We start from the raw sequence: 111,192 nt of genomic DNA, 5'->3' as shown, positions 1-111,192 counted from the left end.
CAAGCCCGTTCTGCGCGGTCTGACGCTGCGTATTGACAATGACGATCGCATTGCCCTTCTTGGCGCAAACGGCAACGGCAAATCGACATTCGCGAAACTGATCGCCGACCGGCTGACGCTCGAAAAGGGCACCAAGACGGTTGCGCCCGGACTGAAAGTCTCGATCTTCGCACAGCATCAGCTTGACGACCTGCGCCCGGACGAAGACGCCTATCAGCATTTGCGCCGGCTGATGCCCGATGCCCCGGAAGCGAAGGTGCGGGCGCGGGTGGCGCAGTTCGGCCTGACCACCGAAAAGATGTCGACACCCGCCCGCGACCTGTCAGGCGGGGAGAAGGCACGGCTTCTGATGGGGCTTGCCACATTCGAGGCTCCGCATCTGCTTATTCTCGACGAGCCGACCAACCACCTCGACATCGACAGCCGCGAGGCGCTTGTCGAGGCGCTCAATATGTTCGACGGAGCGGTGATCCTCATCAGCCACGACCGCCACCTGATCGAGGCAACTGCGGACCGGCTGTGGATCGTCGGTGACGGGACCGTCTCGTCCTATGAAGGTGATATGGACGATTACCGCGCCCGCATGACGGGCGGCGCCAGCCGCAACCGAGAGAAGCGGGAGACGGACAAGGCCTCCAAGGCGGACAAGCGCAAGGAGGCAGCCCGCAAGCGCGCGGCCCTCGAACCGCTTGCCAAGGAAATCAAGGCTACCGAGGGACTGATCGAGAGAACCCGTAAGCGGATCGACGCCATCGAGGCGCGGCTTGCCGATGCGAGCCTTTACGACAAGGAGCCGAAAAAGGTTTCGGAGCTGGCCAAGGAGCGCTCCGATCTTGCCACAATGCTGGCAAAGCACGAAGACCGCTGGCTCGCTCTCTCCAGCGATTATGAAGAAGGGATGGCTTCGTGAAAGCGTCGTTCACCATTGGCTTCGATGCCGACGACACGCTCTGGCACAATGAGCGCTTCTACCGCTTGACGGAGGCACGCTTTGCGGAATTCCTTGCCGATTTTGCGGAGGCCGGGCATCTGACGGAGCGCCTTCTCGAGGCAGAAAAGCGCAATCTTGGGAAATATGGGTTCGGCATCAAGGGATTTACCCTCTCGATGATCGAGACCGCCATCGAGGTGACGAACGGACAGGTGCCAGCGACAACAATCCGTGACATTCTCGACGCAGGCAGGGAAATGCTTGACCATCCAGTGGAGACTCTTCCCCACGCGCGAGAGGCCCTGGAGGCGCTTGCCGGGCGTTATCGGCTGGTGCTGATAACCAAGGGCGACCTGTTCGATCAGGAACGCAAGCTGGCAGCATCAGGCCTTGGCGATTATTTCGACGCCGTCGAGATCGTGAGCGACAAGTCTCGTGGAACCTATCAGCGAATTTTCGCAGCGCATGGCGAGGGGCCGGATCATGCGATGATGATCGGCAATTCACTCAAATCCGACGTGATCCCGGCAATCGAGGCTGGATCATGGGGCGTGTTCGTGCCGCATGACCTGACCTGGGCGCACGAACACGCGGATGAACCGGACAACGAACCCCGCTTCCGAAAGGTCGCGCATCTGGGTGAGATCGAAACTGTTCTGGCGGAAATCAGCTAACGGATTCGGTGAATTTCTGGTGCCAGGCACCCTCGCCTTTCGACAAGCTCAGAGTGCGGGCGGCAAGCTCAGGGTGAGCGCTATTGCAGCAAGGTGCTCCACGCGCCGAAAGCGAGCGTCCGTCTAGGCCTTCTTCTGCCAGCGTCTGTCCGGCCCCTGCTGCCAGTAGGTGACGGCATGGCCTGCAGATTTAAGCGCTTTCCAGTATCCGCGCGCTGCGTCGAGCTGGGAAGCGTCATGACCGTCGAACATCACGACAGCGCGCTCATATCCGTCCACGCCGGTCGGATCGGCTCCGTCCACGAAAAAGCGGATCTGGGCGCCATTCGGATTGACGTCTGCATCGGTCAAGAGGACTGGTTGTTGCTCGGGATGCGCGTCCCGATCCGTACCGTGGGCGAGGAAGGCCTCCTCGCGCCACGTCCACAGCCAGTTGTCGAGCGCGTCGCAACGCTCGCGGGAGCCCGTCTGGATCACCACCCTCCACCCCCGCTCGAGGCTTTTCTCCACCAGAGGCGGCAATGCCTCCTCCAGTGTCGATTCGGTCAGATGGTAGAAGAGAACATCCATCGGCCTATTCGTAATGATCCGCTACAAGGCGGTCGAGCAGGCGCACACCGAAACCCGACCCCCAGGATCGATTGATTTCGTCTAGCGGCGCGCCCATGGCGGTGCCGGCGACATCAAGATGCGCCCAGGCCCCATTCTTGACGAAACGCTTCAGGAACTGTGCTGCCGTGATGGAACCGGCCAGACGGCCGGCAGAGTTCTTCATGTCCGCGTTCTTGGAATCGATCTGCTTGTCATATTCTTCGCCAAGCGGCAGGCGCCAGACTTTCTCGCCCGTTGCCTCGCCGGCTGAGAAAAGCCGCTCGGCCAGCGTGTCGTCGTTGGAAAACAGGCCCGCCCGGTGGTGACCGAGCGCCACCATGACCGCGCCGGTAAGCGTGGCGAGATCGACCATGAACTGCGGCTTGTAGCGTTCGTTGCAATACCAAAGCACATCGGCGAGCACGAGACGCCCTTCCGCATCCGTGTTGATGACTTCAATGGTCTGGCCGGACATGGATGTGACGATGTCACCCGGGCGCTGGGCATTGCCATCAGGCATGTTTTCGACAAGGCCAATCAGGCCGACGGCATTGACCTTTGCCTTGCGGGCGGCGAGCGCATGCATGACGCCCACCACGGCAGCCGCGCCGCCCATGTCGCCCTTCATGTCTTCCATACCGCCAGCCGGCTTGATGGAGATGCCACCTGTATCGAAGACAACGCCCTTGCCAACGAAAGCGACAGGTTTCTCCTTCGCCTTGCCGCCGTTCCACTGGATGATGGCGAGACGTGGAGGCCGGACAGAGCCCTGTGCAACGCCGAGCAACGCGCCCATGCCGAGCTTCTTCATCTCCTTCTCGGTCAGAATTTCGACCTTGGCGCCGAGCTTTTCCAGCTCTTTCGCCTTTGAAGCAAACTCGACCGGGCCAAGGACATTGGCGGGTTCATTGACAAGGTCGCGCGCCAGCAGAACACCGTTGGCCACAGCTTCGGCACGGACAAATGCCTTTTTTGCTGCTGTTGGGTCCGCACACTGAATGACAATTTTCAGTTTCTTGGCGGATTTGTCGTTTCCATTCTCTCGGCTTGTGGTTTTGTATTTGTCAAAGCTGTAGGCGCGCAACAGCATGCCAAGCGCCAGATTGGCTGTCGCCGCAGCATCGATTTGGGCACCGTCGACATCCGCCACGAGGGTGATCTCGGAAGCGGACTTGCCAGCGGCCAGCGCCGCACCGCCGATTTTCAAAAGTGCCTCCTCGGCAAGCTCATCGGGCTTGCCGACGCCGACGGCCGTCAACCGATCGAGCTGCGAGCCGGACGGCGCCAGAACCTCGACACTTTTTGCCAGCTTACCCGAGAAGCCTGACACCTCGAAGGCCCGCGCAAGCACACCTTCAGGATCACAAGCCTTCGCTTGCTCCCCCAAACTGCCGCCTTCGCTTGCCAGAACGACAACGGTGCCCTTGCCGGGCATTGCAAATTTGGCGAAGGAGACACTCGGTCTGTCGGTCATGATATTTCCCAGATTTCCGTGATTGGTCGATAAAGGGCGCCGGCGATCTTGGAGGTTTTATGCAAATTGGCAAGGCCCGCACACAGGGGGATCCCGAATTTTCACCGGTGGGTGCGCCCTGCACGGCTCGATTATTGCCCCATAAGCAAGCTGTTAACCGCGTTTGTTTCGCATTTTCTAACCAATCCCACCCACAGTCACCCGTGGGACAAGAAATGGTGGGCCGCCCTTCAAAGCCGGCAGTTGCGCATTGTGCGCGCGTGTCAGGACCGTTAGGTTCGCGCGCGCCTTTAAAGGGCTGTTCCAACGAAACGGATTGTCGATATCCATGCGGGTGATCGAACTTTACATCATGCGTCGCACCTTCGCGCTGTTCGCGGCGGCGTTGCTGTGGGTGCTCGCGCTGGTGTGGACGACGCAGGTCCTCAACCGGATCGATCTCGTGACCGATAGCGGCCAGTCCGCCGGCACGTTCTTTTTCGTTGCGGCCCTCGTTCTGCCGTCCGTCATCCCCATTGTGATCCCCTTTGCGCTCGGCATCGCTGTGGCTCAGACGCTCGCCACGATGAACTCGGATTCCGAGCTTGTGGTCATCAACGCATCGGGCGCGCCGCGCGCCACCATCATCCGCCCGATCCTCATCATCGCCATCGGCGCCAGCCTTGCCTCCTTCCTGATCAACAACACGCTTGAGCCGGCCTCGCGCCAGGCTTTCCGGTCGGTGCTCGCCAACGCCCGCGCGGATCTGATTACCACAGTGCTGCAGGAAGGCTCGTTCCAGAAGGTCGATGACGGGCTTTTCGTGCAGGTTTCGGAGCGCCTGCCCAACGGCCTTCTGGGCGGTATTTTCGTGGCCGATTCGCGCGATGAGAACACCAAGCTCGTCTACCACGCGCGAACCGGCGCGGCAGTGGAGCGCGAGGGAGGCTCAATCCTGGTAATGCAGGATGGGATGGTACAGCGCCAATCGGTGAATGGCGACGTCTCGACGATCCGCTTCGATTCCTATGCGTTCGACCTTTCGCAGTTCACGAGCGGAGGTGGGGGAGAACCGACACTGCATCCAAAGGATCGGTCACTCGGCTTTCTTTTGAATCCGGATGTGAATGACACGTTCTACAAGAAGTCGCCCCAGATCATCCGCGCGGAACTGCATATGCGGCTTTCGGAATGGTTGTATCCGCTCGTTTTCGCCATGGTCGCGCTTGCCGTCGCCGGCGATGCGCGGTCGTTCCGCGAGGCCCGGCTCCATCCGATTGTGACCACAATGGCGATTTCGCTGATCGTGCGGTGGGTCGGGTTTTATTCGGGCACGGAAGCCGAAAGCTCTCCATTCTTCTCCTTCGTGCTTTATGCCGCTCCTCTTTTGATGATTGGACTATGTGCAGTCTTCATCCTCACCAATCGCGTGATGGAATTGCCAACGCACTGGGTTGAAAAGCTGAACGCGCGCATGCAACGACTGACCGAGAGCATGACACATTGGCGCGTCAAGCTCGCAAACAGGCGGACACCGGCCGGGAGGCGCGGATGATCGGCCTGACGCTGGGCGGCTACTTCTTTCGCCGATACGCCTCGATTGCGGCATGGAACTTCTTCGGCATCGGCCTGCTGATCTTCATCGTGACGTTCGCTGAAGTGTCGAGCCGCTCGGCCGGTTTGCCCGGCTATACGGCTCAATGGGCATTTTCTCTTGCCGCGCTGCAGACGCCGATCATCCTGTTGCAGGCTATACCCTTTATCGGGCTCATCGCCGCGATGGCGACGCTGATCAGCCTGAACCGCAAGTATGAACTCGTTGTGGCCCGCGCCGCCGGTGTGTCCGCCTGGCAGTTCCTGACGCCGATCGCGTTCGGCTCGTTTTTGTTCGGTGTTCTGGCGGTGGCGGCGCTTAATCCGCTTGCCGCCAACGGATTCGCCCAGGCACAGAGCGTTGAAGCCGAAGTGCGCGGCGCCAAGAGCAGCACCAATTCCGAGGCTGAGCAGTGGATCAAACAGCGCTCGGGCGATGAGGAAACCATCATCGGATCAAGCTCTGTTTTGAACGGCGGCCAGGTGCTGGTGCGCCCGACATTTTTCCGAATCGACGCCGAAGGCCGCATCTTCGAACGACTTGACGCCGCGCGAGCGTTCCTCCGCGACGGCTACTGGGATCTCCAGGACGTGGCACGTCGACGCGGTACCGCTGCGGCAGAAAAGATCAAGAACATCCAGATCGAAACCAACCTGCAGCCGGAGTTCGTCGGCGAGCAGCTTGCCCGCCCCGAAGCAACATCGATCTATGCACTGCCTGGAAAGATTGAAGTTGCGCGCTCTTTCGGGCTCAAAGCGAACGCGTTTGCCACGCATTTTCATTCACTTGTGGTGTTGCCCCTATTGCTGGTCGCCATGACCCTGATTGCCGCTACGGTATCGATGAGATTTACCAGAATGGGACAGTCAGCAACGGTGATTCTGGGTGGAATCCTCGCCGGGTTTCTGCTTTATGTGGTTTCGGTCCTGGTCAAGGCGTTCGGCAGCGCTGGAGTTGTTCCTCCGGTGGTGGCTGCATGGACGCCTGTGGTCGTGGCGATGTTCTATGGGGTGACTTTCCTATTGTACAAGGAGGACGGTTAGTGGGGGTTGCGGCAAAGAGAGCCGGCATGTCCACACGGTTAGCGCATTTGATGGGCGCGACCGCGTTGGCAACCTTGTGCACCTATACATTGCTTCCACAGGCCCCTGCCCTTGCGCAGACGGGCGGCCTGGACGTTTCCGATTTGCCGCAGGGCGCGCAGATGCTCCTGACTGCGGACAACCTGATTTACGACAACGATCTCAATACAATCACCGCTGCTGGCGGTGTGCAGATCGAATATGCAGGCAACAGCCTCGTCGCAGACCGCGTCGTCTATGACCGCAGGACATCGCGCGTGGTGGCTCGCGGGCGCGTGCAGATAATCGAAGAAGACGGCAACAAGATCTTTGCCGACGAGATCGATGTCACCGACGACTTCCGTGACGGTTTTGTCAATGCACTGCGGATCGAAACTGTCGACAAGACCTATTTCGCTGCTGAAAGCGCGGAGCGTTCCGGCGGACAACTGACGACATTTAACAACGGTGTTTACACCGCGTGTGAGCCATGCCGCGAGAAGCCCGGCAAGCCACCGATCTGGCAGATCAAAGCCCAGAAGATCATCTGGAACGGCGAATCAAAAACCGTTCGCTTCGAAGGTTCGCGATTTGAATTCTTCGGCATGCCGATCGCCTACCTTCCCTTCTTCGAAGTCGCCGATCCGACCGTGAAGAGAAAGTCCGGCTTTCTCATTCCCGGCGCGACCTACAAGGAGGAAATGGGGGTCGGCATCAGTGTCCCCTATTATTTCGCCTTTTCACCGACCTACGACCTGACCGTAACGGGCACCTATTATACCAAGCAGGGTTTCCTCGGTGAGGCCGAATGGCGCCAGCGTTTCGACAATGGCCAATACAGCATCAAGATCGCCGGCATCAAACAACAGGATCCGGAAGCCTGGGATGCGAATACGGTCAACAGGAGCGAAACCGGTCGTGGCATGATCGGTTCGAAGGGCCAGTTCCGCATCAATCCCCGCTGGACGTTCGGCTGGGATGTGCTGGCGCAGACCGACAAGAATTTTTCACGCACCTATGGCATCGACGGGTTTTCCGACACGGTGCAGACATCGCAGCTCTATCTGACAGGTCTCGACGACCGGAACTTCTTCGATCTCAGAGCCTATCATTTCGATGTTCAGGAAAACGTTCTCGATAGCTCGAACAAGGCGCGGAACGACAAGCAGCCCTGGGTTCTGCCCAGCTTCGATTATTCCTACACGCCTGATGAAGCGGTTGTCGGGGGCGAGCTGAATTTCGATGTGAATGTCCAGAATATTTACCGGGACTCTCTTAGCGGGAACATGACTTCCCAGAATTCGGGAATCTATGAGCGTATCGACGGCATCGAGGGATTGGCCAGCCGAATGACGGCGGAGGCCGAATGGAAGCGTTCCTTCGTAAGCGCCGGCGGCCTTGTTGTGACGCCGATCCTGCAGGCGCGGGGCGATGCGATCTACACCGACTACGATGCCAACACCGTTAATGGTGTTACCAGTTTCGAGCTCAACAGCACGGCTGTCGGCAGTGACGTTCGCTCATCCTATTATCGCTACATGGCCACGGCCGGCCTGGAAGCGCGCTGGCCCATCCTGTTCTCCACCTCGAGCGCCAGCCATGTTCTGGAGCCGATGGCGCAGATTTTCCTGCGTCCCGATGCATCCCATCAGGACAAGCTGGGCATTCCGAACGAAGACGCGCAGTCGCTTGTTTTCGATGCGACGACCTTGTTCGAGCGCGACAAGTTCTCCGGCTATGACCGGATTGAGGGCGGCACACGCGCCAATGTGGGCGTCCGCTATTCAGGCAGTTTTGCCAATGGATGGACCACCCAGGGGCTGTTTGGACAATCCTATCATCTGGCCGGTGCCAACCCATATGCCCAGACGGACCTCGTCCATGCGGGTGCCTATTCGGGCCTGGAAACGGACGTCTCCGATTTTGTGGGTATGATCGGCATTGCCAGCCCGAATGGTTTTGCGTTTTCGGCCGGAGCACGCTTCGACGAAAAGACATTCGACATTCGCCGCACCGATCTGAAGACGGCCGCGACGTTCGGCCAGCTCACGACGTCGCTGCAATATGCCTACATCGAAGCACAGCCACTCTACGGGTTTGAAGAGGACCGGCAGGAAGTTACCGGTGTTGCCAAAGTTCGCTTTGACGAAAACTGGAGCGGCTTCGCCTCGGGTACATATGATGTCGAGAGCCAGACCCTCGTGAAGAACGATTATGGGTTCTCCTACGGCGACGAATGTTTCATCTATTCGATGACCTATTCCCGCAGCAAGAACCGCGACACGCAGGAAGTCAGCCAGTCTTTCGGTTTCCGTATTTCGCTGCGGACAATCGGCGACTTCGGCACCAGCAGCGGCGAGCTGAACACCAGCTTCTAGCCTGCCTTTTTTCAGGCCCCGTTCAGGTGACGGGGCCTTTTCACTTGGCATTTGCGCCTTCTCTCATGGCAAAAGGCCATGTTTTTGCCCCACCCGATGACGATAAAACAGCTTAAGGGACTGTAGCTCCCGTGCATTTGCTGTTATCTCAGGCGCAATTGCGGGGTGCAAAGATGAGATCAATGACGATGTTTAGCAATTGCAGGCGGTTTCTGAGCGCGGGTGTTCTTACGGTAGCCATGGCAACGGCTCTACCGTTTTTCGCCGGTGCGAGCGCACAGGCGACGGAAATCCGCTATGTGGTGAACAACGCGCCGATCACCAGTTACGATATCGACCGTCGCGTGGCGTTCCTCAAACTGCAGCGTGAAGGTGGCAATCTGCGCCAGAAAGCGACCGATCAAATGATCGAGCAGACGCTGAAAATGCAGGAAATGCAGCGGCGCAACATCAACATTCCCGATGAGATGGTGAACCAGGCTTATGCCCGCTTCGCCAGCGGCAACCGCATGTCGACCAGCCAGCTGAACACCGTTCTGGCGCAAAGTGGCGTTACAGCCGATCATTTCAAGGAATTCATCCGTTCACAGATCGGCTGGGGGCGTGTCATGCAGGCGCGCTCCAATTCGGCGGGTCGCATGAGCGAGCAGGATGTCGTTGCCAAAATGCTCCAGCAGGGCGGCAGCAAACCAAGCGCCACCGAATACATGCTCCAGCAGGTGATCTTCGTGGTCCCGTCGGGGGAACGTTCCAGCCTTCTGGGCAAGCGCAAACGTGAGGCGCAAGCCATGCGCGATCGCTTCCGCGGTTGCGATAGCACGCGTCAGTTTGCCAAGGGCCTGATTGACGTGACGGTGCGCGACCTTGGCCGCATTCTTGAACCGGAGCTTCCAGCGGACTGGAAGGACCAGGTCAAAAATACCTCTCCCGGAAATGCCACGGGCGTGCGTGAAACTGAGCGCGGAGTCGAATTCATCGGTGTGTGCAGCACACGCGAGGTTTCCGATGATCGCGTGGCACAAATGGTCTTCCAGAATGAAAATTCTGGCAATGACGCAATGGAAAAAGAAGCTCAGTCCTTCCTGGCCGAGTTGCGCAAGAACGCGCGTATCAGCCAGCGCTGATTTGCTACGGGTCCGGCGCAACCGGGCCCCTTCTTTCCACCAGCTGTTTCTCCAGAAGGAGATAGGTCGTGCTCCCGCTCGCGCTCAGCATCGGCGATCCTTCCGGGATAGGTCCCGAAATCATCCTCAAGGCCTGGCTCGAAAGACGCAGGCATGAGTTGCCTCCATTTTACCTCCTTGGGGATCCGGCGCTTGTTTCGGCGCGTGCGCGGTCCCTGGGACTGGATGTTCCGATTGCGGAAACCGAACCGGAACAGGCGGTGGTCGGCTTTGCTACACACCTGCCAATTTCGCCGCTCGACAACAGGCTGACCGACAATCCGGGACATGCAGAAACGGTGAATGCTGCTGGTGTCATCGAGGCGATTTCGCGGGCCGTGGATGATACGATGCAGATGCGCTCTGCAGCGGTGGTGACAGCTCCCATAGCCAAGAAGCCACTCTATGACGCGGGTTTCCGCTATCCAGGCCATACGGAGTTTCTCGGTCATCTGGCAGTAGAGATTACCGGCGCTCCAGCAAAGCCTGTGATGATGCTGGCAGGCCCTGAATTGCGCACCATACCGGTGACTGTTCATGAGCCGCTGGCAACGGTTCCCTCAACGCTTACACGGGAGCTTGTCGAAGAAACGGCGAGGATTGCCGCACACGATCTGCGCGAACGCTTTGGCATTGCCGCCCCCCGGCTTGCGATCGCCGGCCTCAATCCCCATGCAGGCGAAGGCGGGGCAATGGGAACCGAGGACAACGATATCATCGCACCCGCAATCCAGGCGCTGCAGGCGGAAGGCATCGACGCATTTGGCCCTCTACCCGCCGACACGATGTTTCATGCTCGCGCTCGACAAGGCTATGACGCAGCGCTTTGCATGTATCACGACCAGGCATTGATTCCCGTTAAAACCGTTGCGTTTGATGAGACAGTGAATGTCACCCTTGGCCTCCCCTTCATTCGCACCTCTCCCGATCATGGCACAGCGTTTGATATTGCTTCCAAAGGCATTGCGCGAGCTGACAGCATGATTGCGGCGATGAGGCTTGCGCGTGAGCTGGCGAACAACGCCGGTGGCGTGCGATGAGCGCCGACGGCCTGCCGCCGCTGCGCGAGGTGATCGCCGCTCATGGCCTTGCCGCGAAGAAATCGCTCGGTCAGAATTTTCTTCTCGATCTCAATTTGACGGCGAAGGTGGCGCGCGCTGCCGGAAACCTCGAAGGCACGACGGTGATCGAGGTTGGCCCCGGCCCTGGAGGCCTGACGCGAGCACTTCTCATGGCAGGCGCCGAACGTGTCATCGCTGTCGAGCGCGATGAACGCTGCCTTGACGCCCTGGCTGAAATCGCCGGCCACTATCCGGGCCGGCTTGACGTTGTCAGTGGCGATGCCATGGAAACGGATTTCGCCGCTCTGGCACCGCATGCGGCAGGTGATGTGCGGATCGTGGCGAACCTGCCCTATAACATCGGCACCGAGCTTCTGCTGCGCTGGCTGACGCCGGAAAGCTGGCCGCCCTTCTACGCCTCCATGACATTGATGTTTCAACGCGAGGTGGCGCAACGGATCGTCGCGCAGCCTGGCGACAAGGCCTACGGCCGGCTTGGGGTTTTGGCCGGGTGGCGCACGGAGGCAAAGATCGCTTTCGACCTGCCCCCACAAGCCTTCACCCCGCCGCCCAAAGTGACCTCGTCGGTGGTGCATATCGTGCCGCGTACGGCACCGCTGGCCGTCGAACCGGCGAAGCTGGCGAAAATCACCGAAGCAGCCTTCGGACAACGCCGCAAAATGCTGCGCCAGAGCCTGAAATCGCTCGGTGGGGAGACGCTTCTGGCACGGGCGGGGATTGATGCCACGCGCCGGGCAGAGACGCTTTCGGTGGCTGAATTCGTCACGCTGGCAAACAACGCCTAAGCGTCAGTTCGCCTCTTCTGCCAAAAGCCCTGCCACGAAATCGAACAGGCCGGGACGCCGGTCGCGGCGAAGGCGTTCTGCCTCGACGATCGAGCGCACTGAAGAAAAGGCCCGATCAAGCTGATCATTGATGACCACGTAATCGTAGTCGATCCACTTTTCGATCTCGGTGCGTGCGTTTTTCAGACGTGTTTGAATGATCTCCGGCGTATCTTCTGCGCGCCGTGTGAGACGGCCGAGAAGCTCTTTCATGGTCGGCGGCAGAATGAAGATCGACACGACATCGCCGCGCATCTTCTCGCGCAATTGCTCTGCTCCCTGCCAGTCTATGTCAAAGAGCATATCGCGGCCCTCTGTGAGCGCCCTCTCCACCGGGCCGCGTGGGGTGCCGTAAAAATTGCCGTGAACTTCGGCCCATTCGAGCAGCTCGTCATTGTCGCGCATGATTTCGAATTCGCGCTGCGACTTGAAATGGTAATGGACCCCTTCGATCTCGCTGCCTCGACGCGCGCGCGTCGTCACGCTGACAGAAAGCTCGAAACCTGGCACCTGCGCCAGCAATGTGCGCGCGATGGTGGATTTTCCCGCCCCCGAGGGCGATGACAGTACCAGCATAAGACCGCGCCGCGAGACGTCGGTGGAAACGGCAGGCGAGAATTCCGAGGACATGGTCTACTCCAGATTTTGCACCTGCTCGCGAAACTGATCCACCACGGCCTTCAGCTCCAGGCCAATGGCCGTCACGGTTGCCGCATTGGATTTTGAGCAAAGCGTATTGGATTCGCGGTTGAACTCCTGGCCCAGAAAGTCGAGCTTTCGCCCGACGGGGCCGCCTGCGGCGATCAGCGCCCGCGCCGATGCGATGTGCGTGCGCAGACGGTCAATTTCCTCGCGTATGTCGGCTTTTGCCGCGAGAATGGCTGCTTCCGCATGCAAACGATCCGAATCGAAGCCGGTGGTTGCATCGAGAAGTCGCGCTACCTGCTCCCGCAGTCGCTCCCGAATGGCCTCGGGAGAGCGCGAAGCATCAGCTTCCACCTGATCGGTCAAGGCCTCGATACGCGCCACATGATCGAGCATTATTGCTTGCAACGCACTGCCCTCATCCCGTCGGGCTTCCTCAAGGCCCTGTAGCGCTTCGTCGAAGGCCGCAAGGATCGCCTCATCCAGGGACGCGCGCATCTCTTCATCCGCGACTGGATCGGCGAAATCGAGAACCCCACGCAGACCCAGCAGCCCATCGGCTGTTGCCGGCCCCGTGCCGAACTGGTCCTGCAACCGTCCGGCAAGAGCCGCTATCTCTTTTAGAAAGTCCTCGTCGACGACAGGGCGGCGCAAAGCGGCGCTCTGCGTGAAAGTGAGTGAAGCCTGAACATTGCCGCGGGAAAATCGCTTCTGCAGGCGCTGACGCGCCGTCTGCTCGATGCGCTCGAAGCCTGCCGGCAGACGAAAGCGCGCTTCGAGGCTACGCCCGTTGACCGACTTCACCTCCCAGGCGACGCTTCCTGCATCGTGGTCGCGTGCGGCACGGGCAAAACCCGTCATGCTCTGGAGCCTGCTCATGCCTCCCCCTCGTGCAGTCGTGTCAACGCGCGCACCGGCTCAGTTCGAGCCGTTCTCGCCGGCGCTCTCACCCTCCGCCCGCCGCTCGCGTTCCACCTTGCGCCAGCGAGCGACATTTTCGTTGTGTTCCTTGAGCGTCTTGGCGAAAACGTGCCCGCCTGTTCCATCGGCGACGAAATAGAGCTCATCCGTCTGAGAGGGATTGGCCACGGCCTCAAGTGCCGCGCGGCCAGGATTGGCAATGGGTGTGGGCGGCAAACCATCGATCAGGTAAGTGTTGTAGGGCGTTTTCTTGTCGAGATCGGATCGATAAATCGGTCTATCAGATGGTTTACCCTGACCACCGAACAACCCGTAAATGATCGTGGGATCCGACTGCAGACGCATGCCTTTGCGCAAACGGTTGATGAACACGGCGGCAACCCGCGGGCGTTCGTCAGCTATGCCCGTCTCCTTCTCCACGATGGAAGCGAGTGTCACGAATTCGTTCTTGTCCTGAATGGGCAAGTCTTCGTCGCGACGTTCCCAGATGCTGTCGACAAGCTCTCGCTGATCCTCGAGCAGTTTCTCCACGACCGCCGTCCGGTCCATCCCGCGCGTGAAACGTAGCGTATCGGCGGCAAGACTGCCTTCGGGCGGGAGTTCCTCGGGCAGAGTGCCAGAAAGCTCTTCGGTTTCACGGATCCGCTCGAACACCTGGAACACGGTCTGGCCCTCAGGAATGGTGAGCGAGTAAAGAACGCTTTTGCCGCTCTTCAACAATTCCATGATCTCATGCATGGAAGCGCCGGCATCGATGGCGTACTCGCCCGCCTTCAACTCGGAATCCGCGCCATAGGCACGAACGCCGAGCGAGAATATCCGGGCATCGGAGATAACGCCTTCCCGCTCAAGCAGGCTTGCAATCTGACGAACACCGGTGTTCGGCTTGATCATAACGGTCTCAGCCGTCCGCGAAGGGCCTGGCTGATGGAATTCCCGCTTGCCAAAGTAAAATGCGAAACCGGCAAGAATGACCAGAAACACGATGGATGAGAACACGAAGTTCAGGAACACCACAAACTGGCTGCGCGCACGCTTCGAGCGCCGCGGAGGCGGTGTGCCCGCCTCTGGCCGCAAGGTTTGGTTGGCCGATTTGAACGCACGACCGCGTTCCTCGCCCGCCTGACGGCCGTAGCCCGTATTGTCTCCGGAAGTCCCTGTCATGCCTGTTGGACCGCTCCCTCAGAACGGCGCCAATGGTCGCCGGTCCTGTCCTATTCTGTATAAACACCCTGAGCAATCACGCTGGCTTCAGAAGACCGATCTTCCAGAGCCTGGTGACCACCGTTTCGATTCGTGACTGCCAGACTGAATTGCGAAAATGGCAAAACTGCAAGCCTGTTGTTGCAAAGCCTCAGGCGTCATACCGTTTGAATACGAGAGACGCATTGGTGCCACCAAAGCCGAAAGAGTTGGACAATGCCACGTCAATCTGTCGCTCGCGCGGCTGATTGGGTACCAAGTCTATGGGTGTTTCCACCTGTGGATTGTCGAGATTGATGGTCGGCGGGGCGATGTTATCGCGAATGGCCAAAACCGAGAAAATGGCTTCTGCCGCGCCGGCTGCACCCAGAAGATGACCGATCGACGACTTGGTGGACGACATCGACACCTTGCTCGCGGCATCGCCCAGAAGACGCTCCACGGCACCGAGTTCAATCGTATCCGCCATGGTCGACGTGCCATGCGCGTTGATGTAGTCCACATCGGCGGCGGAAAGACCTGCGCGCTTCAATGCAGCCTTCATGCAACGGTAGGCACCGTCGCCATCCTCGGCCGGAGCCGTGATGTGGTAAGCGTCGCCCGTCAGGCCGTAGCCAACCACTTCCGCATAGATCTTTGCGCCACGCGCCTTTGCGTGTTCCAGTTCTTCCAGAACGACAACGCCGGCGCCCTCGCCCATGACAAAACCGTCACGGTCGCGGTCATAGGGCCGGGAAGCCTTTTCCGGTGTATCGTTGAAACTGGTGGAAAGCGCCTTGCAGGCCGAAAAGCCGGCAATGGAAAGGCGGGTGATCGGTGCTTCCGCACCACCCGCCAACATGACGTCTGCGTCGCCGAGCATGATGAGACGGGCAGCGTCGCCGATGGCATGCGCGCCTGTGGAACAGGCGGTCACCACCGCATGGTTCGGTCCCTTCAACCCGTGGCGGATCGACACCTGGCCCGAGACCAGGTTGATGATGTTGCCGGGGATGAAGAAGGGGCTGATGCGGCGCGGGCCGCGCTCAGCAAGCGTCAAGGCGTTTTCAGCAATGCCCTCGATGCCGCCGATTCCCGAGCCGATGAGCACGCCGGTGGCGTATTTCTCATCGTCGGTTTCCGGTTTCCAGCCCGAATCCTCAAGCGCCTGGTCTGCCGCAGCAATGCCGTAGGTGATGAACTCACCGATCTTGCGCTGCTCGCGCGGCTCCAGAAAGGCATCGGGGTCGAATGCCCCCTCGCCTTCACGCGGGATCGAATTGGCGATCTTGCAGGCCAGGTCATCGACCTCGAAACGATCGATGCGGCTGGCCGCACTCTTGCCCGAAAGCAGGCTCTTCCACCCATGTTCAACACCGAGGCCGAAAGGTGAAAGAAGCCCCATACCGGTGACGACAACGCGTCTCATATGCTGATTATCCGCCTTGACTACGTTTCGTAGCGAGAACGCCGGACGGGCGTCAGGCGGTCGCCTTGTCGATGTACTTCACAGCGTCGCCGACGGTGAGGATCGTCTCGGCTGCATCGTCCGGGATTTCCACGCCGAACTCTTCTTCGAACGCCATGACCAGCTCGACCGTGTCGAGGCTGTCTGCGCCAAGATCATCAATGAAGCTTGCGCCTTCGGTCACCTTGTCGCCTTCGACGCCCAGATGTTCGACAACGATTTTCTTAACGCGTTCTGCAGTATCGCTCATGAGAGAACCCTCGACTTTCTGAATTTCCGATCTTCGTTAGCCGCACGAATGCCGCTAATCAAGCGAAATGACGACTAAAGCGCCGATACGATCGACGCCCAGTCTGTTATGCTCCGATGACGATGCACAGCGTGCATGCGGCGGGCGGAACGGCTTCGAGCGGGCGCTTATCACGATTTTGGCGCGCGCGCCAAGCGTTATTCCTCATCCCTCCACTCCTGCGGCCAGTCGCATCAGACACCGGCCCCGGCGCGCCAGTCACGGCGCAGGAAACGCCAAATGACAGGCTCCCCCGGGGTCTCGATCCCTTTGTTTCCCTGTCGTACAGGCCTTTCGAGACGAGCGCCAAGAAAGGAAGCAAGCCTTGCCGCCTGGTGATTTTGTGCGGTGGTTTCACCAAATATCTCGCTCAGGGCGAGCGTGGAGAAACCGAAGTCTAACAGGCCGCGCGTGATCTCGGCGGCACTGCCGTAGCGCCCCCACATATCCGGCGAAAGCTCTATACCCAGCTCACCACTGCCCTGTGGACAATTTGCCGTGCGGACACCGGCACAACCGACGAGCCGGCCGGTTTCGCGCTCGATGACGGCAAACTGGTGGTTCCGGCGCGGGCGCTCCTGCGCCCAAGAGCGAAAGAGCGCCACCAGTTCGGCGGGATCGCCCGCTTCCTGCCCTGCCTTTTTGCGGGCGGAAACGAAGCGCGGGTCGGATTGGTAGGCGGCCAGCGCCGGAACGTCGGCAGGCTCGAAGTCGCGCAGCACAAAGCGCCTCGTGGCAAGCCCGTCCATCGCTCCTCCTGCCCGAACCGCGCTCAGATCATCGCCATGCCGCCATTGACGTGCACGGTCTGGCCCGTGACGTAGGAGGCCTCATTGGACGCCAGATATGCGACGGCGGATGCGATTTCATTCCCGCTGCCCATGCGTTTCATTGGTATGGCACCCATGATCGCGTCGCGCTGCTTGTCGTTGAGCTTGTCGGTCATGGCCGATTCGATAAAGCCGGGGGCAACGCAATTGACGGTGATCGACCGGCTGGCGATTTCCTGGGCGAGCGACTTGGAAAAGCCGATCAGACCTGCCTTGGAGGCACAGTAATTTGCCTGACCGGGATTGCCGGTGACGCCCACAACGGAGGTGATGTTGATGATGCGACCGAACCGGCGGCGCATCATCGGATGCGTGAGCTCGCGGGTAAGCCTGAAAACAGAACCGAGATTAATCTCGAGCACCTGATCCCAGTCCTCGTCGCTCATGCGCACAAAAAGGCCATCGCGGGTGATGCCCGCATTGTTGACGAGGATATCCACGCCTTCAAGTTCCGATTCCGCCTTCTCCGCCAACTGTTTGACTTCATTGCGGTCAGACAGATTGGCGGGAAACAGCTTAACGCGATCACCGAGATCGGAAGCGAGGGTCTCCAGCTTTTCAACCCGTGTGCCGTGCAGGCCGACGACGGCACCCTGGGCATGCAGGGTGCGCGCGATGGCCTCGCCGATGCCGCCGGACGCCCCCGTCACCAGTGCCTTGCGGCCGCTCAGATCAAACATGGCCTTGTCCTTTTCAATCACCTAAATTCTTCGTTGTACAAGCGGCCCGGCTCAGCCGAGTGCCGCCATCGCCGCTTCTATATCTGCCGGTGTGTTGACCGGAACTGCGGCGAGATCACGGTTGATGCGACGGGCGAGACCGGAGAGCACCTTGCCGGAGCCGATTTCATAAAGGGTCTCCACGCCGTTCTGTGCAAACCAGTCAATGGTTTCGCGCCAGCGCACACGGCCCGTGACCTGCTCGACCAGCCGTTCGGCGATCTCTTCGGGATCGCGCAAAGGCGAGACGGTAACATTGGCCACCACTGGAACCGCGGGGGCGTGTTTCCTGACATCGGCGAGTGCTTCGCGCATCGCCTCGGCGGCAGGCTGCATCAGCGCGGAGTGGAAGGGGGCGGAAACCGGCAGCATGATCGCACGCTTGGCGCCCTTTTCGGAGGCGAGCTTCGCGGCTTCTTCCACAGCGCTCTTTGCACCGGAGATCACGAGTTGTCCGCCGCCATTGTCATTGGCGATCTGGCAGACGCCCTCCTTGCCGGCAGTGGAGCAGACCGCTTCCACGTCTGAAGCTTCGAGACCGATGATCGCAGCCATCGCCCCCTCGCCCACCGGCACCGCAGCCTGCATGGCATTGCCGCGAATGCGCAGCAGCCGAGCGGTATCGGCCAGGGAGAATGTGCCGGCAGCGCAGAGCGCGGAATATTCGCCAAGCGAATGACCCGCCACGTAGGACACCTTGTCCTTGAGTGAGAGACCGCCCTTTTCCATCACCCGCATGGCCGCGATGGAAACGGCCATAAGCGCAGGCTGCGCATTGGCGGTGAGGGTCAACTCATCCTCCGGGCCTTCCCACATGATCCTGGAAAGCTTCTGCTCCAGCGCGTCATCGACCTCCTGGAACACGTCGCGCGCTTCTGGAAACGCATCGGCCAGATCGCGCCCCATGCCGACAGCCTGACTTCCCTGACCTGGAAAGGTGAAAGCGATGCTCATCGCCAAATCTCCGGTATTCGTCCTTATCGGGCGCATCTGGTGACGCAACACAATCGGCGCGTCAAGCTTTTTGGGTGTTTTCGGCCTGCGTTCCCTGTGACATGAAAACTCCACAATTGAGGAGAGATGTATCGCTGTTCCGCCCCATTTCCGGTGGCGTGCAGGGGTATTTTTAGACATGTCTTCTGAAACAACAGCGTTGCGACAGCGGGACGTTGCGCCTCGCGGCAAGCTCACACTTGCGCAAACGGTGGGCTTTGTTTCCGTAACGCTTTTCATTTCCACGGAAGTTGCCGCCGCCTCGGCAGCGAGCATCTGGGGGCTCTCCGGCCTGTTGCATCTTCAGGCCGTTGGCGAGATCATCCTGTCGGCTATCATAGGCGTCCCGGCGCTCTACGCGATGGTGCGCTGCGGACAGCTAGCCTTCGCTGCAGAGACCGATCCGGAAAACAACTGAGCCCGTCGAAGGGTAAAACAACGTCCGCTCATGTCAGGAAATGTCAGCGAACAAGTGCGGGCGCTGGCAAGCAGGTTGCATATTGCCTATATGTGCGCGGCCTGCCATCGCCCCGACATGAGGGACTTTTCCCATGACGACAGCTCTTTCCATCAAAGATCTTTCAAAAACCTATGATACCGGTCTGACCGCTCTGAAGTCAGTGGACCTCGATATCCAGCGTGGTGAGATTTTGGCGTTGCTCGGCCCAAACGGCGCCGGGAAAACAACGTTGATCTCCATCATCTGCGGTCTGGTGAAACCTACCACCGGCACGGTGACGGTGGAGGGCAACGATATTGTCCAGAACTATCGCCAGGCCCGCCAGCTCATCGGCCTGGTGCCGCAGGAGCTGCACACCGAGACCTTCGAGACGGTGTGGGCGACGGTCAGCTACAGCCGCGGCCTTTTCGGCAAGAAGCCGGCGCCGGCGCTGGTCGAGCAGATCCTGCGCGATCTCTCACTCTACGACAAGAAAGACACCCAGATCATGGCGCTCTCGGGCGGCATGAAACGGCGCGTGATGATCGCCAAGGCCCTGGCACATGAGCCGCGGATCCTGTTTCTGGATGAACCGACCGCGGGTGTCGACGTGGAGCTGCGCAAGGATATGTGGCGACTGGTCAAGCGTCTGCGCGACACCGGCGTCACCATCATCCTGACCACGCATTATATCGAAGAGGCGGAAGAGATCGCCGACCGCGTGGGTGTCATCAACAAAGGCCAGCTCCTTCTGGTCGAGGAAAAGGCCGAATTGATGCGCAAACTCGGCCAGAAGCAGCTCACGCTGGATCTGCAGAAGGCGCTGAAGGCACTTCCGGACCAACTCGCCGGATACGATCTTGAACTCGCCGATGGCGGCACGCGGATCATCTATCATTATGACACACAGGCGAAACGGACGGGAATTGCCTCCCTCTTGTCTGCGCTGAGCGAAGCCGGGATCACCGTGAAGGATCTCGACACGGAACAACGCTCGCTCGAAGACATTTTCGTGAGCCTCGTGGTGGAGGAAAACCAGTGAATTTCGAAGCCGTCAAATCCATCTATCTCTTCGAGATGGCGCGCATGAAACGCACGCTTCTGCAAAGCGTGATTTCGCCCGTTCTCTCCACCTCGCTTTATTTCATCGTCTTCGGCGCGGCCATCGGCTCCCGCATCGAGGAGATCGACGGCGTCCAGTATGGCGCCTTCATCGTTCCCGGGCTGATGATGCTGACGCTGTTGCAGAACTCCATCTCAAACGCGTCGTTCGGCATCTACTTCCCCAAGTTCATCGGCACGATTTACGAGGTGCTTTCGGCACCGATCTCCTTTTTCGAGATCGTGCTTGGCTATGTGGGGGCGGCGGCGACCAAGTCGCTGATCCTCGGCCTCATCATCCTGGCAACGGCGCATCTCTTCGTCCCCATAGAGATAAGGCATCCTTTCTGGATGCTGTTCTTCCTGGTGATGACGGCGGTCACCTTCAGTCTTTTCGGCTTCATCATCGGCATCTGGGCCGACAATTTTGAAAAGCTACAGCTGATACCGCTGCTGGTGATCACGCCGCTCGTCTTCCTTGGCGGCTCGTTCTACTCCATCGAGATGCTGCCGGAATTCTGGCAAAAGGTGACACTTGCCAACCCGGTGCTCTACCTCATCAGCGGCTTCCGCTGGAGCTTTTACGAGACGTCGGATGTGGGGATCGGCGTGAGCATCGCCATGATCTCCTTCTTCCTTGTCCTCTGCCTCAGCGCCATCTGGTGGATTTTCAAGACCGGTTACAAGCTCAAGACGTGAACGCTAAAGCGCGTCGCGATCTTTCAGATTCGCTCTGTGCGCTTTAGGTTCTTGATTTGACGCATGTCTTTGTCCCGAAACCGGTGCCCGCTTTCGGGAGACATGCGCTATCGCAGGGTTTTCAGGTAGTCCTTGAACTCCCTGCCGGCCTCTGGCGCAAAGCGGTCGCCGGTTTCGGCGACCGTCACCAGCCGATCAATGCGAAAGTTGCGAAAGTCATCACGCTCCTCGCACCAGACAGTTAAAAGCCAGACATTGTCGAATGCGGTCAGCCCCAACGGGCGGACCCTGCGCGTGCTCTTCTTCTCCTTCAGGTCGAGATAGACGATTTCAAGGCGCCGGCGCCCACGTACCGCACGGCGAAGGGCAGCCAGGTGGCGCTGTGCATCCGACGCCCTTGAATATGCGATCATGTCCCCTTGCCGCACACGCCCATGCTGACCGTCGGGTGCTATTGCATCAACCTTTGCGGCCACACGGGCGGCAGCCTGCTTCAGATCGCCATCGCCGCGTGCTGAAATCAACTGCATGCCAAGCGTGATCGCGTCGAGCTCATCGGCGTCGAAGTGCAGGGGAGGCAGGAAATAGCCGCGCTCGATCTGATAGCCGACGCCGCCCTCGCCCCGGATGGGAGCCCCCATGGACTGAAGCGTGGCGATGTCGCGGTAGACAGTGCGGACCGAAACGCCCAGCGTTTCTGCCAGTTGGGCGGCGCTGACCGGCTGGCGGTGCATTCGCAACTGTTCAAGCAGTCCGAAAAGTCGTGATGCGCGCATGCTCCACCCTGACAGAAACTGTCAATCCTTCGGGATAGCTACGGCACGTCGGCCTGTTCGGCAAGCCCGACCGCAGCCGCTGCCCCTATCAAGAGGAAAACAGTCAATGTTGAGAAAATCCGAAGGCCCTGTGAGGGTGATGGGCTTTGCCCGATACAACAAGCGCGCGGACGTGGAAACGGCCCGCCTGATCGAAGCCGCCCTTGCCTGGCAGGAAACCTTCCTGCGCCCGAAGGACGGCATCCTCTTTCATGCGTTTCTCGGCAATCTGAACGGCGGTTTTGCCGACATCATTCTGGCCCGTGATGACCAGAGCTTCGAGGGGATGCTCAAAGCCTATGACGACGCAGAAAGCGCGAAGACGTTCATGGTATTGCTGGAGCCCGGCACCGTCCGGCTTTCGCGCAACCAGATACTGAAGCAGATCGCATCCCCGCCAGACGCGTTTTCCTGCGTTGAATTCGGAACCTTCAAGATCGCTGACGGCAGCAATGCGAGTGAGCAGGACGTGCTCGCGATTTCGGAACGGATCGAAAGCGAATATCTCGACCAATCCGACAATACGAGGCTCCATTACATCGGGCGAGATGCGGAAAACCGCTTTTGCGAGGTCACTTTCGGACGTTCGCTGGGTGAAACAAAACGCATGTGCGAGGGCTATGTCGGGCACCCGGTCTGCCAGCCGCTGCTCGATCTGAGCGACCCGGCCAGCCTGGACCTTGATTTCTGGTACCTGCTCGCCTGAAACCGTCGCCTTGCATCTTCGTTGAAAACCTGTATAAGCGCGCGATCTGCCGGTCTCAGCTGGGGGCTGAACGGAGGGCCGTGCGCTTTTCCCGATATAGGGAAGCGTGCGTTGTGAAGACAGGTTCTTCCGCCTCCCGTGTCTCCGCTCTCGACCGTCCAACGCGCTTTTCTTCGGCCCCTCGGGGACAAGACAAGTCGCAGAGGCTTAGCCGCTGGGCCGGTGGATGGAAACGAAGAAAGGCAAGACAATGGCACTTTACGAACACGTGTTCCTTGCCCGGCAGGATCTCTCGCAGCAGCAGATCGATGCCCTTGTTGAACAGTACAAGGGTGTGATCGAAGCTGGTGGCGGCACCGTCGGCCGGGTTGAAAACTGGGGGCAGAAGTCCCTCGCCTACCGGATCAAGAAGAACCGCAAGGCATACTTCACGCTCATGGACATCGACGCTCCGGCTGCGGCCGTGAAGGAGGTCGAGCGCCAGATGGGTCTGTCGGAAGACATTCTGCGCTTCATGACGGTTCGCGTCGACGCGCACGAGGAAGGCCCTTCCGCAATGATGCAGCGCCGCGACGACCGTGGCCCGCGCCGTGACGACCGTGGCCCGCGTGGCCCGCGCCGTGACGATCGTGGCCCGCGCCGTGACCATGACCGCGACAGCAACAAGGAAGGCTCCGAATAATGGTCGACATCAATCAGATCCCGACGCGGCGTCCTTTCCACCGCCGCCGCAAGACCTGCCCGTTCTCCGGCGCCAACGCACCGAAGATCGACTACAAGGACGTGAAGCTCCTGCAGCGCTACATTTCCGAGCGCGGCAAGATCGTTCCCTCCCGCATCACGGCCGTCAGCCAGAAGAAGCAGCGCGAATTGGCCAAGGCCATCAAGCGCGCCCGTTTTCTGGGCCTTCTGCCCTACGTGGTGAAGTAAGACTTTCGGCGCGGGCGGTTTTTCGCCCGCCCCCTCTCCGCGGCGGGCGCGGTCGAGGCTTTTCAAATCCCGAGTTGGGGCGGATGCCCCTAACTGCCACCATGGGCAGGACAGCGACTTTCGTGCCGCACAGCGGCATTTCCGTTTCTGACCTGCCTTTATGAAATTCCGGCGCAGGGCGCCGATGACAAAGGACAGAAACGATGGACGTTATTCTCCTTGAGCGTATCGCCAAGCTCGGCCAGATGGGCGACGTGGTGAAGGTCAAAGACGGCTACGCACGCAACTTCCTCCTGCCCAAGGGCAAGGCTCTGCGCGCGAACGAAGCCAACCGCAAGAAATTCGAGAGCCAGCGGGTCGAACTCGAAGCACGCAATCTGGAACAGAAGAAGGAAGCCGAGGCTGTTGCAGAGAAGCTCGACGGCAAGTCCTTCGTCGTCGTTCGCTCCGCCGCCGAGACCGGTCAGCTCTACGGTTCGGTCGCCACGCGCGACATCGTTGAGATCCTGGCCGATGAAGGCTTCAAGATCGGCCGCAGCCAGGTCGAGCTCAACCAGCCGATCAAGACCATTGGCCTGATCAATGTGGCAATCGCGCTTCACCCGGAAGTCGAGGTCACCGTGACGCTCAACGTTGCGCGTTCGAGCGACGAGGCCGAGCGCCAGGCACGCGGCGAGACGCTGGATTCGGCGGAAGCCATTTACGGTGAGGACATCAACGACAGCGCGCGTCCGGACGAGTTCTTCGATCCGGAAGCCGAGTATGAAGATGAAGCTCCTGCGGGCGATGAGGCGGCAGCCGAAGAGACCGACGAAAACGCATAAATACCGCTTCTTAAGACTGGAAGCCGGGCGCGAGCGCCCGGCTTTTTTGTTAGCTGACATTGCGCGGATCAATTGTTTTGATGCTGGCTTGCATACTTTAAATGCGTATCGCCAGAGCCCAGATTTTCCGCGTTTCTTTAGCCAAGCAATGGCAAGAAGCGGCAAGAGCAATCGACTGACCAAGGGCCTGACACTGTCTGGCCCCTTTTCAACGCTCACATAATTGTTTCATACTTGCAGCCTCCCGAGACTTTTGGGGGTTATGCGATGAACTGGTTGCTGGAAAAGTTCGTTTCTCGCCTCGTCCGCAAAGGAAAGCTGTCGATCACCGATGCGACGGGGAATGTGCAGGTCTTTGGTGATGGGAGCGGCGATCCGGTCCACATCGCGATTCGCACCAAGGCCGCTGAGCGTGCCATTGCCATAGATCCGATGCTGGCCGTTCCCGAACGCTATATGGACGGCGAAATCGACCTGATTGAAGGTGATATTCTCTCCTTTCTTGAGTTGGTCTATTCCAACATGGATGAAACCGGCTCTGAGCTTTTCTTGCTGAAACTGGGAGAAGCATTGCGGCACCCTTTCCGCCGGCTTCAGCAATGGAACACCGCAGCGCGGGCCAAGCGCAATGTGCATCGGCATTACGACTTGTCCGAAGAGCTCTACCGCCTCTTCCTTGACGAGGACATGCAGTATTCCTGCGCCTATTTCGAAACGCCCGAGGTCTCACTCGAGGAAGCTCAAAGGGCCAAGAAACGACATATCATGGCAAAGCTGGCCCTTGAGCCAGGACAGAAGGTTTTGGACATCGGCTGTGGCTGGGGCGGATTGGGCCTTGATATCGCACGGCAGTTCGATGCCAATGTGTTGGGCGTAACGTTGTCGGAAGAACAGCACCGTGTGGCCAACGACCGTGCCCGCGAACAAAAGCTTTCCGACAAGGCGCGCTTCGAAATTGCCGATTATCGCTCTTTAAAGGGACCATTCGACCGTATTGTCTCCGTGGGCATGTTCGAGCATGTGGGCATCAACCACTATCGAACCTTCTTCGATCAGAGCGCACGCCTTCTGGCAGACGACGGCGTAATGTTGCTGCACACGATTGGACGTTCTGCGCCGCCGGCCGCCACCAATGCATTTATTCGCAAGTACATTTTTCCCGGAGGTTACATTCCGGCGCTCTCGGAGATCATGCCGGCAATCGAAAGGTCCGGGCTGATTGTCACCGATGTCGAGATTTTGCGCCTCCACTATGCTGAGACGCTGAAGCACTGGCAGGCGCGCTTCCAGAAGAACCGCGCGAAGGCGGTTGAAATTTACGATGAGCGCTTCGCTCGCATGTGGGAATTCTACCTGGCGGGTTCCGAAGCCTCGTTCCGGTGGCAGGAAATGGTTGTGTTTCAGATTCAGCTCACCAAAAAGCGCGAGACCTTGCCATTGACCCGCACGTATATCGGAGAAACCGAGAAGCAGCTCGCTGATGCTGCAGCAAAGCGAGCCGGGAAATTCACCCAGGCAGCGGAATAGACTTGCAGCAAGATGGCCGATTCGGCCCCGGCGGCAGTGCGATCACCGTCAAGCCTATGCTGACAGTTGCCCACAACTGAGACACTTGAGACTGTGAATCGCGGTCACATTTCATCTCCGAGCTTTCACCTTTCTCTAAGAGGGGGTACGAGAGTTCTTTGGGGGTTCCGGGTCTTCGTGTTTTGTTTGCCCGGGCACATGTGGCGCAATCATACCGGACTAAGAACAAATGGCAGAGGCGGCAATCCGCAAACTTGAGACAGCGGAAACCCAGCTTTATCGAGAAGCACCAAACAACATCGAAGCCGAGCAGGCGCTGCTTGGCGCGATTTTGGTGAACAATGACGCGCTTTACCGCGTGTCCGATTTCCTAAAGCCTGTCCACTTTTATGAGCCCTTGCACCGCAAGATCTTCGAGGTTGCCGGCGAGCTCATCCGTATGGGCAAGACCGCCAACCCCGTAACGATCAAGACGTTTTTGCCTGCCGAGGAAAAAGTCGGTGAATTGACCGTTGCTCAATATCTGGCACGCCTGGCTGCGGAAGCTGTGACCATCATCAATGCCGCCGACTACGGTCGGGCGATCTATGACCTGGCCATCCGCCGCGCGCTGATCACAGTCGGCGAGGACATGGTGAACATCGCCTATGATGCGCCGGTGGATATGGCGCCGAACAAGCAGATCGAGGATGCGGAGCGGCGTCTTTTCGAACTGGCGGAAACCGGCCGCTATGATGGTGGCTTCGAGAGCTTTGGCGATGCCACAAAGATCGCCGTGGACATGGCAAATGCCGCTTTCATGCGCGATGGGCATCTCTCGGGCATTTCCACGGGCCTGCGCGACCTCGACGCGCGTATGGGCGGGCTCCAGCCTTCGGATCTCATCATCCTCGCCGGCCGTCCCGCCATGGGCAAGACCTCGCTTGTGACCAACATCGCTTTCAACATCGCCGCAGCCTATGAGCCTTCCCAGCAGGCAGATGGCTCCTTTGCCGCTGCGAATGGCGGGGTCGTCGGTTTCTTCTCTCTGGAAATGTCGTCCGAGCAGCTCGCTACCCGTATCATTTCCGAGCAGACCGAAATCCCCTCCTCCAAGATCCGACGCGGTGAGATCACGGAAAGCGATTTCGAGAAGCTGGTTGCCTGCGCCCAGACCATGCAAAAGATCCCGCTGTTCATCGATCAGACCGGTGGCATCTCGATCGCCCAGCTCGCGGCCCGTGCAAGGCGTCTCAAGCGTCAGCGGGGCCTCGATGTCATTATCATCGACTATGTACAGCTTATGCAGGGCTCTTCAGCAAAATCCGCTCAGAACCGCGTGCAGGAAATCACCGAGATCACGACGGGCCTGAAGGCACTCGCCAAAGAGCTTTCCGTGCCGATCATCGCGCTCTCTCAGCTCTCGCGCCAGGTGGAAGCGCGCGACGACAAGCGCCCGCAGCTTGCCGACCTGCGCGAATCGGGCTCCATCGAGCAGGACGCCGACGTCGTGCTTTTTGTTTATCGTGACGAGTACTATCTGAAGAACAAGGAACCGAAGCCCGGCACCGAGGAGTATCTTCAGTGGGAAGCCGAGATGAACGAAGTGCGCGGGAAGGCCGAAGTGATCATTGCCAAGCAGCGTCACGGCCCGACAGGCACCGTGCAGCTTGCCTTCCAGGGCGAATTTACCCGCTTCTCGGACCTTGCCGAAGAGGACCGCATGCCCGAGCGTTTTGAGTAACGGCGATATGACTCATTCCGATCCGCATCTGCGCGGCGCCGACCCCCGTGTGGCCGGGGGCCGCTTTACGGTCGACCTCGATGCGCTCGCGGCCAATTACAGGTTCCTGGCGGAACAATCGACACCGGCAGAGGCTGGCGCCGTCGTGAAGGCGGACGCCTATGGGCTCGGAACGGGTCCGGTGGTCGAAGCTTTGGTCGCCGAAGGGTGCCGAAAGTTCTTCGTCGCCCTCCCCGAAGAAGGACTTGCTGTTCGTGCATCGGCTCCAGAAGCCGACATTTATGTCTTCAATGGTCTGTTCAGTCCTGAGGCAGCCTCTTTCTACCGTGAAGGACGGCTTCTGCCGGTTTTGAACTCCCAATCGGATTTGGCAATCTGGGAGGCGCATGGCTGGGATGATGGGGAAACACCGCGCCCCTGTGCTCTGCACCTCGAGACAGGAATGAACCGGCTCGGACTTTCCGCCGAACGAGCGAATGTTCTGGCACAGGAAAACGCCCTGACCGGCGCACTGACGCCACGCCTGATCATCAGTCACCTGGCCTGCGCAGATTCGCCCGATCACCCGATGAACCGGCAACAACTCGAATCATTTCAGGCACTTTGCGCACTTTTTCCAGATGCTGAATCAAGTTTGGCAAACTCCGCAGGGATATTTTTGGGCGGCGAGTTTCTTTGCGACGTGACACGGCCCGGTGTCGCTCTCTATGGCAGCAATCCTGTGAGCGGTACCACCAACCCGATGCGGTCTGTAGCAAGCGTGCATGCCCGTATCGCACAATTGCGTCATGTGCCGGTCGGAGGGACAGTCAGCTATGGCGCCACGCCGCTCAGCCGCGACACGCGCATTGCGGTGACCGCCACCGGTTATGCGGACGGCTATCATCGGTCAGGCTCTGGAGCTGGTGTGCCCTTGCGTTTCGCTGTGCCGGAAGGCGCCCACGGCTTCGTAGGAGGGAGACGCGTGCCCGTCCTCGGGCGTGTCACCATGGATATCACACTGTTTGATGTCACGGATCTCGGGCCGGATGCCTTGCAAGTGGGCGATTTCATTGAGCTCATGGGTCCCAATGTTCCGGTGGACGAACTTGCTTCCGCGTGCGGCACGATCTCGTATGAGCTTCTGACGTCTCTGGGGCATCGGTTCGAGCGCCACTATCTAGGTGGTGGAGGTCCCGTCTGATGGCCCGCGCACGCGTTCAGTTCATCTGCCAGAACTGCGGTACGGTGCACGCGCGCTGGGCAGGCAAGTGCGATGGTTGCGGCGCCTGGAACACGCTCATCGAGGAAGGCACCTCTAGTGGAATTGGCTCTGGCCCACAGGCGGCCTCGCGCAAAGCGCGCAAGGGACGCGCGGTGGCGCTGACCACGCTTTCCGGCGAGATCGAGGATGCGCCGCGAATCACGACGGGGATCGGTGAGCTCGACCGCGTCACGGGTGGAGGATTTGTTCGCGGTTCCGCGCTCCTCGTGGGAGGAGACCCCGGCATTGGCAAGTCCACCCTTCTGACGCAGGCGGCGGCTGCCCTTGCCGCGCGTGGGCACCGCATCGTCTATGTATCAGGCGAAGAGGCGGTCGCCCAGATCCGCCTGCGAGCCCAGCGTCTTGACGTGGCACAACAGCCGGTGGAACTGGCCGCAGAGACCAATGTCGAGGACATTCTGGCCACGATCGAGGACGGCAAGCGGCCCGATCTCGTCATCCTGGATTCCATACAGACGCTTTGGACCGATTTGGCCGATTCTGCGCCCGGCACGGTGACACAGGTGCGCGCGTCGGCGCAGGCCATGATCCGCTACGCAAAATCAACAGGCGCAGCCGTGGTTCTGGTAGGGCACGTAACAAAGGAAGGCCAGATCGCAGGCCCACGCGTGGTTGAACACATGGTCGATGGCGTTCTCTATTTCGAAGGTGAAGGCGGCCATCACTATCGCATTCTGCGCACGGTCAAAAACCGCTTTGGCCCAACCGACGAGATCGGCGTGTTCGAAATGGGCGACAAGGGGCTGCGCGAAGTGTCCAACCCCTCGGAGCTATTTCTGGGGGAGCGAAGCGCCGCTGCGCCGGGCGCTGCCGTATTTGCCGGCATGGAGGGGACAAGGCCGGTTCTTGTGGAAATCCAGGCGCTTGTCGCGCCCTCCCCGCTCGGCACACCGCGCCGCGCCGTGGTCGGATGGGATTCTGCCAGACTTTCCATGGTCTTGGCCGTTCTTGAGGCGCATTGCAGGGTGCGTTTCGCGACCCATGATGTGTATCTGAATGTGGCGGGCGGCTACCGGATTTCAGAGCCTGCGGCGGATCTTGCGGTTGCAGCGGCTCTGGTATCCTCGCTCACCGGGCTTGCCCTGCCCGCCGATTGCGTCTATTTCGGCGAAATCAGCCTTTCGGGCGCTGTCAGACCCGTTGCACATGCAGCGAGCCGTCTCAAGGAAGCCGAGAAGCTCGGTTTTGCTCAAGCGGTCATGCCGCCGGGTAATGAAGACGGATCGGGCGCGATAGCATCGCGGTCCGCACGCCCTGAAGCGCTGGCCGAACTTGTGGCTCGGATTGCGGGCTCCAAGGCGGAGTAGCTGGGGCGGCCTGGCGGGGCGGTTTGAACAGATCGATTGGCGGCACAGTGGCCCGAAAGACGAAGACAATGACCTTGCGGGGGCATCCTATCTGCCAAAGGAGTAGGGGTGACAATGCCAATCACGTTGCTTGACGGAATTCTTGTCGGCTTCACGCTCGTTTCGGCCATGTTGGCCATGGTGCGTGGTTTTTCACGCGAAGTGTTGTCGATCGCATCATGGGCTGCAGCCGCCGTGGCAGCCTATTATTTTCATTCTCTGGTTCTTCCCTACGTCACGCCCTATATCAGCAACGATATGTTGGCTCTGGCGGTAGCTGCAGCGGTCGTGTTCCTCATTGCACTGATCGTGGTGACGATCATCACGATGAAGATCGCGGATTTCATCATCGATTCGCGCATCGGCGCGCTCGACCGCACGCTCGGCTTCCTCTACGGTGCCGCACGCGGTATTCTGGTGGTGGCTGTTGCGTTGCTGTTTCTCAACTGGCTGATGGGTGCGAACCCGCCCAGCTGGGTAGCGGAAGCCAAGTCCCGCCCGCTGTTGGATGGCGTGGGCCAATGGATCCAAGGAATGCTTCCGGATGATCCGGACAATTCGGTTTTCGACCGCCTGACCGATGGGGTATCCGGCGAGGGCGAAACCGCAAACTGACGGTCACGGGCCGTCTGTGTCACAATGAAAGGGCGGCCAGAAATGGCACTGGAAGACAATTTGCCTCTCGCAGGCGAAGCGGACGACCATTTTCATGATGAATGCGGCGTCTTTGGTATATTCGGGCGCAGTGACGCGGCGGCGATCGTAACGCTTGGCCTGCACGCCCTGCAGCACCGCGGACAGGAAGCAGCCGGCATCGTTTCTTTTGATGGTTCTCAGTTCCATGTCGAGCGCCATATCGGCCTGATCGGCGACACGTTTACCAAACAATCGGTCCTTGACCGCCTGAACGGAAGCCGCGCCATCGGCCATACGCGCTACGCCACCACCGGCGGCTCGGGCCTGCGGAACGTTCAGCCCTTCTTTGCCGAATTGTCGGATGGTGGTCTTGCGATCGCCCACAATGGCAACATCACCAACGCAATGACTGTTCAGCGCAAGCTGCAAAAGGAAGGGGCGATTTTCTCGTCCACCTCCGACACCGAGACCGTTCTGCACCTGGTCGCCACCAGCAAGGAGCGCGACACCAACACGCGGTTCATCGAGGCGGTGCGGCAAATTGAGGGCGCGTTTTCGATTGTTGCGCTAACCTCAAAGAAGATGATCGGCTGCCGCGACCCGCTGGGCATCCGCCCGCTGGTTCTGGGCGATCTCGACGGCGCTTACATCCTGGCCTCAGAGACCTGCGCGCTCGACATTATCGGCGCACGTTTCGTGCGGGATTTGAAGCCGGGCGAGATGGTGGTCGTGACCGAAAAGGGCATCGAAAGCTTCTTCCCCTTCGAGTCAAAGGAGAAACCGCGCTTCTGCATCTTCGAGTACGTTTATTTCGCGCGCCCCGATTCTCTTGTCGAAGGACGCAACGTCTACGAGGTGCGCAAGGAAATCGGTGCCGAGCTTGCGCGCGAGATGCCGGTAGAAGCCGATATTGTCGTTCCGGTTCCCGACTCAGGCACGCCTGCCGCCATTGGCTATGCGCAAGCAGCCGGCCTCCCCTTCGAACTTGGCATCATCCGCAATCACTATGTGGGGCGCACCTTCATTCAGCCGACCGATTCCATCCGTCACATGGGTGTGAAGCTGAAGCACAACGCTAATCGCCGGTGCATCGAAGGCAAGCGGGTCGTGCTGGTGGATGATTCCATCGTGCGCGGAACCACGAGCCAGAAAATCGTGCAGATGGTGCGCGATGCGGGCGCAGCCGAAGTGCATATGCGCATCGCCTCCCCGCCCACGCGTTCGCCCTGCTTCTACGGGGTGGATACGCCGGAAGCCACAAAACTTCTGGCATCGCGCATGTCGATCGAGGAAATGGCGGAGTTCATTCGTGTCGATTCGCTCGCCTTCCTGACGATTGACGGGCTCTACCGCGCCGTTGGCGAGGCGGCTCGCAATTCAGAGCAGCCGCAATATTGCGACGCCTGCTTCACCAAGGACTACCCGACGCGGTTGACCGATCACGAGAGCACAGACAATGTGCGCACGCTTTCCCTTCTCGCAGCAGGCGGTCAATGACAGACAAAAAACCAGACCTGAAAGGCCGGCTGGCTCTTGTCACCGGCGCATCCCGCGGCATCGGCTATTTTCTTGCAAAGGAACTTGCAGCCTGTGGCGCGCATGTCATTGCCGTGGCGCGTACCGTTGGCGGTCTTGAAGAACTCGACGATGAAATCAAGGCTGCAGGCGGCGAAGCCACACTTGTTCCGCTTGACCTGACCGACATGGCCGGTATCGACCGTATTGGCGGCGCCATCCATGAGCGTTGGGGCAAACTGGATATCCTGGTCGCCAACGCCAGCATTCTCGGTGTGATCGCGCCGCTGGGCCATGTCGAGGCCAAGGTCTTCGAGAAAGTCATGAACATCAACGTGACCGGCACATGGCGTTTGATCAGATCGGTGGATCCGCTGCTGCGTGCTTCAGACGCGGGGCGCGCGATCGTGATGTCGTCGGGAGCGGCACATTCCGCGCGCGCATTCTGGGGTCCCTATGCGGCCTCCAAGGCCGCCGTGGAGGCAATGGCGCGCTCCTGGGCCGATGAAACAAAAAACATGCCGCTGCGGGTCAATTCGGTAAACCCGGGTGCAACGCGAACGGCCATGCGCGCTCAAGCCATGCCAGGCGAGGACCCCGAGACATTGCCGCACCCCTCTGAAGTGGCCGCTAAAATCCTGCCGCTTGCGAGCCCTGCATTGACGGAAACGGGACTCATCTTCGATGTGAGGAAAAGCCGTTTCACCCGCTACCAGATGCCTCAATGAAGCGAATGCAGGCGCGGTTTCAAACCAGACTTCACGATTGACCTGCGGAACGCTTTCGTTACCTTTCCACGCGGCAGCGGACGAAGAGGCCGCGCCGCGAGGGGCTGCGGAAAGATCTGCGTCTTGGACGCAACTGTCCGAAGATTGAGAATGATGCCGGGCTGCACCCAAGGGCAGAGGACCGGCGATTGGGAGATGCGGCATGATACTGATCATCGAATTCGTGCTGCTTGTCCTGGCGGTGTGGGCCGTCATGGCAGGCATCGTCCAGTATCGGCGCGGTGTCAGCTTTCATCAGGCGGCCTTGCATGCGCCTTTGAAACTTCTGTTTCGCATAAGCGATCGTGAGATCGATGCGGCGCGAAAGGCCGACACACCGGTCATCTATGCCGTGTGGCATCAGTCCAGCCTCGACCCTGCAACGATGCTTGCGCTGTTGCCGGACGACACACTGCATATTCTGGACGAAGCATCGGCGAAGTCACCCTTCCTCGAACCCTGGCGTGCGCTCGCGCGTACAATCGCCTTCAACGCGCATCATGTCTTTGTCAGCCGCAGGCTCGTACGCCGCCTCAAAGGCAATGGACGGCTTGCCGTCTACATGCCGGACGAGACGGAACCGGACACCAAGACGTTTCGCCTGTTTCGTGCCGTCGCGCGCATTGCGCTCAAGGCAGAGGCACATGTGGTTCCTGTCTATATGGAACGGCGCGGGCTCGTGCCCGCGCGCCACGTGCGCACCCTGCCCCCGATGACAATCGAGGCCCTGATTGCACGCTCCGGCCGCGAAGACATGCGCGCTTCCGAAGCCTTGTTTGGCCGGATGATCGAGGTGCGCGGCGCCTCGGATTCGACGAGTGAGGCCTGATCCTACAGGATTATATCTGCTCTTCGCCGGCTTCTTCTGCCGCCTTTTTGTCTTCCAGTTCCGCGCGGCGGGCATAGGCCCGCATGCTGAAGACAAGGAAGACCAGATAGCCGAGGGCTGAGACTGTAAGCGTCATCCAGGTGAAGCTGGTGAGAAGAAGTACGTAGAGCGCCAATCCCAGAATCAGTGGAAGAACATATTCGCGCGGGACACGGCTCCCGGAGCTCTTTCCCGAATAGACTGGCAAGCGGCTGACCAACAAAAAGCCGATCAGAACAGTATAGGCTGAAGCGGCAAAGGCCATGGTGGTATCCGGCGCAATGCCCAAAAAGCCCAGGTAAACCGGCAGGAGCACAAGCGCCGCTCCGGCTGGAGCGGGAACTCCAACAAAATAATCCGTGTGCCAAGCAGGCCGATCGGGATCCTCAAGCATCACATTGAACCGGGCAAGCCGCAGACAACAGGCAATAGCAAACAGCAGTGCTGCAATCCAGCCGAGTGCGCCAGCCCTGTCCAGAACGTAGGCGTAAAGGACAAGCGCCGGCGCGACGCCGAAATTCACGATATCGGCGAGTGAATCCATTTGCGCGCCAAATTTCGATGAGGCCTTGAGCATGCGCGCCACACGCCCGTCCACCGCGTCCAGAAAAGCCGCGATCAGAACCATGACCACTGCTGTTTCGACGCGGTGCTCAAAGGCCAGTCGTATACCGGAAAGCCCAGCGCAAATTGCCAGAACGGTTATGACGTTCGGCACCAGCATGCGCAACGGAATTTCACTAAGTTTCGGCCCGCCCCCGCCATGCGGCTCGAATGGTGGAAAGGGGCCTGCCATCAGGAAACCCTGACGATGGGCTGTTTCAGATCAGCTCCGAAAGCCGCGATAACGGTCTCTCCTCCCACTGCGGTCTGTCCGACCGCCACACGGGGGACTGCACCGTGCGGTAGGTAAACGTCGACGCGGGATCCGAAACGGATAAGGCCGAAGCGCTCTCCTACGGTGATCTGGCCGGGCGCCTCCGCCCAGCAAACAATACGCCTCGCCACGAGGCCGGCGATCTGCACAACAGGAACCGGGCCGTGCGGACTTTCGATCACAAGGCCATTGCGCTCGTTCTCGCTGCTCGCCTTGTCGAGTTCGGCGTTGAGAAACCGGCCCGGTCGATGCTCGATCAGGGAAATGCGGCCCCGCACTGGCGCGCGGTTGATGTGGCAAGAGAAGACATTCATGAAAACGGAGATACGGGTCATCTCCCCCTCGCCCATCCCGAGCTCGGGCGGCGGGACTGCAGGGCCTACGAAGGACACCACCCCATCGGCCGGTGCGATCACCAAATTGTCGTCGACGGGGGTCACCCGCTCAGGGTCGCGGTAGAAATAGACGCACCAGGCAGTGAGTATCAGACCGATCCAGAACAACGGCCCCCAGATCAACCCCAGGACAATGGTTGCGCCGGCGAAAGCCGCAATAAAGGGATACCCTTCGCGGTGGATCGGCACCAGCGTGTTGCGGATCGTGTCAATCAGGCTCATCGGCGGCCACTTTCAAACTGAATGAATGTGCCGCCTTGGTAACGGAATCCGGGTTCTCCCGCAACGCATCAACCGGCCTGACGGCGCGTTTCCAACATCTGTGTGCGTTTGCGCTGCGTTTCAGAATGCAGTGCAGATGTCATCAATATGCCGGTTGCCGGCGGACCACCACGCCCATTTCATCCGTCTCTCGCGCCTTGCGCAGACGCTCCTCGGCTTCGGTGGCTTCACGCTGCCTGTTCCACATTTCGGCATACAGGCCGCCTGCCGCGAGAAGGTCGCCATGGCGACCCCGTTCGGCGATTTCTCCGCCTTTCAACACAATGATCTCATCTGCATTGATCACCGTCGAAAGCCGGTGCGCAATCACCAATGTGGTGCGGCCACGGCTGACCGTGTCAAGCGCGGTCTGTATTTCCTGCTCCGTATGCGTATCCAAGGCTGACGTGGCTTCGTCGAGCAAGAGGATGGGCGGTGCCTTGAGGATCGTGCGGGCAATGGCGACACGCTGCTTTTCACCGCCAGAAAGCTTCAGCCCGCGCTCACCGACCATCGTGTCATAACCCTCCGGCAAACTCTCGATGAAGGAACCGATCTGCGCCAACTCGGCTGCCTTGCGCACCTCTTCATCGGTGGCGTCAGGCCTGCCGTAACGAATATTGTAGGCTATGGTGTCGTTGAAGAGCACCGTATCCTGCGGAACCATCCCGATAGCCGCACGCAGGCTCTCCTGCGTCACGTCCTTCACATTCTGTCCATCGATCGTGATCTCGCCGCTCTGGGCATCGTAGAAGCGGAAAAGAAGGCGTGAGATGGTGGATTTCCCTGCCCCCGAAGGGCCAACAACCGCGACAGTCCTCCCGGCCGGAATTTCGAAGCTTATGCCTTTGAGGATGGGCCGTTCAGGATCATAGGAAAAGCGCACATTCGCGAAGCGTACGTCGCCCTTCTCAACCGCAAGCGTCTTTGCATCGGGCTTGTCGGTGACCTCGGCCTGAACATCGAGAAGATCGAACATCTGCTCGATGTCGGTCAGACCCTGGCGGATTTCACGGTAGACAAAACCAATGAAATTCAGCGGAATGGAAAGCTGCATCAGCATGGCGTTGATGAAGACGAAATCACCCACCGTCTGCGTGCCGCGCATCACTTCGTAGGCAGACAGTCCCATGGCGGCTGTCATTCCAAGGCCCAGAATGACGCCCTGGCCGAAATTGAGCCAGCCCAGAGATGTCCAGGTGCGGGTGGCTGCGTCCTCGTAGCGCGCCATCGACCGGTCGAAACGCCGGGCTTCCATGGCTTCATTGTTGAAGTACTTCACCGTTTCAAAATTGAGCAGGGAATCGATCGCCTTCGTGTTGGCGTCGGTGTCGGAGTCGTTCATCTGCCGACGAATTCCGATACGCCAGTCACTCGCTCGGATCGTGAACCAGGTGTAGAGCCAGACCGTAACGGCAATGATCGCAACGTAGACCCAGCCATAGGCGAATGCGAAAATGCCTGCAGCGAGAACGAATTCGAGAACCGTGGGAATCGAGTTCAGAATCGTGAACCGGACGATCGTGTCGATACCCTTGGTGCCGCGCTCGATGATGCGTGACAGCCCGCCCGTGCGCCGCTCGAGATGAAAGCGAAGCGACAACTGATGCATGTGAACGAAGGTGCGGTGAGCAAGCTGGCGTACGGCATGCTGCCCCACACTTGCAAAGAGCGCATCGCGCAATTGGTTGAAACCAAGTTGAACGACACGCACGACATTGTAGGCCACGACCAACATGATCGGCCCGGCCAGAATGGCGGGCAGAAAGCCGGGTGCCTCACCTTCCCCGGAAAGTGCATTTGTGGCCCATTTGTAGAAATAGGGCACAAAAACCAGAATGACCTTGGCAAGCACCAGGAAAAACGCGGCTATAACGACACGCCGTTTCAAATCCGCCCGATGAGACGGCCACATATAGGGCCAGAGATTGCGCAGGGTCTGGAAGGTCGAGCCCTCAGCGGATACGGTTTTACTGCTCATTCGCTTCGGCCTCGTGGTTTGATTCTCTGCTTTTCTTGGCATCGATACAGGTCTGCGTGAGACGAGCCAGGGATCCGGTCAGGCTCTGAAGAGCTTCTGTATCAACCTCGTAGCGCGAACTCTGGCGCTCTGGACGCACATGCACGAGACCTGCATCCACGAGCACTTTCAGATGCTGGGATACCGTGGACTGGGCGAGATGAAGATGCTTTACCACATCCTTGCAGCAGCACGCGTGATAGCCGGAAAGATGCTTGAGTATCTCTATGCGCGCGGGGTGAGACAGCGCATTCAACCCCTTCGTCATGGTGTGATGCGCGCAGCACGTATCCGGCATTGCTCGCCGCATGGCCTGGCCCTTTCATCGTTTATCGGCGATATACGATGAAAGGGCCAGGACTTTCAAGACCTGCGAGAATTTTGTTGCCGGCTAGTTTGAGCTTTCCGGTTTGACCGCCTGATCTTCGATGGCATCCATATCGGCGGCTTCCCCTTCCTCTGTGCTCTCTGGAACGGCGAAAACCTGGCCCGGCCAGATGCGGTCGGGGTCTTCGATCTGATCCTGATTGGCAAGATAGAGCGTGGTGTATCGAATGCCACGACCATAGACCCGCCGGGAAATATGCCAGAGCGTATCGCCGCGCCGGATAATCACGGAACCATCGGCCGGAGCAAGCTTTGGTGCCGTCGTCTCGTCGGGGCCGGAAGCAGCAGCGTCGGGCGCTGCCGTCTGTTCCTCACCGATCTTGGGTGCCTCGGTCGATGGAGAAGAAGTGTCCTTTTCATCGGAGACATCGTTGCGCACCTGGGAACCGGAATTCGCAGCAGCGACCGCCGCCACCTGCTCACCCTCTGCCCGCGTGAAGGGCACGGCTGCGCGCGCAATGACGGTGCGGCCGTCATCTGACAGCATGTCGGCACGCACAATATAGTCACCTGTCGGGAGTTCACGGGTGGCTTCGATCAGAAAGCGTCCGTTGGGTGTGGTGACCGTTTCTCCCAGAAGAATCTGGTTCACGTAAATACGGATTGTGCTGCCGGGCTGAGCAGCACCGGCAACGAAAACCTGGCGTCCGTCAATCTCGACCGCTTCGATGAAGGGGGTTTGAGGGCTCGCCGCTGGCGGTGATGTTTGTTCTGCTGCCGGCGCAGTCTCTTCCGTCGGCGGGTTCATGGCCTGGACGTTGGCTGGCGCCGGTTCGCCCTGTGGCGTTTCTTCCGGGAGCGCTTTTTCCTGGTCTGCTGGTGTGGCTTCGGCCGCCTCTTTCACTTCCAGCTGCGCCCTGTCCTCTTCGGTGGTCTTGGCTTCAGGCACCGTGATCAGGCGGCTCGGCGCACCTGGCTGATCGACAAGGGCAAGCACCTGCCCGGATTCACTATCGGGCACTGTGACGATTGCTGTTTCGACGGATGTGGCGGCGAGATTTTCAGGTGTCGTCGCCCGCAAAACGATTTGGTAGTCGCCCGGCGCGAGGGGCTCTTCAAGCACAGCTGCGAAATCACCCGAAGGACCGCTTGTCGTGGTTCCAAGAACCGTCGCGCCATTAATGATCTCCACCCGGGCGTTGGGCGCTGCCTTGCCGGCGATAACCATCGATCCGTTCGGTTCGACTCGCACAATGTCGAAGGTTGGCGGTTCAATCTCCTGTGCAGACTTCAGGGTGTCAGACGCCCTGTTTTCCGCCTTGTCATCGTCCGCACTTTCCAGGCGCGCTTCCTTTGTGCCGGCGCCTGTGCCCGCGGCATCCTGCTTGGCGGATTTTGAAGATGCATCCGGCTCAGGAGACGGCGCCGATGACAAACCTGCCTGTTGCGGCACCTGGGTCTCGAAAGCGCCCATAACATACGCTGCCCCGAGACCCGCCACGACAGCGCCGGAGAGAAAAAGAAGCCCCTTTAAAGGTGTCAAGCCCATAAACCCACGATAGTCCCTTTGTGAAAGGCTGTAACGCTTTTTCGCGTTAGCGACAAGAAAAAGCCATCGCCCTCTTGACCGCGATGGTGGCCCGGATGAGCAATGATTGCATGAGCAAAATTGAGTCGGTTTGCGTTTATTGCGGTTCAAGCAATGGGCGCCATGAACGGTATTTTCAGGCGGGGCTTGCGCTGGGACGCGATTTGGCGAAGGCGCGCCTTCGACTTGTCTATGGTGCGGGAACCAAGGGCATCATGGGCGCCGTTGCCCGAGGCACCATGGACGCCGGAGGAAAGGTAACCGGCATTATTCCCAAATTCCTCATCCGCCGTGAAGCCAACGAGGTCGATCTGGCGGAGTTGGATGAACTGATCGTCACCGACGACATGCACCAGCGCAAGCACACCATGTTCGAGCGCTCAGACGCGTTTGTCGCCCTGCCGGGCGGCATCGGGACGTTGGAAGAAATTGTCGAGATCATGACCTGGGCCCAGCTTGCCCGACACGACAAGCCCATGGTCTTTGCCAATATAGGCGGGTTCTGGAATCCCCTCCTGACACTGATCGATCATATGAAACAGGAAGGTTTTGTGCATTCCGACCACCGTGTCCGTCCCATTGTGGTGGATGAGGCTCGGGACATCGTTCCTGCTATTCTCCAAGCAGCTGAACAGCGCGCTTCCACCAATGGTGAGGACCAGGCGGTCATCGACCGGCTTTAATTCTCCACAGCTTTCCTGCAGCTGCGAGGGATTGTCATCGCCCCGTTACGCAAGTGCCGTGTCACTGTAACACTGGGCTGCTTGGCTCTCATGGCGCGGTGTAGGGCTTGTGCATCCCAATTCAACTGCCGGGCCAGATTGTTTTTTATGTTCCCGGTTCCGCTTGCTCCGCGCAGCCGTCCCTGACCCGTCGATGTCCGCCGCACCCCTTCCAGACATCACGGGCTTTTCTTGCCGCCCCTCATTCAGCTTTTGGGGCGGCTATTTTTTTGCCCGGCGCGCATCCCTCAGCATCGACCAGCTGTAGAGGGCAAGGGCTGCCCAGATGAGAGCGAACGCCACCGCCTTGACGCCTCCGAAAGGCTCCTTGAAGACAAACACAGCGATCAGGAAGATCATGGTCGGCGCGGTATACTGCATGATGCCGATCGTTGAATAGCGCAGCAATTTGGCACCCATGGCGAACAGGATAAGCGGAATGGCCGTAACCGGACCGCAACCGATCAGCAGCGCGATGTCGCCCGGGTTTGACAGTGTAAAGTGCGCCCCACCCTTTGCACCCAGCCACAAGAGATAACCAAGGCCTGGAAGCGCAAGGATCAAGACTTCAAGAAAAAAACCCTGGCTCGGACCAATCGGCAGGGTTTTGCGCAAAATGCCATACGCGGCAAAGCTGAACGCCAGACTGAGGGACACCCAGGGCAGCCCGCCCGCATCCGTGGTCAGGATCAAAACGGCGAGGCCGGCAAGGCAAACCGCCGCAATCTGGTACCGGTTCAGCCGCTCACCAAGAAAAAGCGCCGCCATGGCGATGCTGACCAGCGGGTTGATGTAATAGCCGAGCGCAGTTTCGACGGCGCGGTCCACGGAAATTGCCCAGACGTAAATACCCCAATTGACGGAGATAATCGCCGCCGTCAGCGCCGCCATCAGCAATGTTCGTGGTGAGCGAAGCGCCTGACGGATATCGGCCGTGCGTCCCAGAAGATAAAGGATGATGGCCGCCACCGGCAGGGACCAGAGAACACGGTGAGCCACAACCTCCGTGGCGGGGATATGGGACACGAGTTTCATATAAAGAGGCAGAAAGCCCCACAGCCCATAGGCGGACAATGCGAAGAAAAATCCGCGCATGGCATCGTTTCGGTCCGCATCAAGCGGCTTCTCTGCAATCTCGGACATGAGCTTTCCACGAGAGCCCGACCGGGGGCGACAGGCGTTCTCACATCCTGTCACACCGCTCTGGATCGGCGCCATTTCATTTTATTGGTCCAGCGATCAGCGCACCTCAATCAGGCAGCGCTCTCCTCTACCTTCGCCAAAGTATCGCGGTTTTTCACCAGCTTGTAGACGATGGAATCCATCAATGCCTGGAACGACGCATCAATGATGTTGTCGGAGACACCGACCGTCCACCAGCGTGCGCCCGTGCCGTCGAAAGACTCGATCAGAACGCGGGTAATCGCCTCGGTGCCCCCATTCAAAATGCGCACCTTGTAGTCGGCCAGCGCCAGATCAGAAATTTCGGCCTGATATTTGCCAAGGTCCTTGCGTAGAGCGATATCCAATGCGTTGACGGGACCATGGCCTTCAGCCACCGACATCAGCGTCTCACCATCCACCGTCACCCGGACGACGGCCTCCGATACGGTTTTCAGTTCGCCATTGGCATCGAAGCGACGCTCCACCATGCACCGAAAACCGTCGACCTTGAAGAACTCCGGCACGCGGCCGAGGGTTCGGCGCGCCAAGAGCTCAAAGCTCGCATCCGCGCCTTCATAGGCATAGCCTTGAGCCTCACGCTCCTTTACGAGCGCTATGAGCGTATCGAGACGCGGATCGGCCTTGTCTACAGCAATGCCCCGGCGCTTGAGCTCTGCGATGAAATTCGACTTCCCGCCCTGGTCAGAGACCATGACGCGGCGCGTATTGCCCACGCTTTCCGGGGGCACATGTTCATAGGTTTCAGGCTCCTTGAGCACAGCAGAAGCGTGGATACCGGCCTTGGTGGCGAAGGCCGATGCGCCGACATAGGGCGCCTGCTGCTCCGGCGCGCGGTTCAGAAGCTCATCAAACCCATGAGAAAGGCGCGAAAGACCGGCCAGGTTCTCGTCGGGAATGCCGGTCGTAAAGCGTTCCGCATAGGCGGGCTTGAGCGCCAGTGTAGGCAGGATCGTCACCAGATTGGCGTTGCCGCAGCGCTCGCCAATGCCATTGAGCGTGCCCTGTATCTGGCGCACGCCTGCCTCGACGGCGGCAAGCGAATTGGCCACGGCCTGGCCCGTATCGTCATGAGCATGAATGCCCAGATGCGCGCCGGGAATGCCGGCTGCAATCACGGCACTCACGATTTCCCTGATCTCTGCCGGCTGCGTGCCGCCATTGGTGTCGCACAGCACCACCCAGCGGCTACCAGCTTTATGGGCCGCCTTTGCACAGGCCAGCGCATAGTCCGGATTGGCCTTGTAGCCATCGAAGAAATGCTCACAGTCGACCATCGTCTCCTTGCCGGCGGCAACCGACGCCTTGACCGAGGCTGTGATCGATTCCAGATTTTCCTCATTGGTGCAGCCGAGCGCGACGCGCACATGGTAGTCCCAACTCTTCGCAACAAAACAGATCGCATCGCTGGCCGACTGAAGCAGGGCCGCGAGACCGGGATCATTGGAGGCCGAGACACCGGCGCGCTTGGTCATGCCGAAGGCGACGAAGGCCGCCTTCTCGGTTCGCTTCTTCGAAAAGAAGGCCGTGTCGGTGGGGTTTGCCCCGGGATACCCGCCTTCAACATAGTCGAAGCCGAAATCATCGAGCAGCTTTGCCACGGCGATCTTGTCCTCGACGGAAAAATCGACGCCCGGTGTCTGCTGACCATCGCGCAGCGTGGTGTCAAACAGGTAGATGCGTTCTTTCTGTGCCATGGTCATACGCCTGCAAACTGGTCTGTCGCCCGGATCAATCGATCAAGAATGCCCGGTTCTGAAAAGGCGTGCCCTGCCCCCTCGATCAAGTGGAATTCGGCATCCGGCCAGGCCTTGTGCAATTGCCAGGCGTAGTGCGCCGGGCACGGCATGTCGTAGCGGCCATGAACGATGACGCCGGGAATACCAGCAAGCTTGTGGGCGTCGCGCAGAAGCTGCCCTTCCTCGAACCAGCCGCCATGGACGAAGAAATGATTTTCGATGCGCGCGAAGGCAATGGCGAAATCCTCTTCACCAAAATCCTCTGTGAGGCCCGGATCCGGCAAAAGCGTGATGGTCTCGCCCTCCCACAGGCTCCATGCCTTTGCCGCCTCGAGCTGAACCGTCCGGTCATCCGAGGTGAGGCGCTTGCGGTAAGCCGACATCATGTCACCGCGCTCCTCCTCCGGGATCGGGGCAACGAACCGCTCCCACTTTTCCGGGAACATCTGCGAGACACCGAACTGGTAATACCAATCGAGTTCGGCACGGGTGAGCGTATAGATGCCGCGCAGGATCAGTTCACTGACGTGCCCTGGGTGCGTCTCTGCATAGGCGAGCGCCAGCGTGGAGCCCCAGGAGCCGCCGAAGACCAACCACTTTTCAACACCCATCAGGGTCCGCAACCGTTCGATATCGGCCACCAGATGCCACGTGGTGTTTGCCTCCAGCTCCGCATGGGGTTTCGAGCGCCCGCAGCCGCGCTGGTCGAAGAGCATCACGTCGTATTTTTCCGGATCAAAAACGCGGCGATGCGTTGGGGAACATCCACCGCCCGGACCGCCATGAAGGAAGACGGCCGGTTTTGCGCCACGGGTGCCCACGCGCTCCCAATAGACCGTATGGCCATCGCCCACATCCAGCATACCACTGGCGAAGGGCTCGATTTCAGGATAAAGCGTGCGCAATTCAGTCATTCTCAGTGTCTTTCCGTGCGTTTTCAGGCAGCGGCCATTCGTCCGTGTCGTGATCGGGGTGCTGGTAGGAGACCAGGTCGCGCAGAAACTCCACCGCGTCCGCATCTTCCTCGGAGGTGTAACCCGGGAGGGCCGCGATGCCGTCGGTATAGGGGAGTTTCCCCTCCAAGCCCCACTGCACCACCGGCGCGATTTCCTCCGGGTGGTCGAAGGCGGCGATGGTTATCGCCTGCCCGTCGGGCGCTTCATAGGTAAGGGGCGTGCCGCATTCGGGGCAAAAACCCCGCCGCACATGGCTGGACGACTGGAAGCGCTTGGGTTCAGCGCGTGTCCAGGCGAGTTTCGCGCCACGCACCGAGACCAACGGAAGCATGATGTTGCCGCTCGCCTTCTGACACATGCGGCAATGGCAGACCGAAGCCTCGCCAAGCGCGCCCTCAATGCGGAACCGAACCGCACCGCATTGGCAGCCGCCGGAATAGACAGGTTTGTTGTCGAGGCTCATCCCCGCTCTCTCCCAGACCGACGTGTGACAGACGGCTTCGACGAACACGCTGGCGATTGGCGAAACCAGCCCCACAGTCTGGTCTCCCCTTTTGAGGAGGAGATGCCGGGCAAGACAGAGGGGGTCAACACCGCCTGCCTCACCGTTTCACCTCCCATCTGGTGCGGCGTTCGCCGCTTTCGGGGTCCTTGTAATCCATGAGCTGGACGCCCTGCGCAGCAAGTTGATCGCGGATCCGGTCAGCTTCGGCGAAGTTTTTCTCGCGCAACTGTGTGATCCTCTTCTCCACCGCTGTTTCGACGAGCCCGGCATCGATGGCGGCTTCCGACACCTTGACGGCGGACCAGTCGCTTTCCGTGCCGGCGAGCAGCCCGAGAAGACCTGCGCTCGTTTTGAGGGCCTTTTTCGCCGCGCTGCTGCCCTTTGTCGCCTCGCTGCGCAATTCATGAAGGCTGGCAATAGCAGCGGTTGTTCCAAGATCGTCGCCGAGCGCGGCTATGGTGTCGGCGCATCCGATATCACCGGCTTCGACATCGCCGACAGCCCGATACCACCCGTCGAGCACCGCCTCGGCCTCTTCGAGCTTGCGCACCGAAAAATCGATCGGCTCGCGGTAGTGCGTCATCAGCATTGCAAGACGCAAAACCTCGCCCGGCCATTTGCGGCCGCCGAATCTCTCCGTCTCCAGCAGTTCATGGATGGTGACGAAATTACCCTCGGATTTGGACATCTTTCGCCCCTCCACCTGGAGGAAGCCATTGTGCATCCAGTAATGCGCCATGACATCGCGGCCATGGGCGCAGCAGGACTGCGCGATCTCGTTTTCGTGGTGCGGGAAGATCAGGTCGAGGCCACCGCCGTGAATGTCGAACTCCTCGCCAAGATAGGCCGTGGACATGGCCGAGCACTCGATGTGCCAGCCGGGGCGGCCGCGAATGGTCGTTGCTGCGCCACGGATGGTGAAACGCGCGTCCCACCCCGGCTCATCTGCCGAGGACTGCTTCCAGAGAACGAAATCGGCCGGGTTCTTCTTGTGCGCTTCCACCGCCACACGGGCGCCTGCCTGCTGGTCTTCCAACCTCCGTTTGGAAAGCCCGCCATAGGCCGGCATGGAGGCGGTGTCGAAAAGAATTTCTCCTTTCGCTTCATAGGCATGGCCGCGATCGATGAGAGATTGAATCAGGCTGGCCATATCCGTCAGCCCGTCCGCGCGCGGGAGCACGAAATCGGTGGCACGCGGCTCGATGGTCGGCTTCAGGCAACCGAGGGCGGCAACGTCGGCATGATACTGATCGGCGGTCTTCTGCGTGACCTCGCGGATCGCCTCATTGAGCGGCAGGTCGGGATAGTCGCGGCGGGCGCGCGCATTGATCTTGTCGTCGACGTCGGTGATGTTGCGCACATAGGTGACGTGGTCCTCGCCATAGAGATGGCGCAGGAGACGGTATAGAACGTCGAAAACGATGGCCGGACGCGCATTGCCGATATGCGCATAGTCGTAGACTGTCGGACCGCACACATACATGCGGACGTTCTTCTCATCGATGGGGACGAAGTCCTCTTTGGCCCGCGTCAGCGTGTTGTAGACCCTGAGGCCCCTGAAACCGTTCGTCATCCTCGCCTTCCGTTTTCAACCCCACAGCCATGCTCAAGCCTCACGCATATTGCGGGCACGGTTTACGCCGGCCTCTGGCCTGGGCGTTTTTCTCATCGGGAAAGAAGGGCGAAAACGTCCGGACCAGCGGTGAGGCGCTAGCCGATAATGCAAATGCCAATAATGGTGCACAGCGTTTTCATGGGCTTTCTTATCGCCGCAGGCGGCAAATGCGTCAAGACTAAAAGCTGAAAGCCAAAAGGCTGGGGATCATGCCGAAACCCGGCTTCGCGCCCCGAAAGAGGTATTGCAAGCAAAATGGCAATGTGAAGGAAATGTTAAGGCTGATGCGGCAATTTTAAGAATGCGTCTTCCGACGGGGCAGTCTGTCAAGATTTTGTCGGATTTGGTCCCCATCTGCGCGGAAGGGACGACAACGCGGAACCAAGGATTAGTTATGCCCCGCGACATGAACAAGCCAGCAGAGTATACCGCCGAACAGGAAAAGCTCCTGCTAAGCCAGTATCACGCGGTTGGACCCGCAGCGATCAATGCCGCTCTGCAGTGCAAGACCGAGAAGCCGGCACCGGCACCAAAGCAATCCCCTTACGACACGCAGACCGACTGAGGTTTTGCTCCGGCCTGACCGGAGCGGGTGACCAGGGGCAGCACAGTTTCCGGACATTGCGACAGCGATGGCGGGGATGATGTGCAATGCTTTCAATGCCATCCCTGCATGACATCATGCGGATTTTTCGCTTGGTTCAGCAGCGACGGGCGTGTGATCTGTCGGTGCTATCTCGGTTTTCAGTGAGTCCGCCAGATGAGGAACGACCCGCTTTCCCACGGCCTGTGGGAGAAGACAGCCCCCGCAGCGCCACAGACAACAGCCCTGACAGGCGATGTGAAGACTGACATCGCCATCGTCGGAGGGGGCTATACCGGCCTTTCCGCAGCGCTGCATCTGGCCGAGGCCGGAGCCGACGTCACTTTGCTCGAAGCCGACGAGATCGGCTTTGGCGGCTCCGGACGCAATGTGGGCCTCGTGAATGCAGGCATGTGGGTCATGCCCGACGACCTTCCTGGCATTCTCGGCGAAACTTATGGCGAGCGGCTGCTCCGCGTTCTTGGCAACGCGCCCAGCGTTGTGTTCGAACTGGCGACACGACACGGAATGGAGTGCGAGGCTATGCCTGTGGGGACGCTCCACTGTGCGGTTGGAGAAAGCGGCCTCAGACAGCTTGACGCGCGTGCAAGACAATGGAAGGCGCGGGGCGCACCGGTTCGGCTTCTTGAACGCGAGGAAGCGCGAAAGAAGATCGGGAGCGATGCGTTCTCCGGTGCGTTGCTGGACGAGCGGGCCGGCACGATCCAGCCGTTGGCATATGCAAGAGGACTGGCCCATGCCGCCCAAAAGGCTGGCGCGAGGCTTCACACCGGTTCCCGGGTGACGAAAGCGGAGCAATGCAGCGGCAGCTGGCGGCTTGAAACGCCCAGGGGCACACTGACGGCACGGAAAGTGATTGTTGCAACCAACGCCTACACAACCACGCCCTGGCCGCAGATTCGTGAAGAAATTGTCCACCTGCCCTATTTCAATTTCGCCACGCCTCCCCTACCAGCGGCCGTGCGCGACCACATTCTGCCGGAGCGGCAAGGTGCGTGGGACACGAAACAGATTCTGACCTCATTCCGGTGGGATCAGGAGGGGCGCCTTGTTTTCGGCAGCGTGGGAGCCCTGAAGGGCACCGGCCAAGCGGTGCACCGTGCGTGGGCTGAGTGTGCGATTGCCCGGCTGTTTCCGGAGCTGAAAGGCATCCGGTTTGAACATTGCTGGTATGGTCACATCGGCATGACCGCAGATCACCTGCCGAAGTTTCATCGCCTCGGTGACAATGTGGTCGGCTTTTCCGGATACAATGGCCGCGGCATCGGACCGGGCACCGTGTTCGGGAAAGCTCTGGCAGAGCTAATGTTGGGCCGTATTTCGGAGGAAGAGCTCCCCCTGCCCGTCAGCGACGTGTCGCGTCAATCATTCCAGACCTTGCGGGAAGGCGTGTACCGCTTTGGTGCAGAGGCAGTCCATCTCTTGCGGACCATCGCTTAAAACAGGTCGAGCTGGTCGCTGTCTTTCACGGCTTTCGCGCCGGAAACTTTTTCCTCGTGGCGTTCCACGCGCTCCTGAAGGTCCGGGCCGGCATTTGCCACCTTGTTAACCCGATCCGACACGGGCACCGCCTCGAAAAAGCCTGGCTCGGCCGGTGTCAGAAGATCAGCCACGTGACGCGGTTCCAGGTTGAGGCAGTCCAGCCAGCGGTCGAAATCCTCCGGCCTGATAACCACAGGCATGCGATGGTGAATACCACGCAAATCCTCATTCGCTTCCGTCGTCAGGATCGCGCCAGTATCGATTTCGGTTCCCCCGGGGTCGGACCAGCTTTCCATCAATCCGGCGAAGGCAATCAGCCCGCCATCGCGTGGCCGGATCCAATACGGTTCCGCACGTTTCGAGCCGACACGGCGCCATTCATAGAAGCCATTGGCCGGAACCAATGTGCGGCGATGGCGCATGGCGGTGCGGAAGGACGCTTTTTCCGCTGCCGTTTCAGAGCGGGCGTTAAACAACAGCGAGAAATCGTCGGGATTTTTCGTCCAGGAGGGAATAAGCCCCCAGCGGACAAGCACGCTTTGCCGTGAAGGCAGGTTGGAACCTGCTGCCCTTGGCGGTCCCGCCAGAGCCATCAGAACTGGCTGCGTTGGCGCGATGTTGTAGCGCGGGGGAAACGGTTCAAAATCTGTCACCGCAAGCAGCGATTGCACCGCATCGGGCGTATCGGTAAGTGCGAAACGACCACACATGAAAGAAGGCTCCCTCCTAAGCCGTCAGTAGCGGCGCGCCGCCTCCTCATAGAGGTAGCGATCATACAGGCGCTCGGCATCACGCACACGACCCTCGGCAAAGAACAGATCCGACTCCTTCAGCGAGATCCGATTGCGAATCTTCCGTCGATCCTCATCCTTGGCAGCATCTTCCAGATCATCGTATAGCTGTTCGAGTTCGCTCTTCAGGCGATCATATTCTGATCTGGCTTCATGCACACGCTTGCCGACGCGATACGCGCTCTCAAAGCCGGGGGCAGCATCCGCCGGGCAGGAATTGGCGTAGCTGCGCCCGTCGCGCCCGGCACTCAAACCGTTCTCCGGTGTGCAATAACGGCGGATACCGTCTTCCCAACCGGTGCGCCATGCACGTTCGTCCACCGGCAGACTGTATTTCTCACAGGCTTCCCGGTGGCGCTGAACATAGGACGAACTCTGTCCGGCCGCGCCATCGCTGCGTCCCAAGTCGCTCCAATTTACTGTTTCGCACTCGCTCTCATTCAGCGTTGCACAGGCCGACAAAGACAACATGCACGCCAGACCTGCAACCACCCATGTGTTCTGCACCACCTGCATGATTGTCTCCTGCCACTTCAACGGCCATAACTCTCTGCCACCAATTGACTGGCAACAGTTCGGGCCGGACTTTTGGTGATCGGATTGCAGGATGCAAGGGCTTTGCTTGTGAAACCGGAAGAAATCCTCGCCGTTTCCGCGGCCGTCATTCAGGAAGACCGCGTTCTGCTGGTGCGTCGCGGCCGCGCGCCGGCCAGAGGTTTGTATGCGTTTCCCGGTGGCAGGGTGGAAGCAGGCGAGACACTGGAAAAGGCACTGGCGCGCGAGCTGCTGGAAGAGACCGGCTTGCTGTTGACGACAGCGAGCCCCTATCGCGATGTTGTGTTGCGTGGCGACGACGATCAGCAAATCTTTCGACTGACCGTTTTTCGCGCCACGGTCGCACGTGGCCCCGTCATAGCGGGTGACGATGCCCGCGAAGCCGGATGGTATTCCCCAGAAGAAATCGCTACCCTGCCTCTGACTGAGAGCACACAACACATTATCGAAGAATTGCGTCACCTTCCCAGCGGATAAACCTGCTGGGCACCCTGCCCTCAATCTTGCCACTTTCGTGACTGTTTTGTGGTGGTCTTCCCGCAATCGCAGGCGTTTGACAGGCAGCGCCCGCTGGGAGACAACACGGCATGCGTAGTGGTTCAATATTTTCCGGCCTCGTGGCAGTTTTTCTTGTGGCTGCGCCTGCAACGCAAGCCAACGAGGCCAGCTATGAAGCCCCCCTTCTGAGATTGGCCGAGGTGCTCGGTTCGATTCACTATCTGCGCAATCTTTGCGGTGAAGACTCCGAAACATGGCGCGGGAAGATGGAAGAGCTTCTGGAGACAGAAGCGCCGTCGCCGGCCCGCCGCGAGAAATTGATCGCCAGTTTCAACCGCGGCTACAGATCCTTCGCAGGAACGTATGAAAACTGCACGGATCAGGCGCTGTCGGCCATCAACCACTATATGAGTGAGGGTGCACGCATCTCCACCGAAATCGTGCAGCGCTACGGAAACTGAGACTGACAATGAGCCGGACTCTGATCAACGTTCCAAACCTTGCCAGCCCGCGAACTCGCAGGCGTTGGCGGCATGTTCTACTGGCTGGTCTGACAGCCTTCGGCTTGAACGGAACCTCGGGCCTTTCAGCATTTGCTCTCAGTGAACTTCAGCAGGTTGAGCCCACAGAAGAAGAACAGCCCGGATCCGACAAGGTCGAGCGTGTTCCGCTTCCGCCGCCAATCCGCTTTCCCAAGAATGACACCACCGCGCCAGAGAGCCCGGAGCCCGCTGAGGATGCCTCGCCGATTGGGGACACGCCGCTGCGCGATGTCGTACGCCCGGACACCCAGATCGGCAAGGAGCTACCGGAGATCCATTACGATCTTGAAGAGTTACCCGAACCCGTTCAGCGAATGCACGGGCTGATCGTTGAAGCTGCGAAAAGCGGCGATATCGAAAATCTGCGCCCGCTAATCGGTAACGGCGACAGTGCGACCCGCCTCTCGCTCGGTGGTCTGGATGGGGATCCTCTCGAATTTCTCGTCGAGCTATCCGGAGATGAGGAAGGCCAGGAGGTTCTGGCCATACTTCTGGAGGTCCTGCTCGCCGGATATGTCCATCTCGACGCAGGGACACCCCAGGAAATGTATGTCTGGCCATACTTTTTCGCCATCCCGCTTGAATCCCTCGACAAGAGGCAGAGGGTTGAACTGTTTACGCTGGTGACCGCCGGCGACTATGAGGACATGAAGAGCTTCGGAGCCTACATCTTCTATCGTGTGGGCATCACGCCGGAGGGGCACTGGGCGTTTTTCGTCGCCGGAGATTGAGTTCATTCTTGCAAAATTGGTCGTCACCCCCATATCCGTTGAAGCTTCAGGGAGGTTTGCGATGGAGGGGATAGCGCAGTCGCAAAACGGCGTGGCGGCTTTGCCAGAGAGCCGGGGTAGGCGTGGGCGTCTGGTCCGACGTGTCATTCTCTTCCAGCTCAAACTCATGGCTGACGGCATGCGCGACGTGGTGATGAGCCCTCTTTCGATTGCCGCGGGCCTGCTCGGTCTTCTTTCGCGCAATAGCAGCGCCGAAGTTTATCTGGATCGTCTCATGCGCTTTGGCAGGGAGACGGATCACTGGATCAATCTGTTCGATCACCGAAGCGCGGCGAACGACTCGCCGTCTCTGGATCGCATTGCCGAACAGATCGAGGAGGCCCTTCGTCATGACTACGAAAGTGGCGGACTGAGCGCCAGAAGCGCCAGAGCCCTTGCAGAAGCGGCAGCGCGCCTGAGGGAAAAGACCACCCGTTGACTTCATCAAACATTGGCGGGTTGTCGTGAGCAACAAAGCATCCTAGCTAAATGCGGACAAGCTCTTCATCTTGCCGGATCAGCCATGCCGACCTGCCATCTCGACGAACGCGCCCTCTTTCAACTGCAGGGACCTGAGGCCGAACACTTCCTCCAGAACGTGATCACAACCGATCTCTCGGCGCTTCAGAACGGCGAGTGCCGTCCAGGCGCCCTCCTCACTCCACAGGGCAAAATCCTGTTCGACTTCCTGATCTCCCGTGCCGGTATTGACGGACTGCGCATTGAATGCCGTGCGGACATCGCCCGGGATCTGGTGAAACGGCTTACACTCTACAAGCTTCGCGCAAAGGTCGATATTTCCGATATAAAACAAACGGTAATCGCCGTTTCGTGGGAAACAGATTCCGGTTCTTCAGATAATGAATCAACCCTGATCGACAGGCGTTTTCCCGCAAATGTACACGTTCGGCGTCACTACGGCGACGCGCCTGATGCCAGCAAAGGCAAAACGAGTTGGGATGAACTGAGAATTGCCCATGCCGTTGCAGAAAGCGGCAGCGATTTTAGCCTGGGAGATGCCTTTCCGCATGATGTTCTTTATGATCAGAACGGCGGAGTTGGACTGAAGAAAGGTTGTTATGTCGGCCAGGAGGTGGTGTCGCGGATGCACCATCGTGGCACAGCTCGCCGGCGGTTGCTGATCGCCAGTGGTGCTGCAGATCTACCTCCGCAGGGCACCGAATTGCGTGCTGATGAAAAAACCGTAGGAGCTCTTGGAACGGTCTGCGGTGCGAAGGGGCTCGCCATAGCGCGCATCGACAGAATCAAGGAGGCTATGGACGCTTCGATACCTGTTCTGGCAGGTCAAACCGCTGTCACCCTCGCTGTACCAGAATGGGCGACATTCACCTTTCCCGAGAACAAAGACGGGGCAGACTAATGCCCGCGCGGTCCAATAAAACCGCTGCTCCTCGCGCATGGCAGCGAATGTTATCCGGGCGCCGCCTTGATCTTCTAGATCCGTCCCCCCTCGACATAGAAATCGGCGATATTGCACACGGCCTTGCCCGCGTTTCCCGTTGGAACGGACAGACCGAGGGTGATCATGCCTATTCCGTCGCTCAGCATTCCCTTCTGGTGGAAGATATCTTTCGCAGGATAGCGCGTGACGCCACCCCTGAATGCCTGATGGCAGCGTTGTTGCATGACGCTCCAGAATATGTGATCGGCGACATGATTTCGCCCTTCAAGGCTACGCTGGGCGAGGATTACAAATCAGTCGAAAAGCGCCTGCAACGCGCTATCCACCTTCGTTTCACCCTGCCTCCCGATCTGCCGGCGAAGCTGAAGAAGGCCATCAAACGCGCTGACCAGATCGCAGCCTTTTTTGAGGCGACACAACTGGCGGGGTTCGGTGTAACGGAAGCCGCCAGGTTTTTCGGCCGCCCGCGAGGGATGTCGCCGGAAGAAGTGCAGCTTGAGCCTCACCCCCCCAAACTGGCGCAAGCAGCCTTCCTCGAGCGCTTTAAAAAAATAGATGAGTCGAGACGAAATAAAATAATTAAATCCAATATTTAAATTACCTATTTTAATTACTTATAACGAAAACTGAAAATATAATCGCGGTTTAAAATTATATTACATATATACTTTTGCGCCAAGCATTCACTTGCTATACACATCATCCAAACTGACGCAGTTTAGCGTTTCTGATCTGCCTGAAAAATTATCTTGGCGGGTGAGAACGTCGACGGGGCGGTGCTTCGGTTTCTGAAAACGGAAACCCTGAACACGCCACGGAGATGTTCGGAAAATGGAAAAGCAAGCTGGACGCCTTATCCAAACCGCAAATGCGGCATTCGGTTACATTACTGAATTTGCGCTGAACTACGGCTTCACATTTCTTGGGGCTTGCGCCCTGTTGGCGATCGGCATAATCGCCGCAAAAATGCTGGAACGCTGGGTGCGCAACACGCTCAGCAAGGTCTTTGCATTCGACGCCACTTTAACTTCATTCCTTTCGGTTCTTGCCAGATATACCGTTCTGGCCCTGTCAAGCGTCGCCGCGCTGACGCAGCTTGGCGTGCCGACTGCCAGCATCATTGCCGCACTTGGTGCTATCGGCCTCGCGGTCGGGCTCGCCCTCCAAGGGACACTGCAAAACATCGCGGCCGGCGTGATGCTTCTGATTTTACGTCCCTTTGAGGTGGATGAGCATGTGTTCGCGAACGGAATCTCAGGCACCGTCAGCACGCTGGGGCTCTTTGCAACGGAGTTGAAAACCGATGAAGGTTTGATCGTCTTCGCTCCCAACAGCACGCTTTGGAACGCGGCCATTACCAATCACTCCCGGAACAAAGCCCGCAGGGTAGAACTCGAAATTGACGTTGGCGAAGGCCTCAGCCCCGAACAGGTGCAGACAGGGCTCATGAAAATTCTCGCTGCCGAAAAGAGCGTTCTGAAGAAGCCCAACGCTGAGACCTTGTTTTCAGCAATTGATGGCGGGACTTCTCAATTGACCCTCCGGTTCTGGACAAGAAGCGAGGGGTGGCAAAGGTCCCGTTCGGCACTAACCGAAGCCATCAACAAAAGCCTTGGCAAGAAAGGGGTGAGTGTTTCCACCCCAGACTGATACACTGAGAGGACGCCGACAGGAGAAGTTCACCTTTCAAGCCGGTCGATGAACCATTGTGTCAGGCTTGTCCAGACGGCGTCTTTCTCCCCGGCATCTTCGCACCCATGGTCGAGATTGGGATTGTCATTGACCTCGATGACATAAACTCCTTCCGGCGTGGCCTTTAGGTCGACTCCGTAAAGGCCGTTGCCTATACAGCGTGCCGCTCGTACAGCGATCTCGAGCACGTCGGAAGGGGTGTCCGCCAAGGTGAAAGAGCGAAAGCCGCCTTCATCCGGGCGTCCCTGCCTTTCGTGATTGACGATCTGCCAGTGCTTCTTGGCCATGAGGTACTGGACGGAGAAAAGCGGCCTTCCGTCGAGCACACCGATACGCCAGTCAAAGGACGTGGGTAGAAATTTCTGTGCGATGAGAAGATCGGAGTCCTCAAGCCATGTCGTCGCCAGAGCCTTCAGCTCTGCCATGTTTGCTGCCTTCTTCACCCCGCGTGAAAAAGAGCTGTCCGGCGTCTTGAGGACCAGGGGAAAGCCCAGCAGATCAGCAGCGCGTTCAAGGTCGGCGGTCCCGGCGATCATCATCGTCGGCGGAACAGGTACCCGGTGCGTGGCCATCAACTCGTTGAGATAGACCTTGTTCGTGCAGCGTATCATCGAGAGAGGATCATCGATGACCGGCATCCCCTCCTGTTCGGCGCGCCGTGCAAACCTGTAGGTGTGATTGGAAATCGATGTCGTCTCGCGGATGAAGAGGGCATCGAAATTCGCCAGACGCGGCAGATCCTTCTTGGTAATTGGCTCTACTTCAACGCCCATCCTCGCCGCAATGCGCGACCAATGCTTGAGCGAGGCTACGCTTGATGGCGGAAGCTCCTCTCTCGGGTCGATCAGGGTGGCGAACCCATAGCGCGCCGGCACCCGGGTGCGGCTGTCCCGCCACTGCCGGCTGGTGTAGTTGTGAAGCGATGATGTGAAGCGTTCCTTCTCGTCGGCGTTCATTCTCGACAGGAAGCGAAACCCGATGCGAGATATTGTTGCCCATTCGCCGTCCTTGATGACAACTTCCAGCGCGGGTGCGCGAAACCAGTCAAAAAGCAGCTTGGCGAAACGTTCCCACGCCTTATCAGGCCCTATGCCGAAAAAGATGCTGACACTTGAAGGGAAACCTCCCCCCAAATCGTTGCGGCAGCGGTTCAGAGCCTGCTCCAGTTCCGGAAGAGCATTCTCATAAAGTTTGCGCGCAGAGAGATCGATCATGGTCTCAACTGACGGGATCACGCGATGGCCACGAGAACTGGCGAGCAGAGACGCGTAGTAGCCACGGCTTTGATAGGCGTAACTGGACGACAGGTTGATGACCTTGGGGCGTTGTCCTCGGAAAAGTGCCGGGTGGGCCAGATAGTCGCGATTTGTGATGATCTTGTAGGGGGTAGCGGTCTCGTCAAGATCGCCTTTTTTGCCAGTCAGGATGACCCAACTCATTTGGGGCCGTTCTCCATGTTCAACGCGCGCAGAGCGATTTCTGGTAACGCAAAGCACTCATACCGTCGTGATAGTAATTCTCATATTGGGCAAAGCTGCGATATCCCATCTTTTCATAAAGCCGGATGGCCGGCTTGTTGTCCGACCTCACTTCAAGTCGCATGGTATGGAACCCTTGCCCACACGCTGCGTTCTCGACATAATGCAACAACAACGCAGCCACCCCCTTTCCGGTTTCCTCCGGTGCCACGGCTATCGAGTAAAGCCGCGCGACACCGCTCGTCCGTCGCGTCAAAGCCAGTGCGTAGCCAAGCACCTTCCCACGCTCTTCCGCTACGCTCACAATGGCGGTTTCTGCGCTCGAAAGACGCCGGAGGGAGCGCTCGGAAAGCTTATCGCCCGAGAATGCCGCGTTCTCTATCGCAACGAGAGCAGCGAGGTCCCCAGGGAGGGCAGGACGAACCTCAATCGACATGCTCGCCCCTACGTGAAAACAGCGAGACGGCAAGCGCATGACCATTTTGACAGCGGAGTGGTTTGCAGCAACCATCCCCGGTTGCTAGACACTCGAAACCAACCAGGCAGACGCGACCGGTCGCCTGCCCCGCAAATCTCTCACGCTTGAAGCGTGGCAGAGGAGTTGGAACCGTCCCCTGAAGGCCGGCAACGACAAACATGGAACGGAGACATTCCCCAATATGGAAATGCAAACTGAGAACCTCATGACAGCTGCCCAGGCAGCGTTGGCCCAGGTCAGCGAATTTGCCGTATCTTACGCCTTCTCGATTCTCGGCGCCATCATTCTCATCATCGCCGGCTTTATTGTCGCGGGGATGGTGGAAAAATGGGTGCGCAGCGCGCTCGACCGCTTTCCCTCTTTCGACGTCACGCTCACCAGTTTTCTTTCGAAGATTGCGCGTTACGCGGTTCTGGTGCTGGTCGGCGTTACCGTTCTTGCGCAGTTCGGCGTTCAGACCGCAAGCATCATCGCCGCGCTCGGCGCCGCCGGTCTGGCAATCGGCCTCGCCCTCCAGGGCACATTGCAGAACGTCGCCGCCGGAATCATGCTCCTCGTTCTAAAACCTTTCCGCGTGGGCGAATATGTGGAGGCAAGCGGCATCTCGGGCACAATCCAGTCCATAGGCCTGTTTGCGACAGAGATGAAAACCGTGGATGGCCTGTACATTCTCGCGCCGAACAGTTCGCTGTGGAATACATCGGTCACCAACTATTCGCGCAATACGCGCCGCCGCAACGATCTCGTGATCGGCATCGGCTACGATGACGATATTGATCTGGCGCAAAAAACGATGCTCGAACTGGCCGAGGCCGACGATCGCATCCTGAGCGACCAGGAGCCAGCGACGTTCGTATCGGAACTTGGCGACAGTGCCGTCAACATCACGCTGCGCTACTGGACCACGACTTCCGACTGGTGGCAGACCCGTCTCGATATCACCAAGGCAGCCAAGAAGGCGTTTGATGAGAAGGGTATTTCAATCCCCTTCCCGCAGCGCGACGTTCACTATCTTCCGCTGCAAACCGAGGCGCAGAACACGCAAAAAACCGGCGCCGCCAAGAAGAGCGGAACCAAGAGCTGACGGCAGACATCACCTACCGGCAAGCAATTGTCGGTAGGTGACGTTCGCGAGTTGCAGGAGCCGATTTTCATCGATTGAGCCAGCCACGGTGTAGGCGAACCCTTTCTCCTGCCAATAGAAAGCGCGTCTCCCCTCGTCTTCGAAAAGTCTAAATCCCGTATCCTCCCCCTTTATGCAATGAGCGACATAAAGGGAGATGCGCTCGCCAGCCTGATCTTCATACATGAACTGAGCGGCAGCCTTTCCACCTGAAGGCAGCAGCCTCCCTCCGATGAGATCAAAGCCATCGGCCCGCAGGTCAGGAGCGATGAGTTTGGTGCCGACCCTGTTCGAAAGCCAGCCGACCAAGTGGCTCCGCTCGCTCGCGTCCACTTCCACAACATGCAGCTTCTCGGCCGCATAGACCTGGTGAGCGGCGACTGCCTCACCGACCACGTCCAACGCTGCCAATGTCTCACCAGTGACGAATTGCTGCCGGCCCGCCCAGAAGCCAAATGCTGCTCCCGCGATAAGGCAGAGAGCGGCAACTGCACCGAGGCGGCGAAGAACCATAGCGTGACCACCCTTGGTCGCCCGCTCATCCCCTATCATTCCTTCTCGCAGGCGGGGCGGCAGGTTCTCACTGGTCAGTTCCGCCAGCGCGTCACGAAGCAACGCGCGATCAGCTTCATAGCGTGCGCTCAAAGCTCGCATATCGGCTCTGGTTTCCAGCCAGGCTTCGTATGCAGGCATGTCCTCCCGTGGCAATTCACCATCGAGTGCGAGATGGATATCTCTCTCATCAAAGCTGCGTCCTGTCATCACTGCACCGCCTTGAGAATGCGTCGACGCCGTACCAGATCGAGAACTTCGCGCAAGTCCTGTCGTCCACGCGCCACGCGCGACATCAACGTTCCTGTGGGGACGCCCAAAACGTCTGCTGCCTCTGCGTAGCTCATACCTTCTACGCCAACCAGAAGCAGCGCGGCGCGACGGTCAGGACTGACCTCCTGCAATGCATCGAGCACGTCATGAAGATCAAGTACACCGTTCTGTTCCGGGGCGCTGACCGCCTGCGGAATATCGGCGGCTGCAGCCGAGGCGAGTTCGCTTCGTCGCTTGCGTGCCCGCACACCATCGACAAAGAGGTTGTGCATCAACGTAAACAACCATCGCCGGGGCGATGTACCCGTCTGCCAGTTCTCAAGCCGCGAAAATGCTCGTTCCAGGCAATCCTGAACGAGATCATCAGCCGCATCCGCATCGCGCAGGAGAGCTCGCGCATAACGCCGGAGCCCCGGGATTTCCCGCACAATCGCTTCCCTCTTTCCGTCCATGCACCCGCTCCCCTCTCACGGGGCGTTGTTCTTGCCCGATGAACGCTTGCCTGAAGGCATTTATTCCCGGCCACCGTGTCTAACCATTAAAAAAACTGATCGAAGATGCACAATTTGTCGATATCTCTGAAATGCCGCATACGATATTTTCATTGTCGGATTCCGGTACCAAGGCGCTCACAGGCGCGTGAAGGCAAACATGACACAGCAAAGCGCGGGCCGTGCGGCCTCTTCCAATTCGTTTCCCTGGGCGGTCGTGATCTGCGGTTGCTTGATCGCGGCTCTGAATTTCGGACCACGCTCTGCGATGGGGTTCTTCCAATTGCCGCTATTGGCTGAGACAGGGTGGGACCGCACCACGTTCGGCCTTGCGATGGCAATTCAAAACCTGCTCTGGGGGATTGGACAACCAATCTTCGGCGCGGTTGCAGATCGGTTCGGCACCTGGCGCGTCCTTGCTCTGTCGGCGGTGCTTTACGCCGTTGGGCTGTTGATGATGTCGATGCCTACTCATGAAGCCATGCTGCATATCGGCGGCGGTGTGCTCGTCGGACTGGGTGTGGCTGGCGGCTCTTTCGGTATCATTCTTGCCGCTTTCGCCCGGAACGTTCCTGCAGAAAAGCGCAGCCTGATTTTCGGTCTTGCAACGGCTTCGGGCTCCGCCGGCATGTTTATTTTTGCTCCTATCAGCCAAGGCCTGATAGATGCGTTCGGCTGGTCCGATACTCTGGTCTATATGAGCATAGCGATGTTGATCGTTCCGCTTCTGGCCATTCCTCTGGTCGGCAATGCGGCGACAGCACGCAACAATGCGGAGACCTTCAAACAGACAATCGGCGAAGCGCTGCGGGAGGCATTCGCGCATCGCAGCTTCGTGCTTCTGGTCTCGGGCTTTTTCGTCTGTGGTTTCCAAGTGGCGTTCATCACCGCCCACTTCCCGGCCTATATCGGCGATATCGGCATCGATGCACGCTATGCAGTCATCGCTCTTGCCTTGATCGGCTTCTTCAACATTATCGGCTCGCTTGCTTCGGGCTATATCGGCCAGCGTTATTCCAAACCGGGATTTCTGGCGTTGATCTATCTCGCGCGGTCTATCGCGGTAACCGCTTTCCTTCTAGTACCGCAAACTCCGGCTAGCGTGATCATCTTCGCCATAGTCATGGGACTCTTGTGGCTTTCAACGGTGCCTCCAACCAATTCGTTGGTGGCGATCATGTTCGGCACCGGGCATCTGGGACTTCTGGGCGGCGTGGTCTTCTTTTCACACCAGGTCGGCTCCTTCCTGGGTGTATGGCTGGGCGGCTATCTCTATGATCTGTTCGGAAGCTACGATCCGGTCTGGTGGCTGGGCGTCCTGCTTGGTCTGTTTGCCGCTGTGGTGCACTGGCCGATCAAGGAAGCGGCGGTCGCGCGTCCTGCCCTGGCACCCGCCGAATAGGCAAACTCAGCCCGCAGCCCCCTCTGTGCTGCGGGCAAGAGCGGCGAGAAAACCACCGCGGGAGACCGGCTCTTCCATTCCGCGGGGCTCATAGACATTCCGGTGAAGGAAAAAGCCCGTCAGGCGATAGGCATCCTTCAACGCATCCAGCGACGCCTCCGATCGCTTTTTTGCAGTAAGAAAGCCGGGCAAGGGCAAGAGCCTGTCACGCCAGGGAGCACCCGCTTCTTCAGTCACCGCACGACCGGACTTCGGTGAAACATAGGCGAGGCTATGTCGGTTCCCCGTCAGTGCGCATTTCGTAAGATCAAGCCCGAACCCCAATTCCTCAAGCATCGCCAGTTCGAAACGCACCATCAACGGGCCAGCGATCTCAGGTTCGTCCAAATGTTCGGTGATGACTTTCACCGCCTCATATAAACCCGCATGAGCGTCTCGCTCGGGCATGAGGCGCAGATGCGCGCCCAAAAGCTGAATTCCATGAACGGCCAACGCCGAAGCAAGGAGACGTGCAGCGTTGAGTTCCAACGGTTCGACCTGAAACGCACCCAGATGCTCCTCAAGCCGGGCGCGCCATACAAGGTCAACACGATTTCCAGGCTGGAGAAGGGGCTGCATGCGCCGCGAACGGCCGCCTTTTACAAGGCCCAGATGACGGCCATGGGCAGCGGTCATCGTTTCCAGGACGACGCTCGTCTCGCCATGCTTTCTGGCGCCTAGAATGATCCCTTCATCGCGCCATTCCATGTGGTTGCAATCCTTCCCTCAACCGGGGAATTCAAGTCCCATTTCGCGGAAGCGCTCAGGATCGCTGCCCCAACCTTCCCGCACTTTTACGAACAGAAAGAGATGAACCTTCTGCTCGAGAATGCCTGCCAGTTCCTCGCGGGCTGCCTGCCCCACAGCACGTATGGCCGATCCCTTGTGGCCGAGCACGATTTTCTTCTGACTGTCACGCTCCACATAAACCACCTGATCGATGCGCACGGAACCATCCTTGCGCTCTTCCCACTTCTCGGTTTCGACGTGGATCGCATAAGGCAATTCCTGGTGCAGACGCAGGAAGAGCTTCTCGCGTGTGATTTCCGCTGCGAGCTGACGCATGGGCAGATCGGATAGCTGGTCCTCGGGATAGTACCACGGGCCAACTGGAAGCGTTTCGGAGAGATAGGCGAGAAGATCGTCACAACCTGATCCTTGCAGCGCGGAGATCATGAAGGTGCGCTCGAAATCCACCGCTTCGTTGGCCCGGGCGGCGAGTTCCAAAAGGGTTTCGCGTTTTACCCGATCGATCTTGTTCAAAATCAGGATCTTCGGCTGGGCCACATCCTTTAGCTTCTCAAGAATCGAGGCGGCGTCGCCCTTGATCCCGCGCTCGGCATCGATAAGCAAGGCCACGATATCTGCATCCTTGGCGCCCCCCCAGGCGGTCGTCACCATGGCACGGTCGAGCGTGCGGCGAGGGTTGAAAATGCCGGGCGTATCGATGAACACAATCTGCGCATTCTCGTGGGTGGCGATGCCGCGTACGATGGCGCGTGTCGTCTGCACCTTGTGCGTGACAATCGACACTTTGGCGCCCACCAGTTGATTGAGCAGTGTCGACTTGCCCGCATTGGGCGCGCCGATCAGTGCCACAAACCCGGACCGGGTCTCATTTGGTGCATCGGCTGTGGAAACGTCTTCACTCATCATGCACTCTCATTGCTCTGCCACACACCTTCACGTTCCAGCATGCCGATGGCGGCGGCTTGTTCGGCCTCGCGTTTGGAACGCCCCCTGCCGTGCGCGGGGTCATATCCCTTGACCCTGACGGATACAGAGAAGACCGGGTCATGGTCTGGCCCCTGCCGGTCCTCCACCGTATAGGCTGGCGTAACCGCGGCAACCTGATGAGCCCATTCCTGCAGGGCTGTCTTCGGATCACGCCGATCAGCCCCTTCCGCCTGAGCACGGGCCTTCCAGTGATCGCGCACGAAGCCTCGGGCCGCCGCAATGCCACCCTCAAGATAAACCACCGCGATCAACGCTTCCATCACGTCCGCACGCAGGTTGATTTGTTTGCGGGTAGCGGCGCTGCGCAGATCACTGCCCATTCGAATGAGAGGACTAATCTTCAGGTCATCCGCAACCTCGGCCAATGTCTCCGCGTTTACAAGCGCATTCAGCCGCACCGAAAGCTCACCTTCGGGTGCTGTGGGGAAGCTTTCGTATAGCAGTTCCGCAACGGCAAGACCCAAAACCCGATCGCCGAGAAACTCCAGTCGCTGGTAGTCGACACCCGAGCGACTGCGAGCGCTGGCATGGGTCATCGCTTCTTCGACCAGGGCAGCGTTCTTGAAATCAAATCCGGTGCACTCGGCTACCGCTTTGACAAGCTCAGGACCACGCGGGCGCTTGGCAGTCATGGTTTTCGCAACCCTAGTCGACCCAGTCGAGAATGCGCGATGGACGCACTTCTGCCGGCCAACGCCAGATTTCAAGGGGGCTTGCGCCACCCGCGATGGAGAAGAAGATGATATTCGCGCGTCCGACAAGGTTTTCGGCAGGCACAAAACCGACCGAGAACCTGCTGTCGGCGGAGTTGTCGCGGTTGTCGCCCATCATGAAGTAATGGCCTTCAGGCACGATGAACTCGCGCGTGTTGTCGCCGATCCCGTTCGCGGTCAAATCCAACGTTTCATAGGATACGCCATTGGGAAGCGTTTCCCGATAAACGTCGACTGGACGATCCATCTCGGTAATGTCCGGATCATTGATTTCACCAATTTTCTCGCGCTCCACGGCCTTGTCATTGATGTAGAGAACACCTTCGCGCATCTGGATCTTATCGCCCGGCAGACCAACCACTCGCTTGATGTAGTCAATGGAAGGATTGGGCGGGAACTTGAAGACGACGACATCTCCGCGTTCCGGCTCCGAGCCCCAGATGCGACCGGAAAAGAGCGGCGGCGAGAACGGAAGGGAATGGCGCGAATATCCGTAGGCCCACTTGGTGACGAACAGATAATCGCCCTCAAGCAACGTCGGACGCATAGATCCTGACGGGATAGAGAATGGCTGAAAAAGGAAGGTGCGGATGACCAGAGCGAGGATCAGCGCCTGAACGATCACATTGACGGTTTCGCCCACGCCGCCCGATTTCTTCTTCGTCTTGTCAGCCACGCTCATCATGTCCTCGGTTCGAGTGTTTCGGGACGGTCTTATCGCGCCAGAAAGGCGGCGGCAATGCGACAGCACAGCCCTTACGCAGTTTTCGGCATCAGTTCCCGTTGTCGGGAACCGCTTCGATGATTACAAATGCCTGAGCCAGCGGGTAGTCGTCAGTGATGGTCAAATGAACCAGCGCTTTCACGCCCGAAGGCGTCATGCCTTCAAGCCGCGCTCTGGCTTTGCCGGACAATTCCATTGTCGGCTTCCCGCCAGGGAGGTTCACCACCCCCATTTCGCGCCAGAAAACGCCACGCGCTATGCCGGTGCCAAGCGCCTTTGAGCATGCCTCCTTGGCTGCGAAACGCTTCGCATAGGAAGCTGCACGCTCACGGCGCCTGTCCGACTTGGCCCGTTCGACCTCCGTAAAAACACGCTGAGTAAAACGGTCTCCATAGCGGTCAAGTGTTTTGGCGATCCGCCGAATGTCGATCAGATCGCTTCCAATACCGATAATCATGAACTCGTCGCTGTCCTCGCATCGAAGGCTTGCCGACCAGCCTTGCGGCGCGCCCGCTCGGCGAGGCGCTTACGGCGCTGCTCTCGGAAGGTGAATGTCGCCCAGCGTGTCACGAAATAGAACACCAAGGCGAAGGAAATGCCCAGAGGCAACGCGCCAACGGACATTGGCTTGATCAGCGGTTCCCAGAGCTGTGAAAACTCGAGATGTCGCAGCATCTTGCCCAGATGTATCGGAGCCCCATGCGACAGCTCTCTGCCGTACAAGATGAGACGGCCCGTTTCCAGCGTCGCTCCCCAGATAAAAGGGAAAGTCAGAGGATTGCCCACCGCCGTTCCGATGGCTGATGCCACGAGATTTCCCCCGATGCACCAGGCGAGCCCTGCGGCGATGAAGAAGTGAAAGCCCATAAACGGAGTGAACGACGCGAACACACCGGCAGCAATGCCTGCGGCGATGGCATGCGGTGTTGCCGTCAATCGCAGAGCGCGTTTGACGAAATATTGCGCGGAACGCCAGAAAGAGCGACGTGGCCAAACCATGGTCCGCGCCCTCTCCCAAAGATCCGCCGGTTTTCTACGTCGAAACAACATCGCGGCTACGCAGCACCCCCAACAGCAACAAAGCTCTCCCACCACACCAAATCCTAGAGCCCGTTCTATTAACGACGGGTTCCCTTGGAAGTGTCTTTGGTCGATATAGGCAAGCTCGGTCGGACGGGGCAAGGGAAACGGGTTAATAATCGTGTTTCCTGCCAAAACAGCAGGAAACACGAAAGAACTAGTCGAGCGAAACGGCGGAATTGGGGCGTGAAGGTTTACCCGGCTTTTGCCACCGCGGGTTCGGCCGGTTTGTGTAAGCTGCGTACGAGATCTTTACGCAGCAGCATGTACCCCCGGCTCTCGCTCCAGCCCAGCTCCGGGTGGCTCGCCACCCTGTGAGCCAGATATTGTATGCGCCAGCTATCGATGATGCGATAGCCAAGTGCATCCAGGTCCGCAAGAAACTGCTGCTTGTTGCGGATGTGGTAGGGCAAGAAGGTCGGCCCCCCACGCTGAAGCGTATAGATCGACGGGCCATCCCGCAGCGCCACCTTGTTGAGGAGAATCACCTGTGGCTGCACATGCAACTTGCTCACGAAATCCGCAAATGGGATATCGAGATACTGCAGCAACCCGGAACACAATAATATCTCGGCTTCCCTGATTTCGGAGAAGGCGTCGCAGAACGAAAGTTGAGGCCCGAGGCCTTCGGCGCGCGCCATATCCCGGCCGGCCCTCACCATCGAGGGCAGTTCATAGACCTGCCACTCAACGCTCGAAAGATCGATCAGATCGCGGAAAGCGCGATATTTTGTTCCAACATGCCCTCCGGCATCAAGCAGCCGAATGGGATGCCCTTCCCGCGCTCGCAGCTCGCGCTCAAGCCAGAAAAGGACGGGATAATCCCAGTCAATGATCCGGCTCATCTTGTCCAGCGCCACGGGAACAACTTCTTCATGATCATAGTCGGTCAGCGCCCAGCGGGGCGCTGCCTCCACCGCGCTTTTCCGATCCGGATAAGCGCCGGTCAGTTCGGCCCGGCGGGCGACCAGGTGAAGCTTTGACAGGGTCGAGTGAACCGGTTGGGCAAAGCGCTTGATCCTGCCGCTGTCGAAATGCAGTAGAGCTTTCATGTCAACCTCTCTTGAACATGAGTTTCGGGCACTCGCCACGCGGCCAGCGCCACGCTTGTGCAAGAAGCATCGGGCACCGGCGTGCCGGCGCGCATGGTCGAGCGTGTTCAGGAGAGAGTTGAGCGGGGTGGTTTACGGGGCTTTTCAGACAGGCTGGAGCACAGGGCAATCATGGATTCCGCAGCAAAACATGCGACAAACCGCGACTCCGGGAAAGGTTCGTATTTCAGGCTGGCCAGCGGCATGCAATGGACCATGCAGCACTCCGCGCCCGCCATCTCGTTCAGCGCATCCTCGCCATCGCTGGTGTCGTGCTGGTGGCTATGTGCCCCGTCACGTTCATGGGCGTGATCCAATGTGTGAGAAAGTGCGTGTTCGGCAGAGAGCCCACCAGCAACGGCCGACGGTGCCCCATGCAGATGCACGCCGCCAAAAGGAAACAGTACCAGGGCGAGCAGAATGAGAGCGGTCAGTCCCCCTCTCAATTTCGGTAAAGACAATTGTTTCCGAACGCTGCGCATTCAGGATGTTTGCGCCGCGCCGCAAGCCGGTCAATTCACTCCGGATGGTTGCTGGCTACTCATTTAGGATGAAACAGCACTCCGATCAGACCAAGTCGCGAAGCAGATAGAACTTCCGTCTGAGGGTTTTCTAGCCATTCACCCGATGGGCGTCGCTTACGCAACTGATCTCCTTCAGCTGTGAGACGAGACGTGTCAGGTGTTTCAAATCCCACACCTCCAGGTCGAACAGCATTTCGGTAAAGTCCGGAGCCGTTCGCTCCATGGCCAATGTATGAATGTTGGCGTCATTCGATGCGATCACCTGCGCAATCTCAGCCAGAGAACCCGGCTCGTTGATCGCTGTCACGGACATGCGGACCGGAAAACGCTCCTTCATGTGCTCGTCGATATCCCAGCGCACATCGATCCAACGTTCGGGCTGGTCATCGAATGCGGTCAACGCAGGTGACTGTATGGGATAAATGGTGATGCCCGAACCGGGATGAAGAATGCCGACAATACGATCTCCCGGAACTGCACCTTCCGGGGCAAAACTGACCGGGAGATCTCCTGAAACGCCGCGAATAGGCAGGGCTCCGCCCGCTCCCTTTTCTACTGGGACTCCGCCGGCTTTGGTGCGCTTGGCTTTGCGTGAGGAGCGACCGGGGATCTGAAACAGCATGCCAGCCGCGTTGCGCAGATTGAACCAGCCCTCTTCGCGCTCCTTGGGAGCCTGAGTCACGCGTTCATCCTTGTAATCGGGGAACACGGCGCGCACCACATCCTGCGAGGAGAGTTCGCCGCGCCCGACCGCCGCCAGTACATCTTCCACATCCTGACGGCCGAGGCGATGAAGCACCGGTTTGAGGGCATCTCTGGAGAAGCCCTTCCCAGCGCGTTCAAAAGCGCGTTCCAGGATGCGCGCGCCAAGACCGGAATACTGCTTGCGGATCGCGTTTCTGGTCGCCCGGCGGATGGCAGCACGCGCCTTGCCCGTCACCACGACCGATTCCCACGCCGCCGGCGGCACCTGCGCCTTGGACCGGATAATCTCCACCTCATCGCCGTTCTTCAACTCGGTCATGAGCGGCATGATGCGGCCATTGACCTTTGCTCCGACGCAGGTGTCGCCTACTTCGGTGTGAACCGCATAGGCAAAGTCAATGGGCGTTGCGCCACGCGGAAGGGCTATGAGCCGCCCCTTGGGCGTGAAGCAGAACACCTGATCCTGAAACAGTTCGAGCTTGGTGTTCTCAAGAAAATCTTCGGGCGTGTCACCTTCGGAAAGTGCCTCAATGGTGCGCCTCAGCCACGCATACGCATTGGTATCACGCGAGATGCGGTGGTCCGCACCGTTCACCTTGCCACCGAAGTCCTTGTAAATCGAATGAGCAGCCACACCGTATTCGGCAATGCGATGCATCTCATAGGTGCGAATCTGCAATTCGACGCGCTGGCGGGACGGCCCGACAATGGTGGTGTGGATCGAGCGATAATCGTTCTGTTTGGGTGTCGAAATGTAATCCTTGAAACGCCCTGGCACCATCGACCAGGTGGAGTGGATGACACCCAGCGCGCGATAGCAGTCCTCCACATCGTTCACGAGCACGCGGAAACCGAAAATATCGGATAGTTGCTCGAAGGAAAGCGCCTTGGTCTCCATCTTCCTGAAAACCGACCAGGGCTTCTTCTGGCGGCTTTTCACAGTCGATTCGATATGGTGCTCTGCGAAGAGGTGCGACAATGCTTCTTCGATCGCCTTGATGACACCGCGATTGCGCTCGAAAAACTCGGCAAGCCGCTCGGTCACCGCGCGGAAAGCCTCCGGGTTGATATGCCGGAAGGCCAGTTCCTCAAGTTCTTCGCGCATATCCTGCATGCCCATGCGCCCGGCAAGCGGCGCATAGATGTCCATTGTCTCCTCAGCGATACGCAGGCGCTTGTGCTCAGGCACATGATCGAGCGTGCGCATGTTGTGCAGGCGGTCAGCGAGCTTGACCAGAAGGACGCGGACATCTTCCGAAATGGCGAGCAGAAGTTTGCGCAGGTTTTCCGCCTGATGCGCCTTCTTGGACACGAGGTCGAGGCGCTTCAGCTTGGTCAGCCCTTCGACCAGCTTACCGATATCGGGACCGAACAGCTCGTCGATCTCTGCGCGTGTGGCACTGGTGTCCTCAATGGTGTCGTGCAACAGGGCGACAGCGATGGTCGCCTCGTCCAGATGCATGTCGGTGAGGATGGCTGCCACCTCGAGGGGGTGGGAGAAATACGGGTCGCCGGAGGCGCGGCGCTGGTGGCCGTGCTTCTGCATCGCGTAGACATAGGCTTTGTTGAGCAGCGCCTCATTGACGTCCGGCTTGTAGCGCTGGACACGCTCGACAAGCTCGTATTGACGCATCATGGGCGGCTTCCTCGTTTTTGTTGTTGTTATCTACGCAAAGCAAAACATGCGCCGCGAAATTCACGGCGCATGTTTAAGATAGGCAGGAATGTTTCGGCAAGGAAGAGAATGCCGCGCCGAACATCCGTATCGATCAGAAATCGTCGCTTTTTTCCGGCGGAACGAGGCCTTCAATACCAGCCAGCAGGTCTTCTTCGCTCATGCGGTCGAAGGAGATCTCTTCTTCCGGCTGATCGGCACCACCTTCGACAGAAGCTGCCGCCGGTTCACTGATCTCGGGAAGATCGGCCTCAGGTTCGTCCACCTCGACATGCTTCTGAAGGGAGTGGATCAGATCTTCTTTGAGATCGCCAGGCGAGAGGGTTTCTTCGGCGATCTCGCGCAGCGCGACAACAGGGTTCTTGTCATTGTCGCGGTCGACGGTGATCGCCTCGCCCTGCGAGATCTGACGGGCCCGATGCCCAGCCAGAAGCACGAGTTCAAAGCGGTTATCGACTTTGTCGATACAATCTTCAACGGTCACACGGGCCATTCAGTGCCCCTTTCATGCGTAAATCTGCAAGGAAATCCAGCGCGTCAATAGCCTGCCGCACCCCAAAATTCAAGGCCAGCGCGCAACACTCACTTTCCGATCAACACGGAAATGCGGCGTGGGCGTGACCGTGCAGCATCTCTCTCGCACGCTTGTATTTATAACGAATTTATATATTCGTTGGAACAATCATATTCCAGCGCTATTTCCTCATAAGAGATGGCTTTCTCGGGCAGCTTCGCTCCCAAAGCCATTCATTTGAGCGCTGAACGTTTATTTGAAACAGGACATTGTCGATGTTTGATCCGCGGGAAAAAATTGCTCTCTTCATTGATGGCGCCAACCTCTACGCCACGTCGAGAGCTTTAGGATTTGACATCGACTATCGAAAGCTCCTGAGCAGTTTTCAGGAGCGCGGGTATCTTCTGCGGGCCTACTATTACACGGCCCTTGTGGAAGATCAGGAATATTCCTCCATTCGCCCGTTAATCGACTGGCTCGACTATAACGGTTACAAGGTCGTCACCAAGCCAGCCAAGGAATTCACCGACTCGGCCGGGCGCCGCAAGATCAAGGGCAATATGGACATAGAGCTCGCGATCGACGCGCTGGAGCTCAGCGACGTGGTCGACCACTATGTGATCTTCTCCGGCGATGGCGATTTCCGCACGCTGGTGGAGGCCCTGCAGCGCAAGGGCCGCAAAGTGAGCGTCGTATCGACAATCCAGTCCCAGCCGCCCATGATCGCCGACGATCTGCGCCGGCAGGCGGACAATTTCATCGATCTCTCGTCATTGCGCGACGAAGTCGGCCGTGCGACAAGCGAACGGCCTTCCCGCAAGGTGGAACCCGAAGACGACGCAGACGAGACCTTCGACGATCTATGACACCTGTTTCGGCGCGTGAAACCGAGCCGCCGCGCGACTGCCCGCTTTGCCCGCGCCTTCACCAGTTCATTGCCGACTGGCGCGCCCGCGAACCCGGGTGGCACAACGCGCCCGTTCCCACCTTCCTGCCCGAGGGAGGCGATGATGCCGTCACATTTCTCATCGTCGGACTGGCGCCCGGGCTTCGCGGCGCCAACAAAACGGGTCGCCCTTTCACCGGCGACTACGCCGGCGACCTTCTTTACAGTACGCTGAAAACGTTCGGCTTCGCCAAGGGCAACTACGAAGCCCGGCCGGATGACAGCCTGTCGCTCGTTGATACGGCCATCATCAATGCCGTGCGCTGCGTTCCACCCGAGAACAAGCCGGTCGGGTCGGAAATCAACACCTGCCGCCAGCACTTTTTTGCGCCGACGCTGAAGCGCTTCAAGAATCTCAGAGTGGTGCTCACGCTTGGCGTGATCGCCCATCAGTCAACCGTTCGGGCGCTCGGCGGGCGCGTTGCCGCCCATCCCTTCACACATGGCGGGCATCAGGAGCTTGCCGGACTTTCGATTTTTTCGAGCTATCACTGCTCACGCTACAACACGAACACCGGCCGTCTGACCGAAGAGATGTTCGTCAGTGTTTTCCGTGATATACGCGCGTTTCTGGACAAATAGAGTCCGATAGACGCGCGGCGCCCTGCGCCTCTTCAGCCGTGCTGCTTCAGGAGCCTTGCTTTTTCCCGGTTCCAGTCGCGTTTCTTGGCCGTCTCGCGTTTGTCGTGCAGCTTCTTGCCGCGCGCCACGGCGATCTGAAGTTTCGCCAGGCCACGCTGATTGAAATAGAGCCTAAGCGGCACGAGCGTCATGCCTTCGCGTTCGATCGACTGGGCCAGGCGCGACAGCTCGCGCTTGGACACAAGCAGCTTTCGCCTGCGGCGGGGCTCGTGGTTGAAGTGGTTTCCGGCGGAATACTCCTGAATATAGGAGTTGATCAGCCAGCACTCGCCATCCTCGATGGAAGCATAGGCCTCCTGAATGTTGGAGTGCCCGTCGCGCAGCGATTTCACTTCGGTTCCTGTCAGGACGATGCCGGCTTCCAGTGTGTCGAGCACCTCGTAGGAGAAGCGCGCCTTACGGTTTTCGGCTATCGTCTTGACGTTGGGATTCTTGTCTTTTGCCATCAGTTCCAAATGCGGCGGAAGCGCCGCAACGCTTCCGCTTTCCCTTGGACGACAGAAAGCCGCCCGTTCGTTTCATCGCATTTGTGCGTCGCCAGGTGCCCTGCGCGGCGGCAAAATGCGTTAGTTCAAAAGCCCTGCATGCTGCATGGCGGCGTCGATGCGCTCTGCCGTCGAGGCCTCGATCGGCACAAGCGGCGAGCGCACGGTGTTTTCGACCCGGCCAAGCCGAGACAATGCATATTTTGCACCGCAAAGCCCGGGCTCGATGAAAATCGCCTTGTGGAGCGGCATCAGCCGATCCTGCAACTCAAGCGCCTTTTCCTTGTCATTGGCGAGCGTGGCCGCCTGGAACTCGGCACACAGGCGCGGTGCGACATTGGCTGTCACCGAGATGCAGCCCACCCCGCCATGCGCATTGAAGCCCAGGGCAGACGCGTCCTCGCCGGAAAGCTGAATGAAATCCTTGCCGCAGGTCATGCGCTGCTCGGAGACCCGATCCACCTTCGCCGTCGCATCCTTCACGCCGACAATGTTGGAGAAGTCCTTCGCCAGACGCCCCATGGTCTCCGGCGTCATGTCGATCACGGAACGCGGGGGGATATTGTAGATGATAATGGGCAAACTCGTGGCACGGGCGACAGCCGCAAAATGCTCATAAAGCCCTGCCTGCGTCGGCTTGTTGTAATAGGGTGTGACCACCAGTGCCGCGTCGGCCTTCACCTCTTCGGCAAACTTTGCCAGCGCGATTGCCTCACGGGTCGAATTGGAGCCTGCACCGGCGATGACCGGAACGCGCCCCTGAGCGGCCTCGACGCAAATCCGGACAACCTCGCGGTGTTCCTCATGCGTGAGTGTCGGGGATTCGCCCGTCGTTCCCACGGGCACCAACCCATTGCTGCCCTCTGCAATCTGCCATTCAACGAGTTCGCGAAACGCTTTTTTGTCCAGGCTGCCATCCTTGGCGAATGGCGTCACAAGCGCTGTGAGAGACCCCCTGAACATAATGTCGAACTCCTGAATGAAATTGATGGTGCGCTGCCAGCCAAAGCCGGCGCCGGATGCTTCTAACCGAAGATCAGGTGGCGCACCATAGTCTTGCCATCTCTTGCCCGCAAGAATCCTTCAAAGATGGTGTGTTACGCCAGCATCCGCGGGTTCTGCGCCATCTTGTAGAGACAAAGCAGGTCTCAACCAATTTTGAGGCCTGTCAGCTGCGATATTCAGGACGTTTGCGTATGACGATAAGGGTAGCGTTTGTTTCGCTCCTTCTTCTCTCGGCTCCTCCCCTTGCCGAGGCTCAATCCCTTCCGGATATGGGCCCGATCCCGTTCGCACGTCCAGATGCCGTGAATACGCCAGCTGCCGCTATCGATGCATTGACAAACGCAGCGGCCATCCGGCCCAACGTGATGAGTGCTCCTGACGTACAATCCGCCAATCAACGCGCGTTGAGTGCGGGGCTCGATGCGCTTTCTGCCGGCGATCCTGCAACCGCTCGCAGGCTGCGCGATCACATGAAGGAGAAGAGTCTCGAACGACGGATTCTGACCTGGGCACTTGCGCTTTCGGCGAGCGAAACGTTTTCGAGCGCTGAGATCGCTGCGACCGCCAAGGCGTTGAGGGACTGGCCCGGCATGCTCACACTGCGTGAGCATGCGGAGCGTGCATTGTACCGCGAAAATCAACGACCGCAGGTCGTGGTGAGCCTGCTCGGCGACACGGTTCCTTTAACTTTCGAAGGCACCGTCGCACTTGGCCAGTCCTATCTGTCTCTGGGGAACAAGGAGAAGGCACGGGCGCTGGTTGCCGGGTTCTGGCGCGAGGCAAAGCTTGATGCCACGAGCGAGACAGCTTTTCTGAGCACTTTTGCCGACCTGCTTTCCGAAACGGATCATAGGGTCCGCATGGAGCGAATGTTGTATGAGGCGCGGGTGCGCTCGGCCGAGCGCGTTGCCCCGCTGGCCGGGGGCAAAGCGCTGGCCAAGGCATGGGCTGCGGTTATTCGCGGCGATCGGAATGCTCAAGCCCTGCTCGACGCCGTACCAGAGACGGAGCGCAGTGCTGGATACATTTTTGCCAAAGCACGCTTTCTGCGTCGCGCCGGACAGTTCGATGAAGCTGCAAAGCTGATGCTGACAGCGCCACAGGACGCCCAAAGCCTGATCGATCCGGACGAATGGTGGGTGGAAAGGCGCGTGCTCTCACGTGAACTTCTGGATATCGGAGATGCCGAGACGGCCTACAAGCTTGCCGCTGCCCATTCTGCCGAGAGCCCTTCCCGTGCCGCCGATGCGGAATTTCATGCGGGTTGGTATGCTTTGCGAGCGCTGAAAGATCCAGCGAAGGCTGCATCTCATTTTGCGAAGATCGCTGCTATCGCGGAGGGGCCGATCTCGAATGCGCGCGCCAATTACTGGCTGGGGCGAGCAGTGGACGAGGGAGCGCCCGGTGATGCCACGGACCATTACGAAGAAGCGGCGCGCTTCGGCGCAACGTTTTATGGGCAGCTTGCGACAGCCAGACTTGGCCGAACCACGCTCGCCGCCGAGGCGCCGGAGCCGTCGGATGAGGATCGTCGCCATTTTTCCGCCCGAGAGATGGTGCGGGCGATCAAAAGCCTAGAGCAGACAAACCATGTGTGGCGCGCGGGCAGCCTCTATCGGAAACTCGCGGAAACTCTTGAAAATCCGGGAGAACTGACCTTGCTTGCCCGGATGGCCGAGGCACGTGGCGACTACACCACAGCACTGCGGGTCGGAAAGATCGCCGGCGGCAGGGGACTTGAGATCGGTGCACTGGCGCATCCCGTGGGTGCAATCCCGCAAACCGCTGCCATCCCCTCCGCCCGTCAGGCGCTCGCTTATGCAATTGCCCGGCAGGAAACCGAGTTCAATGCCGCTGCCGTTTCACCGGCCGGTGCGCGCGGCTTGCTTCAACTCATGCCTGCAACAGCCCGGGAGATGGCCCGCAAAAGCGGCCTCCCCTATTCTCGTGCGCGCCTTACAACGGATCCAAGCTACAATGCCACTTTGGGTGCTGCGTATCTGGAAGAGCAGCTCTCACGTTTCAACGGTTCCTATATCCTCACCTTTGCGGGCTACAATGCCGGCCCAAGCCGGGCGAGTGAGTGGATGGAGCGGTATGGGGACCCTCGTGGAATGCCGGTGGAGGACGTGGTCGACTGGATCGAACGCATCCCCTACTCGGAGACGCGGAACTATGTTCAAAGGGTGATGGAGAACCTGCAGGTCTATAAAATGCGGCTTACCGGTCGGTTCGATGTCCTCACCGACCTCTCAGCCGGGGGATAAGGCGCATCAGCCCCAGCCACGCGTGCCCGCCTGTTGATTGCGGCAGCGCAGGTCATTTCGTCCTCGATCCACGCCTATTGAAGATAAATTCGGCCGATCTGTCCCAATACGCTATGTACACACAGGTTGAGAGTGGCAGTGCTGGCCGGCGAAGGGGGATATCGTGGCTGACAACGGTTTTCGCGATGTGTTTTATTCAGCACAGGATGGCCTGAAGCTGCATGCACGGGTCTATGGCGAAGGCAATTCGGGTCTGCCCGTGGTGTGCCTGCCCGGCCTGACACGCAATGCCCGGGATTTTCACGCACTCGCAGAAAAACTTTCTGCTGAAGGGGCCGGGGCGCGCAAAGTTATTGCCTTCGATTATCGCGGGCGTGGCCTTTCCGATTACGACCGGGATTGGCGGCGCTATGACGTGGCGGTGGAGGCCACCGATATCGTTTCAGGGCTTGTGGCACTGGGGGTGGAGCACGCGGCATTCGTGGGCACCTCGCGGGGCGGGCTCATCATCATGGCTCTGGCAGGCACGCGCCCCACTCTCATCAAAGCTGCAATTCTCAATGATATCGGGCCCGTTGTGGAAGGAGATGGTCTTGCCCAGATCCGCGCTTATCTTCAGCGTGCTCCCGCCCCTGCCACACTGGCCGAAGCGATCGAAATCCAGAAATCCGTGCACGGTGAGGCTTTTCCGGCGTTAAACGACAGCGACTGGGAGCGCTTCACCGCTGCGCTTTACAAGGAAGAAGAGGGGCGATTGCGCGCCGATTTTGATCCCAATCTGTTGAAGCCGCTAAAGGCCATCGATCTGGACAAGCCTTTGCCAACACTCTGGCCACTTTTCGACGGGCTGACAGCCATACCACTCCTGACGTTTCGCGGAGAAAACTCCCGCCTCCTCTCGAGCCGCACTCTCGGGGAAATGGCCGCCCGGCACCCGGCAATGCAGCAAATCGTGGTGCCCGGACAGGGCCATGCGCCGCTTCTGGAAACCGGGAATCTGCCGAAGGAAATCTCAGCCTTTATCAAACGTGCGGAGAGGTCGCGCTAAACTGGGAGGAGACGAAGGCATTCTTCTGCCTTCGTCTTTTCTTGATGAACGTCGCAGACTCATAAAACAGGACTAAGCCCGCTTCGTGGTCCCGGATTTCGCACAACGCTCCAGAACTCCGACACAGGGGTCCAGATCACCAGTCGCCAGGTGGGCATAACGCATGGTCATCGTCAGGGTCTGGTGGCCGAGCCACATCTGGACACGGCGCAGATCAATGCCACCTTGTACGAGACGTGACGCGCAGGTATGGCGTAACACATGCGGCACCACCTGGGTATCCTGAGACAGCCCCACCTCCGCCTTAGCCTCATTCCAGATAACGCGGTATTGCGCCTGCCGCAGCATTGCGAAAGGTCCCTTGTGACCATCTTTGGGGATGTCTGTCACTTGCTGCGCACGTTTGGTCAATGGAACGGAGCGCGCACGCGCGGATTTGGTGATCCAAAAGCTCGCCCGCCCCTCGCTGACGTCGTTCCAGGTCAGACCAATGGCTTCTCCAAGACGACAGCCGGTGTCGACCAGAAACACCGAGAGCCGCCAGGCGTCCTCGCTGCGCCTGCGAATCGCGGCAAAAAGCATCTCTTCTTCATTGCAGGAGAGGAAACGGATACGCCCAGAGCGCTCCTTCTGACGCCGAAATTCCGGCAGGCTATGAATGTCACCCATCTTATGCGCTTTCCGCAGAAGCTTGCTAAGCGCGGCCATCTTTCTGTTGATGGTCGCGTTGCTGTTTCCGCGGGCGCGCAATTTTCCGATCAGTTCATCGAGCAGGCTTTGCTCGAACGCGCTGAATCGTTTCCCCAACAAGAGCTCGTCCAGCTCTCCGATGAAGAAGGTGACATTATATTTATGCGTGCCAGGTTCCCAAAGTATGTCTCCATACTTTGCGAAGAGTTCTTTTAAACTATACTCAGAAACGAGACGTAAATGCTCGTTACCGAACGTGACGGAGTAGCGAGACCTGGAAAGGCCCCACTCGCTGTCAGGACTGTTGACCGCCCCCATGTCAGGTCACGTCCTGGGCGTTTTTGTCAAATGCGTGTTCGGTAAAATTCTGAGTTGTGAACCACCCCTCCGAGATAGAAATTCTCGAGTTCCCCAAGCTATTATTGTCCCCAACGAAGGGGACTAGCACTCGCAACTTAGGCCAGTCCAGAAAAAAAAGCATTTTTTTACACTTACTTATGGCCCCGCCCTAATGAGCCCCTGACGGCGGGTAATGGTTTCTCCTTCCATGGAGTGTTCAAAAAAAAGAAAAACTCGCTCTCGAAAGAGCCTGGCTGAAGGTCTCGTTAAACCCTGTCACCCGAAGCATTCGCGCTTGACGCGCCCGCTACCAACGAGCCCTCCAAAGCCAAAACCCGGCAGATTGCTCTGCCGGGTTTCGTAGTCTTAGCCGGACTTCTTAGAAGTCACGCTGGAAGCGGATGAAGCCGCTCCAGTTGTCTTCGTTGCCAGCCGGCGTGTCGAGCTTGCCGTAGTTGACAGCGAGCTTGGTGTTGAAGTTCTCAACGATCTCGTAGTCAACCGTGAGACCTGCGCTGAGGAAGTTCACGTCGCCACCTGCGAGCGAGGAGACAAAGTCGTTGCCGACATTGTCATAGTACTGAGCGCCGATAGACGCTTTCAGCTTCGGCGTGAACTTGTAACCGATCAAACCACCGATCGACCACTCCGAGCCGAAACGGATCGTGGACGGGATGCCCGTGCCAGTCACGTTGAACGGATCGGTCGAGTAGAAGTTGATGCCGCTTTCGTAGGTGGCAATTGCCTCTGCCCACAGACGGTCGGTGAGGTTGGCCTTCACGATAGCCTTAAGAGCGAACTCTTCTGCGGTGGCATCGTAAGCTGCCCACAAGTCAGCAGAGCCCCAGCCCTGAGCGATACCGACCTTACCAACGACGTTCGGGGTGTAGTCGTAGTTCGTGTCAGCCTCTTCGAGAGCGAGCGTGGCGGTTACGCCATTGCCTGCTGCGAAGGTGTAGCTGATGAAGTGAACGCGATCACCACCACCGCTATCGAATTCGCCGGACAGACCCGCATCATAGAGCGTGTCAGACAGACCCATGGAGAGGCCGCCGAGCGAAATGATTGCCTGCTGCAGGCCGAGGCTGGAGCCAACGCCGAGCGACAGAGCGTCACCGTCGTTGACACCGGCAGCCGGAAGCGGACCAGCAGTGGTCAGCCACGGAGTAGCAGAATCCGGAGCATAGCCGGTATGGTTGCTGTCGCCACGAAGCTTGATGAATGCGCCAAGCGTGCCGTACTCGGTCTCGGAACGAGCGTCGAAGTTCACTTCTGCGCGTGCAAACTTCTTCCAGCCGTCGTCGTTCTCATCCCAGTTGATCTGGTAACGGACCATACCGCTGATGCGGAGGCAGGTCTCGGTGCCGGGGATGTAGAAGAAGCCTGCGCCGTAGACGTCGCAAACGCGGACATATTCCATCGGCTCCGGCTCGGGGACGACGATCGGGTCGGCCGCCTTGGCGCCGGTCGCAGCAGCTGCGAGAGCTGCGGAGCCAATCAGAAGGCTCTTGAGTTTCATGTTCTGACCTCCAGTCAGAATCATGAAAAATCAGTGATGTGAGCGCCTGGATTGCCGTCGAAATTCGACTAAACTATTGAAAAGTATGGATAATATGAAAGGCGCAGAGCGCACGGCCGGCTCGCCGCCACTCGGTTCTGAAAAACTCTGAAGGAAATGAATGGCGGAGAGGATGGGATTCGAACCCACGAGACCCTTTTGAGGTCTACTCCCTTAGCAGGGGAGCGCCTTCGACCACTCGGCCACCTCTCCGGCGAGACGCTGGATAAAGAAAAGCGACGGCACAATCAATACGGCATTCGAAATTCGATGCTTTATTATAAGGAAAATGTGCCGCGCCAGGCGCACGCGCCAAAGAAGCCGATAGCTCGGTGGGAATCACCCTGGAGGCGAGCCAGGCGTTCAGGCGATGATTCCCACCTGAAAAAGCTCGATTCGCCGCAAAGCTACGGTAAAAGCCACGCTCGAAACGTGTTGGTTATGCCCTTATCCGGCTCCCAAATGTTAAGAAAGACTTACCCGGCGGCTCAGATCGTGTCATTTGTGCAACAGCCATTCCGGATAGACGACCGCAAGGGGTGCTGCCCGCGTAATCGCGGTTGAACCTGGCGTCCCCATGAGTAATGTCAGGCTCGGAAAGGGGGCGCGAAAGCGCGAACTTTTCTTTTCTTGGGGATGGGGCAGGGAACGCTGTCCTTCAGCAAAATACCCAGACCCGCATTTAGAACTTTGACTGGAGGTCAGAACATGAAACTCAAGAGCCTTCTGATTGGCTCCGCAGCTCTCGCAGCTGCTGCGACCGGCGCCAAGGCGGCCGACCCGATCGTCGTCCCCGAGCCGGAGCCGATGGAATATGTCCGCGTTTGCGACGTCTACGGCGCAGGCTTCTTCTACATCCCCGGCACCGAGACCTGCCTCCGCATCAGCGGTATGGTCCGTTACCAGATCGGTTATGGTGATGGCGACTTCTCCGAGCAGGACGGTTGGGACAAGTATGCTCGCGGTGAGCTGAACATCGACGCCCGCTCCGAGACCGAGTACGGCACGCTTGGCGCATGGATCAAGTTCCGTGGCACGAGCTCCAACAGCGACGCGAATGCAACCGTTGGCCTGAACGACGGCGATGCCTACTCGCACGGTGTGACCAGCTCGGGTGTGAACCTGCAGCAGGCAGTGATCTCGCTCGGCGGCCTCTCCATGGGTATGTCCGACTCGATCTGGGACACGGGCCTCCATGGCGAGCAGGACCGCGGCTACTTCCCGTATGGTCGCGTTCACTTCATCGGCTACAACTTCGCAGCTGGCAATGGCGTCACCTTCGCCGTCATGCTCGAAGAAGCTGATGACAACTACGACTGGACGCCGAACGTCGTCGGTAAGGTCGGCATCGCTCAGGGCTGGGGCTCCGCAGACCTCTATGCCGCTTACGATGCAACGGCTGAAGAATTCGCGATCAAGGGTATCGTCAAGGCGAACCTCACCGACCGCTTCTTCATCCAGGCTCTGGCGCAGTACGAAAGCGGCGTGAGCTTCTACTCGGCCAACCCGTTCGACGGCATTGCCGACGTCGTCTACGGTGGCGTGGAAGTTATGCCGGGTGCAGAATGGTCGCTCGCAGGCGTTATCGGCTTCAAGGCTACGCCAAAGCTGACCGCATCTCTTGGTGGCGCGTACTATAGCGAAGTCGGTCACGACGTTGTGTTCACTGACGTCAATGCCTGGAACATCGGAACGACCATCGACTACGAGATCGTTGAGAACTTCAACGCGAAGCTCGCAGTCAACTACACCAAGTTCGACGGCGTTGTTGATGGCGTCGCCGATCCGGACCAGTGGCACGGCTTCCTGCGCTTCCAGCGCGACTTCTAATCAGAAGAGCCGTACAGCTTGAAGCGGGGCCTGGCATCAGCCGGGCCCCGTTTTTATGCGCGCTGTTTTTGCTCACCGCTGCAAAGGCGATTTCACACTTGCCGGGCTTGATGTAGGGTCGCCGCGTTCAATCAGAGAAAGCACAGACCAGATACGGCCTATGACACGACGCCCACCGCTTACCCCGCTTGCGCACTCCCTCCCCTCCACCGTGCCCTTTGTGGGGCCGGAAACCCAGGAGCGTGCCGCCGGCCGCCCTTTTCGCGCCCGGCTCGGTGCAAACGAGAACGGTTTCGGCCCCTCTCCCCGCGTTCTGGACGCCATTGGGAGCGCGGCACACCATGTCTGGAAATATGGCGACCCGGAAAGCGCCGATCTGCGCGCTGCCCTGGCCAAAGAGCATGGTGTCAAGCCGGAGAATATCGTCGTGGGAGAAGGCATTGATGGGCTCCTGGGCCTTGTGGCTCGCCTCTTCATCGAGCCAGGGACACCGGTCGTCACATCGCTCGGCGGCTACCCGACCTTCAATTATCATGTGGCCGGCTTCGGTGGGCGGCTGGTAACCGTTCCCTACGCAGGTGATTACGAAAACCTCGAAGGTCTGCGCGATGCCGCGATCGCCGAAAATGCGCCACTGGTTTATCTCTCCAACCCCGACAATCCGATGGGCACATGGTGGAGCGCGGACGATATTCAGCAATTCATCGAATCGTTGCCCGAAACCAGCATGCTGATCCTCGACGAAGCCTATGGAGAAACGGCACCGGCAGATGCTCTGCCCCGTTTCGAGCCCGACCGGCCCAATGTCCTGCGCATGCGCACCTTCTCCAAGGCCTACGCGCTGGCCGGCATGCGCTGTGGCTACGCGATCGGAGAGCCTGAGACCATCCGGGCATTCGATAAGATCCGCAATCATTTCGGCATGCCGGGTATCACTCAGGCGGCGAGCCTCGCCGCGCTGCAGGACAAGGCTTATCTGCACGAAACGCTTGATCGCATCAACGCATGCAGGAACCGGATCGCCGCGATCGCCACGGCGAATGGACTGGTGGCAATCCCATCAGCCACGAACTTTGTTGCCATCGACTGCGGCGGCAAGACAATCGCAGAGGCTGTGATGCAGGGACTGCTTGAACGCGACGTGTTTGTGCGCAAGCCGGCGACACCGGGGCTCGACCGCTGCATACGCGTCAGCGTCGGCCCGGATCATGAAATCGACGTGTTCGAAGAGGCTTTCGCCGAAGCGCTGAAGGCGGCGCACAACCGGATCTGAGAACGCCGAAGTCCATGGACCGGCAACTTCTCAGTCCTGCGGGAAAAGGGTGAAAGTGGGGGCAATCCGTCCTTTGACTTTTCGTTTTGGCTCGGTGCCCCTCACCCCGCAAGGTTTATCACGCAGCCAGCGCAGCGCGCGTCTTGCCAATCATGAGGGCGGCTTTGGCAGCCTCTCGTCCCTTCTCGACAAAATGTTCGCGATAGATCGCGGTATGGTGGTCGGTGGGTTGAAAGTGATGGGGCGTGAGCGAGACCGAGAGAACAGGCACACCCGTGTCGAGCCCGGCCCGCATCAGGCCGTCGACAACAGCCTGCGCGACGAAGTCATGACGGTAGATCCCGCCATCCACGACGAGAGCCGCGGCAGCAACGGCGGCATAGCGCCCGGAGGCCGCAAGATCGCGCGCGACGAGCGGCAGTTCGAAGGCTCCCGGCACATCAAACACGTCCACCTGGCTGGCCGGAATGAGTTCGCAAAAGCCTTCAAGCGCGCGATCGACAATATCGGCGTGCCAGTTGGCCTTGATGAATGCATAGCGGGTGTGTGTCATCGTGATCTCCTTTCGCAACGGACACGTCACCCAAGGCGATCACGAGCGATGACCGGTTGCCGGAATGCCGGCACACGGAGATCGCGCGTTCTCTTCCATCCGGACTGTCACCGTCGGCTCAGGAGTTTCACCTGATCTGCTGACCCTTCCCGCAGTCTTGCGAAAAGGCGCTCGCGGGCTTACGGCCAGTGCCGCTTACCGCCGGTGGGGAGTTTCACCCCGCCCTGAGAACAGCGCGAAGATAAGCACACGGCCTGCCGACGGCAAGCCGCAAAATGCGCGTTGACGGTGTGTCTTTAAATGCGGCGGAGATGATTGTCCCATGCAGGCGCACCCGGATCGGTGACGCGAACAGTCTCAAGTGGCGCGTCCGGACCCGTGCGAACGATCGCGCCCCGTCCGCTGGTGCCCAGAAGACGATGATCTGCGAGTGGAGCGATCCCGCATCCGTCTTTGAGGGTCCGCTCGCCGAGACAGCGGCCTGTTTGAGCATCCCAAAAAACAGCCAATCCGCCGCGCGGCGACGAGGTGGCGACGATCTCGCCGGTCGAATCGGTTGCCACGGAGCCGATATAATTATCGAGCGCCTTCAAAGTTGCCTCTGGGCCAGGGAAAAGCTCAATCGTCTCCCCTCGGCGATGGCGGCCCACCAATGGCGGTCGCGCATCGTCTTCGCCCTGGTACTGGGCGCCGAACCAGACCGCGCCGAAGCGATCGAGTGTCATGTGACGGAGCGAGAGCTTGTGTAGCTCAGGCGCGAGTTCGGCCTGCTCGGTAATCTCCCCCGTCTCGAGATCGATGTAGGAAAGGCTCGGCTTCATGGTCGCAAGATTGAGCTTCACACGCTCGTAGTCAGGATGGGTGAGAATGCCCCCATTGGCGACACAGAGCGTTTTCCCATCTCCCAAGAGGATCACCTCGTGCGGGCCGATGCCGCCGGTCCCAAACTCACCGATGCGGCGGAACCCGGCGGTGGCATCGTAAAGGCCAGTGATCCCACGCTCGCCTTCAAAGTCATTTTCAGTCGCAAGCAGCAACTTCCCATCCGGAGTGAAGACCCCGTGACCGTAAAAATGCCTATCGGACGGCGGAGCGAAGGCGAGCGGCTCCCCTTTGCCATTAATCGAAAAGGCGATGGCGAAACGCCCCGGCGACCGCGCAAAGGCGACAGCGCGCCGCCGTGGCGCATCAATGGCGAAGGAGTGGCCGCGTGCCTCCAGCGGCAGAACGAGACGGTCGCGCCCGGTCGCATCGATCACGGCAGCTTCGAACCCGCCTGCATTGAGCCGGGCTCCAAGGAACAGCGCCTCTTGCTCCGCCATTGCGCGGTCGGGGCGGAACGCTGTTGCGGCGGCGGCCAGCGCGAGAAATGTCCGTCGATCAATCTCCATCGAGCGCATTGAACCCCATCACCAGTCCGAGTGCTCCCGAGAGCTCTCCATTAAGCGTGTGCTTCGCTCCCTCCATGGCAATCGTTGCATAGGAGATTCGCCCTCGGTCCTCCTCAGCCGAAAACGCCATCTCCGAAGCCGTTTCGACCGCAAGCAAAGCCTCGCGAGCGTGCGACAGATCGAAATTCACGCCGCGGCCATAGCCATTGACGAGATCAGAGTGGCCGTCGACGAAGCCAGCGGCTTCGATGAGTTTCTGAACACCGTCGATTTGGGCGGCGACGAAAGCGAAGGTTTGGCCGCTGCGCCAAAAGGGCGCGCGCTTTCCGCGCGCTTTCTCCGCGGTTTTGCCAAGAGCCGGGAGAAGCTCGGCATTGCGGGCGAATTCCAGAGCCGTGCCGGCGGCCTTGACGATTTCTCCCGCCACTTCGGCCTTTGAACGGTAAGGATCTCGGTCGGCCGCAGGCGAGATGAAAGAATCGCGGAACGATGTCCCTTCGGCCCAAGCCGTTTCCAGCTGCGCGGCGATCTCTGCAACGTTGTTGGCGATCGCCACCGCATAGTTGCAACGCCGAGCGTCGTCAGCCAATGCGTCTCCGCCTGTTCCAAAGAGCACGTAATCGAGTGCCGGCAGGCCCTGCAGGGCGACGCTTTGATCAGCAAGATCGCTCGGTAACGGCTCCTCTGCGGCAAGCAATCCCTGCACCTGCCGTAGTGTTACACCGCGCGGGTCCGGCCAAAAGAATACGCGCTCGAACCGGTTTTCCGCCACCAACGGCCCAAACCGCAGCACGGAGACATGTGCAAAAGCCGAAAGCGTATCGGAAAAGCCTGATCGCGCTGCGTCGAGGTCACCTGCAGAGCCGCTTTCACAGGCCGCGCTCAGGGAGGTCGCAAGCGAGCTGCTCGTTTCGTCGAACCGCGCGAGCGCGGGCGTGACGTAGTTTTCCAAAACCCTGCTTCCGATCTCCGGAGCGATCGTATCTGGTTCATCCTGCGCGAGGGCCGGCAATGTCAGCAGACACATGGCGAAAACGGATTGGAAAAGGCGGGCACACATCAAAGGTCTCCGTAACCAGATTCTTTGTGCTGGCTGTTCTTTGTGCTGGCTGTCGCACCGAAGGGAGAGGAGATGTGCGAGGGCTGGCGGGAAGCCGGACACTGGCTCCCCTTTCGGCTTACTCTTCCAGAAAGCGTGGAGCAAGGGCATCACGTCACGCGCGATGAAAGTTGATCACGCAGGACAGGAAGCCGGAGGCCATCATAACCGGTGAGCGCATCTGCATGCCACAGCCCATTCAGCACCGCCTCCTCCGCCGCCTCGACTGCGGCACATAGAAACGGTTCAAGCCGAGCCTCGCCAAGGCGGTCGACCGTATCGATCTCACTGTCGATGGACAAACGGTTGGCGGTGGAAAATGCAATGGCTATATCGCCGCTTTGATCGCCCCAGTAACTGCCAAGCCGCCCCAGTGCGGCCCCTGCTCGCCGCGAAAGCCTCGAGAGCTGGCGCGAATCAAGCGGTGCATCCGTCGCGTAGATAACGATCACCGAGCCTTTGTCGGATGGGTCACGACGCCCGGCTTCGGGCGTAGCGATGCGCTTTCCCAGAACGCGTAAGTCGCCAGGCCGCCCAAAATTGGACAGGACCAGCGCGCCGATGATGTGTTCCCTACCGGACGGCAGAGCCACGCGTCGCGAGGCGCTGCCGATGGCTCCTGCAAAGCCGAACGTCCGCATTCCTGTACCGGCCCCCACAGTGCCTTGTGCAAACTTCGGCCTGGCCGCAGAAATGGCCTCGACGGCCATGGCTTCCGTTACAGCCAGAGCCTGAATGTCACTGACGCGTCCGTCATTGCATTCCAGAACAAGCGGGTTGACCGTGGCGCGACTGCGACCGATGTCCGGGTTTTGTTCAATCGCCCCGCGGATCAGCGCCGTAGTGCAGGCGGCGACACCGAATGTGTTGGTCAGAAGGATCGGCGTTTCGATACGCCCAAGCTCAGCAAGTTGCAGGAGTCCCGCGCTCTTTCCAAAGCCATTCAGCACGGCAAGTCCGGCCGAAACGGGATAGCGGAAGAGGTCCGCATCGTGGGGCACCACGGCTGTGACCCCTGTCCGCGCCGTGCCCTCCAGACAGGTTGCATGGCCAACGCTCACGCCCGGCACATCAGCGATGGTGTTGGCGGTGCCCGCAGGCAGGTCCCACCAGCTATCCGTGTCTTGAGCCACGGACCGGATCGAGAAATTCATATGAATGCCCCTGTCATGAATCGCCAGCATTCGACTAGATTAGCCGTCTGATTTCCAGTCCTGTGAACCCTCGCCTGCCAAGCATGGCGCTTGCAAGCCCATCGCGTGCGTGCGATGTTAAGGCAGCGTCCGGGCGACCCGCCCAAGCGGCCATGCTGCCAGACGACCAACCACCTCTCCCAACTCCGAATGACTGAAGCAGAGCCTTCGCGCCTGCAGGTGGTTTTCTTCTCCATTTCCAGACGTTCGACCATCCTTATCAACGCACTTCTGGGGTTATCCATGCCTTCAAGGCTTTTTCTGCCAGTGCTTGCACTGGTCGTCTTCTTCGTCGGTGCGACGGAATTCATGATCGCGCCTATCCTGACACCCATAGCGTCGGCTTTTGATGTGTCACCCGCTGCAGCTTCCTGGCTGATCTCCGGCTACGCCCTTTCCTATGCGATTGGAGCGCCGATTATCGGCCTTCTCGCCCACAAGATCGACAGGAAGCAACTCCTGCTCTGTGCGCTGGCGCTCCTCGCAGCTGACGGGCTTGCGGTTGCCTTTGCGCCGACGCTTGGTTCTGCCATTCTCCTGCGTGTGCTTGGCGGAGCGGCAGCGGCGGCGCTCATCCCCGCCACTTTCGCTCTGATTGCCGACCGATTGCCTGATGCGGACCACGCCCGGGCCATGGGGCTCGTCATGCTGGGCATGACGGCCGGGATTGCACTTGGTCCGCCACTTGCCGGTGTTCTCACACAAATGATCGGCTGGCGCACCCCCTTTCTGGCGAGCGCCGCCGGCTGTGTGGCGCTGATGCTGCCAGTCAATCTCATTCTGAAAACCGAAAGCCCCCCTCCGTTCAGGCGGGGCTGGCCCTGTTTCAAAGATCTCAAGAGAACTATTCTCATGTTAATTGCGGCCAAGGCACTTTGGAACGGATCCGCTGTTGCCGCTTTCGGTCTCAGCGGTGAATTTTTGCGTGAGCGATTTACGATCGACACATTTCAGACTGGTCTTTCGGTTGCCGCCTTCGGTATCGGATTGGCATTTGGGAACCTCTCAATCGGCATTGCCAAACAACTGTTAAGAGACGATCAGACATTGCTCCTCGGAGCCCTGCTTTTGCTTGCTTTCACCTTGAACCTGTTTCTCTTCGCACCGCTCCCGCTTTATGGGGCCATTCTATGCCTTGGAGGATGGGGTGTGGCGCTGGGATTTGCCGCACCGGCGAGCACGGCCATGATTGCTCAGCGCGCGGGTCGGGAAAAAGGGTTCCTCCTCGCGCTCTCCGAAAGCGCCAACAACCTCGCATTGCTTTCAATGCTCTCTGTCGCAGCACTCTTGCTGGAAGCATTCGGGGCTAAGGCTGCGGGCGCCACGCTCGGCATCGGCCTGTCCTTTGGTACCGGCCTTCTTCTCCTCTATATTTTGGTCCAGATCCGGGTTCGAAGATGTGCCGCTGGCTCTTGTGGGAGATGCCGGCGGGATTAGGTTTAATCTCTGCCCACCTTGCCGAAGTGGAGGAGATATGGGGCCGTTTGTGATCCTGGCCGGCGTGTTTGCTGTTTTCATTCCGGCGCTGATGCTGCCGGGACCGGATTTCATTGCCGTCGTGCGTTCCTCAATGACCCGCGGAACAGTGGCCGGACTGTGGACGACACTCGGCGTCTCGCTTTGCCTTGGTATTTACGCAGCCCTCAGTCTTGCTGGTCTTTCCGCGATCCTGATCGAATATCAATTGCTGGCGTGGGCGGTGCGCATCCTGGGCGGCTGCTATCTCATTTATCTGGGATTCAAACTGCTTTTTGCCCAGCCCGTACGACTGGAAATGAGGGATCACGGCGACAAGCCCAAGGGCAATCCGCTGGTGTTTGGTTTTCTGGTGACATCAACCAATCCCAAAGCGATTGTCCTTTTCACAAGCGTTTTTGCCACCGCGGTCACAGAGAGCACACCATTCTGGTTGATGTTGCTGATGGTCGTTCTTGTGATGGGAAGCGCTCTGGTTTGGTATACCATTGTTACGCTTTTCATGTCTTCAGCGCCGATCATTCGACGCTTTCAACACCTTCAGCATTGGATAGAGCGCGCCGCCGGCGTGTGTTTCGTGACCATCGGAGGCCGGATCCTTTCCGATGCACGCAATCCGGTAGCACCCTGATTTTTTGCAAGGTTCATAGATGGATATGGATGGCGCTGTTCTTCTCCTGGTCGATTTCCAACAGGCCTTCGATGGCCCTCCGTGGCCGCAACGCTGGAACAGGGAGGTCGACCAGAACGCGCTTGCCGTACTTGAAGCCTGGCGGAAGGCCGATCGGCCCATAATTCACGTACGACATGATTCCGTCGAAACCGGCTCTACGCTTCGCGCCGGCGAACCTGGCCATGCTATGCGCCCGGGGTTTACTCCGCTGCCTGGCGAGCAACTCGTGACAAAGAGCGTCAACTCGGCATTCATCGGTACCGATCTTGACCTCAGGCTACGCCGGCTTGGCGCGAAAACAGTGGTAACGTGTGGCATTTCCACCGACATGTGCGTTTCGACCACGATCCGCACAGGCGCCAATATGGGGTGGTCCATGCTTCTGGTGGAGGACGCCTGCGACTGTTTCGACCTTCCCGACGGACAAGGTGGAACAATCCCTGCAAAAGACCTGCATCGCGCCCATGTCGCTACACTCGGCTTTGAATTCTGCAAGGTCACGACAACCAAAGCGCTCCTGCAAACTCTTTGAAACGGCGCTAAAAAACTCTGGAACCTATTTCGGCCACTCCCGTTTTCTTCGCAACGGAGCCACCTGTGTCAACCGGGCACGACGGTATGGAGAACAGGGACGATTTTCCCGGTTTCCCGCCCTGGCATCAACGCATTGGCATACGTGCTTCTGTCCCGTCCGGGTGGCTCCGTTTTTCACCTCATCCCAAGCCGTGCTTTTTTGAGCGTGCAAGCAAACGCCCCACGTCTGCCTGGGTCTTGGATTTCTATTTGGGCCTTGAATTAATTGAACGTTCGTTTTATTAATTTCCCAAGGAGATCCCATGGCACGCACGACCGGTTCTGATGGAGAAAAAACCGAAGCGGCGATCCGCGACGCCGCGCTTGACCTGATCTCGCGTCTCGGTTTCGAGGCCATGTCCATGCGCCAGCTCGCGAGCCAGGTGGGCGTTCAGCCCGCCGCGCTCTATCGCTATTTTCCGACCAAGGAAGAACTGCTTTTCGCGCTCATGCGCGAGCACATGGAGAATCTGATCGTTTCCTGGGGGGAAGCGCGTCCTGTAGAAGGCACGATTGAAGAAAAGCCCGCAGGACGCCTCGCTGCTTTCGTTGAAAACCACATCCGCTTTCACCTGGCCCGTCGCAACTCCACTCACGTGAGCAATCTGGAACTGCGCAGCCTTTCCGAGAAACGCCTCAAGCGCATTCTCGATCTCCGCAGCCAGTATGAAGGCGAGCTCAGGAGCATTCTGACAGACGGCCAGCGCGACAGGGTGTTTCAGATTGACGATGTTTCACTGACCGCCATGGCGATCATCCAGATGATCACGGGCGTAATCGTTTGGTTTCGCCCTGAACTGCGGCTTTCTGAAGATGAAGTCGCTGCCAATTACCACACCATGACCATGCGCCTTGTAGGCGCTGTGATGTGATCGGAGGAGACCGATGTATACGGGATCGATGAATTTCGGACTTGGCGAGGACATCGACGCGCTGCGGGAGATGACCCACCGCTTTGCGCAGGAAAAGGTCGCGCCCCTCGCGGCAGCCATCGACGAAAGCAACGAGTTTCCCGCCCATCTCTGGCAGGAGATGGGGGCTCTTGGCCTGCTCGGCATGACCGTCGATCCCGATTATGGCGGCTCGGGCCTCGGCTATCTGGCGCATGTGGTGGCCATGGAGGAAATCTCGCGCGCATCCGCCTCGGTCGGCCTCTCCTATGGCGCGCACTCCAATCTGTGCGTGAACCAGATACGCCGCTGGGGAAATGACGCACAGAAGGAGAGGTATCTGCCCGCCCTGTGCTCTGGCGAGACAGTGGGCGCGCTCGCCATGTCGGAGACGGGTGCCGGTTCGGATGTGGTGTCGATGAAACTGCGGGCGGAAAAGCGAAACGACCGCTTTGTCCTCAACGGCTCCAAGATGTGGATCACCAACGGGCCCGACGCCGGCACACTGGTGGTCTATGCAAAGACCGATCCAAACGCTGGACCGCGCGGCATCACGGCCTTCATCATTGAGCGCGACATGAAGGGGTTTTCGGTTGCCCAGAAGCTCGACAAGCTCGGCATGCGTGGATCCAACACGGGTGAGCTGGTCTTCGAAGACGTCGAAGTGCCATTCGAAAACATGCTGGGTGAGGAAGGCAAGGGCGTCAACGTCTTGATGTCGGGTTTGGACTATGAGCGCGTGGTGCTGGCAGGCGGGCCAGTGGGCATCATGGCTGCCTGTCTTGACGTCGCGGCCCCCTATGTGCGGGAGCGGGAGCAATTCGGCCAGGCCGTTGGCTCTTTCCAACTCGTACAGGGCAAGCTGGCCGACATGTACACAACGATGAACGCCTGCCGTGCCTATGTGTATGCGGTGGCTGCCGCATGCGATCGCGGCGAGACGACCCGCAAAGACGCGGCGGGCTGCATCCTTTATGCGGCTGAGAAAGCGACACAGACCGCACTGGACGCGATCCAGCTTCTGGGTGGCAATGGCTATGTGAACGAGTTTCCAGCCGGGCGGCTTTTGCGGGATGCGAAGCTCTATGAGATCGGCGCCGGCACGAGCGAAATCAGGCGTTGGCTGATCGGACGCGAGATGATGTCGGAGGCATGAGAACCATGTCCCCTCCCATGCGTTGACCTCGGTCACACACATCAGGAGAGAAACCATGCCACTCAATGACCTGCAAAAGCGGCTCGCGGACGATGCAAACTCAGACTTTTCCGGTTTGAAAGCCCTGTTCATCAACACCACGCTGAAGCCGAGTGGCCGGGCTGCATCGCATACCGAAGACCTCATGCGAGATTCAATCGCCCTCATGGAGCGTTGTGGCGTTGCGGTCGACTATCTTCGCGCCGCCGATTTCAACATTGCCTTCGGCATCGCCCCAGACATGCGTGAAGAAGGCGCGCCGGCCGATGACTGGCCGGAAAAGATATGGCCGAAGGTCAATCAGGCCGATATCCTGGTGATCGGCACTCCCATCTGGCTTGGCGAGGAGAGCTCCATCTGCCGAGTGATCATAGAGCGGCTTTATGCCCATTCGGGTCAGCGCAACGCCAAATGCCAGTATATCTACTATGGAAAGGTTGGCGGAACGATCATTACCGGCAATGAGGATGGCATCAAACACGTGGCCAAAACCGTCCTCTATTCGCTGCAGCATATCGGCTACACCGTCCCGCCTCAGGCCGATTGTGGCTGGATCGGCGAAGCCGGCCCCGGCCCTTCCTATGGCGATGAAACCGAAGACGGAAACCGGGCCGGCTATGACAGCGCGTTCACGCGCCGCAACCTCACCTTCATGACCTTCAATCTCATGCACATGGCACGGATGCTGCGCGATGCGGGCGGCTTGCCAGACCATGGGAATCAAACCACGGATTGGGCATAATGCCTTTATTGCCGCAGGAGATCGCATGACCGTCCTTCAATCGCAGCTTTCCCTCTCTTCCGACAACTACAAGGCAAATTTCGACCGGATGCAGTCGCTGGTGGGCGAAATGGCCGAGAAGGCTGCCTTGATCGAGCGCGGCGGATCAGATGAAGCGCGGCAACGCCATCTCAAGCGTGGCAAGCTCCTGCCGCGCGAACGTCTTGCGCAATTGCTCGATGTGGGTGCCCCCTTTCTCGAGATCGGCCAATTTGCCGCCTTCGACATGTATGGCGGAGACATTGCTTCCGCAGGTCTGATTGCAGGGGTCGGGCGGATCGAAGGGCGCGAATGCGTCATCGTGGTCAACGATGCGACCGTGAAAGGCGGCACGTATTATCCTCTTACGGTGAAAAAGCATCTGCGCGCCCAGGAAATTGCGCTGGAGAACAATCTTCCCTGCATCTATCTGGTGGATTCGGGCGGCGCCAACCTGCCCAACCAGGACGAGGTTTTTCCCGATCGGGATCATTTCGGCCGCATCTTCTACAATCAGGCGAACATGTCTGCGAAAGGCATTCCCCAAATTGCCTGCGTGATGGGGTCATGCACCGCTGGCGGCGCTTATGTGCCGGCGATGAGCGACGAGACGGTGATGGTCAAGGGCAATGCCACCATCTTCCTCGGCGGCCCGCCGCTGGTGAAGGCCGCCACCGGCGAAGTGGTTACTGCGGAAGATCTGGGTGGTGCGGAGGTACACACACGCGAATCCGGCGTGGCCGATCACTACGCGCTCGACGATGAACATGCGCTCGCCATCGTGAGGCGCATCGTCAAAAACCTGAATCGAAAGAAGACCATATCGCTCGATCTTCGCAAACCGATTCCACCTGTATACGATCCGCGTGAGATCTACGGCATCATTCCCGCCGATACCCGCCAGCCCTACGATGTGCGCGAGGTGATCGCGCGCGTGGTAGACGGCTCGGAGTTCGATGAATTCAAGGCCAATTACGGCACCACGCTGATCACCGGTTTTGCCCATATTTACGGAATTCCGGTGGGCATTCTGGCAAATAACGGTGTTCTTTTCTCCGAAAGCGCATTGAAAGGCGCCCATTTCATCGAATTGTGCTGTCAGCGAAAGATCCCTCTTGTGTTCCTGCAGAACATCACCGGGTTCATGGTCGGGCGCAAATACGAGGCCGGCGGCATTGCCCGCGACGGTGCCAAACTGGTGACGGCGGTGGCGACAGCTCAGGTGCCGAAAGTCACGGCCATCATCGGCGGTTCATTCGGCGCCGGCAATTACGGCATGTGTGGCCGCGCCTATTCCCCCCGATTCCTCTGGATGTGGCCGAATGCGCGCATTTCGGTGATGGGCGGAGAACAGGCAGCCACTGTCCTTTCCATCGTCAAGCGAGAAGGCATCGAAAGGAAGGGGGGAAGCTGGAGCGCGGAGGAAGAGGCCGAGTTTCGCAAACCCATTCTCGAAAAATACGAGCGCGAAGGCCATCCGCTATACTCGAGCGCCCGCCTTTGGGATGACGGGATCGTCGATCCTGCAAAAACTCGGGAGGTTCTCGCTCTCTCCCTGGGTGCTGCGCTGAATGCGCCGATCCCCGACACAAAATTCGGCGTGTTCAGAATGTAGGAGACGGACAGGCAACGTCAGTTGCTGCGTTGCCGGTCGCCATTGATGAACTCCATAACGAGGCGGTGGACATTGCCGCCATCGCCCATTTCGACGCGATCGAACTCGCGGCTGCGCTGTCGCTGTTCCTGAGAGAGTCTTCCCAAGTGTTCCTGCAGTGTCGCGCGCACTTTCTGACACCCAGGATCATTCTCGGCCCGCAATCCGACCGACACGGCTTCGATCTGCTTCACCATGTCGGTAATGATCTCTCCATGGACGCGCTCGTGCGCCCTCACACCCTCGATGAAGCGCTCCCAGGCCAAACGTGTTTGCGATGACAGAGACCCGGATATCTGTGGCAGACGGTAGGTGATGATCAGTTTCGGCGTTGCTGAAGCCAGAACGCAGGCTCCATCCTTGCGTGGCTGATAATCGCGACGCCAGGTCAGTTTGAAATCCGTGTAGGCGATCACCCGGCGCACGCCCAATTTGGGGCCGTTCTCACCGATGGACTTGTAGAGATCGAGCGCCGTTGATCCAGAGATGGCGTAGGGTTCCACCCGTTCAATGGGCTTCCACTCGGCAAGTGCGGAACCGGGAAGCAATGCCGTGGCCGCGGTCAGGACGATCCAAGATATTTTGGCCAATTCCAATGCCCCCGTTTGTTACCAACGGCCTCTGCTGCAGTGCCGACATTCACGTAGCAGATCGCCAGGGCGTCTGGAAAGACGCCCTGGCGATCTGAATGTCCGAGATCTTTCAAGACACAACCTTGTCGAAATGAGGACATGTCTTCTTGCTTTCGAAAGCGGGTGCGGGCGCCTCCCCCCCACGAGCGGCGCCCGCTTCGGGCGTCAGAACTTCCCAACCACGTTGAGGAAGGCTCCACGGTCATCCAGCGTAAGGTCGCGGAGATCGTCCGAGAAGCGCCCGAAATTGTAACCGGCACCGACCTTGAAGTTGTTGCCGACATGCCTGTAGAGGGCAGCGAGAGCGCCATAGTCCATCGATTGAATCTCCGGAAGGTAGAAGGCCCGCCCCTCAAGCATCGCATCCCAATTTTTCACGACATGGAGATCGGCTCGCAGGACACCCAGATGGGCTGAGGATTTTTCCCAATCGCCCATGGTCCCGCTACCGTCACTGCTTCTCGTCCGGATTTCGCCCAGCCGCATGCCGTATTTGCCACCGACGGACAGCCAGGGAAGGAGATCATAGGTCAGATCGGCGGAGACGATATGGCTACGTTGAAGCGGGCCGTTCGTCGAGCGTGACATGCTGCTGATCTGATCGTTGCCCGGGAGGTTGTAGAGATAGGTGTATCTGAACAACGCGTTCAGGAGATCGTTGTCCACGGGGCGATACGCGTAACCCAGTGAACCCTCGATATAGTCTCCGTTGTAGTATGTGCCGGACGGTGTTTGAGAAATGACGGCGTCCACACTTCCCAGGACCCGGCCATATCCGTCGTGATCCATACTGGCGCCGGCGCTCATGACGTATGTGTTGCGGTTGCGTGTTTCGTCCTCGGACCGTTCGAACCGGGCTTCGCCGCGAAGCCTTGCACTGAGACCTAATTCCTCGTCCTTGAACCCCACACCAAGCGATCCGGCGTATCGTTCGAAGTCGGAATATTCCTTGCCGGTGGCCGTGTTGACGCGATCATCCTCAATATTGCCGGCCTCCACGCCGCCATCAAAAGTCCAGGCAACATCGGGTGTGTAGATCACGCCGTAGCGCTGAGCCAGAGAATTCCGCCGTCCAAAGAGATCGAAATCTGCTTCTGAATAAGCAGAAACGACATCGCTCATCCGCTTCTTCACGCCTGCGACGACCGCGCCGTGATCGCGCCCCTGCAGATCATAGCCATAGCTGCCGTCGGTGGCGCGATCCGGATCAAGGCGATAACCGATGTAGTAGTGATCTTCAGGCGTTGGATCGTAGGTCAAAGCCGCCAACCCACCAATTCCTGACTCTCCCCAGGAGACTTCGCCTTCAACACCAAGCTTCTCGCTCAGGCGCACTTCTGCACCCACGCCGTAGCGATCATTCTTGGAGATATTGCCTTTCCTGTCGACTGTTCCCTGAACGAAACCGTAGTAGAGATAGTCGTCATTCTGCCGATAATTGACACGCAGGCCCGCGTCTAGCCTGGTACCGTCATAACCGGATTTTCCGGAAGCTATCGCTCCTGGCGAGTAAAGTTTGGAATAGGCAACGCCGAAAGCTGCCTTCCAATAAGCATCGAAGGCGTAGCTGACCTCCAGTTCCGCATCACTTTGATCCCTCCCTTCTTCGGTCTGATAGTCGTCATATGACAGCTTTAGGTTCATGCTGGCGCTCAAGGGAACTTCAAGCTCTGCGCCCCAACTGCGTTCGTCGGCGTCGACCTGCTCGGTCACGCTCGAGAAACCAGCTTCCTTCTGTTCATAATAGCCACCGATTCTGCCAGCGGTTCCCAGAAAGCGGAAATCACTCAAGGCCATCTGACCGCGCAAACTCCAGGCTTTCGCCGAAAGTCCTTCGCGCCCAGCGGTATCCTGATCCGACAATGACAGACCGCCATCCGTTGACCGCGAGATGCCAAAGCCCGGACCTTTCGAATACGCGATTTCGCCGTCGATAAAGGTCTCCGCGGAGCGTTGAAGCCTGACATCAGCCCCATAGGCCTTCTGATCCGACAGGCCGGTGGAGTCCTTTATGCCGGTGGCTCCCAAGCGGACATGCTTCCCGAGCCACGTCTGGGCACGTCCGCCGTAAACGTAGTCATCCATTTCGCCTGAGCGCGACCGATATTCATATTGGGCGACCATATAGGCCTTGTATCCGCCCAGCGCACCATTTCGGATTGCGCCATCGTCGATTGATCCGGAAGAGAGAGGCGCGTCAAGGATGACAACACCCTGCAGATAATCGATGGTGTAATCCTCCCCATACACCAATGCGCGTCTCTCGATGACCCGGCCTGTGACCTTGTCACGGTACTCGATATGCAAGGTCTCCGAACCTTGAATGATGCGCTGGCGTTTCAGGAAATAGGCGGAACCACCAGTCCCCAAAAACTCATCCCGCTGGGGTAAGGTTTCCGGTTTTGCCGCAAAGGCCGTAGCTGAGAATTTGGGCTCTCCGTTCTCATTGTTGCCCGGTGAACGCAGAACCATCTCAGCACCGTAAAGACCGCGATCCACCTGGAGGAAACGTGTCCCCGAAATCTTGGTCTTGTAGTTGCCCCACATCACATGACTTTCGCCCCGGGCAAGGCGCACATAGAATTTTCCGTTGGTCGGCGCGTCCTCGACCGAGGTGGAATCGTCACCATAGACAGGGTAATATTTGTCCGGGTCAATGCGGCGGAGCAATTCTCTTGGATCTCTCGCATCGAGGTCCCGGAAGAGATTTTTGACCTCGTTCTCGCCCGTGTCCGCAGCCGCTGTCAGAAGGAATTTTCCCTTGATCTTTCCGCGGAGGTAGAACGCCAGACGGCCCGAGTTCCAAACTTTGTCGAATTCACCGGTTCGCACTTCCTCGATACCACTGTCGCCAGTTCGTTTCCCCAAGGTGAAATCTGCAAGAGCGACATAGAACCAGTCGTTGGTGGGGATATTCACGTCCCGGCTGAAATAAAGGCCACCTGCTTTCGACCCGCCATCGACGGCCACATCGACGATGTGCTGGCCTGGAGGCAGGATACGTTGAGTGACAAAAGCCCCATTTGGGTCCAGCGGGACCATTTCATCAAAGGCGACGATGCCGTATCCCTCCGGCACGTTCTTTCCGTAGACCGTTATGGCTCCACCATAGACAGGGATGTTGCGGAACGCCGTGCGGTCTTCCGCATTTCCTGGAGCGACGCCGTTGCCAGAATCTGAGAGGAATTCGCCACGTGTGCTGGCAATGCTCATCGGCACCGTTTCGTCGAAGCGACCCTTGGCGTCGTAGACACGCAACACATAGTGAAACTCGCGGCCGCTGCGTGCCGGCATGACCCAGCTTGCCTCGTCATTCACATTAATGGGTACAACCGCCACGGGCTTGTTGTTCCAGGCAACGTTGCTCTCGAATATGCGAACCTCCGCTCGACTGATGAATGCGGGGTAGTTTGATGTGGCGTAGAACCGAACCGGTTCTCCTTCACGGAAAATGCGTTGGACGGGCACGGTTGACACATTGAGCAAGGGGGCCGTGTCCAACCCGTCGAACTTGATCTGAATATCCACCGAACTGAGATCGAGATCGGTTTTGCGCTGTTTGTCGACAGGGCGCGCATTGGCTGAGACACCAAACATGCCCTCATTGGTTATGTGGCCACTTTCGTCGACGATCTGCCCATCAACGGATATGACGAAGGGGACGGCGGGCCGGTCATCGGGTCCAGCGCGTTCCGTGTTCTCACCGATACGCAGTCTCCCGACGGAACTGTTGTCCAGCATTTTCCCGCGCATGGCAGCAGGACAAGCAACGCCGCCACAGTCGCCTTCGAGATCGACCAGGGGAGGCATATCGTCCCCCTTGTACACAGGAGCTGCGTCTCCAGGTACAATCGTGGGCGCTCCGCCAACTGTGCCCCCCATGGGCGCGCCGCCCACAATGCGGCCGTTTTGTCGTAGGGGTGAAGATTCGTATATTGGCGGTTCAGGAACAGGCTCCCTCCCCTGCATGTCCGCTGCAAAGAGCGGTCCGATTTGCAAAGTAGCCGAGATTGATACAAGACTACTGGCGAACAGAAAGCGGGATGGTGAATATTTCATCATGGAATTTCCATCTTTTATCTGCTGACAGATTCAGCGAATTGCTCCGCTTCACGCCTCCAAACGTCCCCCACTCGCTGACATACGCGCGGCCTTAACGGCTCACGGCGGGCACAACCCACCGCTCCGCTTTGCTAGCTTTTGATTTTTGCTACTCGCGTTCCGAGAACTCACGCTTTCCCGGCGTTACAACGCTTTGCCACTCGAGCGACACAAACGCGCTTACTGAGTTTCAAGGTCAAACTACGTTGAACGCGAACCGGCTGTTCAAGGAATGCTCCTGTCAGCCAAACCGAACATGCTGCGCACAGCATGTTCCACGTGCCTAGAAGCCGACCGTCTCCACCAACACAGCACATGCCGGCCATATGGGCGCTTCGACACTCCAGCACTTTCACAAAGCATATTGGATCCGGGCGGCTGGGGCGCAGTTGTTTTGGGTATTCTTACCGAATTCGATAGTTCCCAATACTGTATGGCTTACGCTTTCTCCTGCGACTTTCTCTCAAAAGCTCGATAGCGGACCACAGAAGGCGCCGGGATGCTGAAGCGAGACGGGATTGGTAAAGACTGCGCGCAGTCTGCCATAATTTTCCTGCTACAAACCGATCCCGACGCTTTATGGTATCTCTGCTTCGTAGGAGGAACGTTCTGCATGTTCGACAAGATTCTCATTGCCAATCGCGGAGAAATTGCCGTCCGGGTTATCAGGACTGCGCGACGTCTCGGGATCGCTACCGTGGCTGTTTATTCGGATGCGGACAGGAACGCGCTTCATACGCGTCTCGCTGACCAGGCCGTCCATATCGGTCCGGCCCCGGCTGCCGAAAGCTATCTCAATGGCGGGAAAATCATTGCCGCTGCTCGTGAAACCGGCGCTCAGGCCATCCATCCAGGCTATGGCTTTCTATCGGAAAATCCGGACTTCGTTGAACAGGTGGAGGCAGCAGGTCTCATCTTTGTTGGCCCGTCTTCGCAGGCCATTCGCGCAATGGGGCTCAAAGACGCCGCAAAAAGGCTGATGGAGAAAGCCGGGGTGCCGGTGGTTCCCGGCTATCATGGTGACACGCAGGCACTTGTCGCCCTTGCCTCCAAGGCGAATGAGATTGGCTATCCGGTTCTCATCAAAGCGCGCGCGGGCGGCGGGGGCAAAGGCATGCGTCTGGTGTCCGACCCGGACGCGTTTCCTGAAGCGCTGGCGGCTGCTCAACGAGAAGCAAAGGCGGCGTTTGGCGACGAGCGGGTTCTGGTCGAAAAGTATATTCAGTCCCCGAGGCACATCGAGGTGCAGGTTTTCGGGGACAAGCACGGCCATGCCGTCCATCTCTTCGAACGCGATTGCTCAGCCCAGCGCCGGCATCAAAAGGTGATTGAAGAGGCCCCTGCGCCCGGAATGAACGAGGAAACGCGGATCGCCATGACGGAGGCGGCCGTGAAGGCGGCCAAGGCCATTTCCTATAGCGGCGCCGGCACGATCGAGTTCATCGTCGATGCTTCAGAAGGGCTCCGACCAGATCGCTTCTGGTTCATGGAGATGAACACACGATTGCAGGTCGAACACCCGGTGACCGAGATGGTGACGGGGATTGATCTGGTCGAGTGGCAATTGCGGGTGGCTTCAGGCGAGCCCCTGCCCTGCACACAGGACGAGATCACCCTGACCGGCCATGCGGTCGAAGCGCGTCTTTACGCAGAGGATGCGACACGGGACTTTCTGCCGGCCACGGGAACGCTGCACCATTTGCGTTTTCCAGACAGGCTCGACACCGCAACGCTGCGCGTGGACGCCGGTGTTGCGGAGAAAGATGCCATAACTCCCTTCTACGATCCGATGATCGCGAAGCTGATCGTTCATGCCCCGACCCGGGCGGGCGCGGTTGACGGACTGGCGACCGCGCTCGAGAAAACCGAAATTGCCGGCTCCACCGTCAATCTCGGATTTCTGACACGGCTGTTGCGCGACGATGATTTTTATGCCGGACGGCTGGAAACGGGATTGATCGGACGCAAGCAAGATGTGCTGACCAAAACCGCACCGTTGCAGGAAAGACATCTGGCGGCAGCCATTGCTGCGACGTCCATGGCCGAGCCCTCTGATCGCCCGAACGATCCATACTCGGCAATTCCGGGATATGGCCATTTCAGCTCGCTCGTTCACAAGCGGACTGTTGTGCATGATGAACAACTTGTGGAAGCGCGCGTCTCGGCCCAGGCCGATGGGGCCCTGGCCATTCGTCTTGGCGATGATCCATCAGACCAGCCCATCATCGTGCGCCGTGACGACCCCACCCGCATCGCGGCGTGGCCAGGGCATGTAACGGTGTTTGAAGGTGCCGATGCGCTGACATTGAAAGTGCCGGACCGTCTTCAGTCCGCGGAGGATAGCGGTGCTGGTGATCGGCTAAGAGCGCCGATGCCCGGTCTGGTGAAGCTGGTCCGTGCCACGGTCAATGATATGGTCAAGAAGGGTCAGCCACTTCTGGTGCTCGAAGCGATGAAGATGGAGCATACCATTGCTGCGCCGCACGACGGTGTTATTGCCGAAATCGCCGCGGAGGGTGCCCAGGTCAACGATGGAGCCATGCTGGTCCGCTTTCATGAAGCGGAATAGGCGATTTGTGATGGTGCCTTGCGTTCAGGACCCGGCCGATTTCGGGCCGGGCCCTGAACGGTCCGCCCCCCACCGCATCAGTGCATCGTCATCCATTCGCGGGCATCGCGCAGCGCTCTGGCGAGCTCCGGCTTGGACATGCCCGCCGCCAACTCCGAACGTAGCTCAGCTGCGCGTTCAGAGCCCTTGATGGCTGCAATGTTGAACCATTTGTGTGCGGCTACCAGGTCGACATCGCAATCGCGACCGGTCGCATACATCATTCCAAGTTGAAACAGCACGTCGGCCTGGGTGGACGAACCAGCCGTACCGAAGCCTGCTTCCTGAACATCGTAACGTGCCATAATTCAAGATCCCTGTTTTTACTCCCGAGAGCCTTTTGTTTTGTCCCTTCCGGGCCAGCTCTTCGATGCTTTCGAGAATGCAGGGTACGGTTGAAATCGCCGTTAAATCTTGTGCTTAATTTGAAGAAAACAAAGTTCAAATTTTCAGTAAATGCCTGTTTTTGTTAAGCATCGCAAAGCCCTGCCGGGCTTGGGTTTCGGACAGACGGGCAGCCTCAAACCGTTAACGGTCGCAGCAAGGTTTTGATAACCATGCGAAACGCTTTGACGAGGGATTTCCTGAAAATTCTAGTCCTGAACCAGGCGATCGCGGCGTCCCGGGCAGGCAGCGATGGGCACACAGAAGGGCCGTTGGGACACTTCTTCGTGCCGCACGATACATTCGATTCCGAACACATCTTCGATCAGGTCCTGACGGAAGACCTCTTCCACCGGGCCTGAGCCGGCCACTTCGCCCCCGCGAAAGAAGACGATATCGTCGGCGAAACGTGCAGCCAGGTTCAGATCATGAAGGACGACCACCACCGTCTTTCCTTCCTGCGCGCCAAGGCGACGCACCAGAGCCAGCACTTCCAGAGCGTGCGCGATATCAAGATGGTTGGTGGGTTCGTCCAGCAGAATGACCGGAGACGCCTGCGCCAAAACCATGGCAATCCAGACCCTCTGGAGCTGCCCGCCCGATAGGCTGCCGATCGAGCGGTTGGCCATATCCGTGAGATTTGTTTCCCGCAGCGCATTTGTGACAGCTCTACGGTCGCTGTCGGTATTGGAGGTGAAAGCCTTGCGGTGCGCATAGCGCCCAAGCCGGACCAACTGTTCGACAGTCAGTTCCTCGGGGGCGGTCGGACTTTGCGTCAGCATGGCGATTTCACGGGCGAGCGTCTTCACCGGCAGGTCGGCGATGGGCCTGTCACGCAACAGCACAGACCCGGCATCTGCCGGCAGGAGCGCGCGCATAGCACGGAGCGCCGTCGATTTGCCACAGCCATTGGGTCCACAGAAGGCCGTCAGCCTACCAGGTCGGACCGAGAGGTTGAGGTCTCTGAAAACACGTTTGCCCGGATAGCCTAGCGCAACGGAGCGCAATTCAATCTCATTCCGATGATCGCTATGCATGAATACGTCCCGCACGTATGAGAATGAAAAGGAAATAGGGTGCGCCGATCACGGCTGTCACTGCACCGGCAGGCACCTCAAGTGGAGCGAAAAGCGTTCGCACCATCACGTCGGCCGCCATGACCATCGCCGCGCCCACCAATGCCGCTGCCAGCATCTGCGTACCGGCACGCCCCGGCAAGATGAGGCGCGCAATATGGGGAGCAATTAGACCGACAAAGCCAATCGCTCCAGCGAATGAAACGGCCGCGGCCGTGAGCAGAGCCGCCAGTCCGAACAGCATCAGCTGTGTCGAGCGCACTGACAGACCGCTTGCCTGAGCGCTGATCTCGTCGAGCATGAGTTGGTCCATGCGGCGTGAAAGCAGAAAGGCGAGCGGCACAAAAACGGTAAGCACCATTGCCAAGACATCAACATCCGCCCAGCGCGCCTGATAAACGGAGCCTGCTAGCCACATGGCCGCCTGGCTGGCGCGATGCACCGGCCCATCGACCAGAAAGAGCGTCACTCCAGCCTTCGCCAGTGCCCCGAGTGCAACGCCATAGAGGATGGTGCGCAACGGCGGCGCATCAGTGCGCAGGGCAAGGAGGATAACGACACCCGCAAAGAGCAGCGCCCCCAGCGCTGCCGCCAATGGCTGCCACATGATGCTGACGACAAGAGCGTTCGATTCATTGCTGAACATGAGAAGGAAGCACATCACACCCAGCGCCGCACCATCGACAATGCCAAGCACAGATGGGGAAGCAAGCTCATTGCGCGTTGCGCGTTGCAGGATGAAGCCGGCCAGCGCCAGGGCCACGCCGCTCAATCCGGCCATCAGCAGCCGTGGCATCCGCAGCGACCAGATGATGATGGTATCACTGCGTTCTCCTGTCCCAAGAATGGCCAGAACCACGCGGTTCAGTGGCATACCCGAACTACCCAGCGCAATACTGGCAAATCCCAGCAGGCAGAGGACCGCCATGCAAAGGGCAAGAACAACTGGCCGCCGCGATGCGGAAGCGGTGGTGGCGTGGATAGGGCCGACAGTCTTCACGCCGCGCCTCCAACCCGCTTCCTCTGCAAAAGGTAAAGAAGCACAGGCACCCCAACTGCCGCCAGGAGCACACCGACGGGCGCTTCAGATGGATAGATGACGAACCGGGCAGCAATATCTGCCGCCAGCGCAAGGGTGGATCCTGTCAGCAGGGACAGAGGGATCAGATCGCGATGGCTTTGCCGACCGGAGAGTCTTGCAAGATGCGGTGCGACAAGTCCGATGAAGGCCACTGGCCCTGCAACAGAGACGCCAACCCCGGCCAGAAGCGCTGCAAGGACAAGCGCCGCCAGCCGCGTTTTAAGAACCGGAACACCAAGGGTCTGGGCGGTCGTGTCATCGGTAAGCAATGCATCCAGCATTGGATGGAGCAGCATGCTGAACAGCCCACATAACGCTATGGCTGGTGCGGCCAGATAGAGGAGATCGACATCCCGGTCGGCAAACCCGCCGGATAGCCAGAAAATCAGCTCCTCCATGGTTCGTTCATCGGCAACCATTACGATCTGGATGCCGGATGACAGAAGCGCTGCGACCGTAACGCCAGCCAGCAGCAGGTAGGACGGAGAGGCTATTCCGCCTGCCGAAAAGGCCAGTGAGAAAACCAGGAGAGCGCACAACAACGCGCCCAGGCAGGCCGCCCCCGCGATCAGTGAAAGCGAGCTGTTTCCCGCGAAGACGACAAGCAACACCACCGCCAGTCCGGCCCCGGCATTGATGCCGAGCAGACCGGGCTCGGCCAGCGGGTTGCGGCTTGCAGTCTGCAACAGAAGCCCCGAAAGCCCGAGGCCGCCGCCCACCACAATGGCGATCAAAGTACGCGGCACACGGAGCGTATTGACGATCAAGGCCGTCTGATCCGCTCCCCCTTCCATCAGAGCGCGCCAGACTTCGGACGGCGGTGTGAATCGAATGCCTACATGAACACTGATCACCGCCAGGGCAGCGATCAGTCCGAGCAAGAGGACATGGGGTAAGTGGCGCGGCATCGATCTCATCTTCAGCCTGCTGCATTTCAGAAATGGGAAAGGCATGTCAACTTAAAACTTGACATTCTTACGCAGCATTTGTTTGGACGAAGCCTTCGAGAGAACGTCGCGCCACGACAGGAGACGTAAATGCGCTTTCTTCCATTCTTATCGGCCGCATTGATTGCGGGTTTCGCCATGGCGGCAAATGCTGCCGAGATCAAGCATGCCATGGGAGTGGCAACGGTTCCGGATGAACCGCAGCGCGTTGTCGTGCTCACCAATGAGGGGACTGAAGCGCTGCTGGCGCTGGGCGTTAAGCCTGTAGGTGCCGCCAATTCATGGAATGGTGACCCGTGGTACCATCACATCTCCGACCAAATGGGCGATGTTGAACCGGTCGGCAAGGAGAGCGCAGTCAATCTGGAACTGATCGCGGCTCTGGAACCTGATCTCATTCTTGGAACCAAGCTCCGCCATGAAGCTATCTTCGAGCAGCTTTCGGCAATCGCACCCACCGTCATATCGGAGCGGCTGCGGGGCGACTGGCGAGAAAATTTCCAGCTCTGGGCGAAGGCCGTGAACAGAGAGGACGCGGGCGAGAAAGTGCTTTCGGACTTCGACGCGCGTGTGCGGAAGCTAACTGACGCTCTCGGTGAGAAAGTGAACGAAAAGGTCTCTGTCATCCGCTTCATGCCGGGCCACATACGTATTTATCAGAAAGACAGTTTTTCCGGGTTCATTCTCGAAAAGATCGGTTTCAAACGACCCGAGAATCAGGATGTCGACAGCTTCGTGTTGAAGGTCGGCAAAGAAAGCATCCCGGACATGGATGGCGACCGCATTTTTTATTTCACCTATGAACCCGGCGATGGCGAGGCGACAAAACTTTCTGAAGACGTGCTTCAGGATCCCCTCTGGCAAACGCTTTCGGCCGTAAAGTCCGGCAATGTCCACGAGGTTGACGACACGATCTGGAATACAGCGGGCGGTGTCCTGGCTGCGCGGCTGATGCTCGACGATATCGCCCGGCTCTACGGTCTCGAGTGATCCGGCCCCCGCCGGCCGAGCGAAACGGTCCCTTGACGTTGCACGTGCAGAAAGCGGTTGTATTACGTTTACGTTTGCGTAAGCTGCACTTGCAACATCATTGGGAGGAAAAGTGATGATTGGCAGACTTGTTCTCAGCAGCGCAGCTCTGCTTTTGGCCGGCGGTATCGCCATGGCCGATCCTATTGAAGGGAACTGGCGGACGGATTCCGGAGCGACTGCACAAATCGCATCCTGCGGCGGTTCTTATTGCATCACGTTGAAAAGCGGGAAGCACGCAGGCAAGAAGATCGGCACGTTCCAGGCAGCCGGCGGCAGCAAATATACCGGCAAGATCACGGACCCTGCCAACGACAAGACCTATTCCGGCAAGGGCACACTCTCCGGCAACAGTCTCAAAATGGGCGGTTGTGTTCTCGGCGGACTGATCTGCCGCAACCAGACTTGGTCACGCCTTTGAAACAGGCGCTGCAGCGATTGCCATTCGCACAATGAATACCGTCTCCAGTCGGCGCCCCACGCCTTTCCTCCCTGCGGAAGGCGTGGGGTTCAGTCTTCGATGAGGCCTTCACTGCGCATTTGAGAGAGAATGATATCGTGTGCGCATGGTAGCAGTGCTGCACCCGCCCTCACCCCGGTGGCGAGCGGCTCGCGACTGCACACGAAGTATGGATACCAGGCAGTGCCGAGCCCGTGTCTGATCTGGCCGAGCTGCGCATCATCTTCTTCCGACAAAAGAGATTCCGGCACATACCCCCATCCCAAACCGTCACAGATCGCGTCTTTTCCCAGTTCGAAACTGCTGAGGGCGATGCGTTCGCTTCCCATAGCCTCAAGGTGGAACCGCTCGTGCTGTGTGCTGTCGAGGTAAGTGATCTGCGGCAGAACCGCGAGATCATCGTCGGCGACGTAGCTCATGGAGTGGAGCGGATGGCTTCTTGCCACCATCATTCGCATTCCGATGCCTGCGACAACGCGGCTGTAAAGTCCCGGAGCGGGGCCGGCACGTCCTGAAGAAACGAAATAAGCAATATCAAGCTGCCCTTCCCGAACCAGCTCGGGAAGCACGTCACTCTCGGCATAGCGCATGCTGAGACGCACATTGGGCCGCACCTTTCGGATGGCCCGGATCACGTGTCGCCAGAAATTTTCCGGCAGAACATCATCACGGCCGATCCGCAATTCCTGACCGGAAGTCTCCTTGCCACGCGCACAACGCTCGATGATGCTGTTTGAAAGCGCAACAATGCGGGCGCAGTCATCGAGAATGTGCTCGCCGACCGGCGACAGGCTCAGGCTGTTGCCGCGCCTGATAAAAAGTTGCGTTCCAAGCTCATCCTCAAGAGCAGCGATCGCCATGCTGATCGTGGAGCGGTTGCGACCGAGCTGAAGCGCAGCGCCGGAAATTGACCCCGCGCGCGCCGCTGCCTCGAAGTATTCCAGATAATCCAGTCTCACGGCAAAGCTTCTTCGTCAAAAATCCTGTCGCTCAGCGATTTTCCATACGTGAAACGGGCAGATATCTCAATCAAGCGACATAAAACTTGATCTGACGCTATGAGGTCGAAATTGCACTGGTTCTATCTGATCGCTGCGGTCTTTGCAGAAGTGGTCGGGACCACACTCATGAAGCTCCTGGTATCCGGCGGCACGCTTCTTCAGGGAACGCTGGCGGCGATTGCCATGATCGGCATCGCCTATCTCTTTCTGGGGCGCGCGACGCTGCGCATCCCGGTCGCGCTCGCCAATGCGTTCTGGGAAGGGTTCGGCATGATCCTGATCGCCCTCACCTCCCTCTACCTTCTCGACGAGGCAATCTCGCTGATTCAGGGCATCGGAATCGGTGTGGCCCTGCTCGGGATCGCGGTGATCAACTATGGTCACCACCAGCGGGGCGAGACACGATGAGCATCTATATGGGTTATGTCCTGGGATCGGTGGCGCTCGACATCCTCGCCAATCTGGCACTCGAGAAATCGAACGGTTTCGCACGCAGAGGCTGGGGAGGCGCTGCCGTCCTGCTCATCATGGCGGCCTTCGCGCTTCTGGCGCTGGCCGTCACCGGCATGGACCTTTTTATCGCCTACGCGGTGTGGGGCGTGCTTTCGATCCTCGGAACGGCGCTGGCCGTCTGGCTCGTCTTCGGTCATCGGCTCAACCTGACGAGCTGGCTGGGCGTGGGCATTCTCATCCTCGCCATCCTGCTGATACGCCTCGGATAAACAAAAAAACAGGGCGGGCGCCCCAAGGACGCCCGCCCTGCCTGAAACGCACAAAACTGTCGTCAGCTGGCGCGCTGCCCGAAGAGAACTTTCTGGGCTTCCTTGTCTTCAGCGATGTTGCGGCGGTGTTCCTGACCAACCTCCAGAGCGCGCACGACCGCCGGCCGCGCCATGATGGTTTCGAACCAGCGCTTCAGGTTCGGGAAATCGTTGAGGTCCTGGCCCTGCTGTTCATAGGGTTTCACCCAACCCACGCTTGCCATGTCGGCAATCGTGTATTCATCGCCGGCGAGGAACGGCCGGTCTGCGAGACGTTTGTTCATGACACCGTAAAGTCGGTTCACCTCATTGGTGTAGCGATCGATGCCGTAGGCAATTTTTTCCGGGGCGTATTTGCGGAAGTGATGGGCCTGGCCGGCCATCGGACCGAGACCTCCCATCTGCCAAAAGAGCCATTGATCCACCTCGACACGCGCTCGCTCATCGGTGGGATAGAACTTGCCCGTCTTGCGGCCCAGATACTGCAGAATCGCACCCGATTCGAAAACGGAGATCGGCTCGCCGCCCGGTCCTTCAGGGTCCACAATCGCCGGCATGCGGTTGTTCGGCGCGATCTTGAGGAAGGAGGGTTCGAACTGCTCGCCCTTGCCGATATTCACATAGTGCACATCGTAGGGAAGCCCGGTCTCTTCAAGATAAATGGTGATTTTCCAGCCATTGGGCGTGGGCCAATAATAGAGTTCGATCGGCTTGGTCTGGGTGGTCATGCTTTGTTGCCTCCAGCTGTTGGGCGCCGCGCAGTCGGGGGAGGATTGCGGCAATACCCGGGGAGGTAAGCACCGGCTGCCGACTTTGCAACGCGCCTGCTCTTCAACGATCCGTTATTTATCCATAATCGGGGCGTTAACACTGCTGAACCCTGGATGAATATCCCTCTCAGTATCGGTTCAGTCCGCGTCTGCCACAGTGATGGCGACAATGAGGACAAACCGATGTTGATGCGCCGCTTTTCAATTGTCTGCCTGATCACCGCCATCTTCGGCATGGGGCTTGCCATACTGGTCGCAGAAGCGAGCAGGCCTTCCGATCCCTGGCAGAACAATCGGCCGTTCTCCTGCTCCGGTGAGCAGACCGCGCTTTGCGGCAGAACAATTCTGCGCTGAACGAGATGAGTTGAGGTAAGAGACGATGCGGACGATCACACACATGGCTCGGGGATTGATGTTTGCCGCCCTGATCGGCTCACCGCTTCTTGCGGTCCAGAACGTCCGTGCCGGTAATGAAAACATCATCGAAGGGGATTATGAACGCTCGAGCGGTGCGGGCCTCGTCCTGATGGTCAGTCTGAAGCGTTCGAGGTAGGCTCAGGTCTTGAGAAGAAGAAGAATATCCATATAAAAGGCCATGGAACACAGAATATACCCCCAGCCCATTCAGACGATTTCAAGCCCCGAGCCATTTGCCCGGAAAAGCTTTACCGATGCTCGCGAAGCCGTTGCGGCATTGAAAGCGCTCTATGAGCGCAACACAGCATTCCTGCGCGATGCCTTCGCGCAAGTCGCCCAGGACGGCGAGAGCGACCGCCGCTTTCGCGCCTTTTATCCCGAAATCAGCCTTGCCACGGGCTCCTACGCCCAGATCGATACGCGGCTGGCTTATGGCCATGTGGCTGCGCCCGGTGTTTACGCCACCACGATCACCCGGCCTGATCTCTTTGAAGACTACCTGATCGACCAGCTAGGGTTGGTGATCCGGAACCACGGTGTGCCCATCACGATATCCGAATCGGAAACGCCGATCCCGCTGCATTTCGCATTTCTCCAGGACACATATGTGGAAGGCTCCATCGCTGATAGGCTGAAGCGGCCGCTGCGCGATCTTTTCGATGTGCCGGACCTCAACGCCACGGACGACCATATCGTCAACGGCACGCATGAGGCCCTGCCCGGCGAGCCCCTGCCGCTCGCCCCCTTTACCGCACAGCGGGTCGACTATTCGCTGCACCGGCTTTCACACTATACCGCCACGGCGCCGGCACATTTTCAGAACTTCGTCCTGTTCACAAACTACCAGTTCTATATCGACGAGTTCTGCGCGCTTGCCCGCGAGATGATGGCCGAGGGCGGAAATGGCTACACCGCCTTCGTGGAGCCGGGCAATATCATCACAATGGCCGGCGAGACGAGCCCGTCTGCCAGCGCCCTTGCCCGCCTGCCACAGATGCCGGCCTATCACCTGACGCGCGATGGCCATGCGGGCATCACAATGGTGAATATCGGCGTTGGCCCCTCCAACGCTAAGACGATCACCGATCATGTGGCGGTGCTGCGCCCGCATGCCTGGCTGATGCTCGGCCACTGCGCCGGCCTGAGGAACACACAGGCGCTCGGCGACTATGTTCTGGCGCATGCCTATGTGCGCGAAGACCATGTGCTTGACGACGACCTGCCCGTCTGGGTGCCGCTGCCGGCGCTGGCGGAGGTTCAGGTGGCGCTTCAGGAAGCGGTCGCTGAGATCACCGGACTTTCCGGTTATGAATTAAAGCGCATCATGCGCACCGGAACCGTCGCGACCATCGACAACCGCAACTGGGAACTGCGCGAGCAGCGCGGTCCGGTCCAGCGCCTCTCACAATCCCGCGCAATCGCGCTCGACATGGAATCGGCAACGATAGCCGCCAACGGCTTCCGCTTCCGCGTCCCCTACGGAACTTTACTGTGTGTTTCGGACAAACCGCTGCACGGTGAGCTGAAGCTGCCGGGCATGGCCACCGATTTCTACAAGAGGCAGGTTTCGCAACATCTCAAGATCGGGATGAGAGCCGTGGAAAAGCTTGCAGCCATGCCGCCCGAAAGGCTCCATTCACGCAAATTGCGGAGCTTTTTCGAGACCGCCTTCCAATAGCCCAAAAATGCGATTAGGCGCTGCTGAATCGAGACGGAAACAATGGGCGCGAGGCAATGAAGAGACCGAGGATTGCATCAATGCTGCCGGCCTTTCTGGCAATCGGCGTGGTTCTGGTGTCTTTTCCGCTGGTCGCTGGCTTCTGGGGCAGGCTTCACCCTGCCCTCGATTCCATGGCACATTTCCGTCTTCATCTCGCAGTGCTCATCGCTCTCATGGCGGCTCCGCTGCTTTTTGTGAAAGGCTGGCGTCAGATCGGTGCAGCGGGAGCCGTGCTTGGCATCGCCACTCTGAGCGCAACACTGCTTCCCGTTCAGGCCACTGCCGGTTCGGCAAGGGCCGGAGAGGCAGACGCGCCGGCGGCACGGTATAGGCTTCTGCAACTCAACCTGCGATATGACAATGCAACCCCCAAGCAGGTCTTCTCACTGATCGGCCGCACCAAGCCCGACATCGTCACGCTGAACGAGGTCTCGGGCATGTGGGTGAAGGAACTCAAGTTTCTCGAAGCTACCTATCCCTACCGGGTGGTTTGTCCACCGCCTGCGCGCATTGGCGGCGTAGCCATTCTCTCGCGCCGGCCATTCGCTGATCCGCAGGCCTTTGCCTGCTATGACCGCGGCTCCATGGCGGTGGCAACCGTTCGGCTGGGTGCGGACGCAGTGGAAATCGGCGCATTGCATCTCGGCTGGCCGTGGCCATTCGAACAGCATCACCAGGTAAGCCGGGTTGCGCCCGTGCTGGAACGTTTCCCCCAAACAGCCATCCTTGCCGGAGATTTAAACGCCACCCCCTGGAGTGTGACGGCGCACCGTGTGGCTGCAGCCGGGGAGATGGATCTCATGCCTGGCATCGGACCCACATGGATGAAGCCCGTCGTGCCAGAAGCGCTCCGCCGGCTGGTGGGTCTGCCCATCGACAATGTGTTTACCAAGGGCCGCATCGTGCCGCTTACGGTTGAACGTCTTGAGGATGTGGGGTCCGATCATCTGCCGGTTTTGCTCGAATTCGGCATCCAACCGACCAGCCAACCGGATGAGGTGATCGAAGTGAAGCTCGCCAGAAACAGACGTTAATCGGCCGGCTTCCTGCGTGCGACGACCAGGTGACCGGGAACCGGCTTTCCCATTTCGTGCCGCACCACGATGTTGGCAATGGCCAGACCTGTAAAGCCATGCCCGGCAAGCATTTCGGCAAGATAGCTCTCAGAATGGGCGAAGCGCTGATGCGGCCCGACCATGAAGGCGCGCCCGGCGAGCACCTCGTCCGGCAGGGTTTCGCTTGAAAAGGCCAGAACTGCACCGTCCGTGGCAAGTTCTGCCGCACCGGCAAAGAAGGCTTCCAGATCACCCAGATAGGGCAGAACGTCGGTTGCGGTGATCAGGTCGAAGGGTTCGACATCCGCGTGATGGAGAAAGTCCACCGCGTCGCCCACATAGAGCGCGTCGTAGAGCTCTTTTTCGTCGGTGACCTCGATCATGGTTTCCGACAGGTCGACGCCGGTGATGTGGTCCGCAATGTCGCGCAAGACCTCGCCGGCGAGCCCCGTTCCACAACCCAGATCCAGCATGCGCCGGAAAGGCCCAGGCGCCACCTCATCCAGCGC

Annotated in this window: 112 protein-coding genes, 1 tRNA gene and 1 riboswitch (2 of these 114 cut by a window edge); of the genes, 58 read left to right on the top strand and 55 right to left on the bottom strand. The window is 59.0% G+C overall.

The features are described from left to right. Both AC2CHD_RS14065 and AC2CHD_RS14060 read left to right on the top strand, forming a co-directional pair. Window positions 1–910, top strand: the 3' portion of a protein-coding gene (locus AC2CHD_RS14065) for an ABC-F family ATP-binding cassette domain-containing protein (RefSeq protein ID WP_484554166.1). The gene continues 968 nt to the left of window position 1, outside the view; the window shows 910 of its 1,878 coding nt (coding positions 969–1,878); the start codon falls outside the window, past its left edge; its stop codon occupies window positions 908–910. Beyond that, window positions 907–1,605 (top strand): HAD family hydrolase, encoded by a 699-nt coding sequence (locus AC2CHD_RS14060; protein ID WP_484554165.1) that lies wholly within the window; start codon window positions 907–909, stop codon window positions 1,603–1,605. The genes AC2CHD_RS14065 and AC2CHD_RS14060 overlap by 4 nt, the downstream gene beginning before the upstream one ends. Before the next feature lie 123 nt (window positions 1,606–1,728). Here AC2CHD_RS14060 and AC2CHD_RS14055 read toward each other — a convergent pair whose 3' ends face one another. Continuing rightward, window positions 1,729–2,175 (bottom strand): DNA polymerase III subunit chi, encoded by a 447-nt coding sequence (locus tag AC2CHD_RS14055; RefSeq protein WP_484554164.1) that lies wholly within the window; start codon window positions 2,173–2,175, stop codon window positions 1,729–1,731. 4 nt (window positions 2,176–2,179) lie between these two features. Continuing rightward, window positions 2,180–3,670 (bottom strand): leucyl aminopeptidase, encoded by a 1,491-nt coding sequence (locus tag AC2CHD_RS14050; RefSeq protein WP_484554163.1) that lies wholly within the window; start codon window positions 3,668–3,670, stop codon window positions 2,180–2,182. Window positions 3,671–3,998: 328 nt separating this feature from the next. Here AC2CHD_RS14050 and AC2CHD_RS14045 point away from each other — a divergent pair, with 328 nt between their 5' ends. The 6 genes from AC2CHD_RS14045 to rsmA all read left to right on the top strand — a co-directional run bounded on the left by AC2CHD_RS14045 (window position 3,999) and on the right by rsmA (window position 11,712). After that, the gene (locus tag AC2CHD_RS14045; RefSeq protein WP_484554162.1) at window positions 3,999–5,204 is read left to right on the top strand and encodes an LptF/LptG family permease; all 1,206 of its coding nucleotides are present in this window, start codon (window positions 3,999–4,001) and stop codon (window positions 5,202–5,204) included. Then, window positions 5,201–6,286, top strand: a complete 1,086-nt coding sequence (gene lptG / locus AC2CHD_RS14040) for an LPS export ABC transporter permease LptG (protein WP_484554161.1) — start codon at window positions 5,201–5,203, stop codon at window positions 6,284–6,286. Before AC2CHD_RS14045 ends, lptG begins: the two co-directional genes overlap by 4 nt. Before the next feature lie 26 nt (window positions 6,287–6,312). Beyond that, window positions 6,313–8,682, top strand: a complete 2,370-nt coding sequence (locus tag AC2CHD_RS14035; RefSeq protein ID WP_484554160.1) for an LPS-assembly protein LptD — start codon at window positions 6,313–6,315, stop codon at window positions 8,680–8,682. Between the two features lie 188 nt (window positions 8,683–8,870). Beyond that, window positions 8,871–9,806: a peptidylprolyl isomerase gene (locus AC2CHD_RS14030; RefSeq protein WP_229448079.1), complete on the top strand. Its 936-nt coding sequence runs from the start codon at window positions 8,871–8,873 to the stop codon at window positions 9,804–9,806. Window positions 9,807–9,874: 68 nt separating this feature from the next. Continuing rightward, window positions 9,875–10,885, top strand: coding sequence for a 4-hydroxythreonine-4-phosphate dehydrogenase PdxA (gene pdxA / locus AC2CHD_RS14025; RefSeq protein ID WP_484554159.1), 1,011 nt, complete (start codon window positions 9,875–9,877; stop codon window positions 10,883–10,885). Then, window positions 10,882–11,712: a 16S rRNA (adenine(1518)-N(6)/adenine(1519)-N(6))-dimethyltransferase RsmA gene (rsmA, locus tag AC2CHD_RS14020; RefSeq protein WP_229447350.1), complete on the top strand. Its 831-nt coding sequence runs from the start codon at window positions 10,882–10,884 to the stop codon at window positions 11,710–11,712. The genes pdxA and rsmA overlap by 4 nt, the downstream gene beginning before the upstream one ends. Before the next feature lie 3 nt (window positions 11,713–11,715). Here rsmA and gmk read toward each other — a convergent pair whose 3' ends face one another. The 8 genes from gmk to fabD form a co-directional block, all read right to left on the bottom strand. Continuing rightward, on the bottom strand, window positions 11,716–12,381 hold the full coding sequence (gene gmk, locus AC2CHD_RS14015) for a guanylate kinase (protein ID WP_223020299.1): 666 nt from the start codon (window positions 12,379–12,381) through the stop codon (window positions 11,716–11,718). A 3-nt stretch (window positions 12,382–12,384) separates the two neighbouring features. Beyond that, the gene (locus AC2CHD_RS14010) at window positions 12,385–13,275 is read right to left on the bottom strand and encodes a YicC/YloC family endoribonuclease (protein ID WP_459439768.1); all 891 of its coding nucleotides are present in this window, start codon (window positions 13,273–13,275) and stop codon (window positions 12,385–12,387) included. Between the two features lie 39 nt (window positions 13,276–13,314). Beyond that, window positions 13,315–14,481 (bottom strand): endolytic transglycosylase MltG, encoded by a 1,167-nt coding sequence (gene mltG / locus AC2CHD_RS14005; RefSeq protein ID WP_223020297.1) that lies wholly within the window; start codon window positions 14,479–14,481, stop codon window positions 13,315–13,317. A gap of 190 nt (window positions 14,482–14,671) precedes the next feature. Further along, window positions 14,672–15,928 carry a beta-ketoacyl-ACP synthase II gene (gene fabF / locus AC2CHD_RS14000; RefSeq protein ID WP_229447353.1) on the bottom strand — a complete coding sequence of 419 codons (1,257 nt, stop codon included), beginning with the start codon at window positions 15,926–15,928 and terminating at the stop codon, window positions 14,672–14,674. A gap of 52 nt (window positions 15,929–15,980) precedes the next feature. Beyond that, window positions 15,981–16,217 (bottom strand): acyl carrier protein, encoded by a 237-nt coding sequence (locus AC2CHD_RS13995; protein ID WP_007007691.1) that lies wholly within the window; start codon window positions 16,215–16,217, stop codon window positions 15,981–15,983. Between the two features lie 233 nt (window positions 16,218–16,450). Further along, on the bottom strand, window positions 16,451–17,005 hold the full coding sequence (locus AC2CHD_RS13990) for a GNAT family N-acetyltransferase (protein WP_484554158.1): 555 nt from the start codon (window positions 17,003–17,005) through the stop codon (window positions 16,451–16,453). A gap of 23 nt (window positions 17,006–17,028) precedes the next feature. Further along, on the bottom strand, window positions 17,029–17,766 hold the full coding sequence (gene fabG, locus AC2CHD_RS13985; RefSeq protein WP_484554157.1) for a 3-oxoacyl-[acyl-carrier-protein] reductase: 738 nt from the start codon (window positions 17,764–17,766) through the stop codon (window positions 17,029–17,031). Window positions 17,767–17,817: 51 nt separating this feature from the next. Then, window positions 17,818–18,759 carry an ACP S-malonyltransferase gene (fabD, locus tag AC2CHD_RS13980; RefSeq protein ID WP_229447355.1) on the bottom strand — a complete coding sequence of 314 codons (942 nt, stop codon included), beginning with the start codon at window positions 18,757–18,759 and terminating at the stop codon, window positions 17,818–17,820. A gap of 178 nt (window positions 18,760–18,937) precedes the next feature. Between fabD and AC2CHD_RS13975 the strand changes: the two genes are divergently transcribed. From AC2CHD_RS13975 to AC2CHD_RS13965, 3 genes are all read left to right on the top strand, one after another. Beyond that, window positions 18,938–19,216, top strand: a complete 279-nt coding sequence (locus AC2CHD_RS13975; protein ID WP_484554156.1) for a hypothetical protein — start codon at window positions 18,938–18,940, stop codon at window positions 19,214–19,216. A 133-nt stretch (window positions 19,217–19,349) separates the two neighbouring features. After that, window positions 19,350–20,279 (top strand): ABC transporter ATP-binding protein, encoded by a 930-nt coding sequence (locus tag AC2CHD_RS13970; RefSeq protein WP_484554155.1) that lies wholly within the window; start codon window positions 19,350–19,352, stop codon window positions 20,277–20,279. Then, window positions 20,276–21,037 (top strand): ABC transporter permease, encoded by a 762-nt coding sequence (locus AC2CHD_RS13965; RefSeq protein WP_322339351.1) that lies wholly within the window; start codon window positions 20,276–20,278, stop codon window positions 21,035–21,037. Before AC2CHD_RS13970 ends, AC2CHD_RS13965 begins: the two co-directional genes overlap by 4 nt. 107 nt (window positions 21,038–21,144) lie before the next feature. Here AC2CHD_RS13965 and AC2CHD_RS13960 read toward each other — a convergent pair whose 3' ends face one another. Then, window positions 21,145–21,813, bottom strand: a complete 669-nt coding sequence (locus AC2CHD_RS13960) for a helix-turn-helix transcriptional regulator (protein WP_484554154.1) — start codon at window positions 21,811–21,813, stop codon at window positions 21,145–21,147. A gap of 106 nt (window positions 21,814–21,919) precedes the next feature. On the opposite strand from AC2CHD_RS13960, the gene AC2CHD_RS13955 reads away from it, so the two are divergent. The 13 genes from AC2CHD_RS13955 to AC2CHD_RS13895 all read left to right on the top strand — a co-directional run bounded on the left by AC2CHD_RS13955 (window position 21,920) and on the right by AC2CHD_RS13895 (window position 33,919). Then, entirely contained in the window at window positions 21,920–22,558 is a 639-nt protein-coding gene (locus tag AC2CHD_RS13955; protein ID WP_484554153.1) for a hypothetical protein, read from the top strand. A 250-nt stretch (window positions 22,559–22,808) separates the two neighbouring features. Further along, window positions 22,809–23,240, top strand: coding sequence for a 30S ribosomal protein S6 (gene rpsF, locus AC2CHD_RS13950; RefSeq protein WP_229448085.1), 432 nt, complete (start codon window positions 22,809–22,811; stop codon window positions 23,238–23,240). After that, a complete protein-coding gene (gene rpsR, locus AC2CHD_RS13945; protein ID WP_002963610.1) occupies window positions 23,240–23,488 on the top strand; it encodes a 30S ribosomal protein S18 in 249 nt (82 codons plus the stop codon). Before rpsF ends, rpsR begins: the two co-directional genes overlap by 1 nt. A gap of 203 nt (window positions 23,489–23,691) precedes the next feature. Further along, window positions 23,692–24,312, top strand: coding sequence for a 50S ribosomal protein L9 (gene rplI, locus AC2CHD_RS13940; RefSeq protein ID WP_229447361.1), 621 nt, complete (start codon window positions 23,692–23,694; stop codon window positions 24,310–24,312). Further along, entirely contained in the window at window positions 24,251–24,535 is a 285-nt protein-coding gene (locus tag AC2CHD_RS13935) for a hypothetical protein (RefSeq protein WP_484554257.1), read from the top strand. The genes rplI and AC2CHD_RS13935 overlap by 62 nt, the downstream gene beginning before the upstream one ends. A gap of 44 nt (window positions 24,536–24,579) precedes the next feature. Beyond that, a complete protein-coding gene (locus AC2CHD_RS13930; protein ID WP_229447362.1) occupies window positions 24,580–25,839 on the top strand; it encodes a cyclopropane fatty acid synthase in 1,260 nt (419 codons plus the stop codon). 229 nt (window positions 25,840–26,068) lie between these two features. Then, a complete protein-coding gene (locus AC2CHD_RS13925) occupies window positions 26,069–27,562 on the top strand; it encodes a replicative DNA helicase (protein ID WP_484554152.1) in 1,494 nt (497 codons plus the stop codon). Between the two features lie 7 nt (window positions 27,563–27,569). Next, entirely contained in the window at window positions 27,570–28,745 is a 1,176-nt protein-coding gene (gene alr, locus AC2CHD_RS13920; protein ID WP_484554151.1) for an alanine racemase, read from the top strand. Continuing rightward, window positions 28,745–30,133, top strand: a complete 1,389-nt coding sequence (radA, locus tag AC2CHD_RS13915) for a DNA repair protein RadA (RefSeq protein ID WP_484554150.1) — start codon at window positions 28,745–28,747, stop codon at window positions 30,131–30,133. Before alr ends, radA begins: the two co-directional genes overlap by 1 nt. Before the next feature lie 114 nt (window positions 30,134–30,247). Continuing rightward, a complete protein-coding gene (locus AC2CHD_RS13910; RefSeq protein WP_229447366.1) occupies window positions 30,248–30,787 on the top strand; it encodes a CvpA family protein in 540 nt (179 codons plus the stop codon). A 42-nt stretch (window positions 30,788–30,829) separates the two neighbouring features. Next, on the top strand, window positions 30,830–32,305 hold the full coding sequence (gene purF / locus AC2CHD_RS13905; RefSeq protein ID WP_229447367.1) for an amidophosphoribosyltransferase: 1,476 nt from the start codon (window positions 30,830–30,832) through the stop codon (window positions 32,303–32,305). Beyond that, window positions 32,302–33,051 carry an SDR family NAD(P)-dependent oxidoreductase gene (locus AC2CHD_RS13900; protein ID WP_484554149.1) on the top strand — a complete coding sequence of 250 codons (750 nt, stop codon included), beginning with the start codon at window positions 32,302–32,304 and terminating at the stop codon, window positions 33,049–33,051. Before purF ends, AC2CHD_RS13900 begins: the two co-directional genes overlap by 4 nt. A 202-nt stretch (window positions 33,052–33,253) precedes the next feature. Then, a complete protein-coding gene (locus tag AC2CHD_RS13895) occupies window positions 33,254–33,919 on the top strand; it encodes a 1-acyl-sn-glycerol-3-phosphate acyltransferase (protein ID WP_484554148.1) in 666 nt (221 codons plus the stop codon). Window positions 33,920–33,929: 10 nt separating this feature from the next. Here AC2CHD_RS13895 and pssA read toward each other — a convergent pair whose 3' ends face one another. The 5 genes from pssA to AC2CHD_RS13870 all read right to left on the bottom strand — a co-directional run bounded on the left by pssA (window position 33,930) and on the right by AC2CHD_RS13870 (window position 39,387). Continuing rightward, complete coding sequence (gene pssA, locus AC2CHD_RS13890) at window positions 33,930–34,754, bottom strand: CDP-diacylglycerol--serine O-phosphatidyltransferase (protein ID WP_229447370.1); 825 nt, start codon at window positions 34,752–34,754, stop codon at window positions 33,930–33,932. Next, window positions 34,754–35,452 carry a phosphatidylserine decarboxylase gene (locus AC2CHD_RS13885; protein ID WP_229447371.1) on the bottom strand — a complete coding sequence of 233 codons (699 nt, stop codon included), beginning with the start codon at window positions 35,450–35,452 and terminating at the stop codon, window positions 34,754–34,756. The genes pssA and AC2CHD_RS13885 overlap by 1 nt, the downstream gene beginning before the upstream one ends. Window positions 35,453–35,594: 142 nt before the next feature. Beyond that, the gene (locus AC2CHD_RS13880) at window positions 35,595–37,472 is read right to left on the bottom strand and encodes an ABCB family ABC transporter ATP-binding protein/permease (RefSeq protein WP_484554147.1); all 1,878 of its coding nucleotides are present in this window, start codon (window positions 37,470–37,472) and stop codon (window positions 35,595–35,597) included. Next, window positions 37,462–37,779 (bottom strand): ArsR/SmtB family transcription factor, encoded by a 318-nt coding sequence (locus AC2CHD_RS13875; RefSeq protein WP_229447373.1) that lies wholly within the window; start codon window positions 37,777–37,779, stop codon window positions 37,462–37,464. The genes AC2CHD_RS13880 and AC2CHD_RS13875 overlap by 11 nt, the downstream gene beginning before the upstream one ends. A 123-nt stretch (window positions 37,780–37,902) precedes the next feature. After that, window positions 37,903–39,387 (bottom strand): LysM peptidoglycan-binding domain-containing protein, encoded by a 1,485-nt coding sequence (locus AC2CHD_RS13870; RefSeq protein ID WP_484554146.1) that lies wholly within the window; start codon window positions 39,385–39,387, stop codon window positions 37,903–37,905. Between the two features lie 110 nt (window positions 39,388–39,497). Between AC2CHD_RS13870 and AC2CHD_RS13865 the strand changes: the two genes are divergently transcribed. Further along, entirely contained in the window at window positions 39,498–40,109 is a 612-nt protein-coding gene (locus AC2CHD_RS13865) for an LOG family protein (RefSeq protein WP_484554145.1), read from the top strand. Between the two features lie 261 nt (window positions 40,110–40,370). On the opposite strand, the gene rarD is transcribed toward AC2CHD_RS13865, so the two are convergent. From rarD to cysS, 5 genes are all read right to left on the bottom strand, one after another. Next, window positions 40,371–41,291, bottom strand: a complete 921-nt coding sequence (gene rarD / locus AC2CHD_RS13860; RefSeq protein WP_484554144.1) for an EamA family transporter RarD — start codon at window positions 41,289–41,291, stop codon at window positions 40,371–40,373. A gap of 110 nt (window positions 41,292–41,401) precedes the next feature. Continuing rightward, window positions 41,402–43,033, bottom strand: a complete 1,632-nt coding sequence (gene cimA / locus AC2CHD_RS13855) for a citramalate synthase (RefSeq protein WP_484554143.1) — start codon at window positions 43,031–43,033, stop codon at window positions 41,402–41,404. Continuing rightward, entirely contained in the window at window positions 43,030–43,983 is a 954-nt protein-coding gene (pip, locus tag AC2CHD_RS13850; protein WP_484554142.1) for a prolyl aminopeptidase, read from the bottom strand. The genes cimA and pip overlap by 4 nt, the downstream gene beginning before the upstream one ends. Beyond that, window positions 43,976–44,488: a GFA family protein gene (locus AC2CHD_RS13845; RefSeq protein ID WP_484554141.1), complete on the bottom strand. Its 513-nt coding sequence runs from the start codon at window positions 44,486–44,488 to the stop codon at window positions 43,976–43,978. Before AC2CHD_RS13845 ends, pip begins: the two co-directional genes overlap by 8 nt. Before the next feature lie 139 nt (window positions 44,489–44,627). Then, window positions 44,628–46,103: a cysteine--tRNA ligase gene (gene cysS / locus AC2CHD_RS13840; protein ID WP_484554140.1), complete on the bottom strand. Its 1,476-nt coding sequence runs from the start codon at window positions 46,101–46,103 to the stop codon at window positions 44,628–44,630. 448 nt (window positions 46,104–46,551) lie between these two features. Here cysS and AC2CHD_RS13835 point away from each other — a divergent pair, with 448 nt between their 5' ends. Both AC2CHD_RS13835 and AC2CHD_RS13830 read left to right on the top strand, forming a co-directional pair. Next, window positions 46,552–46,710 carry a hypothetical protein gene (locus tag AC2CHD_RS13835; RefSeq protein ID WP_484554139.1) on the top strand — a complete coding sequence of 53 codons (159 nt, stop codon included), beginning with the start codon at window positions 46,552–46,554 and terminating at the stop codon, window positions 46,708–46,710. A gap of 195 nt (window positions 46,711–46,905) precedes the next feature. Beyond that, on the top strand, window positions 46,906–48,189 hold the full coding sequence (locus AC2CHD_RS13830) for an NAD(P)/FAD-dependent oxidoreductase (RefSeq protein WP_484554138.1): 1,284 nt from the start codon (window positions 46,906–46,908) through the stop codon (window positions 48,187–48,189). Here AC2CHD_RS13830 and AC2CHD_RS13825 read toward each other — a convergent pair. Beyond that, a complete protein-coding gene (locus tag AC2CHD_RS13825) occupies window positions 48,186–48,941 on the bottom strand; it encodes an SOS response-associated peptidase (protein WP_484554137.1) in 756 nt (251 codons plus the stop codon). The genes AC2CHD_RS13830 and AC2CHD_RS13825 overlap by 4 nt on opposite strands. Before the next feature lie 24 nt (window positions 48,942–48,965). Further along, window positions 48,966–49,538 carry a DUF2799 domain-containing protein gene (locus tag AC2CHD_RS13820; RefSeq protein WP_484554136.1) on the bottom strand — a complete coding sequence of 191 codons (573 nt, stop codon included), beginning with the start codon at window positions 49,536–49,538 and terminating at the stop codon, window positions 48,966–48,968. 108 nt (window positions 49,539–49,646) lie between these two features. On the opposite strand from AC2CHD_RS13820, the gene AC2CHD_RS13815 reads away from it, so the two are divergent. The 7 genes from AC2CHD_RS13815 (at window position 49,647) to AC2CHD_RS13785 (ending at window position 54,460) form a co-directional block, all read left to right on the top strand. Continuing rightward, on the top strand, window positions 49,647–50,054 hold the full coding sequence (locus AC2CHD_RS13815) for an NUDIX hydrolase (RefSeq protein WP_484554251.1): 408 nt from the start codon (window positions 49,647–49,649) through the stop codon (window positions 50,052–50,054). Between the two features lie 110 nt (window positions 50,055–50,164). After that, on the top strand, window positions 50,165–50,536 hold the full coding sequence (locus AC2CHD_RS13810; RefSeq protein WP_229447385.1) for a TIGR02301 family protein: 372 nt from the start codon (window positions 50,165–50,167) through the stop codon (window positions 50,534–50,536). Window positions 50,537–50,544: 8 nt separating this feature from the next. After that, a complete protein-coding gene (locus tag AC2CHD_RS13805; protein WP_484554135.1) occupies window positions 50,545–51,348 on the top strand; it encodes a hypothetical protein in 804 nt (267 codons plus the stop codon). A 61-nt stretch (window positions 51,349–51,409) separates the two neighbouring features. Continuing rightward, window positions 51,410–51,826 carry a hypothetical protein gene (locus AC2CHD_RS13800; RefSeq protein WP_484554134.1) on the top strand — a complete coding sequence of 139 codons (417 nt, stop codon included), beginning with the start codon at window positions 51,410–51,412 and terminating at the stop codon, window positions 51,824–51,826. An 84-nt stretch (window positions 51,827–51,910) separates the two neighbouring features. Continuing rightward, complete coding sequence (gene ygfZ / locus AC2CHD_RS13795; protein WP_484554133.1) at window positions 51,911–52,768, top strand: CAF17-like 4Fe-4S cluster assembly/insertion protein YgfZ; 858 nt, start codon at window positions 51,911–51,913, stop codon at window positions 52,766–52,768. Beyond that, window positions 52,768–53,406, top strand: coding sequence for a YfbR-like 5'-deoxynucleotidase (locus AC2CHD_RS13790; protein ID WP_229447389.1), 639 nt, complete (start codon window positions 52,768–52,770; stop codon window positions 53,404–53,406). The genes ygfZ and AC2CHD_RS13790 overlap by 1 nt, the downstream gene beginning before the upstream one ends. A 235-nt stretch (window positions 53,407–53,641) precedes the next feature. Continuing rightward, complete coding sequence (locus tag AC2CHD_RS13785) at window positions 53,642–54,460, top strand: mechanosensitive ion channel family protein (protein WP_484554132.1); 819 nt, start codon at window positions 53,642–53,644, stop codon at window positions 54,458–54,460. A 29-nt stretch (window positions 54,461–54,489) separates the two neighbouring features. Here AC2CHD_RS13785 and AC2CHD_RS13780 read toward each other — a convergent pair whose 3' ends face one another. Both AC2CHD_RS13780 and AC2CHD_RS13775 read right to left on the bottom strand, forming a co-directional pair. Further along, complete coding sequence (locus AC2CHD_RS13780; RefSeq protein WP_484554131.1) at window positions 54,490–55,941, bottom strand: RimK family protein; 1,452 nt, start codon at window positions 55,939–55,941, stop codon at window positions 54,490–54,492. A 19-nt stretch (window positions 55,942–55,960) separates the two neighbouring features. After that, window positions 55,961–56,416 (bottom strand): GNAT family N-acetyltransferase, encoded by a 456-nt coding sequence (locus tag AC2CHD_RS13775; protein ID WP_484554130.1) that lies wholly within the window; start codon window positions 56,414–56,416, stop codon window positions 55,961–55,963. A 223-nt stretch (window positions 56,417–56,639) separates the two neighbouring features. On the opposite strand from AC2CHD_RS13775, the gene AC2CHD_RS13770 reads away from it, so the two are divergent. Then, window positions 56,640–57,542, top strand: a complete 903-nt coding sequence (locus AC2CHD_RS13770) for a mechanosensitive ion channel family protein (RefSeq protein ID WP_484554129.1) — start codon at window positions 56,640–56,642, stop codon at window positions 57,540–57,542. A 9-nt stretch (window positions 57,543–57,551) separates the two neighbouring features. On the opposite strand, the gene AC2CHD_RS13765 is transcribed toward AC2CHD_RS13770, so the two are convergent. Together AC2CHD_RS13765 and AC2CHD_RS13760 are read right to left on the bottom strand one after the other, a co-directional pair. Then, window positions 57,552–58,343: an anti-sigma factor family protein gene (locus AC2CHD_RS13765; RefSeq protein ID WP_484554128.1), complete on the bottom strand. Its 792-nt coding sequence runs from the start codon at window positions 58,341–58,343 to the stop codon at window positions 57,552–57,554. After that, window positions 58,343–58,858 carry a sigma-70 family RNA polymerase sigma factor gene (locus AC2CHD_RS13760; RefSeq protein ID WP_229447395.1) on the bottom strand — a complete coding sequence of 172 codons (516 nt, stop codon included), beginning with the start codon at window positions 58,856–58,858 and terminating at the stop codon, window positions 58,343–58,345. Before AC2CHD_RS13760 ends, AC2CHD_RS13765 begins: the two co-directional genes overlap by 1 nt. Window positions 58,859–59,057: 199 nt before the next feature. Here AC2CHD_RS13760 and AC2CHD_RS13755 point away from each other — a divergent pair, with 199 nt between their 5' ends. Beyond that, window positions 59,058–60,299 (top strand): MFS transporter, encoded by a 1,242-nt coding sequence (locus AC2CHD_RS13755; RefSeq protein WP_484554127.1) that lies wholly within the window; start codon window positions 59,058–59,060, stop codon window positions 60,297–60,299. A gap of 6 nt (window positions 60,300–60,305) precedes the next feature. Here AC2CHD_RS13755 and recO read toward each other — a convergent pair whose 3' ends face one another. The 10 genes from recO to rpoZ form a co-directional block, all read right to left on the bottom strand. Beyond that, the gene (gene recO, locus AC2CHD_RS13750) at window positions 60,306–61,046 is read right to left on the bottom strand and encodes a DNA repair protein RecO (protein ID WP_229447397.1); all 741 of its coding nucleotides are present in this window, start codon (window positions 61,044–61,046) and stop codon (window positions 60,306–60,308) included. 18 nt (window positions 61,047–61,064) lie between these two features. Next, window positions 61,065–61,994 carry a GTPase Era gene (era, locus tag AC2CHD_RS13745; protein ID WP_484554126.1) on the bottom strand — a complete coding sequence of 310 codons (930 nt, stop codon included), beginning with the start codon at window positions 61,992–61,994 and terminating at the stop codon, window positions 61,065–61,067. Further along, a complete protein-coding gene (gene rnc, locus AC2CHD_RS13740) occupies window positions 61,991–62,707 on the bottom strand; it encodes a ribonuclease III (RefSeq protein ID WP_484554125.1) in 717 nt (238 codons plus the stop codon). Before rnc ends, era begins: the two co-directional genes overlap by 4 nt. 13 nt (window positions 62,708–62,720) lie before the next feature. Then, complete coding sequence (lepB, locus tag AC2CHD_RS13735) at window positions 62,721–63,470, bottom strand: signal peptidase I (protein ID WP_229447400.1); 750 nt, start codon at window positions 63,468–63,470, stop codon at window positions 62,721–62,723. A 91-nt stretch (window positions 63,471–63,561) separates the two neighbouring features. Further along, complete coding sequence (acpS, locus tag AC2CHD_RS13730) at window positions 63,562–63,969, bottom strand: holo-ACP synthase (protein ID WP_484554124.1); 408 nt, start codon at window positions 63,967–63,969, stop codon at window positions 63,562–63,564. After that, complete coding sequence (locus AC2CHD_RS13725; RefSeq protein ID WP_370633323.1) at window positions 63,966–64,562, bottom strand: DUF2062 domain-containing protein; 597 nt, start codon at window positions 64,560–64,562, stop codon at window positions 63,966–63,968. Before AC2CHD_RS13725 ends, acpS begins: the two co-directional genes overlap by 4 nt. Before the next feature lie 224 nt (window positions 64,563–64,786). After that, window positions 64,787–65,644 carry a methyltransferase, TIGR04325 family gene (locus tag AC2CHD_RS13720; protein WP_484554123.1) on the bottom strand — a complete coding sequence of 286 codons (858 nt, stop codon included), beginning with the start codon at window positions 65,642–65,644 and terminating at the stop codon, window positions 64,787–64,789. Window positions 65,645–65,751: 107 nt separating this feature from the next. Then, a complete protein-coding gene (locus AC2CHD_RS13715) occupies window positions 65,752–66,165 on the bottom strand; it encodes a hypothetical protein (RefSeq protein WP_484554122.1) in 414 nt (137 codons plus the stop codon). 130 nt (window positions 66,166–66,295) lie between these two features. Beyond that, on the bottom strand, window positions 66,296–68,548 hold the full coding sequence (locus tag AC2CHD_RS13710) for a RelA/SpoT family protein (RefSeq protein ID WP_484554121.1): 2,253 nt from the start codon (window positions 68,546–68,548) through the stop codon (window positions 66,296–66,298). 133 nt (window positions 68,549–68,681) lie between these two features. Next, window positions 68,682–69,080: a DNA-directed RNA polymerase subunit omega gene (gene rpoZ, locus AC2CHD_RS13705; protein WP_229447406.1), complete on the bottom strand. Its 399-nt coding sequence runs from the start codon at window positions 69,078–69,080 to the stop codon at window positions 68,682–68,684. 296 nt (window positions 69,081–69,376) lie between these two features. Here rpoZ and AC2CHD_RS13700 point away from each other — a divergent pair, with 296 nt between their 5' ends. Together AC2CHD_RS13700 and AC2CHD_RS13695 are read left to right on the top strand one after the other, a co-directional pair. Then, entirely contained in the window at window positions 69,377–69,967 is a 591-nt protein-coding gene (locus AC2CHD_RS13700; protein ID WP_229447407.1) for a LabA-like NYN domain-containing protein, read from the top strand. Next, a complete protein-coding gene (locus AC2CHD_RS13695) occupies window positions 69,964–70,629 on the top strand; it encodes a uracil-DNA glycosylase (RefSeq protein WP_484554120.1) in 666 nt (221 codons plus the stop codon). The genes AC2CHD_RS13700 and AC2CHD_RS13695 overlap by 4 nt, the downstream gene beginning before the upstream one ends. Before the next feature lie 32 nt (window positions 70,630–70,661). Here the strand turns inward: AC2CHD_RS13695 and smpB are convergent, their stop codons facing one another. Together smpB and dapA are read right to left on the bottom strand one after the other, a co-directional pair. Continuing rightward, window positions 70,662–71,135 carry an SsrA-binding protein SmpB gene (gene smpB / locus AC2CHD_RS13690; RefSeq protein ID WP_484554119.1) on the bottom strand — a complete coding sequence of 158 codons (474 nt, stop codon included), beginning with the start codon at window positions 71,133–71,135 and terminating at the stop codon, window positions 70,662–70,664. A gap of 120 nt (window positions 71,136–71,255) precedes the next feature. After that, window positions 71,256–72,137, bottom strand: a complete 882-nt coding sequence (gene dapA, locus AC2CHD_RS13685; protein WP_229447410.1) for a 4-hydroxy-tetrahydrodipicolinate synthase — start codon at window positions 72,135–72,137, stop codon at window positions 71,256–71,258. Between the two features lie 233 nt (window positions 72,138–72,370). Between dapA and AC2CHD_RS13680 the strand changes: the two genes are divergently transcribed. Together AC2CHD_RS13680 and AC2CHD_RS13675 are read left to right on the top strand one after the other, a co-directional pair. Then, on the top strand, window positions 72,371–74,446 hold the full coding sequence (locus tag AC2CHD_RS13680; RefSeq protein ID WP_484554118.1) for a lytic transglycosylase domain-containing protein: 2,076 nt from the start codon (window positions 72,371–72,373) through the stop codon (window positions 74,444–74,446). Window positions 74,447–74,606: 160 nt separating this feature from the next. Beyond that, window positions 74,607–75,494, top strand: coding sequence for an alpha/beta fold hydrolase (locus AC2CHD_RS13675; RefSeq protein WP_484554250.1), 888 nt, complete (start codon window positions 74,607–74,609; stop codon window positions 75,492–75,494). Window positions 75,495–75,566: 72 nt separating this feature from the next. Here AC2CHD_RS13675 and AC2CHD_RS13670 read toward each other — a convergent pair whose 3' ends face one another. From AC2CHD_RS13670 to AC2CHD_RS13660, 3 genes are all read right to left on the bottom strand, one after another. Beyond that, entirely contained in the window at window positions 75,567–76,502 is a 936-nt protein-coding gene (locus AC2CHD_RS13670) for a tyrosine-type recombinase/integrase (protein WP_229447413.1), read from the bottom strand. 400 nt (window positions 76,503–76,902) lie between these two features. Then, on the bottom strand, window positions 76,903–78,042 hold the full coding sequence (locus AC2CHD_RS13665) for a porin (RefSeq protein WP_484554117.1): 1,140 nt from the start codon (window positions 78,040–78,042) through the stop codon (window positions 76,903–76,905). A gap of 161 nt (window positions 78,043–78,203) precedes the next feature. Next, window positions 78,204–78,294, bottom strand: a tRNA-Ser gene (locus tag AC2CHD_RS13660). Between the two features lie 495 nt (window positions 78,295–78,789). Between AC2CHD_RS13660 and AC2CHD_RS13655 the strand changes: the two genes are divergently transcribed. Further along, the gene (locus AC2CHD_RS13655) at window positions 78,790–79,911 is read left to right on the top strand and encodes a porin (RefSeq protein WP_484554116.1); all 1,122 of its coding nucleotides are present in this window, start codon (window positions 78,790–78,792) and stop codon (window positions 79,909–79,911) included. Between the two features lie 160 nt (window positions 79,912–80,071). Beyond that, complete coding sequence (locus tag AC2CHD_RS13650) at window positions 80,072–81,184, top strand: pyridoxal phosphate-dependent aminotransferase (protein ID WP_484554115.1); 1,113 nt, start codon at window positions 80,072–80,074, stop codon at window positions 81,182–81,184. A gap of 118 nt (window positions 81,185–81,302) precedes the next feature. Here the strand turns inward: AC2CHD_RS13650 and AC2CHD_RS13645 are convergent, their stop codons facing one another. The 4 genes from AC2CHD_RS13645 to AC2CHD_RS13630 all read right to left on the bottom strand — a co-directional run bounded on the left by AC2CHD_RS13645 (window position 81,303) and on the right by AC2CHD_RS13630 (window position 85,381). Next, window positions 81,303–81,737, bottom strand: a complete 435-nt coding sequence (locus AC2CHD_RS13645) for a 6,7-dimethyl-8-ribityllumazine synthase (protein ID WP_229447417.1) — start codon at window positions 81,735–81,737, stop codon at window positions 81,303–81,305. Window positions 81,738–81,820: 83 nt separating this feature from the next. Then, a riboswitch (FMN riboswitch) is annotated at window positions 81,821–81,973 on the bottom strand. A gap of 60 nt (window positions 81,974–82,033) precedes the next feature. Beyond that, window positions 82,034–83,137, bottom strand: a complete 1,104-nt coding sequence (locus AC2CHD_RS13640; RefSeq protein WP_484554114.1) for a DUF1513 domain-containing protein — start codon at window positions 83,135–83,137, stop codon at window positions 82,034–82,036. Further along, window positions 83,118–84,188, bottom strand: coding sequence for an imelysin family protein (locus AC2CHD_RS13635; RefSeq protein ID WP_484554113.1), 1,071 nt, complete (start codon window positions 84,186–84,188; stop codon window positions 83,118–83,120). The genes AC2CHD_RS13640 and AC2CHD_RS13635 overlap by 20 nt, the downstream gene beginning before the upstream one ends. Window positions 84,189–84,337: 149 nt before the next feature. Beyond that, window positions 84,338–85,381: a P1 family peptidase gene (locus AC2CHD_RS13630; RefSeq protein ID WP_484554112.1), complete on the bottom strand. Its 1,044-nt coding sequence runs from the start codon at window positions 85,379–85,381 to the stop codon at window positions 84,338–84,340. Between the two features lie 189 nt (window positions 85,382–85,570). On the opposite strand from AC2CHD_RS13630, the gene AC2CHD_RS13625 reads away from it, so the two are divergent. From AC2CHD_RS13625 to AC2CHD_RS13595, 7 genes are all read left to right on the top strand, one after another. Then, entirely contained in the window at window positions 85,571–86,857 is a 1,287-nt protein-coding gene (locus tag AC2CHD_RS13625; RefSeq protein ID WP_484554111.1) for an MFS transporter, read from the top strand. After that, window positions 86,835–87,527 carry a LysE family translocator gene (locus tag AC2CHD_RS13620; protein WP_484554110.1) on the top strand — a complete coding sequence of 231 codons (693 nt, stop codon included), beginning with the start codon at window positions 86,835–86,837 and terminating at the stop codon, window positions 87,525–87,527. Before AC2CHD_RS13625 ends, AC2CHD_RS13620 begins: the two co-directional genes overlap by 23 nt. A 19-nt stretch (window positions 87,528–87,546) precedes the next feature. Then, on the top strand, window positions 87,547–88,101 hold the full coding sequence (locus tag AC2CHD_RS13615) for a cysteine hydrolase family protein (RefSeq protein WP_484554109.1): 555 nt from the start codon (window positions 87,547–87,549) through the stop codon (window positions 88,099–88,101). 304 nt (window positions 88,102–88,405) lie between these two features. Next, on the top strand, window positions 88,406–89,014 hold the full coding sequence (locus tag AC2CHD_RS13610) for a TetR/AcrR family transcriptional regulator (protein WP_229447424.1): 609 nt from the start codon (window positions 88,406–88,408) through the stop codon (window positions 89,012–89,014). 13 nt (window positions 89,015–89,027) lie between these two features. Then, a complete protein-coding gene (locus tag AC2CHD_RS13605; RefSeq protein WP_484554108.1) occupies window positions 89,028–90,188 on the top strand; it encodes an isovaleryl-CoA dehydrogenase in 1,161 nt (386 codons plus the stop codon). 55 nt (window positions 90,189–90,243) lie between these two features. After that, window positions 90,244–90,969, top strand: coding sequence for a flavodoxin family protein (locus AC2CHD_RS13600; protein WP_484554107.1), 726 nt, complete (start codon window positions 90,244–90,246; stop codon window positions 90,967–90,969). Window positions 90,970–90,994: 25 nt separating this feature from the next. Then, entirely contained in the window at window positions 90,995–92,602 is a 1,608-nt protein-coding gene (locus AC2CHD_RS13595; protein WP_484554106.1) for a carboxyl transferase domain-containing protein, read from the top strand. A gap of 17 nt (window positions 92,603–92,619) precedes the next feature. On the opposite strand, the gene AC2CHD_RS13590 is transcribed toward AC2CHD_RS13595, so the two are convergent. Then, a complete protein-coding gene (locus tag AC2CHD_RS13590) occupies window positions 92,620–93,222 on the bottom strand; it encodes a DUF922 domain-containing Zn-dependent protease (RefSeq protein ID WP_484554249.1) in 603 nt (200 codons plus the stop codon). Between the two features lie 216 nt (window positions 93,223–93,438). Beyond that, window positions 93,439–97,083, bottom strand: a complete 3,645-nt coding sequence (locus AC2CHD_RS13585; protein ID WP_484554105.1) for a TonB-dependent receptor — start codon at window positions 97,081–97,083, stop codon at window positions 93,439–93,441. Between the two features lie 904 nt (window positions 97,084–97,987). Between AC2CHD_RS13585 and AC2CHD_RS13580 the strand changes: the two genes are divergently transcribed. Further along, complete coding sequence (locus AC2CHD_RS13580) at window positions 97,988–99,943, top strand: acetyl/propionyl/methylcrotonyl-CoA carboxylase subunit alpha (protein WP_484554104.1); 1,956 nt, start codon at window positions 97,988–97,990, stop codon at window positions 99,941–99,943. 77 nt (window positions 99,944–100,020) lie between these two features. Here AC2CHD_RS13580 and AC2CHD_RS13575 read toward each other — a convergent pair whose 3' ends face one another. The 4 genes from AC2CHD_RS13575 to AC2CHD_RS13560 all read right to left on the bottom strand — a co-directional run bounded on the left by AC2CHD_RS13575 (window position 100,021) and on the right by AC2CHD_RS13560 (window position 103,440). Beyond that, complete coding sequence (locus AC2CHD_RS13575) at window positions 100,021–100,287, bottom strand: SEL1-like repeat protein (RefSeq protein ID WP_007008458.1); 267 nt, start codon at window positions 100,285–100,287, stop codon at window positions 100,021–100,023. A 288-nt stretch (window positions 100,288–100,575) separates the two neighbouring features. Next, window positions 100,576–101,403 (bottom strand): ABC transporter ATP-binding protein, encoded by an 828-nt coding sequence (locus tag AC2CHD_RS13570; RefSeq protein WP_484554103.1) that lies wholly within the window; start codon window positions 101,401–101,403, stop codon window positions 100,576–100,578. After that, window positions 101,396–102,442, bottom strand: a complete 1,047-nt coding sequence (locus AC2CHD_RS13565) for a FecCD family ABC transporter permease (protein ID WP_484554102.1) — start codon at window positions 102,440–102,442, stop codon at window positions 101,396–101,398. The genes AC2CHD_RS13570 and AC2CHD_RS13565 overlap by 8 nt, the downstream gene beginning before the upstream one ends. Beyond that, window positions 102,439–103,440 (bottom strand): FecCD family ABC transporter permease, encoded by a 1,002-nt coding sequence (locus AC2CHD_RS13560; protein ID WP_484554101.1) that lies wholly within the window; start codon window positions 103,438–103,440, stop codon window positions 102,439–102,441. Before AC2CHD_RS13560 ends, AC2CHD_RS13565 begins: the two co-directional genes overlap by 4 nt. Before the next feature lie 120 nt (window positions 103,441–103,560). Here AC2CHD_RS13560 and AC2CHD_RS13555 point away from each other — a divergent pair, with 120 nt between their 5' ends. Both AC2CHD_RS13555 and AC2CHD_RS13550 read left to right on the top strand, forming a co-directional pair. After that, the gene (locus AC2CHD_RS13555) at window positions 103,561–104,460 is read left to right on the top strand and encodes an ABC transporter substrate-binding protein (RefSeq protein ID WP_484554100.1); all 900 of its coding nucleotides are present in this window, start codon (window positions 103,561–103,563) and stop codon (window positions 104,458–104,460) included. Window positions 104,461–104,575: 115 nt separating this feature from the next. Next, window positions 104,576–104,920: a DUF2147 domain-containing protein gene (locus AC2CHD_RS13550; RefSeq protein ID WP_484554099.1), complete on the top strand. Its 345-nt coding sequence runs from the start codon at window positions 104,576–104,578 to the stop codon at window positions 104,918–104,920. An 89-nt stretch (window positions 104,921–105,009) separates the two neighbouring features. Here the strand turns inward: AC2CHD_RS13550 and AC2CHD_RS13545 are convergent, their stop codons facing one another. Beyond that, a complete protein-coding gene (locus AC2CHD_RS13545; RefSeq protein WP_484554098.1) occupies window positions 105,010–105,918 on the bottom strand; it encodes a LysR family transcriptional regulator in 909 nt (302 codons plus the stop codon). Between the two features lie 99 nt (window positions 105,919–106,017). Between AC2CHD_RS13545 and AC2CHD_RS13540 the strand changes: the two genes are divergently transcribed. Then, a complete protein-coding gene (locus tag AC2CHD_RS13540) occupies window positions 106,018–106,368 on the top strand; it encodes a DMT family transporter (RefSeq protein ID WP_484554097.1) in 351 nt (116 codons plus the stop codon). Continuing rightward, entirely contained in the window at window positions 106,365–106,682 is a 318-nt protein-coding gene (locus AC2CHD_RS13535; RefSeq protein WP_484554096.1) for an SMR family transporter, read from the top strand. The genes AC2CHD_RS13540 and AC2CHD_RS13535 overlap by 4 nt, the downstream gene beginning before the upstream one ends. Window positions 106,683–106,744: 62 nt before the next feature. Here the strand turns inward: AC2CHD_RS13535 and AC2CHD_RS13530 are convergent, their stop codons facing one another. Then, a complete protein-coding gene (locus AC2CHD_RS13530; RefSeq protein ID WP_229447438.1) occupies window positions 106,745–107,449 on the bottom strand; it encodes a glutathione S-transferase family protein in 705 nt (234 codons plus the stop codon). A gap of 156 nt (window positions 107,450–107,605) precedes the next feature. Here AC2CHD_RS13530 and AC2CHD_RS13525 point away from each other — a divergent pair, with 156 nt between their 5' ends. Genes AC2CHD_RS13525 through AC2CHD_RS13510 form a run of 4 tightly spaced genes read left to right on the top strand, consistent with a single transcriptional unit; the run spans window position 107,606 to window position 110,662 of the window. Next, window positions 107,606–107,845: a hypothetical protein gene (locus AC2CHD_RS13525; RefSeq protein ID WP_229448158.1), complete on the top strand. Its 240-nt coding sequence runs from the start codon at window positions 107,606–107,608 to the stop codon at window positions 107,843–107,845. Between the two features lie 43 nt (window positions 107,846–107,888). Next, window positions 107,889–108,044 (top strand): hypothetical protein, encoded by a 156-nt coding sequence (locus AC2CHD_RS13520; protein WP_322339398.1) that lies wholly within the window; start codon window positions 107,889–107,891, stop codon window positions 108,042–108,044. Window positions 108,045–108,086: 42 nt separating this feature from the next. Next, window positions 108,087–109,586, top strand: a complete 1,500-nt coding sequence (locus AC2CHD_RS13515; protein WP_484554095.1) for an AMP nucleosidase — start codon at window positions 108,087–108,089, stop codon at window positions 109,584–109,586. Window positions 109,587–109,642: 56 nt separating this feature from the next. After that, window positions 109,643–110,662, top strand: coding sequence for an endonuclease/exonuclease/phosphatase family protein (locus AC2CHD_RS13510; protein ID WP_484554094.1), 1,020 nt, complete (start codon window positions 109,643–109,645; stop codon window positions 110,660–110,662). Here AC2CHD_RS13510 and AC2CHD_RS13505 read toward each other — a convergent pair. Then, window positions 110,659–111,192: the 3' portion of a class I SAM-dependent methyltransferase gene (locus AC2CHD_RS13505; protein WP_484554093.1), read on the bottom strand. 318 nt of this gene lie beyond the right edge of the window; the window shows 534 of its 852 coding nt (coding positions 319–852); the start codon falls outside the window, past its right edge; its stop codon occupies window positions 110,659–110,661. The genes AC2CHD_RS13510 and AC2CHD_RS13505 overlap by 4 nt on opposite strands.

Source organism: Nitratireductor sp. ATLC21 (genome assembly GCF_057196525.1).
This window is presented reverse-complemented; position numbering and strand designations above follow the sequence as displayed.

Bases quoted from the DNA above. Each gene is read 5' to 3' on its own strand.
- AC2CHD_RS13770 (WP_484554129.1), top strand. From the start codon at position 56,640: ATGGAAATGCAAACTGAGAACCTCATGACAGCTGCCCAGGCAGCGTTG.
- AC2CHD_RS13560 (WP_484554101.1), bottom strand. From the start codon at position 103,440: ATGAGATCGATGCCGCGCCACTTACCCCATGTCCTCTTGCTCGGACTG.
- AC2CHD_RS14030 (WP_229448079.1), top strand. From the start codon at position 8,871: ATGTTTAGCAATTGCAGGCGGTTTCTGAGCGCGGGTGTTCTTACGGTA.
- AC2CHD_RS13540 (WP_484554097.1), top strand. From the start codon at position 106,018: ATGAGGTCGAAATTGCACTGGTTCTATCTGATCGCTGCGGTCTTTGCA.
- AC2CHD_RS13930 (WP_229447362.1), top strand. From the start codon at position 24,580: ATGAACTGGTTGCTGGAAAAGTTCGTTTCTCGCCTCGTCCGCAAAGGA.
- AC2CHD_RS13680 (WP_484554118.1), top strand. From the start codon at position 72,371: ATGACGATAAGGGTAGCGTTTGTTTCGCTCCTTCTTCTCTCGGCTCCT.
- AC2CHD_RS13510 (WP_484554094.1), top strand. From the start codon at position 109,643: ATGAAGAGACCGAGGATTGCATCAATGCTGCCGGCCTTTCTGGCAATC.
- AC2CHD_RS14010 (WP_459439768.1), bottom strand. From the start codon at position 13,275: ATGAGCAGGCTCCAGAGCATGACGGGTTTTGCCCGTGCCGCACGCGAC.
- AC2CHD_RS13790 (WP_229447389.1), top strand. From the start codon at position 52,768: ATGCCCGCGCGGTCCAATAAAACCGCTGCTCCTCGCGCATGGCAGCGA.
- rsmA (WP_229447350.1), top strand. From the start codon at position 10,882: ATGAGCGCCGACGGCCTGCCGCCGCTGCGCGAGGTGATCGCCGCTCAT.
- AC2CHD_RS13925 (WP_484554152.1), top strand. From the start codon at position 26,069: ATGGCAGAGGCGGCAATCCGCAAACTTGAGACAGCGGAAACCCAGCTT.
- AC2CHD_RS13605 (WP_484554108.1), top strand. From the start codon at position 89,028: ATGTATACGGGATCGATGAATTTCGGACTTGGCGAGGACATCGACGCG.
- fabF (WP_229447353.1), bottom strand. From the start codon at position 15,928: ATGAGACGCGTTGTCGTCACCGGTATGGGGCTTCTTTCACCTTTCGGC.
- lepB (WP_229447400.1), bottom strand. From the start codon at position 63,470: ATGAGCGTGGCTGACAAGACGAAGAAGAAATCGGGCGGCGTGGGCGAA.
- cysS (WP_484554140.1), bottom strand. From the start codon at position 46,103: ATGACGAACGGTTTCAGGGGCCTCAGGGTCTACAACACGCTGACGCGG.
- pssA (WP_229447370.1), bottom strand. From the start codon at position 34,754: ATGGCAGGCCCCTTTCCACCATTCGAGCCGCATGGCGGGGGCGGGCCG.
- AC2CHD_RS13640 (WP_484554114.1), bottom strand. From the start codon at position 83,137: ATGCGCTCGATGGAGATTGATCGACGGACATTTCTCGCGCTGGCCGCC.
- AC2CHD_RS13570 (WP_484554103.1), bottom strand. From the start codon at position 101,403: ATGCATAGCGATCATCGGAATGAGATTGAATTGCGCTCCGTTGCGCTA.
- gmk (WP_223020299.1), bottom strand. From the start codon at position 12,381: ATGTCCTCGGAATTCTCGCCTGCCGTTTCCACCGACGTCTCGCGGCGC.
- AC2CHD_RS13585 (WP_484554105.1), bottom strand. From the start codon at position 97,083: ATGCCTCCCCTGGTCGATCTCGAAGGCGACTGTGGCGGCGTTGCTTGT.
- rpsR (WP_002963610.1), top strand. From the start codon at position 23,240: ATGGTCGACATCAATCAGATCCCGACGCGGCGTCCTTTCCACCGCCGC.
- AC2CHD_RS13515 (WP_484554095.1), top strand. From the start codon at position 108,087: ATGGAACACAGAATATACCCCCAGCCCATTCAGACGATTTCAAGCCCC.
- AC2CHD_RS13810 (WP_229447385.1), top strand. From the start codon at position 50,165: ATGCGTAGTGGTTCAATATTTTCCGGCCTCGTGGCAGTTTTTCTTGTG.
- AC2CHD_RS13715 (WP_484554122.1), bottom strand. From the start codon at position 66,165: ATGCGCAGCGTTCGGAAACAATTGTCTTTACCGAAATTGAGAGGGGGA.
- rarD (WP_484554144.1), bottom strand. From the start codon at position 41,291: ATGTCCGAGATTGCAGAGAAGCCGCTTGATGCGGACCGAAACGATGCC.
- AC2CHD_RS13910 (WP_229447366.1), top strand. From the start codon at position 30,248: ATGCCAATCACGTTGCTTGACGGAATTCTTGTCGGCTTCACGCTCGTT.
- AC2CHD_RS13555 (WP_484554100.1), top strand. From the start codon at position 103,561: ATGCGCTTTCTTCCATTCTTATCGGCCGCATTGATTGCGGGTTTCGCC.
- AC2CHD_RS13670 (WP_229447413.1), bottom strand. From the start codon at position 76,502: ATGGGGGCGGTCAACAGTCCTGACAGCGAGTGGGGCCTTTCCAGGTCT.
- AC2CHD_RS13870 (WP_484554146.1), bottom strand. From the start codon at position 39,387: ATGGGCTTGACACCTTTAAAGGGGCTTCTTTTTCTCTCCGGCGCTGTC.
- AC2CHD_RS13820 (WP_484554136.1), bottom strand. From the start codon at position 49,538: ATGCAGGTGGTGCAGAACACATGGGTGGTTGCAGGTCTGGCGTGCATG.
- mltG (WP_223020297.1), bottom strand. From the start codon at position 14,481: ATGACAGGGACTTCCGGAGACAATACGGGCTACGGCCGTCAGGCGGGC.
- era (WP_484554126.1), bottom strand. From the start codon at position 61,994: ATGATGAGTGAAGACGTTTCCACAGCCGATGCACCAAATGAGACCCGG.
- smpB (WP_484554119.1), bottom strand. From the start codon at position 71,135: ATGGCAAAAGACAAGAATCCCAACGTCAAGACGATAGCCGAAAACCGT.
- AC2CHD_RS13720 (WP_484554123.1), bottom strand. From the start codon at position 65,644: ATGAAAGCTCTACTGCATTTCGACAGCGGCAGGATCAAGCGCTTTGCC.
- AC2CHD_RS14045 (WP_484554162.1), top strand. From the start codon at position 3,999: ATGCGGGTGATCGAACTTTACATCATGCGTCGCACCTTCGCGCTGTTC.
- ygfZ (WP_484554133.1), top strand. From the start codon at position 51,911: ATGCCGACCTGCCATCTCGACGAACGCGCCCTCTTTCAACTGCAGGGA.
- AC2CHD_RS13695 (WP_484554120.1), top strand. From the start codon at position 69,964: ATGACACCTGTTTCGGCGCGTGAAACCGAGCCGCCGCGCGACTGCCCG.
- lptG (WP_484554161.1), top strand. From the start codon at position 5,201: ATGATCGGCCTGACGCTGGGCGGCTACTTCTTTCGCCGATACGCCTCG.
- AC2CHD_RS13610 (WP_229447424.1), top strand. From the start codon at position 88,406: ATGGCACGCACGACCGGTTCTGATGGAGAAAAAACCGAAGCGGCGATC.
- AC2CHD_RS13550 (WP_484554099.1), top strand. From the start codon at position 104,576: ATGATTGGCAGACTTGTTCTCAGCAGCGCAGCTCTGCTTTTGGCCGGC.
- AC2CHD_RS14035 (WP_484554160.1), top strand. From the start codon at position 6,313: ATGTCCACACGGTTAGCGCATTTGATGGGCGCGACCGCGTTGGCAACC.
- AC2CHD_RS13755 (WP_484554127.1), top strand. From the start codon at position 59,058: ATGACACAGCAAAGCGCGGGCCGTGCGGCCTCTTCCAATTCGTTTCCC.
- AC2CHD_RS13800 (WP_484554134.1), top strand. From the start codon at position 51,410: ATGGAGGGGATAGCGCAGTCGCAAAACGGCGTGGCGGCTTTGCCAGAG.
- AC2CHD_RS13970 (WP_484554155.1), top strand. From the start codon at position 19,350: ATGACGACAGCTCTTTCCATCAAAGATCTTTCAAAAACCTATGATACC.
- AC2CHD_RS13835 (WP_484554139.1), top strand. From the start codon at position 46,552: ATGAACAAGCCAGCAGAGTATACCGCCGAACAGGAAAAGCTCCTGCTA.
- AC2CHD_RS13775 (WP_484554130.1), bottom strand. From the start codon at position 56,416: ATGTCGATTGAGGTTCGTCCTGCCCTCCCTGGGGACCTCGCTGCTCTC.
- acpS (WP_484554124.1), bottom strand. From the start codon at position 63,969: ATGATTATCGGTATTGGAAGCGATCTGATCGACATTCGGCGGATCGCC.
- AC2CHD_RS13780 (WP_484554131.1), bottom strand. From the start codon at position 55,941: ATGAGTTGGGTCATCCTGACTGGCAAAAAAGGCGATCTTGACGAGACC.
- AC2CHD_RS14050 (WP_484554163.1), bottom strand. From the start codon at position 3,670: ATGACCGACAGACCGAGTGTCTCCTTCGCCAAATTTGCAATGCCCGGC.
- AC2CHD_RS13635 (WP_484554113.1), bottom strand. From the start codon at position 84,188: ATGTGTGCCCGCCTTTTCCAATCCGTTTTCGCCATGTGTCTGCTGACA.
- AC2CHD_RS13895 (WP_484554148.1), top strand. From the start codon at position 33,254: ATGATACTGATCATCGAATTCGTGCTGCTTGTCCTGGCGGTGTGGGCC.
- AC2CHD_RS13995 (WP_007007691.1), bottom strand. From the start codon at position 16,217: ATGAGCGATACTGCAGAACGCGTTAAGAAAATCGTTGTCGAACATCTG.
- AC2CHD_RS13960 (WP_484554154.1), bottom strand. From the start codon at position 21,813: ATGCGCGCATCACGACTTTTCGGACTGCTTGAACAGTTGCGAATGCAC.
- rplI (WP_229447361.1), top strand. From the start codon at position 23,692: ATGGACGTTATTCTCCTTGAGCGTATCGCCAAGCTCGGCCAGATGGGC.
- AC2CHD_RS13725 (WP_370633323.1), bottom strand. From the start codon at position 64,562: ATGTTGTTTCGACGTAGAAAACCGGCGGATCTTTGGGAGAGGGCGCGG.
- AC2CHD_RS13655 (WP_484554116.1), top strand. From the start codon at position 78,790: ATGAAACTCAAGAGCCTTCTGATTGGCTCCGCAGCTCTCGCAGCTGCT.
- AC2CHD_RS13665 (WP_484554117.1), bottom strand. From the start codon at position 78,042: ATGAAACTCAAGAGCCTTCTGATTGGCTCCGCAGCTCTCGCAGCTGCT.
- rpsF (WP_229448085.1), top strand. From the start codon at position 22,809: ATGGCACTTTACGAACACGTGTTCCTTGCCCGGCAGGATCTCTCGCAG.
- AC2CHD_RS13530 (WP_229447438.1), bottom strand. From the start codon at position 107,449: ATGACCACCCAGACCAAGCCGATCGAACTCTATTATTGGCCCACGCCC.
- purF (WP_229447367.1), top strand. From the start codon at position 30,830: ATGGCACTGGAAGACAATTTGCCTCTCGCAGGCGAAGCGGACGACCAT.
- AC2CHD_RS13990 (WP_484554158.1), bottom strand. From the start codon at position 17,005: ATGGACGGGCTTGCCACGAGGCGCTTTGTGCTGCGCGACTTCGAGCCT.
- AC2CHD_RS13535 (WP_484554096.1), top strand. From the start codon at position 106,365: ATGAGCATCTATATGGGTTATGTCCTGGGATCGGTGGCGCTCGACATC.
- AC2CHD_RS13865 (WP_484554145.1), top strand. From the start codon at position 39,498: ATGAGCAAAATTGAGTCGGTTTGCGTTTATTGCGGTTCAAGCAATGGG.
- AC2CHD_RS13825 (WP_484554137.1), bottom strand. From the start codon at position 48,941: ATGTGTGGTCGTTTCGCACTTACCGATACGCCCGATGCGGTGCAATCG.
- dapA (WP_229447410.1), bottom strand. From the start codon at position 72,137: ATGTTCAGGGGGTCTCTCACAGCGCTTGTGACGCCATTCGCCAAGGAT.
- AC2CHD_RS13520 (WP_322339398.1), top strand. From the start codon at position 107,889: ATGGCTCGGGGATTGATGTTTGCCGCCCTGATCGGCTCACCGCTTCTT.
- AC2CHD_RS13830 (WP_484554138.1), top strand. From the start codon at position 46,906: ATGAGGAACGACCCGCTTTCCCACGGCCTGTGGGAGAAGACAGCCCCC.
- pip (WP_484554142.1), bottom strand. From the start codon at position 43,983: ATGACTGAATTGCGCACGCTTTATCCTGAAATCGAGCCCTTCGCCAGT.
- AC2CHD_RS13845 (WP_484554141.1), bottom strand. From the start codon at position 44,488: ATGAGCCTCGACAACAAACCTGTCTATTCCGGCGGCTGCCAATGCGGT.
- AC2CHD_RS13765 (WP_484554128.1), bottom strand. From the start codon at position 58,343: ATGACAGGACGCAGCTTTGATGAGAGAGATATCCATCTCGCACTCGAT.
- AC2CHD_RS13975 (WP_484554156.1), top strand. From the start codon at position 18,938: ATGTCTTCTGAAACAACAGCGTTGCGACAGCGGGACGTTGCGCCTCGC.
- radA (WP_484554150.1), top strand. From the start codon at position 28,745: ATGGCCCGCGCACGCGTTCAGTTCATCTGCCAGAACTGCGGTACGGTG.
- AC2CHD_RS13580 (WP_484554104.1), top strand. From the start codon at position 97,988: ATGTTCGACAAGATTCTCATTGCCAATCGCGGAGAAATTGCCGTCCGG.
- AC2CHD_RS13700 (WP_229447407.1), top strand. From the start codon at position 69,377: ATGTTTGATCCGCGGGAAAAAATTGCTCTCTTCATTGATGGCGCCAAC.
- alr (WP_484554151.1), top strand. From the start codon at position 27,570: ATGACTCATTCCGATCCGCATCTGCGCGGCGCCGACCCCCGTGTGGCC.
- rpoZ (WP_229447406.1), bottom strand. From the start codon at position 69,080: ATGGCCCGTGTGACCGTTGAAGATTGTATCGACAAAGTCGATAACCGC.
- AC2CHD_RS13650 (WP_484554115.1), top strand. From the start codon at position 80,072: ATGACACGACGCCCACCGCTTACCCCGCTTGCGCACTCCCTCCCCTCC.
- AC2CHD_RS13880 (WP_484554147.1), bottom strand. From the start codon at position 37,472: ATGAGCAGTAAAACCGTATCCGCTGAGGGCTCGACCTTCCAGACCCTG.
- AC2CHD_RS13525 (WP_229448158.1), top strand. From the start codon at position 107,606: ATGAATATCCCTCTCAGTATCGGTTCAGTCCGCGTCTGCCACAGTGAT.
- recO (WP_229447397.1), bottom strand. From the start codon at position 61,046: ATGGAATGGCGCGATGAAGGGATCATTCTAGGCGCCAGAAAGCATGGC.
- AC2CHD_RS13600 (WP_484554107.1), top strand. From the start codon at position 90,244: ATGCCACTCAATGACCTGCAAAAGCGGCTCGCGGACGATGCAAACTCA.
- AC2CHD_RS13595 (WP_484554106.1), top strand. From the start codon at position 90,995: ATGACCGTCCTTCAATCGCAGCTTTCCCTCTCTTCCGACAACTACAAG.
- rnc (WP_484554125.1), bottom strand. From the start codon at position 62,707: ATGACTGCCAAGCGCCCGCGTGGTCCTGAGCTTGTCAAAGCGGTAGCC.
- AC2CHD_RS13575 (WP_007008458.1), bottom strand. From the start codon at position 100,287: ATGGCACGTTACGATGTTCAGGAAGCAGGCTTCGGTACGGCTGGTTCG.
- AC2CHD_RS13955 (WP_484554153.1), top strand. From the start codon at position 21,920: ATGTTGAGAAAATCCGAAGGCCCTGTGAGGGTGATGGGCTTTGCCCGA.
- AC2CHD_RS13630 (WP_484554112.1), bottom strand. From the start codon at position 85,381: ATGAATTTCTCGATCCGGTCCGTGGCTCAAGACACGGATAGCTGGTGG.
- AC2CHD_RS13760 (WP_229447395.1), bottom strand. From the start codon at position 58,858: ATGGACGGAAAGAGGGAAGCGATTGTGCGGGAAATCCCGGGGCTCCGG.
- AC2CHD_RS13645 (WP_229447417.1), bottom strand. From the start codon at position 81,737: ATGACACACACCCGCTATGCATTCATCAAGGCCAACTGGCACGCCGAT.
- fabD (WP_229447355.1), bottom strand. From the start codon at position 18,759: ATGAGCATCGCTTTCACCTTTCCAGGTCAGGGAAGTCAGGCTGTCGGC.
- cimA (WP_484554143.1), bottom strand. From the start codon at position 43,033: ATGACCATGGCACAGAAAGAACGCATCTACCTGTTTGACACCACGCTG.
- AC2CHD_RS13805 (WP_484554135.1), top strand. From the start codon at position 50,545: ATGAGCCGGACTCTGATCAACGTTCCAAACCTTGCCAGCCCGCGAACT.
- AC2CHD_RS13885 (WP_229447371.1), bottom strand. From the start codon at position 35,452: ATGAGCCTGATTGACACGATCCGCAACACGCTGGTGCCGATCCACCGC.
- AC2CHD_RS14055 (WP_484554164.1), bottom strand. From the start codon at position 2,175: ATGGATGTTCTCTTCTACCATCTGACCGAATCGACACTGGAGGAGGCA.
- AC2CHD_RS13935 (WP_484554257.1), top strand. From the start codon at position 24,251: ATGAAGATGAAGCTCCTGCGGGCGATGAGGCGGCAGCCGAAGAGACCG.
- AC2CHD_RS13625 (WP_484554111.1), top strand. From the start codon at position 85,571: ATGACTGAAGCAGAGCCTTCGCGCCTGCAGGTGGTTTTCTTCTCCATT.
- AC2CHD_RS13900 (WP_484554149.1), top strand. From the start codon at position 32,302: ATGACAGACAAAAAACCAGACCTGAAAGGCCGGCTGGCTCTTGTCACC.
- AC2CHD_RS13615 (WP_484554109.1), top strand. From the start codon at position 87,547: ATGGATATGGATGGCGCTGTTCTTCTCCTGGTCGATTTCCAACAGGCC.
- AC2CHD_RS13710 (WP_484554121.1), bottom strand. From the start codon at position 68,548: ATGATGCGTCAATACGAGCTTGTCGAGCGTGTCCAGCGCTACAAGCCG.
- fabG (WP_484554157.1), bottom strand. From the start codon at position 17,766: ATGTTTGATCTGAGCGGCCGCAAGGCACTGGTGACGGGGGCGTCCGGC.
- AC2CHD_RS13875 (WP_229447373.1), bottom strand. From the start codon at position 37,779: ATGACGAAGGGGTTGAATGCGCTGTCTCACCCCGCGCGCATAGAGATA.
- AC2CHD_RS13785 (WP_484554132.1), top strand. From the start codon at position 53,642: ATGGAAAAGCAAGCTGGACGCCTTATCCAAACCGCAAATGCGGCATTC.